The organism is Streptomyces canarius (assembly GCF_014650735.1).
Classification (GTDB): Bacteria; Actinomycetota; Actinomycetes; order Streptomycetales; family Streptomycetaceae; genus Streptomyces; species Streptomyces olivaceoviridis.
In genome coordinates, this window is the sequence record NZ_BMVN01000024.1 from 1 (window position 1) to 115,343 (window position 115,343).

The following is a 115,343-nucleotide window of genomic DNA, read 5'->3' on the forward strand; positions in this document are numbered from 1 at the left end:
CGACTACCAGCGCAACCAGCTACGGGACGACGCCACCATCCTGCTCTTCGAATGGCGACCGCGGCCCCAGTGACCCGGTACGCGCCGGGCCCCACCGTTTCCGGCGCTACCGCGCCCCGCCCCCACCGTCCCGACGGAAGTCCGGTGACGGGCACCCGCAGCTTCGCCGAGTCCGTCGGCGGCACGCTCGACGACGAGACATACCTGGGGCCGGCCTGATCGTCATGCCCGCCGTACGGACGGCACCGCAGGGAATCTCACGGACGGCAAGATTCCCCATTTGCCCCTGTCTGGCGTACAACCTTCCCGTGCGGCGGCCCGTCTCACCCGGCATCAGGGTTCCACGACCAAGCTCGACCAAGGGGGACAGGATGCGACGTATCAAAGCGGCAGTGGCGGTGCTCGCGCTCGCGGGCGCCACACTGTGGACGGCGGCGAGCACCGCGGGCGCGGCCCCGGCGGAGGCGCCGCGCGCGGCGGTGGCCTGCCCGACGGGCTGGGGCAGCGGCGCCAAGAGCGGTACCGCCACGGGGGCCGACCACCTGGAGGACATCAGGACCGGACAGCACGAGTGCTACGACCGCATCGTGTTCGACGTGCCCGGTGGCGGCGACCGGATCGGCTACCAGGTCCAGTACGTGGACCGGTTCTACGCGGACCCCTCGGGCGCGTACATACCCGTTGCGGGCGGGGCGATCCTCGACATCCGCGTCGGCGCGTGGAGCTACGACCTGGAGGCCGGCGCGCCGACCTACCCGGGGAAGGTGGGCGAGGCCCTGCCCGGCGTGAACATCAGCGGGTACAGCACCTTCCGGGACACCCGGTTCGGCGGCACCTTCGAGGGACAGACACAGGTCGGCCTCGGTGTACGCGCCCGACTGCCCTTCCGCGTGACCCAGCTGGACGACCGGGTCGTCGTCGACGTGGCCCACGGCTGGACGAGTTAGCCCCATGCCCGGCCCGGCAAGGGGCGCCACGGTCCTCGCGTCCCTCGCCGCCCGGCCCGATCCTGTACCGCGGGTCAGACCAGGCCGGCGCGGTACACCAGGAGGGCGATCTGGACGCGGTTGTTGAGGCCGAGTTTGGTCAGGATGTGAGACACATGTGCCTTCACCGTGGGCAGGCTCATGAAACACGCGGTGGCGATCTCCGCGTTCGTCCTGCCCTCGGCGACGGCGATCGCCACCTCCCGCTCCCGGGGCGCCAGCAGGTCCAGCATCGCTTCGGCCTCCGTGCGCCGGGTGCGGCGGTCCGGACCGGAATCCGCCGCCGGGGCGGTGACCGCGTTGATCAGCTGCTTGACTGCCGCTGACGACAGAACGGGCTCACCGGCCATCACATTGCGCACGGCGGCGACGATCTGCTCCGGCGGGGTGTGTTTGAGCACGTATCCGGCGGCCCCGGCGCGCAACGCGTCCAGGATGTAGCCGTCGCTGGTGAAGGTGGTGAGGATCAGCACCTCGGGTGGGTCGACGCGTCGGCGCAGCGCCGCGGTGGCGGCGAGACCGTCCATCCTGGGCATACGTATGTCCATCAGGACGAGGTCGGTGTCGTGCGCGTCGACGAGGGACTCCACGTCGACGCCGTCGGCGGCCTCCGCGACGACCTCGATGTCGGAGGCCGCCGACAGCATCAGCCGCAGGCCGGAGCGGACCAAGGGATCGTCGTCGACGACGGCCAGGCGGATCACGTTGTCCATGGCAGCCAGATCTCGAGGCGGAATTCGGTGGGGGTCTTCTGGTGGTGCAGGCGCCCGCCGGCGAGGTCCACCCGTTCTGCCATCCCGATCAGACCCTGGCCCGAGCCCGGTGCGGGCCGCGCGGGATCGGCCGGCAGGGGATTGGTGACGGCGATGGCGAGTCCCGCCCGCGCATCTCCGGTCAGGGTCACATCCACGGGGGTGCCGGGCGCGTGTTTGCGATGGTTGGTCAGGGCTTCCTGAAGCAGCCGGTAGGCCGTCCGGCCGACGGCCGGTGACATGGTGTGCGGCTCGTCGAGTTGCTGCCGCAGACGGAGCTCGACGCCTGCCGCCCGCGTCTCCTCCACCAGATGCGTCACCTCGGACAGCGTGGGCTGTGGAGGCTCGGTATGATCACCGATCGTCGGGGCACGCAGTACGCGCAGGACATCCTGAAGGTCCTCCAGCGCCTGATTGGCGCTGCTCCTGATGACGCCGAGCGCGTCGGCGAGTTGCTCCGGCAGCATGTCACGGTTGTACTCCAGTGCGCCGGCGTGCATGGACAGCAGCGACAGACGGTGTGCGAGTACGTCGTGCATCTCCCTGGCGACTTCCTCCCGGGCCCGCTGCTGCGCCAGCCGCGCGTGTGTGACCGCCTCGGCTTCCGCACGCAGCGCCCTGTCACGCAGCCCGGCGACGGCCAGGCCCCATCCGACGGTGCCCGCGACGAGCGTGACGGTGGAGAGGACGGTCGCCAGCCCCCGCAGGCCCAGGTACGGCGTGAACGCGGTGTGGAACGCCAGCGGAACCAGTACGGCGGCGGTGACCCACCCGGTGATCCGGGCGGAGCACGTGTTCGCGACGGTGAAGAGGCAGACCAGTACCGGGACGACGAGGGGCCATCCAGCGCTCAGCAGGACCAGGACGAGGGTCAGGGCCACAGGGTGTCGTCTGCGCAGCGTCAACGCCGCGCACGCCAGCAGGGGGACGACGCTGCCCTGTGTGACGGATTCCCAGGCGAACGGCAGTGACCGGTTCAGTGCCCCCTCCAGAGCTCCGCCGGCGAACTGCGGATAGACCGTCAGCCCTTCCTGCCTCGCCCGGGCCACGAGCAGTGTGAGACCGGCGCCGGCGGCGGCCACAGCCAGATCCACGGCTCTTGGATGCGCCCGCCACGCCTGTCGTATCTCCGTCACGAGAGCAACCGTAGGCCATCCGCCCGTCGGGATCATCGCCTCCGCGTCCCGGACGACTCCTTCTATACCAAAGTATAGGTACGTCCACCGGTGGCTCATTCTTTGGAACACGTGCAGCTACAGACTCTTTGCCGATTCCACGGCGCCCGCAGATTCCTACCTTATTCGGCATGGAAACAAGTGACATTCGCAAGGCATTGTCCGCTGGTCGTGGAATCCCGGCGGTCTGCGTCGTGATCGGCCTCTGCCTGACGGTGGTCGGCGTCATCGGCCTGACAGAGCGCGTGCTCGCACATCTCTCCGTGCTCCTGGGACAGTTCCCCGCCGCACGTGACGTGTTCCCCCTGCTCCTGGGCCTGGCATTCGTCGCAGTCGCGGTTCTCGCCCGTCGCCGGACGCGCACAGCGACGCGGGCGCGGGCCGAGCAGTGAATCTGGCACGACACACCCTGCGTCGGGGCATGCTCACCCTCGTCGCGGGCGCCTGTCTGTTCGCGGGCACGGGATGCAGCACACTGCACGGCGTCACCTCCCCGCGCAGCGCACGCGAGGAAGCGACCGCCACCGAATCGGCGCCGAAGGGCGAGCGACCTGACTGTGACGTACTCAAATGTGTCGCGCTCACCTTCGACGGCGGCCCGAGCAAGCCCACTCCAAGGCTGCTGGACATCCTGAAACAGAAGAAAGTGCATGCCACCTTCTTCCTGCAAGGGAAAGGCCATACGGACACCTATCCCGAAACCGTTCGGCGCATGGCGCGGGAAGGACACGAAATAGCGAACCACACGTGGTCCCACAAGGTACTCACCGAGCTGGACCCGAAGGCGGTGACCGCGGAGATGACCCCTGTGCAGGAGGAGGTACGCCGCATCACCGGCCACACCCCCCGGCTGATGCGCCCTCCGCAGGGCCGGACCGACGACAAGGTCTCCGCGGTGATGAAGAAGCTGGGTCTGGCGCAGATCCTGTGGAGCGTCACCGCCAAGGACTACGAGACCACGGACACGGCCCTGATCGAACGGCGGGTACTGGACCAGACGGACCGGGACGGGATCATCCTGCTGCACGACCGCTACAAGGGCACCATTCCCGCTGTGCCGGGCATCATCGACGAACTGCACGAACGTGGCTACACCATCGTGACCGTCTCCCAGCTCATGGCCCCCGCGTCGCCCCAGCCCGGCAGGGTGTACCGACCATGACCGACCCGGGGCTTCCCACGACGGGCGCACATCCGGCCAAGCGGCACGGCGGCCGGCGTAGCCGGTCGGTCCGACGTCACTGTGGGTGTCGCGACCACGTCGACGGCCCGGTGCCGCTCGCCGCCGGCGCCTCAGCCGCCCGCCACTGACGACGCTACGTGCGGCGGGCCCACCACGTGGCGGGCCCGCCGCACGTACACCTCGGCACTCGCGCCGCCCCCGTCCGGCGCGGTAGGTGCCGGGGGAATGCCCCACGCTCAGAGAGATCGCGCGGTTCCGGCGCGGGAGCGGCGGGCGAGTGTCGGAACATGCCCCGCGCACGTCATCCTCACCGACGAGGAGCACCACCGATCAGCAGGGCGCCTGGCCGGACCAGCAGGGCGAGGCCAGCGGGTCGACGATCTGATCAAAAACGTTCCGCCACGACTGAGCCATCTCCTACGGTCGCTCACACCCGCTCGTCGCTGGACGAAGCTCAACGCCCGGGAGAGGTCAGAACCGTGTTCTCAAGGGGCGCCCCCTCGGCGTAGCGCCGCAGCTGCCGCCGGAGGAAATCCCGGGAAGCATCCTCGAAGGCGTCCGTGAACGCTCCGACGTGCGGGGTCGGCAGCGCGCCGGGCAACTGCCACAGGGGGTGGCCGGCGGGCAGCGGCTCGGGCTCGGTGACGTCGAGCGCGGTCAGCAGCCGACCGCTCGCCACCTCGCTGGTCAGCGCGTCGGTGTCGACGAGTTCGCCTCGGCCGACATTGACGACTATGGCGCCGTCCGGCAGCAGGGCGAGGGGCCGTGCGTCGAACATGGCACGTGTCCGGTCGGTCGCCGGCGCACACAGGACGACCGCGTCCACGGCCGGCAGGAGGCCGTGGAGGGCTTCGGCGCCGTGAACCACGTCCTCCACGGTGGTGCGGGGCGTGCGCGCGAGTCGGACCACCGTGCAGCCGAACACCCCGAGCCGTTCGGCGACGGCCCGGCCCACCGGCCCCTGCCCCCCACCAGGACACACTTGCCGCCGAGAGTCGTGAGACCGCGCGGCTTCCACTCCTCGCGGCTCTGCTCACGCGCGAACCGGCCGATGCCGCGGGCGGAGGCGATGAGCAGGCCGACGGCCAGTTCGGCGGTCGGACCGGCGTGCACTCCGCGTCCCGTGCACAGCCGGGCACCGGACGGCAGCAGATCCAGGTGGGGGAGTAGGTAGTCGTACCCGGAGCTGAGCACCTGGAGGACGTCGAGGCCGCGGCTGCGGGACAGCGTCTCGACGAGCGAGCCGTACCCGGTCGTGCCGGGGAAACCGGTCAGGAAGCGAACGTCCTCGACGGGGGTCGGGTACACCGCCGTGCCATCCCAGTAGTGACAGTCCAGTTCCCAAGACCGCAACCATCTACCTCGTCGGACTTGAGAACAGTCTCGCCCCGGCACCGGTGAGCGACCACGTCATGCCGTCACGAACACCGACCGCAGTACGGGGAGGCACGTTCTCGGTAGTCTGGGACGATGGGGGAGGAGCAGACATCCGACGCAGTACTGGACCCGGCCTCGGCCATCCGGAGGCGAATCGCCCTCTTCCGGACGGAGAGTGACCCCCGGCACCTGACCGATCGGCAGGCTGAGTCCGAGCTCACGGCGGCCATGTCCGCGGCGATCCGCGTGGGCCGAACAGGCGAACCCGAATGCGACGTGGCCACACTGGCGGAGTTGGCCCGGTTCCGCTTCTGGCGCGGTGTGGTGACCGGCACCCTCTTCGGGCAGGTCGAAGCCGACGCAGCCGTCGGCTTCTTCCTCGGTCTGCGGCAGACGTCACCGGCTCTGATCCCCGCCGAGGTGGCAGAGGTCGTCGGGACCCTCGCGACGAACGCGGGCCACCGCCTGCGCTGGGCGGTCGACTGCGCCGGAAGGCTGCTGGCCCTCTTCGATGGCACCGACCTCGGCCTCGTCGACCGGGCGATCGACCGCGTGCTGTGGGCCCTTCGGACAGCGCCGCCGGATCCCGCGGGCAGGATTCCCGCCCTCGGGCGCTTGGGGCAGGCCTACCACGAACGCCACAAGGCCACCGGGGACGTGGCCGACGGGTGGAAGGCCGTGTCGACCCGGCGGGAAGCCGTCCGTCTCTCACCGCCGGGCAGGGACCGGGCACGTAGGCTCTCACTGTTGGCCGACGCCCTGCTGGCCGTGTACGAGCAGACCGAAGAGAGGGCGTGCCTCGAAGAGGCCATCCGGAGCCTGGAAGAGTCCATCGCCACCACACCACCCGGCGACCAGTTCCTCTGGCTGAGGTACAACCGGCTGGGGCGGGCGTACCGGCGGCTGGCCGAGACCACGGACTCACCAGCCGACTTCGACGCGGCCGTGCGGTGGAGCCGGCTGGCCTGCGACACGATCGACGGCTCCGACGCGGACCACGCGTCTGCCCTGATGACGCTCGACAGGAGCCTTCGAGCCCGGTACGCGAAGACTAGCGATCGGACCGACTTGGACGAGGCCGTCGCGTTGTGGCGGACGGCGCTCGCTCGCATGCCGAGGGACGACGCCCGGAGGGTCGACTTCCTGGTGGACCTCAGCGACGCCCTCTACCACCGCTTCGACAAGGAGGGTGACCCGGCCGATCTTGAAGGGAGTGTCCAGGCGAGCGAGGCCGCGGTCGCCGAGGCGACGGAGGGCAGCCCCTCGCGGGTCCGGGCCCTGTCCGATCTCTGCTATCGGCTGCGCCGCCGGTTCGAACACGGTGGTGACCTCGCCGACCTACGACGAGCGGATCACGTAGGGCGTCTCGCGGTCACGCTGACCTCGCTGGGTGACGGCGAGGCCGGGATGGTCACCTACGCGAATCTCCTCCATGCCGACCTCGCCTTGTACGACAAGACGCGCGAACTGTCCTGCCTGGACGAGGTGCTCGATCTCTGGACGGCCATCCTGGCGGCAACGCCGGCCGACCGTGCGGAGCGGGTCCCGCGACTCGCTGGGAGACTGCACGCCCTCGCACGTCGCTTCGAGCACACCGGTGACCGGGCCGACCTGGACCGGGTGTTCGAGGCCGCCCGGGAGTGCCTCGCCGTCACCCGTCCTGACTTAGGGCAGACAGCCGAAACACTGCTGCGGATCACCCGCCATATCGATGCCCGGGCCGACGAGACCAACCGCCCGGCCGACGTCGGGCTCGGAATCGACAACGCCAGGTTCTCGATACGATCGCGCAGCGCGGCCGACCTCGACGTCATGGACACCCTCGTCGACCTGGCCAGATCGATCGCACCACGCACCGCGGCCGACGAGAGTGACCGCGAGATCCGTCAGACCTTCCTCGCGTTGGCGCTCGCCACCCGCTACCGGATCACGGGCTCGCCCGAGGACAGTGCCGAGTCCATCAGGCTGCTGAGGGACGTCATCACCACTGCGGAGCCGGACGATCCGCAGTTCAGCGTCTGCCTGTCGAACCTCGGGGACGCGCTGCTCGACAGGTTCCTCAGAGACGGCGATGCGACCGACCTCGACGCCGCGGTCGAGGCCCATGAACGGGCCTTCCACGCAGTGCTTCCGACCGCCCCTGACCGCACGGAACACCTCCCGAAGCTGGCCCGGGCCCTTCAACTCCGTTACGACGACCGCCGGGACCCCGGCGACCTGGAGCGCGTCGTCGCGGTCGTCCGAAACGCGGTGGCCGACGGGCATCCGTCGCCAGACTGCCGGCCGGCGAGCCTGTCCGAACTGACCAGAGTCCTCGTCTGGCGCTCCCACCACACGAGGAACACGGCCGACCTGGACGCGGCGGTGGCCGCCGGGCGGGAAGCAGTGCGTCTCGACGCCGCGAGCGCGGCCCCGTCCACCACGTCGCTCTCCCGCCTCGCGTCGGCACTGTTCATCAGATACCAACAGACCGGGAACGCCGCAGACCTCGACGAAGCGATCTCGGCCCTGGAGACGGCCCTCGCGGACATGCCCGACGGCGACGGGCACCGCCCGTCCAGCCTCTACAACCACGCTCTCTGCGTGCATGCCCGGGCTCTGCTGACCGGATCATCGACGGACTTCGACCGATCCGTGGCCGAGCTGCGCGAAGTGACGGGTGCACGATCGCCCGACGACCCGGCGCGCTGGATGGACTTCTACAGCCTGGGCCTGGCGCTGCGGGTCCGGTATGTGCACCTCGGCGACGACCTCGACATGCACGCGGCGGTCGAAGCACACCGCACCGCGCTCCAGGGGGCGTCCAGAGATCCGTTGGCGCGGGCGCTAACCGCCGTCGGACTCGCGAACGCACTGAGCCAGGTCTACGAGTGGACCGGCGACCGCGCGGTCCTGGACGAGGCAATCGCGTTGGCCGCCGAGGCAGAGCACGACTTTCCGGATCACGGGATCATCGGCAGCCAGCCGCTCTCGATCTTGTCCTGGCTCCTCTACCTGCGGGTCGACCTCCCCGGTGAACCCGATCCCACGGACGTCGCCGAGATGCTGCGGGTCAGCAAGCGGATGATCGACACGGCTCGCCCGGGCTCCGCCGATCACAGCCTCTTCCTCCGGAGCCGGGCCGTGGCGCTGGCCATGGCAGCCCGGGTCAGGCGGGACACGGCCTTGCTGGACCAGGCAGTCACCACCGCCAGGCAGGCCGTTGAGGCCGCCCGGCCCGGGGACGCCCGCCGCGCCGAATGGCTGTGGTCTCTGGGCAGGATCCTCCAGCAGCGCCATCGGGTCACCGGGGACGGCGCAGATCAGGCGGCCACCCTGAGGAGCTGGCGCGAGGCCGCCCGGGACCCCTACGGCAACCCGGACATGGTCACGCGGTGTGCGGTCCATGCCGGCCGGCTCGCGGCGCAGCTCGGCGACATCGACGGAGCGGTCGCGGACTACGGTCTCGCGGTCCGGTACCTGCCGACGGTCGCCTGGCACGGCATGCGGACCGAGGTACGCAGCGACACCCTGCGTAAATGGTCGGGTCTGGCCTCCGAAGCCGCTGGGGCCGCGATCGCCGCCGGACAGCCTGCGACCGCGGTCGAAATGCTCGAACAGAGCAGGTCGGTCATCTGGACCCAGGCACTGCGCCTCCGTAGCGACCTCGGCGATCTGGCCCGCTCCCACCCCGCTCTGGCCGAGCGGCTCACGATGCTGCGGACCCGGCTCGACGCGTTCTCACCCCTTGGCGGGCTCGACGCCTCCTCGCCCCTGGGCCGGTCGCACCCCCTGACAGCTCGGGCCGACGGGATTCAGGGGCCGGTGTTCGCAGCGGAGGCATACGAGCGCCGCCGGGAGCTGGCCCGGGAATGGGACGAGACGGTCGAGCGGGTCCGCCGGATCGAAGGATACGAGCACTTCCTCGGGCCGACGCCGTACGCCGAGCTGAAGCATGCCGCAGCGGAGGGTCCGGTAGTCATCGTGAACGTCAGCGGACACGGGTGTCATGCTTTGGTCGTCCGCGAAGAGGAACCCGAACCCGAGGTCGTGGAGCTCCCCGGGGTCTCCACGGACAGCGTGTCCGACAAGGCCTCGGACCTGTTGTCCGCCCTCTGGGTGCAGACCGACTCCAGCGCGTCGTTCCTCGCCCGTGAGCGGGCCCGGCACCTCAACCACGACGTTCTCGGCTGGTTGTGGGACGCCGTCGTGGGACCGATCCTGGCACGCCTCGAACACACCGCCCGGCCGCACCCCGTCCAACCGGCCGGTGCGCCGCCGCGGTTGTGGTGGTGTCCGGTCGGACTGCTCAGCCTGCTGCCCCTACACGCCGCGGGCCACCACCCCCGCCACGGTTCGGCAACCGGTTCCGACGGCATGTGGACCGCGGACCTGGTGGTCTCCTCGTACACGCCGACGCTGGCCGCGCTGTCCCGCAGCCGGACCCGGCGCTCGGAGCCGACCATGCGACGGCACCTCGCGATCGCCCTTCAGGAGACCCCCGGGCTGGCCGTGCTGCCCGCGGTCGCCGACGAACTGGCCGGTCTGCGCCGGCACGCCGTGCGCACGACCGAGGTGGTGAGCCTGGTCGGGTCGGCGGCGACCCGGCGGGCCGTCCTCGACGAGCTCCCGGGCTGCAACCGTATCCACTTCGCCTGCCACGCGGCCCAGGACTTCGTCGATCCGGCCGCGAGCGCTTTCAGCCTCCACGACGGTCCGCTGTCGATCGCAGACATCGCGGCGGTGGAACTCGGGGACGCCGAGCTGGCGTTCCTGTCGGCATGCCAGACCGCCACGGGCGTCCCGGACCTCGCGGACGAGGCGATCCACCTCGCGGCAGCGGTACAGCTGACTGGCTTCCGACACATCGTCGCAACCAGCTGGTCCGTCGGCGATACCTCGGCGGCGGCCCTGTCGGACCACTTCTACCGAGAGTTGGCGTCGTCCGACAGCGGCGCGGAGCCCGCAATGGCGCTCCACCGAGCCGTTCGCGCGCTTCGTGACAGCGACCCCACAGAACCCGTGAAGTGGGCGTCGTACGTCCATTTCGGATCCTGACTCCTCGCATCCCCCAACCCATGTCCCGGCAGAGGTGATCATGACGCAACAGCCCCAGCCTCCCGTCCCCTATGAACAGACATCGGACTACCGCTGGACCGAGGCCGCGTTCCACCTGCTGGAGTCGGGTTCCCTCACCGCGTCGGTGGCGGCCAGCGACAACATCTCCTCGGCCGTCGTCGAAGGCGTGTGCCCGCGCTGTGTGCACCACTTCACCGACCGGCGTCCTCTGACCGCCGTCACCAACGGGCTCGGCGGGAGCCGCGCGGGCGTGCCAGGCAGCGGCGGCACGGCCTTGGTGGAGCCTGCCGGTGCGTATCCGCCGGTCGTGCTGGACATCACCTGCTCGTGCGGTGTCCCGCACCCGACCGGGCCGGGGGCCGCCGACGCCAGTGCCGCCGGCGGCTGCGGCGTCAGCTTCCGCATCGAGCTCGCCGCCGACCATGGTCCCCTCGGCGGACGGCCGTGACCAACACGTCCCTGCGACCGCGGCTGCCCGAGCGTCCGCCGACGCCGACGGACCTGACCGAGCGTGACCGCTTCGCCGCCCTGGCCGAAGCCTCCCTGCCCACGGTCCGCGCCAGCGCGGAAGCCTGGCGCAACGGCCTCGCCGCCTTCGTCACGCTGGTCACCACCGGCGTGGTCATCAAGGGCCGCGACACGACGGCCCAACTCACCCTCGGCTGGCGCATAGCTGTCACCCTCCTCATCGGCGGCGGCATCGCGTTCTGCCTGGCAGGGCTCTGGCAAGCCCTCGCAGCGCAGGCCGGCACCCATGAGGGCACCGTGACGCTGGCGGACATCCACCGCCGCCACGCATCGGTCGCGGCTTACCAGATCGCCCTGGCCGACGCCGCGGCGGCCCGGCTGAGACGTGGCCGCGCGATCGTAGCCGTGGCGCTGGTGTGCCTTCTTCTGGGGATTGTCGCGACCTGGTGGGCCCCGGAGGCGGGCCAGGACCCGGCCGCGTACGTGACGGTCACGCACGACGGGACGTCGGCGTGCGGGACACTGGTGAGCGCTGATGGCGGGAGCGTGCGGATCCGCGTGGCGGGAACGGCGGAAGCGGTCGTCGTGCCGATGAAGAAGGTCACCGATCTGCGTGTCGTGTCCCGCTGCTAGACCGTTTTGTTCAGATGATCTGGTCGTTGGTCTGGTTGTGTCGTTGACTGACGCGCAGTGGGCACGGATCGAGCCGTTACTTCCGGACCGGAGCCCGAAGCGGGTGATTGGTGGAGGGATCACCGCGAGGCGGCAATCGGCGACTGGGTGGTGTCGGTGGGCTCCCCGTCGTCCGTGCGTACCAGCACGCCTCCGGGGCCCGCGAAAGAGGTTCCGGCACGTGAGCCGACCGACCGTGCCATCGGCCGTCCCGTGGAGGGCTGACCACGAAGATCCATCTCGCGGCCGACGGCCGCTGCCGCCCACTGGCGTTCGTCCTGACCGGCGGGCAGGCCAACGACGCGCCTGCCTTCGACAAGATGATGTGGCTCTGTTCACGAGAATGGGTTCTGGCTCACTTTCCGTGAAACAACATGCGGAGTGACGCTTGTCGGGCGGCCGGACTTTCCGTAACAGCGACAGGGAATGTGAGCCAGAACCTGTTCTCGTGAACAAAGCCAGTGATGGCACACCTGCGCGTTCCTCGTCGGCGGGCAGGCCCCGTACCCGGCCGGACGTGGTCCTGGCGGACAAGGCATGTTCGTCCCGCGCGATCCGCGAGTACCTGCGCAGCCGTCGCATCCGTGCGGTCATCCCGATCCCAGTGGATCGGAGCGCCCACCGGCTGCGGCGAGGCAGCCGGGGCGGTCGCCCTCCCGCCTTCGACCGTGAGGCATACAAGGAGCACAACATCGTCGAGCGCTCCATCAGTCGCTTCAAGCAGTGGCGAGGGATTGCCACCCGCTACGAGAAGACGGCGACCATCTACCTGGCTGGACTCCACGTCGCGGGCATCGTCCTCTGGTCAGCCCGCTGATCCAAACGAGACGGTCTGGACGGGGCCGGGAGAACGGCAACGCTGCGGGTGACCGCCTGGGGGAGCGACGTCGTGCGACCGGTTGGTGAGCGGGACGTTCCACCCCTGTCCGAGATCCGACTGGCGCTGAAGGGGAGGGATCTGAGGGACGTCCGCGGAACAGGAACGGCATCGATCCACGCGCTGCCAGTCCAGCCGTATCGCACCCCGGCGTCCCACGGTGGAAGGAGATGGGAGGGCACGGCACGACAAGCCACGGGCAGCGGTCAGGTTAGTCCGTGTGGGACGCGTCGGCCGCGTTCACCCGAACGGTTGTTGTCGGGGCGCCGGTTGCGAGCGGCTTGACGTCGGCCGCTGACGCGCTTCAGCGGCGTGATCTCACACGATCGGTGCTCGCGCGCACGGGCGTCATGGGGACGCGGCGGCTCGCCGAAAAGAAACACGAGGTGAGGAAAGGCGATCGAGGGCGTATGGATCCACCGGTGGGCGAGCTGATGAAACCGCCTGCATGCCCGGGGTACCCCGTGCCCCGGGCACCGTCTGGAATGAAGCCTTCGCACAGGTCATGGCCCGCACATCACTCCGGGGGGTGGTTTGCCCGTGCCGCTGTTGTGGGCGCTCCACCCGGGTGGCTATCAAAGGGAACGTCATACGCCGGATGCGATCATCCGCGCATTCTTGCCGGTATGCCGAAGGGACACCGCATGGCCGTTCGCCGCTCAGCCCTCTCCTCCCTCAGCGCCGCAGTTCTCGCATCAGCGTTGCTGCTCGTTCCCGCCCTGCCCGCCGCAGCCGCAGCGCCGACCTCATGCAGGGGTTCCTCATGCACGGGGAAGAACCCCCAGAGCGAGGGATGCGGCTCCGGCGCCAGGGTCATCGACCGGGTGCAGCCGGCGGGCGGTGGGCCGGAGGTGGAGCTGCGGAACTCGTCCCGGTGCAGCGCCGCGTGGGCGCGCATCCAGAAGGCCAACAGCAACTGGCGGTTCAAGATCGAGATTCGGCGCGGGAACTCGTACACGGCGAACGCCTCGCCCTCCTACGCCGCGTACACACAGATGGTCGGGTCGAGCAACGCCTACCGAGCCTGCGTGGAAATCTACGACGGCCAAGGGGGCAGCTGGTCCTGCACCGGCTGGCACTGACCCGCGAGGCGGGTTGGCGATGGGAAGGCGGCGAGCCCGCCTGGCCGGAGCGAGGGTGATCGCACCCGGGGTACGTCTTCCCGCCGACAGCAGACCGGGCACGTGCCCGGTAAGGGGTGGTGGTCAGTCGGCCTGGCCGGTGTGCCAGGGGTGGCCTTTGGCGACCATGCCGTCGGAGGCCCAGCAGAACAGCGGGAACCCGAGGTCGTGAAGCGCCTTGCGGGCTTCCACGATGTCCGGCTTCTCGCCGGTGACGTCCTGGACGAGGTCGCGGACGTAGTGGAGTGTCACGCCGACGAGGACGTACCAGCTTCCCGGTAGCCCAGTGGTGTGGTGGAGGGGGATGCGCCGGGAGGCAGCTGCCTCGACCTGCTCGCGGGTGAACGTGCTCAGCGTGGTAGTCATGACCACTCCTGGAATGCAACATTTATTGAACGGCGTGCTGATGGTACCGATGCCACGGGCACACCGAACGACACCGCCCGCGCCATGACGGCCCGTCAGGTGCGGTCAGGCGGGCCCGACAGCCCGCCACGGCTGAGCGAGCAGAGCCCACCGGCGCGGAGTGCGGTGCGCACGGCGATTCCGACGCCGCCCGTGAGAAGGTCCGCGGCAGTCCCGGCCGACCCGTACTCTGGTCGATCACATGCGGTGGCGATCACGACCTGCCCGGCACTCCCGCACTCCGGCAACTCCGGCGCTCCCGCGCGGCGTCGAGTCGGTTGTCGTCCAGCGGGGCCGGTGATGTCCGTCATGTGGATCACCGAGCCCCACCCGCGGCGGCACGGGACTCCAGCCCACGATGCCTCAGGCGAAGGGCAACAACCCCACGCCCCCGTGTCACTCCCGGCAGGCTACTCGGCGATCCGGCCGGTCGTGTCGTCCTCGCTCCGCGGGTCGGACCGGTGGGCTGCCGGGGGCACGGAGTATGTGACCGTTGCGGTGGCGGCCAGGGTGCCGGCGCTGTCGCGGAGTTCGGCCAGGACGACACAGAGGCTCTTGCCGAACTTGGCCATCTTCGCGTGCGTGCGGAGCCGGCCGGGGCGGGGACGGCTGAGGTAGCTGATCTGGAGCGAACTGGTCAGGGCCATGGGAGTGGGCCGGCCCAGGCGGGCGTTGATGAGGAGGAAGGCCGCCAGGTCGACGAGGGCGGCCTGTTCGGGGCCGGAGATGGTGCCGCCGGGGCGGGTGCGCAGACGGGTGCCGTCGGCCTCCATGGTGAGGTGGGTCGTAGTGGCCTCGGTGACGTGGCAGGCGGCGTAGTCCTCGAAGTCCCGCGCGACCAACTCGTTGAGCGCGGCCGGAGTCATCGGGGCGTCGTCAACCAGGGTGGCCGACTCGGTGGGCATGGGGATCCCTTCTGGGACGCGCGGGTTACGCGAAGGTCTTGGCCAGTCGGCGCAGGCCCTCGTTGATCTCCTCGGGAGAGTGCGTGGTGAAGGAGAGGCGCAGGGCGGCCGGGTCGGGGGTGCCGGCGAAGAACGGGGCCCCGGGGACGTAGGCCACCTCGTGACTGATGGCGACCTGGAGGAGCTGGGTGGCGTCGTGGCCCTCGGGCAGTCTGACCCAGACGAACATGCCGCCGGCCGGGTGGTTCCAGCGGCTGCCGAAGGGCAGCGCGGTGGGCAGGCCGCCCAGGAGGGCGTCGCGGCGTTCCCGGTAGGCGTCGCTGATGGTCCGGATGTGAGCGTCCAGGTCGTTGTCGCGCAGGTAGCGGGCGGCCACGGCCTGGTCGACGGTGGAGGTGTGCAGGTCGGCGGCCTGCTTGGCGATGACGCAGGACCGGCGGATGGCCGCGGGGGCGCGGAGGTAGCCGAGGCGCAGGCCGGGGGCCATGATCTTGGAGAAGGAACCGAGCAGGATGGTGCGGTCGGACGCGGCGGGGGACGCGGCGACCCAGGGCACCTGCTCACCGTCGTAGCGGAGTTCGCCGTAGGGGTCGTCCTCGACGATCCAGAAGCCGTGCCGGGCGGCGGCCTCGGCGACGGCGGTGCGCCGCGCGGCCGGGAGCGTGCGACCGGTGGGGTTCTGGAAGGTGGGGACCAGGTAGAGCAGTTTGGCCGGTTCGCGCGCGGCGATCTCGTCCAGGGCCTCGGGGATGATGCCGTCGTCGTCGGTGGGGACGGGGACGACACGGGCGCCGGCGAAGCCGAAGGTCTGGAGGGCGGCCAGGTAGCAGGGGTCCTCGACGAGCACGACGTCGCCGGGCTCCAGGACGGTCGTGGTGATGAGGGTGAGGGCCTGCTGCGAGCCGGTCGTGATCACCAGGTCGTCGGAGTCGGTCGGCAGTGCGCGCGCCGTGAGGCGCTGTGCGATGGCCCTGCGCAGATCGGCGTCACCCTCGGTGGTGGAGTACTGGAGGGCTCGGCGCGGGCCGTCGGCCAGTACGCGGTCGAAGGCGGCCCTGAAGCCGTCGATGTCGAACAGTTCCGGAGCCGGAAGTCCCCCCGCGAAGGAGATCACTTCGGGGCGTGCAGTGAGCGACAAGATGTCCCGGACCGGCGAGGAAACGACGTTGGCCAGGCGGGAAGCGACTGCGGGCGGGGGAACAGGAGGCTTCATGCGGCAAGCATATAGAGATCCAGGTGGCTGTCCAGGCCATGGATGGGGCGGGAGTCATTGCGTGAGAACAGCCGGATCCGCCCGCTCCGGTTCTTCTCCGGCTCAGTATTCGAGACTTCCATGCCGTATCGGGGGGTTGTGTACGGGAGCGTTTGACTTGTTTTCGGCGATGGAGTCCGGACGCACGCATCAGCCACGGAGGGTGGATCGTCGCCGCAGGTGGACGACGGTGGAAGGATCGCGTTCCGCGGGAGAGCGAGGGATCCTCCTTCGCGGTGAGGGTAGGGGAAGGGGTGCGATCCCGACATCTTTCGACGGCACGTCGGCCATGTTGGCCGAGAGTTTTCCATTGATTGGCCGACTCGGATGTGTCTATCGTCGGCCCATCCTGCCGGAAGAACGGTATTGACCGGCGGCACGGACAGTCGAAAACGGAAACGGGGGTTCCGTTCGGGCCGTGCACAATCCCCGTCCGTATTTCCTCCACCGAGTTGGGCGATCTCGCATGCCCGGACTCGGTGAGACGAGTGAGGGGCAGAAACGCGCATGTCATTCACCATTCCGAGCGATGAGGTCGTCGTCGTTCGAACTCCCGAGGAATTCCTCGCGATGCCCGAGGACTACCGGGAGATCGCGATCCGGGGAATGATCGTCAACACCGAGGGTGAACTCTCGGGCGGCGACGACTACGTACAGGTCTTCCTGCCGCTGGCACCGAACGCCGAGGAGCGGCAGGTCTGCGCGGAACGAGCGGTCGAGGAGTACGACCACTACAAGATCGGCAAGCGCATCCTCGGCGACATCGGCATCGACACGGCCTACATGGAGAAGCAGACGCTGGCCGAGCGGAAACTCTTCGCGGGCCACGAGTTCCACGAGTGCACCACCTGGGCCGAGCGCGGCATCTTCTCCTACATCGGTGAGGAGACGGCGATGGTGATGATCTCCGAGTTCGCGCAGAGCAGCTACAAGCCGTGGGCCGAGGCCGTCCGCACCATCATCCTCGACGAGAAGGTCCACATCGCGCACGGAGCGCGGGTCTGCCGCAACCTGGCGGCGACGGACGAGGGCCGCGAGGAACTACAGGGGGCGCTGGACCGGCTGTGGCCCGGTTTCGAGCGCATCTTCGGCAGCTCGCGGTCCGAGCGCTCCCGCATGGCCGTCCGGTACGGGCTGCGGCAGACGACGAACGGGCAGGCGCGGGACATCTGGCGGGAAAAGGTGACGCCGCGCATCAAGAACCTGGGGCTGAAGGTTCCCGAGTAGCGCGGGACGCGCCCGGAGTGCCACGTGCCGGAAGCGAACACATCAGCGCGTTCCGACGATCCCCGAGGACGAGGAGCACCTCCCCATGGCAACACCTGTCACGATCGGCAAGCGCCCCCTCACCCGTAGGGAGGTCAAGGAGCGCACGGCCGCTCTGCTGGCGGAGCGGCCGGACCTGGCCGACCGGCTGCACCGGCTGCGCCGGCTCGGACGTACCGTCCGCTCGTGCGAGGTCCACCTGACCAACACGTGCAACATCCGCTGCAAGGGCTGCTGGTACTTCGAGGGCGGCTTCGACACGGCGGTCAAGGAGCTGTCCGACGTCGACAAGATCAAGGCGTTCGCCCGGAAGCTGCGCGACGACGGCGTCAACCAGGCGACGCTGATCGGCGGCGAACCCACGCTGGTCCTGCGCCGGGTGGAAGCGTTCGTCGAGGAGCTTCCCTACATCACCATCTCCACCAACGGGCTGCGGCCGATGCCCATGCAGGGCTTCGAGCACATAGCGGTCGCCGTCAGCATCTTCGGCGGCGGGCCGCTGGACGACGACCTGCGCGCCATCCGCGTCAACGGGTCGAAGTTCACCGGCCTGTTCGACACCGCGCTGTCCCACTACCGCGATGACCCCCGGGTGCTGTTCATCTTCGCGCTCTCCGAGGCCGGCCTGCCCCACCTGGAACCGACGGTCCGGAAGATCGCGGACAACGGCAACATCGTCACGTTCAACTTCTACAGCGAGCACGGCTCCGACCACCCGATCCAGATCGAGAACGAGCGGCGGGTCCTGGAGGAGGCGCTGCGGGTCAAGGAGCTGTACCCGCAGACGGTGGTGAGCCACCCGTACTTCATCCGCACCCTCATCACCGGCACCTCCCACTGGGGCGCCCGTTTCGGGTACGACGTCTGCCCGAGCCTGAGCGTGGACCACCCGGCCCACGAGGAGCGCGTCGCCAACGGCAATCCGGTGATCCCCGGCTTCGCGGCCTGGGGCGCCGATTACGAGTCGCTGCAATTCTGCTGCACCTCCGGCGACTGCGGCGGCTGCCGGGACAGCCAGGCCGTCTACAGCTGGCTGGTGGTCAGCGCCCACCGGTTCCTGGACAGCGCGGAGCGGCTGGAGGAGTGGCTGGACATCACGGAGAGCTACTGGCGGCAGTGGCACTGGTCGCCGTTCCACGCCGCCAAGGCGGCGGCGTAGCCCACGAAGCGAGCGGCTCACACCCCACGACGTCCCGCACGAGAAGGGCCCATCACCCATGCTTGACCACGCCGCGATCGAGAAGTTCGTCCAAGACGCCCTGGTGGAACTCGGCGTCGACGAGGCGGACATCTTCCCGGAAGCCGCACTCGACGACCTGGAGATCGACTCGCTCGACATGGTCGAACTGGCGCAGACGATCAAGAAGGACCTGGAGGTCCCGGTGAAGCCGAAGGACTTCGACGGCATCGACACGGTCGGTCAGGTCCTGGGGCTCTGCTACCGGAAGGCCGGACTTGAGTGACGCCGCGACGGGGGCGGTGGTGACGGGCTTCGGCGCGGTCACCCCGCTCGGTGTCGGCGCCGACGCGCTGCACGAGCGGGCCGTCGCCGGGGAGAGCGCACTGCACGACGGGCTCGGCTCCTGCCACGGCTTCCGCGCCTTGGACCACCTCTCCCGTCACCTCGTACGCCGCACCGACCGCTTCACCCAGTTCACGCTGGTGGCGGCGGACGAAGCGCTGACGCGGGCCGGCTGGACCCCCGGTGGCATCCCGTACGACGCCGCGCGCGTCGCCTGTGTCATCGGCTGCGGACTCGGCGGCACGGCCAGCTTCGAGGCACAGGGCCCGGTCATCGCGGAGCAGGGTGCCGAGTACGTGTCGGCGCTGATGGTGCCGCAGATGATGGCCAACGCCGCCGCGTCGCACCTGTCGATGCGGTACGGCTTCAAGGGCGAGTCGCTGTGCGTGGCCTCCGCCTGTAGCAGCGGTGCGCAGGCCATCGGTACAGGGCTGCGGCTGCTGGCCGCGGGTGCGGCGGACGCCGTCGTGGTGGGCGGTGCGGAGGCGTCGACGTCGGAGCTCGTCAGCGCCGCCTTCCGCAACGCCGGGGCGCTTTCCCCCACCGGCCGCTGCCTGCCGTTCGACACGGACCGGGACGGCTTCGTCATCGGGGAGGGCGCAGGCGTCCTCGTCCTGGAGACGGCCGGCGGCGCCGCCCGGCGCGGGGCCGAGGTCCTCGGCGCCGTACGCGGCTATGGCGCCACCTCCGATGCCCACCACCTCACCGCCCCCGACCCCGGCGGCGGCCCGGCCGCCGAGGCCGTCACCCAGGCCCTGTGCCAGGCCGGGACGGCACCCGGAGAGCTGGACTACCTCAACGCCCACGGCACCGGCACCCTCCTCAACGACCGGCTGGAGTGCGACGCCCTGCGCCTCGCCCTCGGCGGCGACGCCCTGGCCCGCATCCCGATGTCGTCCAGCAAGGGCAGCCTCGGACACCTCTTCGGGGCGGCCGGAGCGGTGGAGGCCATCGCCACCTTGCAGGCGCTGCGCCACGGTGTGGCGCCGCCGACCGCCGGTCTGCGGCAGCCGGACGAGAGGCTCGGCGAGCTGGACCTGATCCGGACGGCACGCGAACTGCCCGGCGGCGACCGGCCGCGGGCGGGCCTGTCGACGTCGTTCGGTTTCGGCGGCCACAACGCGGCGCTCGTGCTCTCCACCCCCTGACAGAGGAAAGGCCACAGCGTGATGCTCGGTTTCGAAGGACGCCGCTATCTCGTGACGGGGGTCCTCAACGACGACTCCATCGCCTGGCACACCGCCAAGGCACTCCAGGAGACGGGCGCCGAGGTACTGCTGACCGGGTTCGGCCGGACGCGACGGATCACCGAGGCCGCGGCGGCCGGACTGCCGCGCCCCACCGACGTCCTGGAACTCGACGTCACCCGGCCGGACGACCTCACCCGGCTGGCCAAGGACCTGGAGAGCCGGTGGGGCGCGGTCGACGGCGTCCTGCACGCCATCGCCGCCGCCCCCCGGTCCGCACTGAGCGGCAACTTCCTCACCACCCCCGTGGAGAGCGCCACCCACGCTCTGCACACCGCGGCCGTCTCGCTGCACGGGCTCACCGTCGCCCTGGCCCCGCTGCTGGCCAGGAACCGGGGCAGCGTCGTCGGGCTGGACTTCGACTCCTCCGGCGCCTGGCCCGGCTACGACTGGATGGGCGTCAGCAAGGCCGCGCTCGGTGCCGTCTGCCGCTATCTCGCCCTCTACCTCGGGGACAGCGGCATCCGCGTGAACCTCGTCGCCGCCGGACCCGTCGAGACGGTCGCGGGGTCGGCCATCAGCACCTTCGACACCATCGCCGACCGCTGGGAGCAGGAGGCGCCGCTCGGCTGGGACCGCGCGGACGTGCGGCGCCTCACCGGGCCCGTCCTCTTCCTGCTCTCCGATCTCGCCGCCACCGTCACCGGTGAGATCGTGCACGCCGACGGTGGTATGCACGCCGTCCGCATGGGCGTGGGCGGCCAGACCTTCCGGAAGGAGGCCGCACGATGACAGCGGCGATCACCGGCATCGGGGCCGCGCTGCCCGAACACACCGTGCCGAACAGCTACTTCGAGGCGATCGGTTCGTCCGACGAGTGGATCGTCAAACGGACGGGGATCAGGGAACGCCGCTTCCTGCCCGAGGACGGCCGGCTCGCCGACCTCGCCGTCACCGCCGCCCGAACGGCGCTGCGGCAGGCCGGACGGGACGCCGCCGATCTGCGGCACATCGTCGTCGCCACGACCACCCCCGACCGGACGACGCCCGGGCTGGCGGTGGAGGTGGCCGCACGACTCGGCACGCCCCAGGCCGCCGCCTTCGACCTGCACGCCGCCTGCGCCGGATTCGTCTACGCCCTGGACCACGCGACGGCGCTCATCGAGTCCGGACGGGCGGAGGCCGTCCTCGTCTGCGGGGCGGAGGCGCTGACCCGCATCACCGACGCCGCGGACCGGTCGACGGCCGTCCTGCTCGGAGACGGCGCCGGCGCCGTCGTCCTCACCGACCTCCCGGACGCCCCCGTCGCCCCCGCCTTCCACCTGGCCTCCGACGGCGAACACATCGGGCTGCTCTTCGCCGACCGCCACGAACGCAAGCTCCGCATGGACGGCCCGGAGATCTTCGTCCACGCCGTGGACAAGATGAGCGACGCCACCCGGCGGGTGCTGGAGCGGAGCGAGCTGACCTGCGACGACGTCGACCTGTTCGTCGCCCACCAGGCCAACGCCCGCATCGTGAAGGCCGTCGGCAAGGAGATCGGGGTGCCGCCCGAGCGTCTGTTCCTCAACGTCGACCGGGTGGCCAACACCTCCTCGGCGTCCATCCCCATCGCCCTGGCCCACGCCCAGGAGGACGGCCGGCTCGGGCCGTCCGGGGTGCTGGGCGTGGCCGCCTTCGGCGCGGGCATCACCTGGGGCGCCGGCGTGCTCGGCTGGCGGCTGGGGTGAGCGCCAGGCGACCCCGCCTGCCGCTGCTGGGCGACATCACGGCCCCCGACGGCGCGCGGCTCACCGTACGGGTGCAGGCGCGGGACGACGAAGCGGCTGCCCCCGTCGTCGTCCTGCTGCCCGCCATGGGGATGCCCGCGCGCAACTACCTCCCGCTGGTGCGGGCACTGCACCGGCAGGGCATGACGGTGGTGACGACGGACCTGCGCGGGCAGGGCGAGAGCGTACCGGTGCCGGCGCGTGGCGTCCGGTTCGGCTACCGCGAGATCGTCGAGCACGACATCAGAGCCGTGCTCGACGTCGTCGACGCAGCCTACCCCACGGCCCCGCGGCTGCTGCTCGGGCACAGCCTGGGCGGGCAGCTGGGGCTGGTGCACTGTGGGCTGTTCCAGCCGTCGCACCTCGACGGCGTCGTGCTCGTCGCCAGCGGCTCCGCCTGGTACCGGGCACTGGGACGCAACGGGGCGCGCTGGCTGGTGCGCGGTCAGCTCAGCGCCGCCGGGGCCCGGATGCTCGGGTACTGGCCCGGGGACCGGTTCGGGTTCGGCGGGCGGCAGCCGGCACGGCTCATGCGGGACTGGGCACGGCAGATGCGCACCGGCCGCTACACCGTGCCCGGGGCGCACGCGGACTACGAGCGCGCACTGCGGGCGGTGACGCTGCCCGTCCTCGCCGTCGACGTCGAGAACGACACCCTGGCACCGCCGACCGCCGTGGACCACCTGTGTGCCAAGATGCCCGCCGCCCGCATCGAACGCCTCCACTACACGAGCGCCGACGCCGACCACCGCCCACTGGACCACTTCCGCTGGATACGGCACCACGGCGGTCTCGTCGAGCGCATCGGAGCCTGGGCGGCGCAGGTCACCGCCGCCCCGGGCCGGGCGGCCTGATGCCGGGGGAGGCGCCGTCGTCGGATGGGATGCCGGCGGGCGGCGATGCGGGTGGCGCGGAACGAGTCGCTGCCGTCAGGGTGCGATGCGGGCGGACGAGAACGCGGGCGGCGCGGGCCGCCACCGCCTCGGGCCGGGAGGCGGATGCAAGGTCCGTTGCCGCGTGCGCGCCCCGGCACCCCGGGTGTCCCGCCCGTGTGCCGCACAGCCTCCCGCCGGTGACGGTCTGTCGGTAACCGTGACCGACCTGAATCGCTGACGCCCGTTCCCCGTCGACCCGCCGTACCGGAGGATCCCCCGATGCACCCCGAGCCCTCGCACGACCCCGGCACCGTACCGGCCCTGCTGGCCCGCAGCGCCGCCGCGTACCCCGATCGTCCGGCCCTGCGGCTGGACGCCGACGAGCTGACGTTCGCCGAGCTGGACGACCTCAGCTCCCGCGCCGCCGCCCAGCTCCGCGCCCTGGGCACGGCACCCGGGGACCGCGTCGCCGTCCTCCTGCCGAACAGCCCCGTCTTCGCGGTGCTGTACTACGGCATCCTGCGCGCCGGGGCGATCGTCGTCCCCCTCAACCCGTTGCTGAAAGCCGGGGAGATCGAGCACTGCCTCAAGGATGCCGAGGCCGCCCTCCTCTTCTTCTGGCACCAGGGCGCGCAGGAGGCGGTGGAAGGCGCCCGCCGGACCGGCACCCCGCACCTCGTGGTCGAACCGGAAACCTTCCTCGACGGGTTGCGGGCCCATCGTCCGTCGGCGCGCGACGAGCCGCGCTCGCCCACCGACTCAGCCGTCGTCCTCTACACCTCCGGAACCACCGGCAGCCCCAAGGGCGCCGAGCTCACCCACCACAACCTGCGCCGCAACGTCGACGAGGGGGTGCGCGTGCTCCGCCTGGGTCCCGCCGACGTCACCTTCGGCGGACTGCCGCTCTTCCACTCGTTCGGACAGGTCATGGGGCTGAACTGCGCGGTGTCGGTGGGCGCCTGCCTCACCCTGCTGGCGCGCTTCGCACCGGCGGACGCCTTCTCCGTGATCGAACGGGACCGGGTGACCGTCTTCCTGGGCGTCCCGACGATGTACACGCTGATGCTGCGGCTGGCACAGAGCCCCGAGTCCGAGCCGTACGACCTCTCCACCCTGCGTGTCGGCCTGTGCGGCGGCTCCCCGCTGCCCGTGGAGGTGCTGCACGCGTTCGAGAAGACGTTCGCCTGCGCCGTACTGGAGGGGTACGGGCTCTCGGAGTCGTCGCCACTCGCCTGCGTGAACCGCATCGACCGTGAGCGCGTCGCGGGCACGATCGGCATTCCGATCGACGGCGTCGAGATGCGCGTCGTCGACCGCCAGGGCAGGCAACTGCCCGACGGAGAGGTGGGCGAGATCGTCATCCGTGGGCACAACGTCATGCGGGGCTACTGGCACCGGCCGCAGGCGACCGCCGAGACCATACGGGACGGCTGGCTGCACACCGGCGACCTCGGGACCCGGGACGCCCGGGGGGACTTCCGGATCGTGGACCGCATCAAGGACCTCGTCATCCGCGGCGGGTACAACGTCTATCCGCGAGAGGTGGAAGAAGTCCTCTACACCCATCCGGCGGTCGCGGAGGCGGCCGTCATCGGAGTACTCCACGACGTCCACGGCCAGGAGGTCGCCGCCGCCGTGGTGCTGCGCGCCGGGACGTCCGCCACGCCGGACGAGCTGCTCGGCTACGTCCGTGATCGGGTCGCGCCCTTCAAGTACCCGCGCATCGTGTGGATCACCGACTGCCTGCCGAAGGGCCCCACCGGCAAGATACTCAAGCGCGAGATCGTCCGACCCGAGCCGGACCTCGGCTGAGACGCTCGATCGTGCCGCGCCCTGCTCCCACGGGCCAGGACGGGAAGCCGAAGGCCGCTGACCGGCTCTCAACGGCCACACCTGTCGCCTGCGGCATGGGACGAGAGGAAGCGGACGACTGCCTCACCCGCGACTGCGACCGGCCTCGGACAGGCCGCCCCACACGCCGTAGTGCTCGCGCGTCTCCAACGCCATCCGCGCGCACTGCCCCCCAACCGGGCATCCCCCGCACACGCGCCGTGCCCGCTCCTCACGCTCTCGACGGAGGCGACCGCGCTCGCCCGTGGGGGAGTAGGAGACGGAGCTGTCCATGCCGCGACAGGTGGCGAAACGCTGCCAGTCCCACAGGTCGCTCACAGGCTTGAGCCGCCGCGACCAAGGCGGTAAGCCGAAGTGCGCCTGCTGAAGGCCGCCGAGCCGGCGCCGGAAGCCGCCGTGGCCTCCAACGAGGCGTGGACCGCGCACGCAGCCGCCAGCGCCGGCGTCCCCGTCGCCTCGCCGCGTGAACTGGGCACGCTGGAGCAGACCGAACCGCGCGCGGGTGACGAAGCGGTGTCCGACGAACTCGCCTGTCGGGCGGCGGCTACGGCCAGGCCGACGTCGACGCCCGGCTCGCCACGCCCTGGCCGCGCACCTCGGGCACTACCGCGATCCCGCCGCCCGCCAGGCCGCCGCCGGCCTTCTGCCACCGCCCGTTCTCGCCCACGCTGAGCCGCGCGCCGAACTCCGTGCTGGGCATGAGCGCCAGGAACGAACCGCGTGCAACGCGGTCGCGTCCGGTCCTCCGCCACCCCCGTGGACGAAGAACCGGACGCGATCACGCGTGGCGCCGGGTCAGCAGTGCGGTACTTCGGCGGACGGCCTGAAGACGTCCCAGCTGGACCAGCCGGTGACACCGGTGGCGTTGTTGCGGTGGTAGTACCAGCTGATGGTCAGGCTCGGGTTGGCGGCGGGCCCGTCCTGCCAGCAGTAGACGGTCGCTCCCTGCCCCGCGTATCCGAGACCCTTGATCGTGGACGAGCCGTTGGCCTGGGCCCGGATCCGCACCCCGGTTCCCAGGTAGTCGCCCGGAGCGGCGGCGACAGCCCGCGGGGCGGTGCCGGACGCGGCAGGGGCTCCCTCGGCGGCGCCGGCGGCCGACGCGGGCAGCAGCAGGGCGGCCGTGGTGCCGAAGACGGCGAGGGTGGCGGCGTACAGACGGTGACGGCGACGGATGTGTGTGCTCATGACTGCTCCTGCGGCCGGGTCAGCAGGTGCCGACGGCGAGGTACGGGACGACGACGTCGTACCGGCCCCAGCCGGTCACGTGCGTGGTGTTGTCCGTGTGGTAGTACCACTCCTGGCCTGCCACGACGCGGCCGCAGTGGACGGTGACGTCGTGGCTCCCGTAACCGTAACCGACCGTCGTGGAACTGGTGTTGGGCTGGGTGTGGATGCGAGCACCGTCCACCAGGTAGCGGCCCGCCGAGGACTGGGCGCCGAACGCCTCCGCCGGTGCGGCCGTCGAGTGGGCGGCTGGTGCGGTGTGGGCCGTAGCGGTCCCCGCTCCGGCCGTCAGGAGAGCTGCGACGGCGGTGACGCCGAGCAGTCCGCGAAGCAGTATGCCGTGATGAGGCATGATGTGGTCCTTCCCCCTGCGGTACGTGCTGGTCACCCCCCACTGTTCGGCACGCGCCCTGCAAGGAGCTTGATAGTTTCTTGCAGGGGCGCTCAGACCGGTGTCGGGCGGGACAGCCGCGACGGCCGGCCAGGGCCTGGCGAGACCGCGCGGGACGGAGACCGGCATGAACATCGGATTCACCCTTCTCGGCGATGTGACCATCCGCTCCCGCGGGGCCGACGTCGCCCCCGGATCACCGCGCCAGCGCTGCGTCCTGGCGCTGCTCCTCATCGACGCCAACCGACCCGTGTCCGCGCAGACGCTCCTCACACGGGTGTGGGGAGACGATGTCCCGCCACGTGCGATGGCCTCGCTCTACAGCTACGTGTCCCGGCTGCGTGCCCTGCGCTCGGATCCAGGCGACGCGGAGCGGTGGGACATCGTGCGGACGCCCGCGGGGTATGTGCTGCGGACCGACAACTCGGCCGTCGATCTGTTCCGTTTCCGCTCCTTGGTCGAGCAGGCACGGGGCGCGAACGACCCTCGGCAGGCCGAGGCCTCGTACGGCCGGGCGTTGGCGCTCTGGCAGGGCGAGCCGTTGGCCGGGCTGCGCTCTCCCTGGCTCGACGCGTACCGCCTCACGCTGGCGGAGGAACACCAGCGGGCCCGGCTGGACTACTACGAGCTGCTGCTGAACCGAGGTCGGCACGTCGACCTCGTCCAGCCCCTCGCCGCGCTCGCCGCCGAGCAGCCACTCGACGAACAGGTGGCCCACCTGCACATGCTGGCCCTGTACCGGACGGGACAGCCCGCCGCCGCCCTCACCGCCTACGAGCAGTTGCGGAAACGGCTCGTGGAGCGGCTGGGCACCGACCCCGGTCCCCGGTTGCAGGAGCTCCATCAGCGGATCCTCGTCTTCGACGACGCCCTCGCCGCACCTGCGGCCGAAGCACCCGAACCCCGCACACCGCGCCAACTCCCCGCGTCACCCTCGGGGTTCGTCGGCCGGGACGACGCACTGAGGCTCCTCGACGCACGGGAAGGCCGCGCCGACGACACGGCGCCGGACGTCTTTGTGATCGCGGGGATGGCCGGAGTCGGCAAGTCGTGGCTCGCTCTGCGCTGGGCGCACCAGCACGCCGACGCGTTTCCCGACGGCCAGCTCTACGCCCAGCTGAACGGCTTCAGCCCCAGTGTCCGCCCCACCGACCCCGGTGACGTCCTGCACCTGTTCCTGATGGCTCTCGGGGCGGCCGAGAGCGAACTGCCCGCCGACACGGAGGGCCGCGCGGCGCTCTATCGCACGCTGATGGCCCGGCGAAAGATGCTGGTCGTCCTCGACAACGCTCGCGACAGTGCACAGGTCGTGCCGCTTCTGCCGGGAACACCTGGTTGCAGGACGCTTGTGACCAGCAGGAATCGGCTGAGCAGCCTCAAGGTGCGGGCCGGCGCGGACATCGTCGGCCTCGGCGTACTGTCGGCCGCCGAATCGTCGCGGCTCTTAGCCAGCCGGGTGGGACACGACCGCGCCGCTTCCGAGCCGGCCCTGCGCGACATCGTCCGCTGGTGCGCCGGGCTGCCGCTGGCCCTCGACATCGCGGCCGCGCACGCGGACGGTCTACCGGGCGCCTCCCTCGACCAGCTCGCCCAGGACCTGCGCGATCCGAGCGCCCGCCTCGACATACTGGACACCGGTGACGTCTCCGTCAGCCTCCGCGTCCTGTTCGCCGCCTCGCACGCCGCGCTGGACGCGGAACCGGCCCGCGTGTTCGGGCTGTTGGGGCTCCTGCCGCACCAGGACGTGTCCCTGGCCGCGCTGGCCCACTTCATCGAACGTGACCCGACGCGAACCCTGCGCACCCTGCGCGTCCTGGAAGAAGCCTGCCTGGTCCGTCAGCACCGACCGGGCCGCTACCAGATGCACGACCTGATCCGGCTGTACGCCGAGGAGCAGGCGACCGGCCTGACCGCCACGCAACGCGACCGGCACACGCGCCGTCTCGTCGGTTTCTACGTGTGCACGGCCCAAGCGGCGCACCGAGTCCTGGAGCCGCACCGCACGGCACAGGACCCACCCGCACTCGACGATCCGGGGGCCGCCCCCCTCGCCTTCGGTGACGCGCAGGCCGCGCTGGCCTGGTTCGACGCCGAGTACGCCTGCCTTCAGGAGGTCATCGCCGTCACCGAACAGCGGTGCATGAGACTGGAGTTGTGCCGCCTGACCTGGGCACTGCACACATTCCGGTGGCGCCGCGGGCTGTTCGAGGAAAGCATCCGGGCCTGGTACACGGCCCTGGACGCGGCCACCGGCCTGGACGATCCGTCTCTGACGGCCCACACCCGTCAGCGGCTCGGCGTCGCCCTGGCACAGGCGGGGCGCTACGACGAAGCCCTGCCCCACCTCGACGAGGCTCTGGAGCGGTTCCGTGCCGACGGCGGCACCGCGGGCCTCACCCGCACGCACCACTCGCTCGCCGAGGTCCACGTCCGCATCAACGCCTACGAGCGCGCCCTTCCGCACTTCGCGCAGGCGCTGGAGGGATACCGCGCACTCGGGGATCAGGTGGGCGAGTCCAACATCCTGAACGGCACCGGTTGGGCGTTGGCCCGGCTCGGCCGGTACGCGAGCGGCGAGGCGCACTGCCTCCAGGCGCTGCCGTTGCTCCAGGTCCACGAGGACGGCGAGGGGCAGGCCGCGACATGGGACACGCTGGCGTACATCGCGCGGCGCACCGGCCGGACGAGTCGTGCCCTGGACGCGTACCAACAGGCCCTCACCCACTTCCAGGCCATCGGCAACGCCAATCGCGAGGCCGACACGTGGGCCTCCCTCGGGGACATGCACGCCGATGCGGGAGACCACGACGCGGCACGTCAGGCCTGGGCTACGGCGCTGGGCCTGTACCGGAACCAGGGCCGGGCGGCGGAAGCACGCGAGGTGACCGAGCGGTTGGCGGCACGGACCGAGCCCTGACGGGGACGGCCCGGCCGCGGACCGCGATGATCGACCGCCTGGTCGACGACACCCAGGCCCTCACCCTCACCGGAGAGCCCTACCGCACCCGCCGGCGGCGCGGACCGCCGAACAAGGACAAGGGCACCAGACACCGGTGGGTCACAGGGCCCACCAGCAGTACAGTCGCTGGTCGGAAGCCCGAGCGCGCTGAGCCAGTCCGGCCAGGTTCTCCAGAACAGCGGTCGTGTCCTCGATGCCGACCCCCGTCTGCCGGAGTTCATCGGTCATCGACCACGGCTCGGCGAAGCCGGCGAGGTCGTCCCGCGTCGCCGTGGCGAGGGCATCGACCAGGGTGTCCGACAGGCTGACCACGAACGGCGGGCCGTCCTCCGGCTCTGACAGCAGTTGTCCGGACCGCGGGCGTTCACCGGCCTCCTCCCGGGTGCAGCCGGTCATGATGGCTTCGAGCCGGGCGATCGCGACGACCGGATCGATGTTCTTGAGGAAGACCACGTCGAGTTCCGCCTGCCCCGGCCCCCCCGGAGTCTGGAGGACCGCGACGGCAGCTCGGTCGTCAGCGGCGGAGAAGTAGTCGCACAGCGTCATGCCGCCGAGTCTGGCACCCACGGCTGACAGTCCGACTCACCGATAGCCTGCACCATCATGATGCGCGCATGGATTCTGCCGGTACTGCTTGTACTCAGCGGCTCAGCCCTCGCGACAGGGCAGATCTTCAAGGGGAACCCCGGCACAGCCGCAGCACTCCTGCTGGCGTTCCTGGCATTCGCCGGCCTGAACTCGCCCCTGATCTTCCCGAGGTCGATCGGTGCGCGGGAGGCACAACGGCGCAGCGCGGTCGACGGCCGGCCAGTCGTCTTCTGGCGCCCGGGCTGCACGTACTGCGTAAGACTGCGTATCCGGCTGGGTCGCAGCGCCCGCCGCTTGCATTGGGTCGACATCTGGCGTGACCCGGCAGGAGCCGCAATGGTGAGGGCGGCCAACGACGGCAACGAGACCGTGCCGACCGTCCTCGTGGCGGGCCGGCCACACACCAACCCCGATCCCGAATGGGTACGCGAACAGCTCTCCCCTTCGGCGTGATCAGAAACCGATGCTGCCCTGAGGCGTGGTTCTATGCCGTGGAGCACCACAAACACAACCCTGGCGCCGAAGACACACTTTCGATCTACCCTGCGGGACTTCGACGCGGGGCGCCGCACAGGCTTCCCGGCAGGCGAACCGCGCCCCTCGGTGGACAGCCTCCAGGCAGGGCAGCTGATGGCCCCTGTCGCCGGTTGACGCGCGCCTACGACTTCACCGCGTTCACCCACGGGGCCAGGGCCTTGCGGAACGCCGGGAGGCCCGCGGACAGCCACTCCGTCTTCGATTGCGGCTCTCCGGCGACGAAGGACACCTGGGCGAGGCACGTGTAATGGTCGTCCCCCGCCACCGTCGTGGTGCCGACCTTGCGGCCCGTCTTCGCCTCGTACAACGTGACCTCGTACTGACCCTGCCGGAAGTAGCGCACGTAGTCGCCGGCATAGCGGCAGGTCTCCACCAGCTTGCCCTTGCCCTTGTTGACGACGCAGGCAACGAGCTGCGCCTTCGCGGGGTCCGGATGGTACGTGTCATGGGGCGCGGCGGTCGCCGTCTCGCCCGGCGACGGCAGCGGGGCCTCGGTGGCCCGTAAGGGAGTCGGGCTCGTGGTGGCGAGCAGCACGGGGTGCGGCCCCTTGCCCCGGTACGCCGGCTGGGCCGTCAACAGCGTGGTGGGGCCGCCCTTGTAGCAGTACGCCGCCAGGTCGGAGGCGTCCGTCGCGGTGGGGTGTGCCGCGGCTGTGGGGGTGGCGGAGGCCGGGGTGGTCACGGCGGACGGGGACGGATCCGCCTTCGTGCCGTCACCACCACCGCTGCACGCCGACGCCAGAAACGCAATGCCCACGGCCAAGACAGAAACCGTGCCATGGGTCCTTGTCACTGCTGCTCCCTGCGTCCCGATACGTAGACGCGCCTGCCGCGCCGCCGGCTCACCATCCTTGCGGATCAACATCGCCTGGCCAAAGGTACTTTGACGGACCCTCCGGCGGCGTCGCCACGCAGGGTGCCTGCCGGGCATGTCCCTCACGTGATCATCCACGTGATCATCAATCCCATGCGTTGAAGAGCACTCCGCCCAACGTGGTGATGTCGTAGAAGCGAACCTGACGCCACTCGCCCTGGGTGAGAACCGAAGTGTCCACGTCGGAGAGAGGCGTGGCGAGCCGCTCGCTGCTCAGAACCACGAAGCCTGTCTCCGCGAAGGTGTGGGCCCATGGGGGAGCGGAGCGGAACTCCTCTCGGTACCAATCTCGGCGTTCTTGAGCGAAGGCGATCCAGGGGTGGTGGGCGTGACACAGGATTACGCTCTCGCCTGTGTGATCGATGATCGAGGCGACGTGGAAGCTCCGGGGGTACGCCTGCTCCTCCAGCTCGCCCACCTTGCCTCCGGCGATGCGGGCGGCGGCGTGCAGCGCGGTCCGAAACGCTCGCACGTCAGTTTCCGGAAGCGGACCGTCCTTCGGCACGAAGAAGCCTGTCGCACCCCGCGGCAGCGTGAAGGGTGCGCTCCCGTCATTGACCATGCCGCTTATCTTGCTCCATGCGCGGCCCGCGTGGTTGTCGTGGGTGCTGCGGACTGCGGGTGCACGCAATGCGGCGGGGCTTCGTTCCACTTCTGTGGTGGGTTGGGCGGCTGTGTGCCTCGCCGGTGGCGAGGACCCTGCCGGCGCTGTGGCGGGTGAGGTTCCCGATGTCGGCCGCTTCCGAGCCGCGAAGCCGGGGCTTGGTCCAGTCGAGGCTTCTGCTTGAACAGGCGGAAGGTGTGCTCGATGTCGAAGCGGCGAAGGAAGGACTGCAAGCAGCGGTCCACATCTGCCGTGGTGGCGTCGGTGTGAGACCACCCAGCCGGGCCGGCTTGTTGACCCCGCCGCTGGGCAGCTTCTCCACGACCAGCCGGACGACGGTGCCCTCGATGATGGGGAGCGGCCTGTCGCGGCCGTGCCAGGCCGTCCGGCGGGTCAGCCGCGGGTGCAGCCGGTCTCATGCCTTTGCGGTCGCCTTCCCGTGGACCCGGGTGTCCATGGCCGTCACGGCCTGCTCGGCGCCCCAGGTTGCGTAGTCGCCGAAGATGGACTCGCCGCCCTTGGGGTTGGCCAGGTGGAATTCTTTGCTGGTGGGCGTCGGACGCCGCATCAGGCGATCGGAGCGGAGCCGACCGAGGATCTCGACGGGCGGCCCGTCCAGCGGGTAGGCGATGCGCGGGGCGTCGCATCCGGCGTCCAACACGACCAGGACGTCCGGGTCACCCGGCTTCCCCTGGCCGGCGGCGACCAGCCGCTCGACGACCTCACATATCTGCACGGTGGTCACCGCGGCGATGTCGGCGCCGGGCCCCAGGCGGACCGCGTCCAGCACCGCTGTCCAGGACGTGCGGCCACTCTCCAGCGCGGCCACCACCGAGTCGGCGCACGTGTCGGCGTCCGGAAGCAGCCCACGGCGAGACATCCACCGCCAACACCAGCCGACCGTCCGCCGCCCGCGGCAACGGCACCCCGGCGAGGGCCGGCGCAGCCGTGCGACGTCGATCCGGCCTTGATCGAACCCGCCGTACAGAGCCCGTGCCCACGGCGGTGTTCGGGCGCGTGCACAGATCTCTGTGACGGAGCACAGCATCGGACGAAGGCCCCCCTACATGTCCGCTGAAGCGCGAAAACGCTGATCAAGTCCGATCCGCGTTCGACGCTGGTCGTTAAACGACGAGGTAAGTGCCGGTTTCTGATCCCGGCTCTGAGGTGGGTCCGGTGATGGCCTGATCACGGGGCCGTGGGCGGTCGGAGTCACTACGCTGAGCGCCTTCACACCTCGGGAGGCTGGCTTGGTACGGCGGAACACGCTCGGAGAGGACTTCCGGCGGTTATGGGGCGCCTACGCGGTCAGCGCGGCCGGCAGTGCCGTCGGCATGGGGGCGTTGCCGCTGATTGCCCTCCTGGTGCTGGATTCCTCGGCGCTCCAGGTCTCTCTGCTCGCTGCGTTGTCCGCAATGGCCAGTGGGGTGATCGCCCTGCCGCTCGGAGTGCGTATCGAGCACCAGTACAAGCGGCCGGTCATGATCACCGCCGATCTGGCCCGCTGCGCGGTACTGACGAGCATTCCGGTCGCCATGGCCTTCGACAGGCTCACCTTCACCCAACTGTGCGTCGTCGGCGTTCTCCAGACGGCGGCGTCTGTCGCGTTCGACGCGGCGAGCGGCGCACACCTCAAGGCACTTGTCCCGCCTGAGTACCGCCTTCGTGCCAACAGCCTCTTCGAGACCACCAATTGGATCAGCGTCAGCGCCGGCCCACCCGTCGGCGGGCTCCTGATCGGGGCACTGGGCGCGCCCGCCACCACGGTGGTCGACGCACTGTCCTTCCTCGGATCGGCCCTGGGCATCCGTCGCATCCGGCAGCCTGAACCCGCGCCACCGCAACGCGCCGCCGCCTCTCACTTGGGCCGCGACATCACCGCGGGCTGGCAGTACCTCCTACGGCACCCAGGACTGCGCCCGCTGTTCTTCAACGCGCTGCTCTTCGGCGGCTCCGTCATGATGGCATCACCGCTGATGGCCGTCCTCATGCTGGATGACCTCGGCCTGGCACCGTGGCAGTACGGACTCGCCCTGGGACTGCCGTGCCTGGGCGGCGTGCTGGGCTCACGCCTGACCCCGCTGCTCACCCGGCGATTCGGACAGCGTCGCGTTCTGCTGCTGTCCGGAGTCGCGCGCACGCTCTGGACGATCCTGCTGCCCCTGACGCCCTCCGGTGCCCTCGGCGTGTGCGTCATCGTGGCCGCCGACTTCGGCCTGCTCTTCTCCGCCGGGGTCTTCAACCCGTCGTTCACCACGTACCGCATGGCGGCCACACCGGACGCGTTCATGTCCCGCGTCGCCACCTCCTGGTCCGTCGGCTCGAAGACATGCCAGGCCGCCTTCATGATCACCGGTGGCCTCGTCGCCGCCGCAGCCGGGGCACGTGGCGCCCTGCTCATCGCCGGCCTGCTGTGCATGGCGAGCACGCTGCTCCTGCCCTGGCGAAAGGAACGCATCCCCACGGGGAACGTTCCAGTACCCACACCGGAAGCGGCTCCGTCCCCGGCCACGGAAGGTCCCTCCGCGTAGCGGTTCAACCAGCTTGCAGCGATGCGGAGGAACGGCTCCTGAGGACCCTCTGCCGGAGGGGGTGTCGTCGAGTCGCAGCCAGAGCGAGGTGACCCTGCTCATCAGCAGGGCCAGGATGATCCGTAGCGCTCGCGCTCGCGCTCGCGCTCACGCGAGACCTGCTGACCGCTGCGGCGCGAGGACCGGCGTGTGGCCTGGCTCCGGGGCCGGCAGGGAGAGGCGGGGGTCGCGGGGAACGATGCGCGGACGACCCGGTGGTTGCCCCGATCCGCCGCACGAACAGCGTCGCCATCGCCTCCGACGAATCCTTCTCAAGAACTGGTCAGAAGTGGGTGGCGATCCCGAATGTCTGCCGGAGTTGGGCCATGTCGTGACGGTCGTGGTCAGCCGGTTCGTAGCCCTGGTGGAAGTAGACCTGCTGCTCGGGCGACAGACACGGGACGGTGGATCCCAGAATCGTGCCGGTGACGAAACATGAGGCCGGGTAGACGAACGGGTGTTCAGGGTCGGGTGATGCCTGCACCGCGGATCCGTCCGCGGAAAAGATCAGGGGGTGAAGATCGATCTCTCGGTGCCGGGGTCGGTGACGACGAACCGGACGGGGCGCCAGTCGAGGGTCTCGACGAATCCCGCATCCGCGAGAACCGCCACGACAGCCGGTTCCTGGCTCTTGCGATGCATCAGGTCCAGGTCACGGTGGCGACGAGTCTGCTGACCGACCAGGGCATCGATGCCCCAGCCACCGCCGATCCAGATGTCGAGGTCAACGTTCCGCAGCACAGCAAGGATGGACAGTACGTCGTCGGCCGTCATCACCCGCGCAGGCTAGCGCTGATCATCCGGACGGGCGAGCTGATTCCCTGGCGCGCGGGAGGCCGCTTCCGCTTCCTGGCCAGCATGGCTGATGTCTTCGATCCCAGCGCGACCGGCCGTTCGGATTCCTGCGGACGACGAGACATTCCTTGACGCGAATATTCTCTGTCGAGAATACTGTGGGGTGTGGACGCACTCCTCACCGCGCTGGCCGACCCGGCCCGCTGGCGGCTCGTCGGCCTGCTGGCTGAGCGGCCTCGCTCGGTCGGTGTTCTGGCCCAGCTCGCCGGGGCACGCCAGCCGCAGACGACCAAGCACCTACAGACCCTGGAGCGCGCCGGCGTCGTCATCTCCAGGCGCACCGGCCAGCGCCGTATCTACGCCCTGCAACCCACTGCCCTGCGCAAGCTGGCGGCCACGCTCGACCGGCTCGCGGACACCGCGGATCAGGGCGGCGGCCCGGGAGCCGCTCATGACCGCTATGAGCTCAGCCGTGACGCAGAACGGCTCGCCGCACAGCAGCCGGGCTGGGCCGACGGCCGCTCGTTGACCTTCCTGCGGCCCCTGGCAGCGGATCCCGAGCTGGTCTGGCGCCACCTGACCGACACGGCGCTGCTCGCCCGATGGTGGGCTCCTGAGGACCTCCAGGTCTCCGACCTCGTCTTCGAGGCGTGGCCGGGTGGACGGATCGTGCAGGAGTACCGCGATGCCGAGGACACCGACGCGGTCGTCGGACGGGCAGAGGGAGTTGTCGACGACGTGCACCCCCACGAACGCCTCGCCTATCGGCTTTCCCCGCTGCTTCCCGACGGCGGCCGTGCCTTCACCGCCCACGTCGACCTCCACCTGCGGGCAACGCGAACCGGCACGGACCTCGACGTTCACTGGCGGCTCACCGACAGCACCGTCGACTCCGCCGACTTCATCGCAGGCATCGAGATCGGCTACGGCCAGAGCCTGGACAAGCTCACGACGCTCCTCGCCGCGAGCTCGCACGACACCGTCGCTACCGACCGCACACCCCCGGCACCAGGAGCATGACATGACCGAGCAGACCACCGGCCGCCGGGTCGTCACCAACATGGCCCTCTCCCTCGACGGCCGTTACGCCGGCTCCGACCCCCAGGACATGAGCTGGGTCATGCCGTACGCCGTCACCGACGTCGCCCGCGACCACCTGACCAGCCTCTGGCAGCCGGCGACGACGGCCCTGCTCGGACGGGTCAACGCGAAAGGTTTCCTCGGCTTCTGGCCCACCGTCATCGGCACGCAAGGCGCCGACCCCCGGGACGAGGGCTTCGCGAAGTGGCTCGTCGAGACCGACAAGGTGGTGCTCTCCTCCACCCTTCGCCAAGCACCGTGGGAGCGCACGACGATCGTCGACAAGCCGACCGCCCAGGCGGTCACGGACCTCAAGGCGACCGACGGCGGTGACATCCTCGTGCTGTCCAGCGCAAGCGTCATCCAGGCCCTGCTGGCGGCCGACAAGGTCGACAGACTCGCCCTCACGGTCTTCCCCGTCGTCCTCGGCGACGGCCCGCGCCTGTTCCAGGACGGCCTGCCCGCAGGGCAGTGGAGGCTCGTCAGTCAGGCTGCCGGCGAGCACGGCACGCTGGCCCTCGTCTACGACCGGCTCCGCTGAACCCACCCGCCGACTGACCGTTCACGGTGCTCCACCGCACACGTCGCAAAACCCTCACCGCTCCCTGCGCCGCGCGCGGGCCACGAGCAGCCATGAACGAGGACGGGCAGCGTCACGCGACCCAAGGAAGCGAATCAAAGCCACCCACACGGGGGCCGACAGGTACGCGGCCACCACCAGGCGAGGACATCCCCTGGGTCGAACCGGCCGCGGCCTCACGGCCAGGTGCGGGCCCACGCACGCAGCAGGCGGCGCCCGGCCCAGGAGATCGCCTGCCCCGTGTCCCGCCACGGAAGCGATCCCGCCGCGTCCCTGCCCGACCCGCCACTTGACGGCCCAACACCCCCAGAGGTCAGGCCGTGGCCTCGACCAACCGCTTCATGCCAGGCTGGTCGGTCACGCACCCCACCAGACCCAGAGCCCGGGCCAGCTCCAAGTCGCGCTCGCCGTTGACGGTCCAGGCCATCACATCGATACCGGCGGCGCCGCACCTGTCGACGATAGCCCGGTTCAGCTGACGCAACTCCACACTGACCAGAGTGGAACCAACCTGCTGAGCGCGCCCGACGAAGGTGTCACGGTGGGCACTGGCCCCTGCCACCAGCACGGTACGGGCCTGCGGCAGCAGACTGCGGACCTCGCTCAGCGCCGCGTCGTGGAACGACAGCACCGAGACCCGGTCCAGCAGGTCACGGTCGGCGAGCACTTTGGCCAGCGACCGGGCAGCGGCCACGTCCTTGATCTCCGCCTGGATCGGCAACGTCGGCCCGACGGCGTCCAGCACCTCCCCGAACGTGGGGATCCGCTCGCCGAGACCGGCATCAAGTTCCTTGAGCTTCCCCAACTCCTGCCCGGCGATCGGACCGGAGCCGTCCGTCGTACGGTCCAGGGTCTCATCGTGCATGACGACCAACTCGCCGTCCCTGCTCAGATGCAGGTCCAGCTCAATGCCGTCCAGCCCTTCCCGTTCAGCTCGCAGGAAAGAGCGCAAGGTGTTCTCCGGCTCGGCGGCCATGACACCGCGGTGGCCGATGGTGAAGAAAGACACTCGGTTGCCGTCCTTCGGTGTGGTGATCCCGGGCAGCCGCACAAGCGCCGTACCCTCGCCGGGCAGCGGGCGGCCACCCGCCGACACGCCCAAGCCTAACGGGCCCCGTCCAGCCGCACGTTCCCACCCGCCCGGACCACGCCGGAACGCGCCTCACCTGGCGCATGACCGGGCGCACCGTCGACTTCGATGGTGACGTCGGCTGCGTACGGTACGACGGTGTCGCCTCCCCAGCGCGTTGCCCCGCCTTGGCACCACGTGACGAATCCGTGGTTGCGCGATCGCGCGTAGTCCCGCAGTCGGTGACAGCTGGGCCGAACAGCGGCCTGGTGGGGTCAGGACTGGACACAGCGGGAACGTGTGCGCGGTGAAAGGCGGCATCGTTGCTCACGTTCGCGGTCACCGTGGCGAGCGCGTCGAGTTCGCCCTGCTCGCCCGGCTGTTGGCCTCGCGCAGCTTGCTCCGCAAGGCGGCGATCGTCTCGTCGCGCTGGACTTCTCCCGGAGCCCGGAGCCCGGAGCCCGGAGCCCGGAGCCCGGAGCCCGGAGCCCGGAGCCCGGAGCCCGGAGCCCGGAGCCCGGAGCCCGGAGCATAGGAGGCGCGGCTCACGGCCACCGGTTCGACGAGGGTCCGGGCCGCTCCCGGGGTGGTCTGACCTGAGGATCCACCTGGCCGGGGAGGGTAGCCGCCAGCCGTGGAATCCGAGGCTGCCCGCGTCCGTCCGGAGGCGCATCGTGACTGCGGCAGCCGCAGCCCGGTGGCCGGCCAGGCCACTGATGGCTGCGGTGCGGGCACCTTCAGGCAGCCTTCTGGGAGGCGGCGGCGCCGGGGTGCAGGTCGTCGAGGGTGAGCGGGTGCGCCGGAGGATCGGGAAGGACGACCTGGCGGGTGAGGCGGAGATCGGGGCCGACGTGGAGCAACTCGCCGGGCTCCATCTCGCGCCAGTGCGGGTTGTCGTCCATACGCTCGCTGGCGACGACGACGGCGGGGTGCTCGGCAAGGTGTGACGAGTGGATGCGCATGCGACCGTGGGTGCCGCTGTGGTCGAGATGCCGGCTGCCATGCTGGCCGCCCGCCCGGCGTTCGAGGACGTAGAGGTCGTGGGTGTTCGGGTAGCGCAGGGCCCACAGTTCCTCGGGGGTGATGAGGATCAGGTTGACGGCGTAGACGGGCAGGTTGTCGGCGATCCAGTGGGCGGCGTGCCGGATGCCCTCGGTGACGTCACCGCCGTGCCGTCGGGTCTCCCGGGTGATCAGGGCGAAGAACCGCTCGGAGTCGGTGTCGCCTTTCACAAGTGACCGGTCCTCGCCCAGGTGGTCGTCGAGCTCGTCCAGGCCCTCGATGACGCCGTTGTGGGCGAAGAGCCGCCCGTCCTGCTCGAAAGGATGGGTGTTGCGGACGTCCAGGCTTCCGGTGGAGGCGAAGCGCACGTGGGCGATGAAGGTTGCCGACTCAACCTCGCGGGCCTCCTCGGCGAAGGCGCGGTCGCGGTAGGCGGCGATGGGCGCCTTGTCGATCCGCGGGGTGCCGTCGGCGGTGAAGTAGCCGAGACCGGTACCGTCGGGATCGCGGTGGCTCTGCCGACTGAGGCTGTCGGGGGCGTCCAGGAGCCAGAAGGTGGCGCGGGTACGGCGCGGGGCGCTGCTGAGACCGAAAAGACGGCACACGGCATTCCTCCAGAGGGGTCGGCCGGCCCTTCCTGGCTCGTGCCGGGCCGGCGGTTCGTGCTCTGTCGTCAGTGGCGGTCGGCGCGCGCCATGGACGATGCCACCGGCCTCGTCACCCCGGTGAGGGATGTGCACGCACCGGTAGTCGAGTTCCGCGGTCTGCGGATCCGATCCCCATCCTTGTTGATCATGTTCTTCTCGGCGCACTCGGCCATCAGTCGCCCGGCCCTCAGGTCCGCCGCCAGGTTCGGCCGGGCGGTGCCGTCGAGAGCCAGCCCGTCGTGCACGACCTGATAGGCGGTGCCCGGTTCCCGCTCCCCGTACGGCAGCGCGCACCTGGGCACTCGTACAGGCTCACGGCTGGGCACCGGGTTGATCTCCAGGTCGCGGCTCTCACCGGGGCCGTCGTGCTGCATCGTCATACATACTCGTTCTTTCTGTTGGGTTTGTCTGTTTCTGATGAGGCACGAGTTGCGGCAGCACCGGTTGCCGGTGGTCAGTGACGGTACGCGCTGGTCGCGGTCTCGATGAAGGACCGGATCAGCGGGTTGGTGTCACCCTCGTTCCACACCGCCACCACTCGGCTCGGCGGCATGTCGATCAGCGGCACCACGGTCAGCTCCGCGGGCAGGTCGTGTCCGAGCGGGGCCAGGCCGACCGTGCCGTTCCACAGCACGGCGTGCAGGCATTCCTGGACGGCGCGCACCTCTGGGCCCTCGCGCGGTCTGCCCCCGTTCCAGTACGACTGCCAGATGGGGTCGGTGCCCTGCGGGAGCTGGAACCAGCGGCGGTCGCTCAGTTCCGCCAGCCGCAGCCCGTCGCGGCGGGCCAGCGGATCGTCGGCGCGCAGGACAACGCCGACCGGATCGGCCCGCAGTGCACGCACCGCCAGGGCGGTCTCGTCGAACGGCGCCCGGGTGAGGGCGACGTCGACCAGTCCGGCGCGCAGCCCGCAGGTGGGGTCGGTCAGATCGGTGTCGCGGACGCGGATGTCGATCGCGGGATGGTGTCGGCGGTAGGCGGCGGCCAGCCTGGCCACTCCCGGGTCGGTGCCGTCGCCCAGGATGCCGATGGTGATGGTCGCGGCGCCGGCCGCCGCGCTCACGCGTACCCGGACGCGGTCGGCATGGTCGAGCAGGGCCCGCGCCTCGTCGAGCAGCACCGTGCCCGCCGCAGTGAGCGTGACGCCGGCAGGCGAGCGGGTGAAGAGCAGGGCCCCGACATCGGCCTCCAACTGCCTGATCGCCCGGCTCAGTGGCGGCTGGCTCATGTGCAGCCGGGTGGCGGCCCGGCCGAAGTGGAGTTCCTCGGCGACCGCCACGAAGTAGCGCAAGGTCCGTAGCTCCACCCTGCAACGATACCCACGAGGTATCGGCGCCGCGGGACAGGTCTTGGACACGGGCGGGCCCCCGGCGGTGAACTCGTGAGCATGACCGATGAAGCGAAGACCGGCGAGCCGCAGACCCAACCCGCTGTATCGGTGGTGGCTTCCGGCGATGGCGAAGTGATCGTTCTGGGTACCACGCGCATGCGGATTCTGGAGGACGGCAGCCACACCGGGCACCGCCTCGCGATCGCCGAGTCCGTCCTCGCCCCGCACACCCAGGGACCGCCGCAGCACCGCCACGCCCGACACGACGAGGGCTTCTACGTCCTGTCCGGCACCGTGCGGTTCACCGTCGGGGACGAGGACTACGACGCCACCACGGGCACACTGGTGATGGTTCCGCCGGATACCCCGCACACCTTCGCCAACCTGACCGACCAACCCGCCCGCATGCTCAGCACGTTCACCCCCGACCTGTACGTGCAGTACTTCCGGGACCTCCAGGAAGCACTCGCCGACGGCCGGCCGCTGACACCACAGGCCAACATCGACGCGATGAGCCGCTACGCGACGGAGCCCGCCACCGACCTCGCCTGAAGCCGACGGCACAGCCCGGCCCGGCCCCGGCCACCCTCCTTTCCACGGCAGGGCGGTGGCGCTGCCGCTTCTTCGGCCTCCGGGTCGCTCCAAACGACGGACCCGGCCTTCACCAGGGCTCTACCGGCAATCGACACACTCGACGGGCCCCCGTCAACCGGTGGCCCATGAACGGGAACCATGAACATCGCCTATTGGACCGTCGCGGGACTGCTCGCCATCTTCTACGTCTACGCAGGCACGCTGAAGGTGATCCGCAGCCGCGATCAACTCCGCCCGATGATGGCCTGGGTCGACCGCGTACCCTTGCCTGCCGTCAGGGCACTGGGGGCGGTCGAGATACTCGGCGCGGCCGGCCTGGTTCTGCCGCCACTGACCGGCATCGCTCCCTTGCTCGCGCCGGCCGCGGCCATCGGCTTCGTACTCCTACAGACCGGCGCGATCACCGTCCACTTGATGGGCGAAGACCGCCGGATCACACTCAACGCCGGACTCACCGTTACCGCGGCTGTAACCCTCTGGCTGGCCACCCGGCTGTGATCGAGTACGGTCCTCGGCCGATGGATGCGCTCACAGAGCCGCTTGGTCGGTAGCACGGGCGGTACGTGCGTCGCCCTCCAAATACCCGATGACCGTCGGGCCGTCCTGGGGGAACCGGAGGGCGGCCAGACAGCGGGTCGCTGCCCGCCTCCGCCCGGTCGGCTCCGATCTCGTCGACGAACGGGCTCGGGGAGCGCGCGACCACGTGCGGTAGCCGGGAGTAAACGCTTCCCTTGCGGTCTGGGGTGGGCAGCGGCGACGTCGCGCTCCAGCCGGAGAGGGACCACGTGCCCCGGCGTTGCCGACCGTCGGGTTTCGGGGCGGGGCCGGCCCGGTGAAAGGCCAGGTCATGCGGCTGCTGTGACGGAAGTGGTTGCTGTGATCAGGTGGCTCGGAGTGGCGAGAGTGGCGTCCCGGCGCCAGCCTGGGAGGGTCCATTGAGCGACAGGACGGGAGACACACATGACCTCCGTACTGCGTCACCACTGCCTTCGTGCGCTCGGTGCCGGTGTTCTCTCCGTGGCGCTGCTTTCCGGCGGGACGACCGGTGCCCTGGCCGCGAGCCCGTCTCCCAGCAGCATGGCCTCGATCACCGTGAAGGCCGACAAGACCGAGGTGAAGGCCGGGGACAAGGTGACGTTCACCGGCCGTACCAAGGGTCTGGAGGTCGGTTCCCCGCTCGTACTTCAGCACGAGAAGTCCGGCAGGTGGATCCCGCTCAGGGCGACCGCCAAGGTCAAGAAGGGCAACTCGTACGCCTTGATCGCCAAGCTCAACACCAAGGGCGCCGAGCATCTGCGGATCGCGGGCGTGAGCGGGTCCGAGAAGGTCTACTCGCCCACCGTGGCGGTCAAGGTGAAGTGAGCCCCCACGCCGGCAGACACTCGACCGCCTCGCATCCCTGGTGGATGCGAGGCGGCATGGAATTCATCGTGTTGGGTGTTGGCCATCACCCAGTGGATCATCGCCTGGGATCGCTGCGGCAGGGCTGCGGCAGGGCTTCGTAGTCCCGTGCCAGACGGCAGTGCTGTCTCAGCCGGCCGGAGGTGCGCACGATCACCCACCGCTTCGGAAACGGCTCGAACCCTTCCCCGTGGCCGAGTGCCACTTCACCATCGACGCCCAGCCGAGCGCCGTGGTTGAAGATGCCCTTCGATCTTCTTGCCCGCGTCGATGCCCTGGCAGACCTCGGCGACCCCCGGCGACGCGGCGACGACACGGGATTCTGCGCCATCTGCTGTAGGCAGCGTCTGGACAACAGCAGTAACCGGCGGGCTGTGCGCCTCCGGCAACTGATCCATGCTCCACCGCCGCTCCACACGGCAGGCATCGCAGCCTGAGCGTCCCCGGGGCCCAGCAGGCGAATTCGTACCAGGGGTCGACCAGACAGGACCGGCCGACGCCGAGCACCATATCGGCACGGAGTACGCATGAACTGCGCGGCCTCAGACCTTCGACGAATGGCCCTTTTCATCAAACCCATGTCGTGCATCGACAGTAGGGACGCCCATCAGCACCCATCAGCAGATTTGCGACGACACCCTTCCAGACAGCGCTGACGTCGCAAATCTGCCAGCTCATGCCCCGCTCCGCCTGCTGAACTGATCGCGCGACAGCACGCACATCACAGGACGGATTTCATGGCTGCATCCACCACCGCCACCGCGCACGATCCTGGCGGGACCGACTTATCGCACCGCTCCCCGGTGAGCGGATGGCTGGCCGTCGTGGCGGTGATGCTGGGCATCTTCTCCATCGTCACCACAGAAATCCTCCCTATCGGACTTCTGACCAAGGTCGGTGCCAGCTTCACCATCTCCGACGGCATGGCCGGACTGATGATGACCATGCCCGGCTTCCTCGCCGCGATTGCCGCCCCCGTCGTCACCGTAGCGACCGCGCGGATCGACCGCCGCCTGATGCTGTGCGCCTTCATGGTCCTGCTCGCCGCAGCGAACTTCCTGGCAGCCGCAGCCCCCGACTACTGGCTGGTCCTGGTCTCCCGCATCATCGTCGGCATCGTCATCGGCGGTTTCTGGTCCATCGGCGCCTCACTGGCCGAACGCCTGGTACCCGCGGAATCCGTCGGCCGAGCAACAGCGGTGATCTTCTCCGCAGTCCCCTTGGGTTCCGTACTCGGCGTGCCGGCCGGCACACTCATTGGCGACCTGGCCGGATGGCGTACCGCGTTCATCGCCATGGGCGGCCTCACCGTCGGCGTACTGATCTTGCTTTTGATCGTCACACCGCCACTGCCACCTCATCAGACCACCCGCCTGGGCGTCCTACGCGGCATGTTCAACAGCGTCGCCACCCGATGCGCATTGGTCCTGACCGTTCTGGTCGTGCTGGCGCACTTCGGCACGTACACCTACGTCACCTCGTTCCTTGAGCAGGTCACCGACGTCAGCTCCGGGCTCATCACCGTCTTCCTGCTCACCTACGGAGCAGCGGGTGTTCTCGGCAACTTCCTGGGCGGGTCCCTGGTCGCACGCCACCCTCGTGCCACCTTCGGCACCGCCGCCGGCATGATTGCCGGCGCCACTTCGCTCCTGCCCGTTCTGGGCCACTGGAAAGTCGGAGCGATCGTCCTCCTCATCGTCTGGGGCATGGCGTACGGGGCGGTCCCTGTCTGCTCACAGACATGGTTCGCCAAGGCGAGCCCCGACACCCCCGAAGCAGCTTCCGTCATGTTCACCGCGTCCTTCCAGGCCACGATCTCCCTCGGCGCTCTGACCGGTGGAGTCGTCGTCGACGCCGGCTCACCCTCGACGGTCATGACCCTGGGCGGCATGACAGCCGCCCTCGCGGTCATCGCTGTATGGGCCCACTACGCTCGACGCCTGACATGGCCGGACAACGCCTGACCGGCTCGGCCTCCCTGATGACCTGGCACGCCCGGACCTTGCCGCACGGCAGACGGTCCGGGCGGCCGATTGCCCCACGTCCGGCTGCGCCCCGCCGACCGAGAACGCCGACTGGAGGAATCTCCCATAACAGGTGCGGCAGAACGCGGACGACGAACAGGGGGTCGAGAGTGCTGTGCGGGCGGCCAGGTTCTTCCCCTCAGAGGCCTCAAGTCGTCGAAGTACGTCCGCTGTTCTGACTGACGACTCCTTCAACACGCTGACTTGCCAAGGAGGAGGAAGGGACGGGGTGGAGGCGGTCGTCTGCCGCCCCCCGGGGGGGGGGGCCTCGTCAGCCGACTGGAGCTGTCGTAGCCGAACGCGCCGAGCTAGATCGCCCCGGAGCGGCGACCCCCACCCTGAGGCGGGCCCCGCTCGAAGCCGGCGGGGACGTGTCGATGCGGGAGGAGGGGCCCTGCCCCGGCAGCATGGTGCACCTGGGTTGTCCCCGACCGGTCGGCGACCGGCATGCGGGCTGCCAGGACAGTGCAGGACGCTGCTTCAGGCGGGCCGCTTGCGGCCGTGGCCTCGGTCGGAACTGTGACGTCAGCGGGGGAGGGCGAGGAAGTACGCGGCCGCGCATGCGCGGCCGCGGGGCGTGCGTCGTCAGCCGACGGAGGTGGTCTCAAGGGCTCGCCGAGGGTCGGTACGGTCCGGTACCGCCTCGGTGATCACCGAGGGGACGAGCCGTCCTTCAGGCTCGTGCTGGGGCGCCACCTGCGAGGATCCGGCTGCCGTGGCGTGGGGCCGTCCGGTCTCAGCTCTCCACGAAGGCGAGGATGTCGGCGTTGAGGACCTCGGGGTGCGTCGACAGCATTCCGTGGGGGTAACCCTCGTAGCTCTTGAGCGTGCCGTTCCTGAGGAGTTCGGCGGACTTCGGGCCCGAGTCAGCGTACGGTACGACCTGGTCGTCCGTCCCGTGCATCACGAGGACGGGGACGTCGATCTTCTTGAGGTCCTCGGTGAAGTCGGTTTCCGAGAAGGCCTTGATGCACTCGTAGTGCGCGTTCGCCGCGCCCATCATGCCCTGCCACCACCACCGGTCGATCAGTCCCTGGGACACCTGGGCCCCGGGCCGGTTGAAGCCGTAGAAGGGCCCGGCGGGGACATCGATGAAGAACTGGGCCCGGTTGGCGGCGAGGGCCGCGCGGAACCCGTCGAAGACCTCGATCGGGGTGCCCTCGGGGTTGCTGTCCTTCTTCACCATGACCGGGGGTACGGCCGCGACGAGTACCGCCTTGGAGACACGGCCGGGCTTGGCCTGTGCCACGTAGCGCGTGACCTCGCCGCCGCCGGTGGAGTGCCCGACGTGCACGGCCCCCTGGAGGTCCAGGGCGTCGGTCAGTACGTTGACGTCGGCGACGTAGGTGTCCATGTCGTGGCCGGTCGAGGGCTGGCTGGAGCGGCCGTGGCCGCGGCGGTCATGGGCGATGACCCGGTAGCCCTTGGAGAGGAAGAACAGCAACTGGGCGTCCCAGTCGTCGGAGCTGAGCGGCCAGCCGTGGTGGAAGACGATCGGCTGGGCGTCCCGGGGGCCCCAGTCCTTGTAGAAGATGACGGTGCCGTCCGGCGTGGTGACTGTACTCATTACTGATTCCCCTGCTGTGTCGGATGTTCAGTTGTGCGTTGTGTGAGTCGGGCTGCGCCCGGGTGAACGCGGTACGGCGGCCGACCCCTGCCTACGCGCGAGCATCTTCTCGGACCAGACCGCATCTGGCCGTCATGCCACCCGGGCCGCGCTCGGTTTCACTTGGTTGCTTCGGCCGCTTGGAGGATGATGCCCACGACGTCGTCGGGGCGAGAGAGCCTGACCATGTGCGAGGAGCCGGTCTCCACGAAGTCGATGGAGGCACGGCGGTAGCCGAACCACTGCACATCGGTCCATGCGGGCTGCGTCTTCTAGGCCGTGGCGGACGCCTCTCGGCGAACGCCGGACCCGCCGGCGTGCCCCGCGACGACCGGTGCCCAGCACGGCCGAAGCCCGTCCCTCCTTGCCCTCGGCCGGCGCGACCAGAGGGAACCCCCCCGTCCTTGGCAGTGATCAGCACGTCGTAGCGCTCGGCCATGCCCGGCAGCAGCGCATCCGTCTTCGTGTGCTCGATGGGATGACCCGGTAGCCCTTATGCGGATGGCCCCAGGGAGAAGACCACCCGGCCGCCTGTGAGGGCTCAAAGAGCGGGAGAACACCGTCACCGGGCGGTCAGCGGCGGAGCTGTTCCAGCGGGCGACCGAACAGAACGTGCCCGGCCGGCCGAGGATGAGCCGGGTGGAGCTCATCGGCGCACTCGCCCGCAGCGGTCGCCACGGCAAGAAGACCGCGGCACCAACCACTGCTGGCCGTGCCTGGCGGTGTACCAGACGCCCCGGCGTAGCCACGGGTCCAGCTCCTCGCGCACGTCCGGGTAGCAGTCGTACACCGGCCTCGCCGGGAGCCCGGGGCATGGTGTTCGCGGTCGCGGTCGCGGTGGCCCACCGCCCGGCGAGCAACTCCTGGACCGAGAATGCCGTCCGGTCGTCACAGGCCGCGACCTCGACGACGGCCAGGCTCGGCTCCGCGCGGCGGCAACTGGCTTGAGCAACGTCACCGTTGACTCCCACACCGGCGGCCTGCTGGTCGACTACTGCCGCCGAGTCGGGATTGACGTCGTCATTCGCGGGGTCCGCGGCGTTCGCGACCTCGACTACGAAATGCCGATGGCCCGCATGAACCACGAGCTGGCCGGAGTCGAAACGTTCTTCATCGCTGCCGACCCCGCTCTGGCCCACGTCTCCTCCACCCTCGTGACCGCGATGAGTCAGCAGGACCGTGTCCCTCATGATGATGCGAGCAAGGCTCTTCCAGCGGGTGGGGGCGGCAGCGAGGGTTCCTGAGACCTGTTCTGCGTGATGGGGCGGTTCGCTCAGCCAGGTGACGTGCCCGTGCCTTACGGCCGATCGTGAGGCCCTGTCGGTCGGGCCAAGATCGGCCGACAACGGCAACCAGTCCACGGTGGAGGTCAGCTACCTGCTCGACGGCACTGACGGTGGGTGTCTCTACGGCAACGGCTACGACCATACGGTGGTCAACAACTACTTCGACGGACTTTCGGGCCGGGCCCTCATCGACAGCGGCACCACCCGCTTCCACCACCCGCGGCCACTCTGGCGAAACGACTGAGGACAGGACTCCGAGGGACGTTCCGGCTGTCGGCGGGCAGCCCTGCGATCAGGCGGTGGGCCTGTTCCTGGACGACGACATCGACGGCCACTCGCGCGGCAGCACCCGTGGCCGCACCAGGTGCTCGCCCACCCCCACGGTGGTGCAGCTACCGGTGCGCACCGGATGCGCAGTGCACAGCGTGAGGCCTGATCCGGTGTCAGGGGTGCACGGGACGGATCAGGTACGGCATCAAGCTCTCCTCACGATGGCCACCGCGCGATCCGCGGCGTCGTCCTCGCATGCTCGGCCTGCTGATCGGGCTGCTGGCTTCGCACCTGACGGGCGATGCTGCGCATGACCGAGTTGGGACACACTTGGTGATCTCAGGGTGAGAAGACGTCGATGAGAACTGACAACGGTCATGGGCGCACTGCGGCGTGACGCTGATGAGGATCTCCGAAACCTCCGCCGCGGCTCGGTTGATCCACCAGACTTGCTCTTGTTTCCCAGTGGAGAAGGGACGGCAAGCATGGCGAACAGCGCACTTCTGGTGATGGACGTCCAACGGGACGTCGTGGCCATTGCCGACGACGGTTCCGGATATCTGCGGCGCTTGCGCGGGGCGATCGACGGTGCCCGGGCTGCCGGCATCCCCGTGATCTACGTGGTGATGGGATTACGGCCGGGCGATCCGGAAGTCAGCCCTCGCAACAAGGTGATGACAAATGTCCTGCGGGCCGGCCTGTTCACCGAAGGGGCCCCTGGCACAGAGATCCATCACGATGTCGCGCCCCAGCAGGGCGACGTGGTGGTCACCAAGAGGCGGGGGAGCGCGTTCTCGGGCAGTGACCTCGACTTGGTACTCAGGGCTCGCGATATCGACAGCCTTGTTCTCACCGGCATCGCCACCAGCGCTGTAGTGCTGTCCACCTTGTGGCGCGCCATCGACCTGGACTTCGGCCTCACCGTCCTGGCGGACGCCTGCCTCGACACCGACCCCGAGGTGCACCGGATGCTCACCGAAAAGCTGTTCCCGCAGTGGGCAGATGTCTTCGCCGTCGAGGACTGGCTCAAAGCCATCGCACCTCAATGACGTGAGGCCGTCCGGAACCTCGCGTGCGGGGCAGGACGACATCGACTCCCGCCTGCCGGGTGAGGTCAGCGGCGTTCTGGGCTGCTGCCCGGGGCCTGGGAGAGGGCCAGGCGTCGGAGTCGGTGCCGGCCTGGCTCAGATTGCCGCCGAAGGTCAGCCGGTCCACGATGGCCGCGCAGAGCCGGGGTCGGTCAAGGTCTTGGTCCAGCCGCTGAGAATCTCGTTCGAGGAGACGGACGACTGGACGACCACCGGATCGGCGTTCGGCTGCGCCTCCTCTCACGAGGGAAGGCGACGCCCTTGATCCGCCGTTCCGAACGGCGGCGAGTCCGATCCACGCACTGAGCCGTCACCAGTTCGGCGAGGAAGCCGCGGTGTGACCCCCGGTTGCGGGCGGCGGCCTCGCCCCACTCGGGGAACTGAGCTCGGACAGTGCGCAGCCGCAGCATGCGGCAGCCCGTCTGGTCTACGGCAGCGTCGGCGGCCTGTTCGGTCAGCCCGCCGTGGTTGCAGCAGCTGGTCGTAGGTCGCGACCGACGGCAGCGGCCGGGTGTCGGGCGGCAGGTGGGCCGGCAGCCCTTCGGTCAGGAACGTCACCCTCGCCCCGCTCGTCCCGGATCTGCCGTAGTCGGCGGGGCTCCGTCGGCCTCAGCGGCCTTGCAGGCCTCCAGCGCGTCTAACGGCACTGCCGCCAGGGCCGTACGAACCCCGTGCGAGCCTTCGCGATCCGTCCGCCGCGCTCGCCCCGAGCACCGACGCCACGCGACAAGGGCCCATCGGTCCCCGGCTGGGCCGATACCGTGCGCTTCAATACGCGCCCAGCGGCCAAGCGAACGTATGGAGCGGACGCTTCCGAAGCCGCAGGGACCGGACGCGTCGTGCCCGGCGCGCGAAGGGGATGAGGCATCGGCAAGTCGGCGAGGCCGAGAGAGTGCGACCACCGGGCCGGTGACCGGACGCCGTCACTCCGCTCAAAGGCACCCTGGCACCGCCGTCGCCGGCCGCGCCGAGTCCTGGGGAGGGGGGCGTCCGCTGGGGTGACCCGCGAGTGCCCCGGTAGGATGCGCCGGTGAACACGGAGTCGAGCGCGGGGCGCCGATCGGGGCGGCGCGCAGGAGCCGCGGCGGGTCCGAACGCCACTGCCGGCGACCCGCACGCCACGGCCGCCGGTCAGCCCGCCGCCGACGCCTCCACGGGCGACCTCCCCGTCTTTCCGGGGGACCTGTCGGCCTTCGCGGTCCAGTTGCGCCGCATGCACGGTGAGGTCGGGCGGGTCATCCATCAGTACGCGGCCCGCCGTAACCTGCACGCCACCGACGTGCAGGCGCTGGCCGCCATCCTCGACGCGCCCGAGCCGATGACCCCCAGCAGGCTGCGTGCGGTCCTCGGTCTCACCTCGGGCGCCGTCACGGCCTGCATCGACAGGCTGGAGCGCGCCGGGCAGGTCCGCCGGGTCCGCGAGGACGCCGACCGCCGGGTGGTGCACCTCCACTACGCCGCCGACGCCCGCGCGGCCGCCCGTACCCATTTCCGGCCCCTGGCCGACGCCCTGCGCCGGGCCGGAGCGGACTTCGACGCGGATGAGCTGACCACGGCCCTCAGGTTCCTGACTGCGCTGAACGACGCACTCGCCCAGGTCTCCGGGGAGTCCGCCGGCCGCTGAGGCGCCTTGGCGTCCCAAGTGCGGCCGGCGCCCACGCCGGAAGACGGGCACCCACGCCGGAAAGTAGCACCCGCATCGGTAGGCCGGCACCCGCATCCGATCCGCCGGTGCACGGGGAAGCACCGGTGACACTGTCTTGAGGTTGACATTACTCAATGATTGAGATTGTTTACCATCGAGCTTTCCCCTGCTCGCTCCAAGGAGTCACATGACGCCCCCGCACCCCCGAACCCGTGGCCTCGTCCCACTGGCCCTGATCGCCGTATGGCTGGTGGTCGGGGCGCTGCTGGGGCCCTTCGCCGGACGGCTCGGCGAGGTGGCCACCAACGACCAGGCCGCCTTCCTGCCCCGTAGCGCCGAGTCCACCCGGGTCCTCCGGGAGCAGACCGCCTTCCGGCAGCGCGAGACCCTGCCGGTCATCGTGGTGTGGACCGCCGACGGCGGGGGGCCCGTCACCTCACGGCAACGGCCGGCCACCGAGGCGGTGGCCGCGCTCGCCCGCATGCCCGGCTCGGCCGGATCGCCTTCCCCTGCCCTGCCCTCGCAGGACCGCGCCGCGCTCCAGGCCGTCGTGCCGCTGCGTCCCGATCTGGGCGACCGGCTCGCCCCCACGCTCGAACGGGTACGGGCGGCGGCCGAGAAGGTGCCCGGCACCCGGGTGCAGCTCGCCGGGCCGGCCGCGACCCAGGCCGACCTGGCGGACGCCTTCTCCGGCATCGACGGGGTGCTGCTCGCGGTCGCCCTGGCCGCCGTCCTGGTCATCCTGCTGCTGGTCTACCGCTCCCTGCTGCTGCCGCTCGTCGTCATCGCCGGCGCGGTGTTCGCCCTCGGGGTGGCCTGCGCGGTCGTGTACACGCTGGCCGACCACGGCCTGGTGCGCGTCGACGGGCAGGTTCAGGGCATCCTGTCGATCCTCGTCATCGGCGCCGCGACGGACTACGCGTTGTTGGTGACCGCACGCTGCCGGGAGGAACTGGCCGGTGGCCGGGACCGGCACGACGCCGCCCGCGCCGCTCGGCGCCGCTCTGCCCCGGCCGTCCTGGCCAGCGCGGGCACCGTCGCCCTGGGGCTGATCGCGCTGCTGCTGAGCGACCTCACCAACAACCGGGCCCTCGGACCGGCCGGCGCCGTAGGGATCGTCTGCGCCGCCCTGAGCGCACTCACCTTCCTGCCGGCCGTCCTCGCCCTCCTAGGCCGCCGCGCGTACTGGCCCGCCAAGCCCGCCGGCGGAACCGGTGCAGCCGGAGTGTGGCAGCGCGCCGCCCGCCTGGTCGACCGGGCGCCGCGCCGGGTGTGGGCGCTCGCCCTGACCGGACTGCTGGTCTGTTCGGCGGGCGCCCTCACGCTGGACTCGCGGGGGGTGCCGCTGGACGAGACGTTCGTACGGCAGGTGCCGTCCGTGGCCGCCCAGCAGACCCTGGCCCGGCATTTCCCGGCCGGCGCCGGCACCCCCGTGGTGATCATCGCCGACGCCGCCTCAGCCTCCCGGGTGGAACGCGCCGTACGCGACACTCCCGGCATCGCGGCGGTGACCGCGACCGGGGCCGGGGGCCGCCCGACGGACGAGCCGCGTGCCGTGGACGGCCGAGTGAGGTGGGAGGCGACCGCGAAGGCGGCTCCCGACACACAGGCCGCCCGCGACACCGTGGCCCGGCTGCGCGCCGGACTGCACGCGCTCCCCGGTGCGAACGCCCTGGTCGGCGGCTACACCGCGCAGCAGTACGACACCCTGCGCGCCGCCGAACGCGACCGCGCCGTCATCGTCCCGGTGGTGCTCGCCGTCATCCTCGTCATCCTCGTGCTGCTGCTGCGCTCCGTCGCCGTGCCCGTCCTGCTGGTACTGACCGTCGCCCTGAACTTCACCGCGACACTCGGGGTGGCGGCGCTGGTCTTCGGCGGTCTGTTTGATTTCAGCGGCACTGATCCGTCGGTGCCGCTGTACGGATTCGTCTTCCTGGTCGCCCTCGGCGTCGACTACAACATCTTCCTGATGTCCCGGGTCCGCGAGGAGACGCTGCGGCACGGCACCCGTGAGGGCGTCGGGCGAGGGCTCGTCACCACCGGCGGCGTCATCACCTCCGCCGGAGTCGTGCTCGCCGCGACCTTCGCCGCGCTCGGCGTGATCCCGCTGGCGTTCCTGGTGCAGATCGCCTTCATCGTCGCCTTCGGTGTGCTGCTCGACACCCTGGTGGTGCGCTCCCTGCTGGTGCCGGCGCTCGTACGGGACGCCGGGGACCGGGTGTGGTGGCCCACCCGGCCCGGCGCCGGGGAGCGGGACAGCCGTCCACCGGCTCCGGGCGGGCGCCCCACGGTCGTCCTCCGGCGGGAGGACGGCGCCTGACGGGCGCCCGTTCCGGTGCCGTTCCGGCGGCGTTCCGGCGGCGCGGGACGGAGCGGGACGGGGCAGGGCGGCGGCGATCCGATGCAGACCCGATGCGAGTTGCCGCCCGGGGCTCCCGGACGGACCGTGGCTGCAAGGCGTCGAGCCACCCCGGAAGGAGCAGGCCACATGACGGCACTTGCTGTGACCGAAGCCGAGTCCATGCCCATACCGCCCCCGGAGGACGATCTGGCCTCTCGTTTCGCGGCCGGGGACGAGGGCGGCATGGAAACGGTCTACCGCCGCTGGTCTCCTCTCGTCCTGTCACTGGCGCGGCAGTCGCTGGGCGACGGCGCGGAGGCCGAGGACGTCACCCAGACGGTGTTCCTCGCCGCCTGGCGCGGACGCCACGGCTACCGACCGGGCCGTGGCCCGCTGCCCGCCTGGCTCGTGGGCATCGCCCGCCGCAAGATCGCCGACGCCCTGTCCGCCCGCACCCGGCGCACGGACGCCGCCGCCGCGGCGGCGCGCGAGTCGCACCGCCCACCGGAGCCGTCGTACGCGCAGGAGGAGGTCCTGAACCGCGTGGACGTCACCCGCGAACTGCGCCGCCTCCCCGAGGCCCAGCGGAGGGTGCTGTGCCTGGCCTTCTACGGTGACCTGACGCAGACGCAGATCGCCCACGTCACCGGCTGGCCACTGGGCACGGTCAAGAGTCACGCCCGGCGCGGCCTGCTGCGCCTGGGCCGGAGTCTGGTCGAGGAGGCCACGGAATGAGCCCGCCGAACGGGCGGCGCGCAGGACGACGGACGACGGGCAGGGCCACCGGGCAGCGCCTCCGGGCCCGTCGGCCGGCGCGGATGCCGGCGGCTTCCCCACGCCGCACGCGCGTGTACCTGTCGCCGGTCACGTCCGCGCGGGCCCCGGCGCGCGAACACCGGGAGGACAGGAACACTTGACCACCGTGGACCCCGACGCGCAGTCTCCCGCCGCATCCCCTGCCGTACCGGGCGATGCCGGTCTGACCACCGGTGTGCTCGCCCGACGCCTCGGCGTGTCGCCCATGACCCTGCGCTCGTGGGACCGCCGCTACGGCATCGGACCGACCGCGCGCACCGAGGGCGGACACCGTCGCTGGACGGCGGCGGACGTGGCCACGGTCGAGGAGATGTGCCGGCTGACGGCGACCGGCATCCCGCCGGCCGACGCCGCCCGCGCCGCCCGTACGGCTGCCGCAGGGCCGCCTTCCGGGAGCGAAGCCGTCACCGCTCCGCCGCCCGCGGGGCGCTCGCGGGCCGCCGGCGCGCTGCCCCTCGGCGATGTGCGCCAGGAGTGCCGCGGCCTCGCACGCGCCGCCGTACGGCTGGACGCCCCCGCGCTGGAGAAGCAGCTCGCCGCCGCCGTCGAACGCCACGGCCTCGTGGTCGCCTGGCAGGAGGTGATGGTTCCCACCCTGCACGCCGTAGGACGCCGCTGGGCCTCCTCCGACGACCAGTACGTCGAGGTGGAACACCTGCTCGCCTGGCACGTCTCCACGGTGCTGCGCCGCAGCACGCCGCCCGCCGCCCCTGTGACTCCCCCCGGAGCAGGCTGCGTGCTGCTGGCCTGCGTCCCCGGCGAACAGCACACCCTGCCCCTGGAGGCGCTGCACGCGGCGCTCGGTCGTGAGGGGCTGCCGGTGCGCATGCTGGGAGCCGCCGTTCCCGTCGAGGCACTGGACGCGGCGGTGCGCCGGCTCGGCCCGGTCGCCGTCGTGCTGTGGGCCCAGGAGAGCACGCGGGCGGCCCCGGCCCTGGCCCGGCACGTGGCCGGGCTGCGCTGGGGCATGAAGGGGACGCGGCGCGGCCCGGCGGTGCTGCTGGGCGGTCCCGGCTGGAGTCGGACCCAGCCCCCCGTCGGCCTCAGACCGGCCGGGCTGACGCAGGCGGTGGAGGCGCTGCGGGCGCTGTACACCGCCGGGTGAACCGACCCACACGCCCCCGCCCTTGCTCCCACCGCCGGCTGCCCTCAGCGGGCGAAGCGCGCCGCGCGCCGAACGAACGAGGCCGCCGGCCGCCGGACCCCGGCGCGACCCGATGCCCGGGCCGGCGACAGCCGCCCGCTTCCCTCACGGTGCTTCCCGCGCGCCGCCGCTCCTCTTCCAGGCCGCCGAGACGGCTTGGACCCCGCACCGCGCGGCGCATGCGGGCGTTGCCGGACGGCAGCCGCCGGTGCCGGTGCAGGAAGGCCCAGTACCCGGCGGCGTACGAGGAGGCGCGCGGGCCGGTACGCTCGAGCGGCCGGTAGGCGCGGCCCTCGCACAGGTCGCTCATGCGGTGGATGCGGGCGTAGTCCGACGTGCACGGCTTGATGGCCGTCCGGCCGTCGAAAGGAGCAGGTCGGCTCGTGTTCCACGAGCCCCCAGGTCGGTCCGTGCCGTAACCCCCGAGGGCACTCTCCCGCGAACGCTCAACGCCGCTGGTCTGCCGTGCGACGTGGCGCGTCTGAATTCAGATGCGCCAGGAGCGCAGGGCCTCGGCGACGGCGTAGACGCTCAGCCGGGTGTCGCGGACCTTTTTGACGAGGTCGGACAGGGCGCCGTACGGGGGGTCGATGCCTTCGCCGGACTGATCCATGTACTGGGCGGCCACGAAGGCGGCGAAGAGGCTGTTGCGGTGGGGGAGTGGTTCCAGGCGCACGAGCGTGTGCAGGAGCGCGGCTGCCCGCCAGGCGGTGTCCGGGTCGGAGGCCTCAAGCGTCGGCATCCGGGTCTTGTGCCGGGCGACGGCCGCCACCAGCGCGGAGTAGTCGGTCACGGTCACGTCTTCGTGCCCGAGGGCGGCCTCCTGGACGTCGAGGAGCCAGGAGACGTCGATGTGCAGGACCATCAGGCAGCCGCAGCACCGTCGCCGCGCTGAGCGGGCGGGATCTCCTCGGGGAATGCCTCGTCGAACTCCCCGCGCAGCTTGTCGGCCCAGGCGGTGGCGCCGGCGACGAACCTCTTGCGGTGCATCTCGCGTACGCCGAGGTCGTGCAGATACTGCTTGAGGCTCTTGCCCTCGGCGGCGGCGGCGGCGCGCACACCTTCCATCTCCTCGTCGGAGAAGGACACGTTCAGTGATGGCATGACCCGATGGTACCTAGTTGGTACCACGCTTCTCAAGGCAGGTGAGCGAGCCCTGAGCAGACAGACCATGAGCCGCGTCTGGATCCGGTCAAGGGGGCATCGGGGACGCGGCGGCCGGGACGATGGCACCGGCGCCGTGCCTGCGCGGCGCCGCCGATGCGCTGCTGAGCCCGACAGGCGCCCCGGAAGCGACGGGCCTGGAGGAAGGCGGTCGCCACCCTCCGTGACGCGATCGACGCCCGCCCCGGCTCTCTCTGCACGGGTACGACCGCGGAGCGAGCAGGTGCCCAGCGAGCCTGGTACTGCGCCTGTCCCGAAGCAGGACCTTCCCGCTGTCCTGGCGGACGCCGAGAACTGGGAGTACCCGCGATCAGGCACGTGGCCGGAGTGCCTCAGGAGGGCGGCGCAGACCCGCGTGCGATCAACGCGGCCGTCCCGGCCGGCGCGGTGGCCGGAACCCGGTACTCCGCACCCCACACGACCTGCTGGACAGCGAGCGCGGCCCGAAGCCGTCCGCAGGCGCACGGGACTGACCGCCGGCGGTCACACCCCACGGGGGTGAGGGGCATACCGCCGGTGAAAGGGCCACGCGGTAGTCCTCAGCGCCTCTCGTATATGCGCTTGTGGCCGCGCAGCGCCGCCAGCCGGAAGGCCCCGGTGGTCTGCTGCGGAACGGGGTGGTCGCCGCCGTCGGTCGGCAAGGACCGCTCGTGCAACTCGCGGTAGGCGGCGTAGTCGAGAGTCCGGCGCCGGTCGATCGCCTCGCGGTGCGCCGAGGTCCGCAGGTGCTCACGGTAGCCGGGAGCAACGGTTCCGGCGAAGAACTCGGCGACGCTGCCGGAGCCGTAGCTGAGGAAGCCGACGGGCCGGCCGGCCAGGTCGTCCGCCTGGTCGAGCAGCGCGGCGAGGCCGAGGTACGCCGACGCCGTGTAGCTGTTGCCGATGACCCTGTTGTAGGCCGTGGTCCGCTCGACGGCTCGCCCGATCCGAGATTCGTCGGTGTCGTACCCGCAGGTGTTCAGCAGGTGTCGGTGCGCCTTGTAGGCCATCTTCGTGAACGGCTGGTGATAGCAGAACGCGGTGAACTCGTCGAGCGAACGGCCGCCCTGCTCCGTGTAGTCCTTCCAGGCGCTCTCCACCGCTTGCAGATACACGGTGATGGACTCCTCCCCGTCGACCAGCGCGGCGTCACGGTAGTTCGGCCGCCAGAAGTCCATGACGTCGACGGTGAACAGGCCCGACGGTTCCTCGATGCGGACCAGCGCGGGGTCCGCGGCGACCAGCATGGCCACCGCCGCCGCGCCCTGGGTCGACTCACCGGGGCTGTCCAGGTCGTACTTGGAGATGTCGCTCGCCACCACGAGGACCTGCTGCCGACGATCACGCAGCACGAGGCCGATGGCGAACTGCAGGGCCGCCGTGCCCCCGTAGCAGGCCTGCTTCAGCTCGACGACCCTGGTGGCCGACGGCAGCCCGAGCAGTGAATGGACGTACACACCGGCCGACTTGGCCTGGTCGATCGACGACTCCGTCGCGAACACGACCGTCCGGATCCGGTCGGCGCCGTGCCGGGCGACGATCGGCGCGGCGGCAGCCGCGCCCATCGTCACGACGTCCTCGTCGGCGGCGGGCACGCTCATCGACTGCTGGCCTATGCCCACATGGTATTTGCCGATCTCGGTGCCGTTGTGACCGGCGAGCGTCGCGTGTGGCAGGACGAACTCGGTCGTCGCACATGACAGATCGTGAATTCCTATGGCGCAATCGCTGGGCATGCTCTCTGCACCGACCTTTACTGTCTTGTTGTCGTGTTTCTGCGGGTGATGTGGGACAGACGGTCGATGAGCGCGGCCGTCACCTCTTCGCTCCGGTCCACGAGATAGAAGTGGCCGCCCGGAAAGACGAGCGACTCGAACGAGGCGGTGGTGTGGTCGCGCCAGGCATCGACGTCCGGGGACGAGACCTTCGGGTCGGTCCGGCCGTTGAACGCGGTCACGGGGCAGCTCAGGGGCGGGCCGGGCAGGTAGCGGTAGTCCTCCACCATCCGGTAGTCCGCCCGCATGACCGGCAGGGCGAGCCACATCAGCTCCTCGTCGGTGAAGACGCGCGGGTCCGTGCCGCCCAGCCCGCGCATCTGCTGGAGCAGGGTGGCATCGTCCAGCCGTGGGCCGAACTCCCGCCTGTGCCGGGACGGCGCACCGCGTCCCGACACGAACAGGGCGACCGGGGGACGGCCCGCGGCTTCCAGCCGGCGGGCCGTCTCGAAGGCCACCATCGCGCCCAGACTGTGCCCGAAGAGGACGTACGTGCGGTCGGTCCAGGGCGTCAGCTCGGTGACGAGCACTTCGGCGAGTGCGGTCAGGTCCGTCATCGGGGGTTCCGTCCGGCGCTCCAGGCGTCCGGGGTACTGCACCGCGAGGACGTCGATGTCCGGGGCCAGCCGCCGGGCCAGGCCGCTGTAGAAGGTCGCCGAGCCGCCCGCGTGCGGCAGGCACACCAGCCGGACCGGCGCCTCCGGAGCGGGCGCGTACCGCCGTATCCACGACGAGGCGAGCGATGATTCGCGCGGGGACATGCCCCTCCTTGGGGTGGTTGTCGCCGCTCACTGTAGAAACGGCCGGATCCGGCGCACATCCCTCGCCCTGGTAGCCGCAGGTCCGGGCCCGGCGATCTCCTACCAGGCTGAGGGATGTTCGGGGGCGGGGGCCGTCCTAGCCTCCAGGAGGACCGAGCCGAAGGGTCGCGCCTGCGCACCTCCTTCGTGCGCCGCGACACATCGTGAAGGCCGGCGGCCCGCTGCGCCGCCGGCGGACCAGCCGCTCCGTGAAAGGACGTGCGACACGTGCGTGCTGACTTGATCGAAGTCCTGCCCGTCATCCTCAGGAGGAACGCGGTCCGCTTCGCGGGCAAGGTCGCCTTCTCGGACTGCCGGCGGGCGGTCACCTACGATCAGTTGGAGGAGCGGACGCGTCGGCTGGCCGGGCATCTGACCGGACTCGGCGTGCGGCGCGGCGATCGGGTGGCGATCTGCCTGCGCAACTGCGTCTCCATGGTGGAGAGTTACCTGGCCATCGTCCGGGCCGGCGGTGTCGCGGTCCCGCTCAATCCGGCGTCCACCACGACCGAGTTGGACTGGCTGCTGGCCGACAGCGGCGCCGTCGCGGTCGTCACCGACGCCGTGCACGCGCCGGACCTCCTGCGGCCGTCCCCGTCGGCATCCGCCGTCTCGGTGCTGGTGACGGGCGCGAACCCGGCGCCGGAGGGCACCCGTTCCTTCGAAGAGCTGGCCGTCACCGAACCCGCCACGCCCGCGCCGGACGATCTCGGCCTGGACGACCCGGCGTGGATGTTCTACACGTCGGGAACGACCGGAAGGCCGAAGGGGGTGCTGTCCACCCAGCGCAACTGCCTGTGGTCCGTGGCCTCTTCCTACGTGCCGATACCGGGACTCTCCCCGGAGGACCGGGTGCTGTGGCCGCTGCCGCTGTTCCACAGCCTCTCCCACATCGCGTGCGTGCTGTCGGTGACCGTGGTCGGGGCGAGCGCCCACCTCATGGACGGCGCCTCCGCGGAGGACGTCCTGGCAGCACTGCGCGCCCGCCGGTCGACCTTCCTGGCCGGCGTGCCCACCACCTACCACTACCTGGTCGAGACGATGCGCCGGCAGCCGTTCTCGCTGCCCGACCTGCGGATCGGCCTGGTCGGCGGCGCGGTCGCCGACTCCGAGCTGTGCCGCGCGTTCCGCGAGAGCTTCGGCACGCCCCTGGTGGACGCGTACGGCAGCACGGAGACGTGCGGGGCCATCACCATGAACCCGCCCGACGGCATGCGGGTCGACGGCTCCTGCGGGCTGCCGGTGCCCGGAGTCGAGGTCCGCCTCGTCGATCCCGACACCGGCGCCGACGTCCCCACCGGGCGTGAGGGCGAGGTCTGGGTCAGTGGCCCGAACGTCATGCTCGGCTACCACGGCCGGCCCGAGGAGACGGCCGCGGCGACGAGGGACGGCTGGTACCGCACCGGCGACCTGGCCCGGCGCGACGAGCACGGCTACTTCACCGTCTGCGGCCGCATATCGGACCTGGTGATCAGGGGCGGCGAGAACCTGCACCCGGAGGAGGTCGAGACGGTGCTGCGCGCGGCGCCGGGCGTGGCCGACGCCGGTGTGACCGGAAGGCCGCACGACACCCTCGGAGAAGTGCCGGTCGCCTACGTCGTCCCGGCCTCCGACGAGTTGGACGTCCCGGCGCTGGTCGAGCTGTGCCGTACGCGGCTGGCGGCCTTCAAGGTGCCCGAGGAGATCTACGAGGTCGCCGCGGTCCCGCGTACCGCCTCGGGCAAGATCACGCGGCGCAGGCTCGCCGAGCAGCCCGCTGTACTGCGGTACGCCGCGAGCGGTCACCACGACGACCTGTTCGAGGTCGACTGGGTGCGGGCCGCCGTCCCGGCCCCGGGCGCCGGCCCCGCGTCCTGGGCGATCGTGGGCCCCGGGGCCGCCGAACTGGCCGCCGCCTGGCCGGGTGGTGCCGCCCACCACACCGATCTGGCCGCGGCCGACGGCAGCGCGGAGGTGACCGTGGTCCTGCCGGCCGAGGACACCGGGCGGGATTCCGCGGTGGTGGCCCGCGCCGGCGCCCGGCAGCTCGCCGACTGGCTCGCCCGGCCGGAACCCGGCCGGGGGCGCCTGCTCGTCCTCACGCGCGGCGCCGTGCCGGCGCGCCCCGAGGACGGCGCGCCCGATCCGGCCCAGGCCGCGCTCCGGGCCGGCGCGCGCACCCTGCAAACGCGGTACCCGGGCCGGCTGGTCGTCGCCGATCTGGAGGCCGGCAGCCGGCCGGTGCCGGCCGAGCTGGCGGCGGCGCTCCGGGCGGACGAGCCGTGGCCGGTGCTGCGGTCCGGTGTGCCGTACGTGCCGAGGCTGGTGCGGGTTCCGGTGGCCGATCGGCCGCGCCGGCCCTGGCCCGGCGCGAAGGGCACCGTCGTGGTGACCGGCGCCGGAACGGTGCGCGGCGCGGCGGTCGTCCGCCACCTGGCCGAGGTCCACCAGGTCCAGCACCTGCTGCTGGTGGGCGAGGAGAGCCCCATCGGCCTGGACATCGCCGGGACGGACGTACGGTGGTCCGCCGGGGACGAGCGGTCCCTGCGGACCGCGATCGCCGGCGTGGCCGCTCCGGTGACCGCTGTGATCCACGCGGACGGCGACCTGGCTCCGGCAGCCTTCCTGGCCGCCGCCACGGCCGGACAGTCCCACCAGCGGACGTTCCTGGTGATCAACGATCCGGCCGAGCCCGTAGCCGCGCTCGGCGGCACGGGCGTACTGGACGCGACCGGCGTACCGGCCGGGACCGTTGAGACGGCCGGGACCGGTGAGGTCGGGACCGTTGAGACCGCCGGGACCGGTGAGGCGGACGATCCGGACGCGCTCGTCTCCGCAGTCCTCGCCGAAGCCGTGGCCCGCCGCCACGGTGGGTCCTTCCTCGCCTGGCCGCAGGAGGAGGCCGCCGATCCGCGCAGGGTTCGCGGCGGGCTGGCCGCCCTGGACACCCTGCTCGCCGGGGTCCGTTCGTCCCTGCTCTGCCTCCACGTACGCCGACCGGTCGCCGGCGCCGCGGTTCCGCCCCTGCTGCGCGCGTTGTTCCCCGAGGCCGCCGCGCAGAGCCGTCCCGACGACGCCGTCACGGCCACGCTCCACGACGAACTGGCCCGCCTCGACGAGCGCGCCCGGCGTGCCCGGTTGGAACACCTGGTCATGGAACTGACCGCGGGCGTGCTGCCCGGGGCCGCCCTGCAGGACGCCACGGCCGACCGCGCCTTCCGCGACCTCGGCCTCACCTCCGTCGCCGTGGTGGAACTGCGCAACCGGCTCGTCGAGCGCACCGGACTGCGGCTGCCCACCACCGTCACCTTCGATCACCCCACCCCGCGTGCGCTGGCCCAGCACCTGCTCGCCGAGGTGCTGGGCGGCCCCCGCCCGGTCACCGAGGCCGTCCCGGCCGCCGGGACGGACGACCCGGTGGTGATCATCGGCATGGCCTGCCGCCTGCCCGGGGGCGTCAGCAGCCCCGCGGAGCTGTGGCGCCTGGTCTGCGAGGGGCACGACGCGCTGTCGCCGTTCCCGACCGACCGCGGCTGGCAGACCGAGGACCTGTTCGACGCGGACCCCGGCCGCTTCGGCACCTCGTACGTCGACCGGGGCGGCTTCCTGGCCGACGCCGGGAAGTTCGACGCCGGCTTCTTCGGGATCTCGCCGCGGGAGGCACTGGCCATGGATCCCCAGCAGCGTCTGCTGCTGGAGACCTCGTGGGAAGCCCTGGAGCACGCCGGCATCGACGCGTCGACCCTGAAGGGCGCCGACGTGGGCGTCTTCTCCGGGGTGATGGAGCAGGAGTACGCCGCCTCCGGTGCCGTACCGGAGGCGGCCGAGGCGTTCGCCGCCGCGGGCCGCGCGGCCAGCGTGGCGTCCGGGCGCGTCAGTTACGTATTCGGGTTCGCAGGGCCCGCGGTCACCGTGGACACGGCGTGCTCCTCCTCCCTGGTCGCCCTTCATCTGGCGGCCCAGGCCCTGCGTTCGGGGGAGTGCTCCATGGCGCTGGCCGGCGGCGCCACGGTCATGGCCACCCCCCGGACGTTCGTGGAGTTCTCCCGGCAGCGGGCGCTGGCGAGTGACGGCCGCTGCAAGTCGTTCGCCTCGGCCGCGGACGGCACCGGATGGGCCGAAGGCGCCGGCGTGCTGGTGCTGGAACGCCTCTCCGACGCCCGGCGCCACGGACACCGCGTGCTCGCGGTGCTGCGCGGCTCCGCGGTCAACCAGGACGGCGCGTCCAACGGCCTGACCGCGCCGAGCGGCCTCGCCCAGCAGCGGGTCATCAACCGGGCCCTGGCCGCGGCCGGCCTGTCCGCGGCCGACGTCGACGCCGTCGAGGCCCACGGCACGGGAACGGTGCTGGGGGACCCCGTCGAGGCCGGGGCGCTGCTCGCCACCTACGGTCAGGGGCGCGATCCAGAACTTCCGCTGTGGCTCGCGTCGTTGAAGTCCAACATCGGCCACACCCAGGCCGCGGCCGGGGTGGCCGGTGTGATCAAGACGGTGCAGGCGCTGCGGCACGCGGTGCTGCCGGCCAGCCGCCATGTCGACGAACCGACGACGAAGGTCGACTGGTCGGCGGGCGCGGTGTCCCTGCTGACGGAGAACCGGCCCTGGCCGGACACCGGGCGGCCGCGCCGCGCCGGAGTCTCCGCCTTCGGCCTCAGCGGCACCAACGCCCACGTGATCCTGGAGCAGGCACCGGCCGTCCGTGAGGAGGAGCCCTCGACAGCCGGTGAGGAGTCCCCGGCAGCCGGTGAAAAGGCGCCGGCGGCACACGAGGAGGCACCGGCGGCAAGTGCGGAGACGCCGACGGCGCCCGTTGTGGTGCCACTGGTGCTCTCCGCCCGCAGCGAAGGCGCGCTGCGGGGCCAGGCCCGGCGGCTGGCGGACCTCCTCGAAGGCTCCGGCGACTCCTGGACGGACGTGGCCTCGGCGCTCGTCTCCCGCAGGGCCGTCCTGGAGGAGCGGGCCGTCGTCCTGGCCGGCAGCCGGGCGGAGGCGCTCGCCGCGTTGGCGGCGCTGGCCGCGGGGGAGAGCAGCCCCGCCGTGGTGCGCGGGACCGCCGCCGCGCCCGACGCGCATCGCCAGGTCGTCATGGTGTTTCCCGGCCAGGGCTCCCAGTGGACCGGCATGGGACGCGAACTGCTCGCCCACTCACCGGTGTTCGCCGAGCGGGTCGGCGCGTGCGCGCGACTGCTCGCACGGTGGGCCGACTGGTCGCTGCTCGACGTCCTGCGCGGCGACGCCGATCCGGAACTGCTGCGGCGGGTGGACGTCGTACAGCCCGCCAGTTTCGCCGTGATGGTCGGGCTGGCGGCGGTGTGGGAGTCGGTGGGGGTGCGCCCGGACGTGGTCGTCGGGCACTCGCAGGGCGAGATGGCCGCGGCCTGCGTGGCGGGCGCCCTGTCGCTGGAGGACGCGCTGCGGGTGGTCGCGCTGCGCAGCCAGGCCATCGCCGCGCAGCTGTCCGGCCGCGGCGGGATGGCCTGGGTCGCGCTGGGCGCCGACGCCGCGGCGGAACGCATCCGGCCCTGGAACGACCGGTTGGCGGTCGCGGCGGTGAACGGCACCGCCTCCGTCGTCGTGTCCGGTGCGGCCGACGCGCTGGACGAGGCGCTGACGGAGCTGGCCGACGACGGGGTGCGGGTGCGCCGGGTCGCGGTGGACTACGCCTCGCACAGCGCGCAGGTGGAGGACATCCGCGATGCGCTGCACGAGGCGCTGGGCGGGCTCGACGCCAAGGCTCCCACGGTGTCCTTCCACTCGACCGTCACCGGTGAGCCGGTCGTCGACGCGGGCGTTCTCGACGGCGAGTACTGGTGGCGGAACCTGCGCCGGCAGGTCCGGTTCGGGCCGGTCATCGGGCAGTTGCTGGACCGGGGCCACGATGTCTTCCTGGAGGTCAGCGCCCATCCGGTGCTGGTGCAGGCGGTCAGCGAGATCCTGGACGAGGCCGCCGTGCCCGCGGTGGTCACCGGGTCGCTCCGCCGGGACGACGGCGGTCCGCTGAGGCTGGCGGCCTCGATGGCCGAACTGTTCGTGCGCGGGGTGGCGGTGGACTGGACCGGCCTGCTACCGGCCCCGGGCGCGGACTGGGTGGAGCTGCCGACATACGCCTTCGACCGTCGGCACTACTGGCTTCGGCCGTCACCGGCGGCCGACCCGGCGTCGCTGGGGGTCGCCGACGCCGGGCATCCACTGCTGGGCGCGCTGGTCCGGATGCCCCACCCGGGCGGCGTGGTCGCCACCGCCCGGTGGTCGGCCGCGGCGCACCCCTGGCCGGCCGCGGCCGACGACCAGGTCGTCGTACCCGAGGCCGCCCTCGTGGAACTGGCCGTACGCCTCGGCGACGAGACCGGCACACCCGTCGCCGACGAGCTGACCGTCGACCGTCCGGTGACCCTGCCGCGCCAGGGCAGTCGCCTCGTCCAGGCCGTCGTCGGCGGGGCGGGTCCGGACGGGCGCAGGCCCGTCGAGGTGCACTCCCGTGCCGAGGCGGCTGCGCCGGACGGACCGTGGACCCGGCACGCGCACGGCGTCCTGGCCCCGGCCTCCGAGGCCGCGGACCTCCCCGGCCTCGGCGCCCCCTCCGAGGCCGCGCTGCCCGAGTCCGCGTTGGACGACGCTCCACGCTACGGCATCCACCCCGTGCTGCTGGACGCCGCGGTCCGCACCGCCCTGCCCGAGGACACCCGGGCCATCCAGTGGACCGGGGTGCGGCTGCTGTCCTCCGGCGCGTCCGCGCTGCGCGTGCGCTCGGGCGTCACGACACCGGTCGGCGACGGACACCGGGTGGCGGGCCTGGAACTCGTCACCCCGGCGGGCCAACCGGTCATGACCATCGACAGTCTTCGAGCGGAGCCGGTCACCGGGGACCACCGTGGACCGGCGGACCACCTCTTCGCCGTCGAGTGGGAGGAATGGAGCTGTGGGGAGCCGGCCGCCGTCGACGTCCGGCACGTCGCCACGGCCGCCGATCTCACCGTGGCGACCGGCGCGGATCTGCTGGTGTACGAGGCGCAGCCCGGGCAGCCGCGGGCGGCGGTCGGCTCGGCGCTGGCCGTGCTCCAGGCGTTCGTCGCGGCCCCGGGCGCCGATACGGCCCGGTTGGCCGTCGTGATCCCCGACAGCACCGATCCGGGCACGGCCGCCGTCGGCGGCCTGGTGCGCTCGGCCCAGTCGGAGCATCCGGGCCGGATCGTGCTGGTGGAGGCCGACGAGGCGGGCCGGGCACAGGTGCCCGCCGTCGCGACCGGCGGCGAACCGTGGCTGCGGATCAAGGACGGGCGCACCGAGGTGCCCCGGCTGGCCAGGCTCGCCCCCACGGGTGCCGCTCGCCCGCTGGACCCGGCGGGCACGGTGCTGATCACCGGAGGCACCGGCACACTCGGCGCCCTGACCGCGCGGCACCTGGTCACCCGGCACGGCGTACGACACCTCGTCCTCGCCGGGCGGCGGGGCCCCGCGGCAGAGGGCGCCGGTGAACTGGCGGCCGAACTGACCGCTCTCGGCGCCGACGTCACGGTCGTCGCCGTCGACGTGGCCGACCGTGCCCAACTGGCCGCACTCATCGACGCGGTTCCGGCGGAGCACCCGCTCACGGCCGTCGTGCACAGCGCCGGCGTCCTCGACGACGGCGTGCTCACCGCGTTGACCCCGAGCCGCCTGGACGCGGTGTTCCGTCCCAAACTGGACGCGGCGCTCCACCTCGACGAACTGACCCGGGACCTGGACCTCGCCGCCTTCGTGCTCTTCTCGTCGGCCGCCGGGGTGCTCGGCAACCCCGGGCAGGGCAACTACGCCGCCGCCAACGCCGCGCTGGACGCGCTGGCCGCGCGGCGGCACGACCTCGGGCTGCCCGCGGTGTCCGTCGACTGGGGCTACTGGAGCCGCTCCAGCGGACTGACCCGGCACCTGGGCCGCGCCGACCTGCGGCGCAACGAGTCCATCGGCATGACCGGGCTCTCCGACGCCGAGGGCATGGCCCAGTTCGATGCCGCGCTGCGGGCCGGCCCGCGGTCCGTCGCGGCGAAGTTCGACCCCGCCGCCCTCGCGGCAGCCGGAGCCCCGGTACCCGCCCTGCTGCGCGGCCTGGTCCCGCGGCGCCGCCCGGTCGCCCGCGCCACGGTCACGGACGGACGGCCGGTCACGGCCGAGCGACTCACCGGGCTGCCGCCCGCCGAGCAGAGCGCCACCCTCCTCGAAGCGGTACGCCGGCACGCCGCCGCGGTCCTCGGCCACGCCGGCCCCGAATCCGTCGGCCCCGACCGGACGTTCAAGGATGCCGGGGTCGACTCGCTGACCGCGCTGGAACTGCGCAACCGGCTGGCCGCGGAGACCGGCCTGACCCTGTCCCCGGCGATGATCTTCGACTACCCGAGGCCCGCCGCGCTCGCCGCACACCTGCGGGCCGAGCTCCTGGGCGAGACGACGAGCCCGCCGGCCCCGACGCGACCGGCGGCGGCGCCCGCGGAGGAACCGATCGCCGTCGTGTCGATGGCGTGCCGCTTCCCGGGCGGGGTGCGGAGCCCGGAGGACCTGTGGCGGGTGGTGTCCGAGGGGATCGACGCGGTCGGCCCGTTCCCCGAGGACCGCGGCTGGGACACCGAAGGACTCTTCCACCCCGACCCCGACCACCCCGGCACCACCTACGTCCGCCACGGTGCCTTCCTCGACGACGCCGCCGGGTTCGACGCGGCCTTCTTCGGCATCTCGCCCAACGAGGCGCTCGCGATGGACCCGCAGCAGCGGCTGCTCCTGGAAACGGCGTGGGAGACGTTCGAGCGGGCCGGCATCGACCCCACCGAACTGGCCGGCCAGGACATCGGGGTGTTCGCCGGCATCAACAGCCACGACTGGTCGGTACGGCTGCACCAGGCCGCCGAAGTCGAGGGGTTCCGGCTGACCGGCAGCTCCGGCGGTGTCCTCTCCGGCCGGATCGCCTACCACCTCGGCCTCGCCGGCCCCGCCCTCACCGTGGACACCGCGTGCTCCTCCTCGCTGGTCGCGCTGCACCTGGCCACCCAGGCGATGCGGCTCGGCGAGTGCTCCATGGCACTCGTCGGCGGTGTGATGGTGATGGGCAGCGTCGAGACCTTCGTGGAGTTCTCCCGGCAGCGCGGCCTCGCACCCGACGGGCGCTGCAAGGCCTTCGCCGACGCCGCCGACGGCACCGGCTGGTCCGAGGGCGCCGGGCTGCTGCTCCTCGAACCCCTCTCCCAGGCCCGGCGACACGGGCATCCGGTGCTGGCCGTCGTCCGTGGCAGTGCGGTGAACTCCGACGGTGCGTCGAACGGGCTGACGGCGCCGAACGGGCCGTCGCAGCAGCGGGTGATCCGGCAGGCGCTGGCCGCCGCCGGTCTGCGGCCCTTCGAGGTGGATGCCGTGGAGGCGCATGGGACGGGCACCACGCTGGGTGATCCGATCGAGGCGCAGGCGTTGCTGGCGACGTACGGTCAGGAGCGTGAACGGCCTTTGTGGCTGGGTTCGTTGAAGTCGAACATCGGGCACACCCAGGCCGCGGCCGGTGTCGCCGGTGTGATCAAGACGGTGCTGGCCCTGCGCCACGGCGTCCTGCCGCCCACGCTGCACGTCGACCGTCCCTCGACCCACGTCGACTGGGCGGCGGGCAACGTCCGGCTCCTGACCGAGGCCCGTGACTGGCCGCAGACCGGACGCCCGCGCCGGGCCGGTGTGTCGTCCTTCGGCATCGGCGGCACCAACGCCCACGTCATCCTCGAACAGGCCCCCGAGCCGGACGCGTCCGATCCGGGCTCCGTGTCCGCGGAGTCCGGCGCCGAACCGGGCCGCGCCTCCGGCCGGTCCGCCCTCGTACCGGCGCACCGGCCGGCCGAATCCGCCCTCGAAGCGCCCGCCCCCGACTGGGTGCCCGTGCCGGTGTCGGCGCGTACCCCCGCCGCGCTGCGCGGTCAGGCCGCCCGGCTCGCCGACTTCCTGACCGGCCGCCCGGACGTGTCCCTCACGGACACCGCCCTGGCCCTCGCCACCGGCCGCGCCCACCTCGAGCGCCGCGCCGTGCTGCTGGCCCGCGACCGGGACCAGCTCCTTGACGGCCTGCGCGCGCTGGCGGACGGCTCGGCCGCCGACGTCATGGGCAGCCCGACCGACGGCAAACTGGCCTTCCTCTTCACCGGCCAGGGCAGCCAATGGGCCGGCATGGGCCGGGCCCTGGCCGAGACGTTCCCGGTGTTCGCCGAGGCGTTCGGCGACGCCTGCGCGGCCGTGGAACGCCATCTGGGCGATCACGGCGCGCGTCCTCTCGCCGAGGTGGCGTTCGGGAAGCCCGGCTCCCCCGAGAGCGGACTGCTCGACCAGACCATGTACACCCAGGCGTGCGTGTTCGCGCTGGAGACCGCGCTGTTCCGCCTGTTCGCCTCTTGGGGCGTGCACCCCGACCTCGTCGTCGGACACTCCGTCGGAGAGATCACCGCGGCCCATGTGAGCGGCGTGCTCGGCCTGGCCGAGGCCGGTGAACTGGTGGCGGCACGAGGCCGCCTCATACAGGGGTTGCCCCAGGGGGGCGCCATGGCCGCGGTCCAGGCCACCGAGGCCGAGACGGCCCCGCTGCTGGCGTCCACGCCGGGCACGGTGGCCGTCGCGGCCGTCAACAGTCCCGGCTCGCTGGTGCTGTCCGGCGAGGAGGCGGCCGTGCTCGCCGTCACCCGCGAACTGGCCGCACGCGGGCGCAAGACCCGTCGGCTGCCGGTCAGCCACGCCTTCCATTCGCCGCTGATGGTCCCGGTACGGGAGGAGTTCCGGGCCGTCGCCGAACGGCTGACGTACCGGCCGGGCGAGCTGCCGGTCGTCTCCACCGTGACCGGCGCCCTCGTCACGGACGGCCGGCTGGCCACCCCGGACCACTGGGTCGAACACGTCCAGGCCCCGGTGCGGTTCGGTGATGCCGTCACCGCCCTGTGCGCGCAGGGCGCGGCCACCTTCGTCGAGGTCGGCCCGGGCGGCGCCCTGGTCGCCATGGCCCTGGAATCGCCCGACGTACCGGCCGATGGCTGCTTCCCGACGCTGCGCGAGAACGGCGCGACGGCGGACGTCCTGACCGCGCTGGCCGGGCTGCACACGCGGGGCGTACCCATCGACTGGCCGGCGGTCCTCGGTCGTGCGGCCACCGGCACGCTCGCCGCCGAGCTGCCCACCTACGCCTTCCAGCACCAGCGTTACTGGCTCGACGAGACCGTGCCGGGCGAGAGCGCGGCGGTGCGGGCCCTTCCGCAAGCCCAGCCCGCCGCTGACGCGGTGATCGCCGCCGGCCGATCCGACGCGGACCGGCGCCGGATGTTCCTGGAGCTGATCCAGGAGAGCACCGCCGTCGTCCTCGGGTACCACGGCGACGAGGCGTTCGACGAGGACCAGCCGTTCAAAAGCCTCGGCTTCGACTCCCTCACCGGAGTCCGGCTCAGCCGCCGGCTCCACGACCTCACCGGCGTGCCGGTCCCCGCGACCGCCGTGTTCGACCACCCGACCCCGGCGGCGCTCGCCGCGTATCTGCTGGGGGAGCAGCCCTCGTCCGCCGTCCCCGTACCGTCGTACGCGAACGAGCCGATCGCGATCGTCGGAATGAGCACACGGCTGCCCGGCGACGTGAACAGCCCCGAGGAACTGTGGCGGCTGGTCGCCGACGGACGCGACGCCATCTCCGGGTTCCCGATCGACCGCGGCTGGGATCTCGAAGGCCTCTACCACCCGGACCCGGCCCACCCCGGGACCAGCTACACGCGCGCGGGCGGATTCCTGCACGACGCCGCACAGTTCGACGCCGGGCTGTTCGGGATCTCCCCGCGCGAGGCGCTGGCCATGGACCCGCAGCAGCGGCTGCTGCTGGAGACCTCCTGGGAGGCGCTGGAACACGCGGGCATCGACCCGCTCTCGGCCCGTGGCCAGGACGTCGGCGTCTTCACCGGGATCGTCCACCACGACTACGTCACCCGCCTGCACAGCGTGCCCGAAGAAGCCCAGGGCTACGTCATGACGGGCACCTCCTCCAGCGTGGCCTCGGGCCGGGTCGCCTACGTGTTCGGCTTCGAGGGCCCGGCCGTCACCGTGGACACCGCCTGCTCCTCGTCGCTCGTGGCGATCCATCTGGCAGCCCAGGCCCTGCGGCAGGGCGAATGCTCCCTGGCGCTCGCCGGCGGCGCGACCGTGATGGCGAGCCCCGACGCCTTCCTGGAGTTCTCCCGGCAGCGCGGGCTGTCCGCGGACGGCAGGTGCAAGGCCTTCTCGGACACGGCGGACGGCACCGGCTGGTCCGAGGGCGTGGGCGTGGTGGTCCTGGAACGGCTGTCCGTCGCCCGGGAGAAGGGCCACCGGGTGCTGGCCGTCGTCCGTGGCAGTGCGGTGAACTCCGACGGTGCGTCGAACGGGCTGACGGCGCCGAACGGGCCGTCGCAGCAGCGGGTGATCCGGCAGGCGCTGGCCGCCGCCGGTCTGCGGCCCTTCGAGGTGGATGCCGTGGAGGCGCATGGGACGGGCACCACGCTGGGTGATCCGATCGAGGCGCAGGCGTTGCTGGCGACGTACGGTCAGGAGCGTGAACGGCCTTTGTGGCTGGGTTCGTTGAAGTCGAACATCGGGCACACCCAGGCCGCGGCCGGTGTCGCCGGTGTGATCAAGACGGTGCTGGCCCTGCGCCACGGTGTCCTGCCGCCCACGCTGCACGTCGAAGAGCCCACCCGGCAGGTGGACTGGTCGTCCGGTGCGGTGCGGCTTCTCACCGAGGCGCGGGAGTGGCCGCGAGGCGACAGGCCGCGGCGCGCCGCCGTCTCCGCCTTCGGAGCGAGCGGTACGAACGCGCACGTGATCCTGGAGGAGGCCGACCCGGTCCCCGAGGAGGCCCGGCCCGCCGCCCCCGTGCCCCCGGCCGACGCGGACACCCCGCCCCCCGCGCTGCCGCTGGTGCTCTCGGCCAGGACGACCGGCTCGCTGGCCGCGCAGGCCGGCCGGCTGGCCGCGTTCCTGGCGGACCCGGCCGGTCCGTCGCTCCCCGCGGTCGCCTCGACGCTGGTGTCCGCGCGGGCGACGCTCCCCGAGCGGGCCGTCGTCGTGGCCGCCACGCGCACGCAGGCCCTGGCCGGTCTGGGGGCCCTGGCCCGCGGGGAGAGCGCGTCCCACGTGGTCACCGGCGGCCCCGCGGCTGCACCGGGGAAGGTCGTCCTGGTCTTCCCGGGCCAGGGGGCCCAGTGGGCCGGTATGGGCCGGGACCTGCTGGACGCCTCGCCGGTGTTCGCGCAGCGGATCGCCGAGTGCGCCCGCGCCCTCGACCCCTGGATCGACTGGTCCCTGATCGACGTCCTGCGCGGCGACGCCGACGCCGAGACGCTGGAGCGCGTCGACGTCGTCCAGCCGGCGAGCTTCGCGATGATGGTCGGCCTGGCGGCCGTGTGGGCCGCGGCCGGTGTGCTGCCCGACGCCGTCCTGGGACATTCGCAGGGTGAGATCGCCGCGGCCTGCGTGGCCGGGGCCCTGTCGCTGGAGACCGCCGCCCGGATCGTCGCGGTCCGCAGCCAGGCCATCGCGGCCACCCTGGCCGGGCGCGGCGGGATGGCCTCGGTGGCCCTGGACGCCGACGAGGCGCGCCGCCGGCTGCTGCCCTGGGACGGCCGTGTGGAGGTCGCCGCCGTGAACGGCCCCGCGTCGGCGGTGATCGCGGGGGACACCCAAGCGCTCGGCGAGGCCCTCGACGCGCTGGCCGCGCAGGGTGTCCGGGTCCGGCGGGTGCCGGTCGACTACGCCTCGCACACCCGGCACGTCGAAGCCCTGGAGGAAGTGCTGGGGCAAGCGCTCGCGGGCATCGAGGCACGCGCACCGCAGGTGCCCTTCTACTCCACGGTGACCGGCGACTGGGTCACCGACGACCTGGTCCTGGACGGCGCGTACTGGTACCGCAACCTGCGCCGGCCGGTCGGGTTCGGGCCGGCCGTCGCGGAGCTGCTGCGGCTGCGGCACGGCGTCTTCGTCGAGGTCAGCGCCCACCCGGTGCTGGTCCAGCCGATCACGGACCTGGCGGACGACAGCGCGGACGCGCCGTCCCGTCCGATCGTCTCCGGCACCCTCAAGCGCGACGACGGCGGCCTCGGCCGCCTGCTCGCCTCGGCCTCCCGGCTCTTCACCGGCGGTGTGGCCGTCGACTGGACCGCGTTCGTGCCGCCCGGCGTCGCCGCCGCCCCCGACCTGCCGACCTATGCCTTCGAACGCCGGCACTACTGGCTGGACGAAGCCACGGCACCCGTCCACGACGCGGAGGCGGCCGGGGGCGAGGACGGCGACTTCTGGACGGCGGTCGAAGACACGGACATGGGCTCGCTCGGCGAGCTGCTGGCCCTCACCACCGACCAGCGCGAGGCGTTGAGCGCGCTCGTGCCCGTCCTCGCCGACTGGCGCAGGGGCAGGCGTGCACGCTCGACCGCGGAGAAGCTGCGCCACACCGTCACCTGGAAGCCGCTGGAGCGGGAGTGCGCGGGAGTGCCCGGCGGCCGGTGGCTCGTCGTCGTACCGGACGACGGGCGGCCGGACGAGCTGCTGACGGCGCTGACCGGGGCCGGGTTCGACCACCTGCTGCTGGCGGCCGGGGAGACGGACCGGTCCGCGCTCGCCGGTCGGCTCACCGGCGTCCTCGCCGGGTGCGAGGTGTCCGGTGTGCTGTCCCTGCTCGCCCTCGGCCCGCGGCCGGACACGGGCCCGCAGGACCCTACCCCGCTCACGGCGTCGACCCTCGCGCTCGTCCAGGCGCTCGGTGACGCAGGCGTCACCGCGCCCCTGTGGTGCGCGACCCGGGGCGCGGTGAACATCGGTATCCGCGACACCCTGGACGCGCCCGCACAGGCGGCGTTGTGGGGGCTCGGCCGGGTCGTCGCGCTGGAACGCCCCGACCGGTGGGGCGGCCTGATCGACCTGCCGTCGAGCACGGGTCCGCGGACCGTGCAGCACCTGCTGGGCGTGCTCGGCGGCACCTCGGGCGAGGACCAGCTGGCGATCCGGCGGTCCGGCGTCTACGTCCGCCGGTTCGTCCCCAAGCCCGTGCCCAGGTCCGCCGGCGCCGGCTGGCAGCCCCGCGGCACGGTCCTCGTCACCGGCGGCGCCGAAGGGCTCGGCCGGCACGCCTCGCTGTGGCTGGCGGAGGCCGGGGCCGCCAGGCTGGTGGTCACCACGACCGCCGGTGCCCCCGAGGACTGCGCGGACCGGCTCCGCGCCGACCTCGGCAGGCTGGGCACGCGGCTGGAGCTCTGCGCCCAGCAGGACACGGACCGGCTCGCCGAGCTGCTGTCCGCCGATCCCGAGCGGCCGCTCAGCGCCGTGGTGCACGCCGCCGACATCACCCAGACCGGTCTTCTCGACGACACCGGCCCGGCCGACCTCGCGGCGGTCTTCGGGACCAAGGTGGAACCGGCGGTGTGGCTGGCCGAGCGGTTCGCCGACACACCGCTCGACGCGTTCGTGGTGTTCTCCTCGATCGCCGGTATCTGGGGCGGCGGCGGCCAGGGCCCGTCCGCAGCGGCCAACGCGGTTCTCGACGCCCTCGTCGAGTGGCGGCAGGGACGGGGTCTCGCGGCGACCTCCATAGCCTGGGGTGCGCTGGACGAGACCGGGCTGGGCATGGACGAGGCGACCCTGGCCCAGTTGCGGCGCCGCGGCGTCCTGCCGATCGCCCCGGCGCTGGCCGTCACCGCGCTGGCGCAGGCGGTGGAGGCGGGCGAGAAGGCCGTCACCGTCGCCGACATGGACTGGGCCGCCTTCATCCCGGCGTTCACCTCGGTACGGCCCAGCCCGCTGTTCGCGGACCTGCCGGCAGCGGCGGACGTGCTGCGGGCGGCGGTTGCCGACGACGGCGGCGAGACCACCTCCTCCCTGGTGGACTCCTTGCGCGCGGTCACGGAGGCCGAACAGGACCGCATCCTGCTGCGACTCGTGCGCGGCCAGGCCGCGGCGGTCCTCGGGCACAGCGGCGCCGACGCCATCGGCCCCGCCCAGGCCTTCCAGGAGGTCGGCTTCGACTCGCTGGCCGCGGTCAACTTCCGCAACGGCCTGCACACCGCGACCGGACTCAAGCTGCCGTCCACGCTGGTCTTCGACTATCCGACCCCGGAGGCGCTCGTCGGCTACCTGCGCGCGGAACTGCTGCGTGACCCCGGGGACGACCTCGGCGTCCGGGACGAGGACCTCAGGCGCGTGCTGGCCGCCGTTCCGCTGGAGCGGTTCCGGGAGGCCGGGGTGCTGGAGGCGCTGCTCGCCCTCGCCGACGACGGCGGGGCGGCCGGCGAGGAGGCCGGGACGGTCGCGCCGGCCGTGGACGACGAGGACGAGGAAGACGTCATCGACGCGATGGACATCAGCGGGCTGGTGCAGCGGGCCCTGGGCACCTCGGGCTGAGGCGGCGTCGGTTTCGCCGCGGACGAGCCGCGACGAGTCGGAGGAGGAACGGAATGGTCCGGCAAGTTCCGGTGCGCTTCGGCGCCCGGTCGTACGACGTGCTCATCGGCCCCGGCGTGCGGACCGAGCTGGCGACCGTGCTGCGCGGGCTGGGCGCGGCCCGGACCGTCGTGGTCTCGGCCCGGCCGCGCGAGTGGGTGCCCGAGACAGGGGTCGAGACGCTGGTGCTCGCGGCCCGGGACGGGGAGCCGGACAAGAACCTGGCCACCGTCGAGACGCTCTGCCGGGAGTTCACCGCGTTCGGGCTGACCCGGCACGACGCGGTCGTCTCCTGCGGCGGGGGTACCACCACGGACGTGGTGGGGCTCGCCGCGGCGCTCTACCACCGGGGTGTACCGGTGGTGCACCTGCCGACGTCCCTGCTCGCCCAGGTCGACGCGAGCGTGGGCGGGAAGACCGCGGTGAACCTGCCCGAGGGCAAGAACCTCGTGGGCGCCTACTGGCAGCCCAGCGCCGTGCTGTGCGACACCGACTACCTCACCACGCTGCCCCGGCGGGAGCTGCGCAACGGGCTCGGCGAGATCGCCCGGTGCCATTTCATCGGCGCCGGTGACCTGCGTGGCCTGCCGCTCGCCGAGCAGATCGCCGCGAGCGTGACCCTGAAGGCGAGGATCGTCGAGCAGGACGAGCGCGACACCGGTCTGCGGCACATCCTCAACTACGGCCACACCCTCGGGCACGCGCTGGAAGTGACCACCGGTTTCGCCCTGCGGCACGGTGAGGCCGTCGCCGTCGGCACGGTGTTCGCGGGTCTGCTCGCCGGCGAACTGGGCCGGATCGGCCCGGACCGGGTGGCCGAGCACCAGGCCGTGGTGGAGCACTACGGCCTGCCCACGGCCCTGCCGGCCGGGCCCACCACCGAGGAACTGATCCGGGTGATGCGCCGGGACAAGAAGGCGGTGCACTCGCTGGCCTTCGTCCTGGACGGCCCCCGGGGACCGGAGCGGGTCGCCGATGTCGCCGAGGACGTCGTCGCGCGGATCCTGGAGCGGATGCCGCGCCGGCCGTCCTCGGAGCTGCTGCGCGAGGCCGTCGGGGCCTGACACGGAGAAGGGGGCTCCCGGCGCACCGGGAGCCCCCTGCGGAGCGGATACGGCGGTCAGCCGTACGGGCCGCTCACGTCCGGGGCTGGATGAACGGCAGCAGCGGGACGACCGCGTGCCGTCCGGCCTCGTCCTTGACGGCCTGCTGGAGGGAGTTGAGCTGGATGTCCACGATGCGGCGGGTCATCGGATCCGTGAGGACGGTCGTGGTCCCGCCGTCCTCGGCCTCGGTGTCCTCCATCTTCGCCCCGGCGTCGTTGAGGTGCACCCACGGGCCGCTGATCACGAACGCGTGGCAGTCGTGCAGCACCCGGCCCAGATCGCTGAGGGCGTTGCGGCCGAGTGCGCGGCCGGGCGTGGCCACCATGGTGACGACGCATTTGGCCAGCAGCGCGGACTTGGCCATCGGACGGGAGGCCCAGTCGATGGCGTTCTTGAGCACTCCCGGAATGGAGCCGTTGTACTCCGGGCTCGCGATGATCAGCCCGTCCGCCTCGGCGATCGCCGTGCGCAGCCGGCGCACCGGCTCCGGGGGGTCCTCCACGTCGAGGTCCTGGTTGTAGAGCGGCACTTCGCCCAGGCCATCGAAGAGTTCGATTTCCATTCCCTCGGGTGCCAGCGGGGGCAGTGCACGCAGAAGGCGCGTGTTGAACGAGTCCTGACGCAGCGACCCGGAAATGGCAAGAATGCGCAACGAAGAAGCTCCCTGTCGGGTTCTGTGGAATCGCCTCACCGTAACAGTCCGTTCGGCCCGTCATGGCTCATTTTTGGCCTCGCCGGCGGGCCGTTCCCAGCTTCCGTCCGGTGCCCCTGCCGGGACCATCCGTCAGGTTGGTAGTTCTCGGTGCCATGGTCCACGAAGCCTTGCTGCGGCGAAAGTTGGCCGCCTACCTTCAGTCGGCATGACGACGTATACGGTGGATTCCACGCACAAAACAGTGCGTTCCGGAATCCTTGACCCGAAGGCGCCACCCGCCGCCACGATCGAGTCCGGCGACGAGGTCGAGTACCCGAATACCTGGACGAACTGGCAGAACGAGATGAAATTCGGCATGTCGTTCGCCGAGCGCGCCCGCCTGCGTGAGCAGTATCCGGGCTGCCCCCTGCAGTTGATCGGGCCGGTGGAAATGGCCGGTTCCCGGCCCGGAGACGTGATCGAATGCCGGCTTGAGCGGCTGCGGCTCGCGGACTGGGGGTGCAACGCCTTCCCGACCGGCGCGGGGGCGCTCCCGCACGACTTCGACAAGCCGTACACGCACTACTTCCGCTTCGACGAGACCCGCACCCGCGCCGACTACGTGCACGGGATCTCGTTCACCCTGGAACCCTTCCTCGGCATCGTCGCGGTCGAGCCGGCCGGTGACGACCCGGTCGGCGCACTTCCGGCCGGCGCCCACGGCGGCAACCTGTCGCTGCGCGAACTCACCGTCGGCTCGTCGCTGTTCCTGCCGGTGGCCAAGCCGGGCGGCCGGATCTGGGTGGGCGACGTGCACGCCCTGCAAGGTGACGGCCTCGTCGACCAGACGGCGATCAAGTCCACCGCGGAGGAGTTGCGGATGCGCTACGACCTGCACCGGGACGTCGGGCTCAGCCGGCCGCTGGCCGAGACCGACACCCACTGGATCGGTTTCGGCTTCGCCGACAACCTCGACGACGCCCTGATCGACTGCGTCCGCGGCCTGATCGGCTGGTTCAGCGTCGCGGCCGGCGTCGGTGCCGCCGAGGCGTACGCGCTGTGCAGCATCTCGGCGAGCTTCCGCGTCACCCAGTACGCCGACCAGCGCGACGCCCCGCACGTCGGCCTCGACGGACCTCCGAAGGGCGTGCACGGCCTGCTGCCGAAGGACATCTTCCCGGCCGAGCTGCGGGCGCGCGTCGACCGGTGGCTGCGCCCGAGTCGCTGACGGGCCGGGGGCTGCCGGCCCGTGGAGCAGCCGGCCGGCAGCCGGCCGGGCGACGAGGGGCATCGCTCAGCGGAGGTCGATGAGGACCTTGCCGGTCACCCCGCCCTCCACCGCGTCGTGCGCGTCGCCGGTGCGGTCGAGCGGGTAGCGGTGGAGCGGCAGCCCCGCCTCCTCGCCCACCCCCAGGGCGCCGTCCGAGACCGCCGCGGCGACGTCCGCCACCGCGGCGTCCTTCTCCTCGGGCGGCAGGGTCAGCGCCAGCACGAACTGGTAGCGCAGGTTCCGGCCCATCAGCAGCCGGGTGGGCAGCAGGACTTCGCCGTCGCCCTCGGTGCCGTAGGCGGCGACCGTGCCGCCCGGGGCGAGCACCTCCAGATCGAGGTCGAGGTTGGCGGACGGCGCGACCTCGGTGATCAGGTCCACCCCCGTGGGCGCGATCGCGCGAATGTCCGCGGCGGCACTCTCCGACCGGTGGTGCACCACATGCCCGGCGCCCGCGACACGCGCCAGTTTCTCCTTCTCCGGGCTGCCCACCGTCGCGATCACCGTCGCGCCGCTCCACGTCGCGAGCTGGACCGCCGCGTGGCCGACGGCCCCGGCTCCGCCCGCCACCAGCACGGTGCGCCCGGCCAGCGCGCCGGGCCCGAGCCGGGCCGGTGCCTGCCGCGCCGAGGTCAGACACCGGTGTGCCGCCAGCGCGGGCAGTCCGATGCTCGCGCCCAGTTCCAGCGAGGCGCCCGGCGGCAGTTCCACCGCCTGGCGGGACGGCAGTACCACGTACTCGGCGGCGGTTCCGTGCGGACGCCGCCACGCCGACTCCCAGGTCCACACCCGCTGCCCCACGCGCTCCGCCGCGACGCCGCTGCCGACGGCGTCTATCACACCGCTGCCGTCGTGATGGGGGATCACCTCGGGGTACATCAGGCGCCCGTCGGCATGACCGAACCGCCGGCACTTCCAGTCGGTGGCGTTCACCCCGGAGATCGCCACCCGGACCCGGACCTCACCCGGGCCAGGCTCCGGTACCGGCCGGTCGACCAGTGCGAGGACATCCCGGTTTCCCACCGACGCGTACACGATCGCCTTCACTGGCACTCCTTTGTCAGGCAGCCGCTGCGGGACCGGAAGCCGTCCCACGGCCGCGAGGCTAACCGCCGCCTCCGAGGCGGCACAGCGCTTGTCGGCACGCCTGTCAAGGTGAGGGATGGCGGGACGCCCGGGGATCACTAACGTCGCTTCAGCCCGCCGGTCGCGCCCGGCCTGAGGAGGATGTCGTATGGCAGCGCCCATCACCTACCAGCAACTCGTGGACCGGACCGACCACTTCGCCCCGCCGACGGTACTGACCGCGGCGGCGCCGTTGTCCCGCATGCGCTACCCGGACGGGCACGTCGGGTGGCTGGCCACCGGGCTGGAGGTGGCCAAGGAGGTGCTCAGCAGCCCCGCGTTCAGCCACAACTTCCACTCGGCGCACTTCCCGATGCTGAAGAAGGGGGAGCCGTTCCCCTCCATGCCGATCATCCCCGGCATGTTCATCCACATGGACCCGCCCGAGCACACGCGCTACCGAGGTATGCTCACCGCCGAGTTCGGCACCGGCCGCATGGCCGAACTCGTTCCGCGCATCCAGGAGATCGCGGCCGGACAACTGGACGAGCTGCGTGCCCAGGGCTCGCCCGCCGACCTGCTGACCGCCTACATCCGGCCGCTGGTGCTGCGGGTGCTCTCCGAGGTCGTCGGCGTCCCCTACGAGGACACCCCCGTCCTGGCCGCGCTGGCGGACACCGCAAATGACGACGACGTCCCGCTGGAGGACGAGTTCGCCGCCGAGAAACGCGCGTTCTTCCTCACCCGTGACCTGGTCGAGCGGGCCCGGACCTCGCCCGGGGACGACATCCTGGGACGGCTGACGGCGGTCGAGGGACTCTCCGACCGCGAGATCACCAACATGCTGCTGGTGGTGTTCGTCGCCGGTTTCGCCACCTGTGAGGGAGCCGTGGCGGCTGCGGCACTCGCCCTGCTGCACCACGGCGACCAGCTCGCGACCTTCCGCGCCGTGGCCGCGTCGGGCCGGGGCACCGAGTCGGCTGTCGAAGAACTGCTGCGCTACACCACCGTGAACCAGTACCAGATCTTCCGCACCGCGCTGGAAGACGTGCGTCTGCGCGGTGAACTGGTACGCAAGGGCGACACGGTCACGGTCTCGCTGCCGGCCGCGAACCGCGATCCGGCCCGGTTCGGCTGCCCCGCGCACCTGGACCTCGCCCGGGAGGACGCCGCCGGCCACATCGCCTTCGGCTACGGCCCCCACGCGTGCGTCGGCCGGCGCCTGGGGCGCGCCGTGCTCGGCATCGCGCTGGAGACGCTCGTCCTGGGGCTCCCGGAGCCGGCGCTGGACGAGCCGCTCGAGGACATTCCGCTGCGGGCCCGCACGCCCGTGCTGAGCGTGCAGCGGCTTCCCGTCCGCTGGTAACCCGCAGGACCTGTCCGACGCCCGGCCGGTTGATCCGAGCCGGGCGTTCGGCGTGCCGGTGGGAGGGTTCCGCACGGTGACCGGGTGGTGTGCCCGCGCTGTCACGGTCCTGGGGGAGGACTCCCGCCGGTCCGCTTCCGGTGGAAGCGGACCGGGCCGGTCAGCGGGCTGCCGCCAGCGGGGCGTCCTGGAGCTGGGCGCGCAGCTCGTCCACGAGAGCCGCGGTGCCGCCCGGTTCAGCGGTGCCGAACACGTGGTGGTCCGGGCGGACCAGGACGCTCGACGCGCCGAGCCGGCCCAGATAGGCGTGGTAGACGCCGTCGACGTCCCGCACCAGGCCCGGGCCGGCCGGTGAGCCGGGCGGCGAGAGCCGGACCACGCGGATCCCGAGGGCGGTCAGGAACGCCCCGTGGACGTGGTTCAGTTCGGTCGGGTCCTCGGTGGTGATCAGGACGAAGCCGGCGCCGACGAGCTGGTCGAGACGGTCACGCACGCCGTCGGCTTCCACCGTGCCGGCGATCATGACCTCGCCCGCGCCTCCGCACCCGTCCCCGGCAGGCCGCAGGAGCCCCTTCGTCAGCGGCTCGGCGGGGGGCGGCCCCTGCTGTGCGCGACCGCCGCCGTTGGCCAGGATCGCCGCGTCGCGGTCGGCCGCGGCGGCCGGGTCGGTCACACAGATCACCCGGCCCAGCTTGACCGAGGCGGTGATCGACGCCTTGGCGTGCAGCCGGCGTTCGAGCGTGTAGGTGTCGAGCAGCCGGTCCGGCGCCCGGTCCGACAGCACCAGGTCGAGCTTCCAGGCGAGGTTGACGACGTCACGGATGCCGGCGCACATGCCCTGCCCGGCGAACGGCGGCATCAGATGCGCGGCGTCCCCGGCGAGGAAGACGCGGCCCGAGCGCCACTGTTCGGCCCACATGGCGCGGAACCGGTACGTGGTGCTGCGCAGCAGTGTGGCCGTCTCGGGGGTGACCCCGTGCGGGGCGAGCAGTCGCCAGGCGGCCTCGGTGGTGTCCAGCTCCGCGGCGCTCTCGCCCGGCAGGCGCATGAACTCCCAGCGGCGGCGCCCGGGGCCGCTGCCGACCATCGTCGTGGGGCGTGCCGGGTCGCACAGCTGGACGTTGGTCGGGACGAACTCGCGCGGTGTGTGGAGCCGGACGTCGCAGAGCAGCCACTCGTAGGAGAAGCCGAGGTCGGTGACGGCCACGCCGGTGTGCTCACGGACGAAGCTGTTGGCGCCGTCGCAGCCCACCAGCCACCGGGCGGTGAAGGCGCGCTCCGCGCCGTCCCCGGTGACCGCGGTCGCCGTGACACCCGACGGGGTCTGGGCGATGTCCACCACGCGGTGACCGAGGTGCGTCTCGACGCCGGGAAGCGTCGCCAGCCGTCCGGCGAGCAGTTCTTCGAGCGCGGGTTGGTGCATCGTGTTGGCGTCCGGCCAGCCGTATCTGCCGGTGCGGCTGAACGCGATGTCGAGCAGGGGACGCTCGCTTGCGGTGCGCCATTGGTACCCGGTCGCCGGCTCGGAGATCGTGGCCAGGCCGCCGCCGATACCGGTGGACGCGAGCAGTCGCGCGGTCTCTCCGTCGAAACTCGTCGCGCGGGGCAGCGGATACGGCTCCGGCCGGTGTTCGAGCACGCGCACCCGATGGCCCCGGTCGGCCAGCAGGATGGCGAGTACGGCGCCCACCGGACCCCGGCCGACGACGATGACGTCCGTGTCGGGGGTGTCCGGGCCGGGTGCGGGCGAGTGTGGTGTGGCAGGCATGTCCAGAGGCCTCCGTACCGCGAGAGGTGATGCGGCGGGCAACGGCTTCGAAACGCTATCGGCGGTCCGCGTGGCGTTGTCAAGGCCCGACCGCGGGTAATGGTGTGACTGTCAGACTTGGGGATGCTCGGATTGCCGCAGTCCGCTTAGCCTTGATGCGCCGCACGAGGTCGGTGCGCACAGAACATCGGGGGAGGACGTGTCGAGAAGCCATCCAAGCCGCTTACGCCGCCGATCCGGCGCGGAGTGAAGCCCTGCGCGGCCCGCCGCTGTGATCGGTGACGCAGACTGGGCGACCGCCGGGTTGTGACCAGGGCACAGCTGTACAGGAAGACGCCATCGACCCGCTGTCGTGCTTCGGCGGTCAGGCTACAGCAACGCGGGGCCGGTCGGCCGAAACGATTCGTCATACCCAGGTGTGCGCACGCAACGGAGCGCTGCGCACAACACCTCACCGGTGGCTCCATGGCCCCTCCCACAAGGAACGGATCCTGGTCCGCCGGTTTGACGCGGCGTCGAGAGCGGACGCCGTCCCACCGCACAGTCGTCGAATGGGGGACTCCATGGCCGGGCAGACACGCGAACCGGACGCCTGTGAAGAACCGACACTGCCAACCTGCGTCGCGCCCGACTGCGTCACCGCCGAGATCCTGACCCGTGCCCACGAGCGCTGGCAGAACGGCAGCCTCAGGGGTGCCATAGCCCTCGCCGAGGAGGCGGCCCAGGCGGGCTGCGACCGCTGCGGCAGGTCCTGTTCCGTCTATGCCGATCTGCTGCTGATCCTGTTCCTGGTGGGTATCCGCGAGGTGGCGACGGCGGCGGATCTGCAGCGCCGGCTCCTCGCGTCGCCGCAGGTCCAGGACGACCCCGAACTCATCGCGAGCACCACGCTCGTGGGGGCGAAGGTGGCGCTCGCCGCCGGTGACTACCCGGAGGCGGGCGCACTCGCCGAGCGGGGCCTCAAGCTCGCGGCCGGAACCGGTCAGAGCGCCTGGACCCCGGTCGGGAACCTGGTGCTGGCCACCACGACCCTGCGTGGGGGCGACATCTCCGCAGCGCTGCACTACAGCGCCAAACTGGAGGAGGACGCGGTCTTCGCCCGGGAGATGTTCCCGATCGGACAGTCCGCGTGGGCCGTCGTGCAGCTCAGCGAGGCGGGCAAGGGACGGGACAAGGCCGCGATCCTCGCCCGCGAACTGCTTGAGTCCGAGACGTTCACCCGACGCCTGCTGGTGGCGGAACCCGCTGCGGTGCCCTGGCTGGTGCGGCTGTTGCTCCGGGCCGGCGAGCGCGGCCCGGCGGGTGCGGGAGTCCGCTTCGCCCGGCGGCTCGCGGCCGAGAACCCGGACGTCGACTCCGTCGGCGCCGCCGCCCTGCACGCCACCGCCCTGCTGGAGGGCGACCTCGACAAGTTGCGGCGTGCCGCGGAGCTGCACACCGATCCCTGGGCGCGCGCCTCGGTGCTGGAGGACATCGGTGTCCGGCTCTGCGAAGGACGGGCGGAATCCCCGGAGGCGGCCGGGTACTTCGAGGATGCGATGCGCGCCTACACCTGCATGGGATCGCTGCGCGACTCGTCGCGGGTGATGAGCCGGCTACGGGGCATCAACGCCAGCCCGCGCTCCCGCGAGCGGTGCCGGCCGCGCAGCGGCATCCGGGGACTGACCGACACCGAGTACGCCGTGGCGAAACTGGTCTCGCAGGGGCTGACCAACGGCGAGACGGCGGAGCGGATGTTCCTGTCCCGGCACACCGTCGCCTTCCATCTGCGCAAGGTCTTCCAGAAGGTCGGGGTCAAGTCCCGGCTCGAACTGGCCGTCATCTGGAACGAACTCGACAGCGGCCCGGACGCCGACATCGCGCCCGTCCCGCACTACAGCCGGAACTGACGGGGCACCGCGCGGGGCCAGCGCGCCGGCTCAGCCCGGTGGCACACGGCGCGCCAGGGCCGCGGTGCGCGCCGGCTCCCGCTCCAGGACCCGGGCGAGGGCCACGGCACCGTACAGCGACGTGAGTCCGCCCCGGCAGGACGCCCGTACCGGTGGTGCGGGCACGCCCGGCCGCGCCAGGGCGTGCAGATGGTGCGCCACCAGGTCGACGAAACCGGGCAGCCCGGCGGCGAACCCGCCGCCCACGACCACCAGTTGCGGGTGCATCAGCTCCCGGACGCCGGTGACCGCCAGCGCGATCCGGTGACAGGTACGGTCCACGGCCCGTACGGCCCACTGCTCCTGGTGCGCGAACGCCTCCCGCAGCTGCCGGTACGTCACGTCGGCGCCGTGCAGCCGGCCGGCCCGGGCGAGTGTGGCCGGACCGGACGCGGTGGACTGGAGACAGCCGCGCCGGCCGCACCGGCAGGGTGGACCGTCCGGGTCGGTCACCACATGACCGAGTTCGAAGGAACCGCGGCCGAGACCCGGGACCGGGCCGCCGCCGCAGGTGAGGCCACCCCCGACACCGGTCCCGACCCCGACGTACAGCACGTCGGCGCAACCGGTCGCCTCCGCCTCCGCCAGCGCGGCCAGGTCCCCGTCGTCGGCCCAGCCGACCGGCGTGTCCGGGAACAGCTCCGCCATGGCACAGCGGACGTCCAGGCCGACCCACTCGGGGCGGCTCGGCCAGACCACCACGCGGTCGTCCGGGCCGACGGTGGCGGGCAGCGCGACACCCACGGCGGCGAACCCGCCCGGCACCTCCCGGTGCAACAGCGCGACCTCGGCGGCGAGCCGGGCCAGGTCGCCGGCGGCGCCACGGCCGGGCCAGCGCACGACGCGCTCACGGGCCCGCCCGCCAGGGATCTCCGCCCGCAGGGCCACCTTGGTGCCGCCGATGTCCATGCCGAGCCAGGCCGCCGGCTCCCGGGAGCCGGCGGCCGAGGAAGGCAGGCTCATCCCAGGCCACCGACCGGAGGCGGCGGACACCAGGCCAGCAGCTCCGCGGGAGATGCCAGGACCAGATCGGGGCCGGCGTCCAGCAGACCGGCCTCGTCGACCGTCGCCCAGGTCGCCGCGGCCGAGGTCACGGCCGCGCCCCGGGCGCTCCGCACGTCCGCGGGGGCGTCCCCCACCATGATCACCTCCTCGGCCCGGACGCCGAGCAGCCCGAGGGCCCGGAGCACGATGTCCGGCGCCGGCTTGGGACGCGCGACCTCATCGGAGCCGATCACGTGGTCGAAGTACTTGAGGATGCCCAGGGTCTCCAGCAGCGAGCGGGCCCGCACCCCGGCCTTCCCGGTGGCCACGGCGAGCCCCAGCCCGCGGGCCCGCAGGGTCTCCAGCAGATCCACCATCCCGTCGATCACCGGGACCTGGTCGGCCAGCCGGTAGCTCTCCCGGACGAACGGCTCCTCCATCCCCGGCGGGAGGCCCATGATGCGCATGATCTCCGGGAAGTACAGGCCCTGGTACCGCTGGTACTCCGCGAACGGGGCGGGGCCGTCGCCGACCACCTCGGCGTACGCGGCGGCGAAGGCCCTGCCCATCACCTCGTGGCTGTCGACCAGGACCCCGTCGAGGTCGAAGATCACCGCGCTGCGCGGCGCGACGGTCGTCATCTCTCACCTGCCTTGAACTCGGCCGGTCCGGCCGGCACCAGGGACGTGGCCGCGGCAGCGTAGATCGCTTCGATGGCCCTGACGATTCGGTGGGCGCCCTCGATCGCCCGGCCCCGCGAGGAGGGCGCGGACGCCAGCGTGCCCAGCGTGGCGAGCTGGCGGTCGTACTCGGCGCCGACGGGTTCCGGGGGCACCGGGATCTCGCTGACCTCCCCCGCCCGGACGTGGGTGATCCCGGGCCGCGGTACGCGGTGCGGGCTGAACCCGAAGGTGCAGCACATGGTCGCGGTCCCGGCGGTGCCCTCGACCCGTATCGTGGTGGCGTCGTGCGTGGCGCTGTGCGAGGCCCAGCTGGCCCGCAGCCCGACGGAGAGACCCCCCTCGGCGACCAGGAAGGCGCGCACGGTGTCCTCGACGTCCGCGGTGACGCCGGGGGCCGGCGGGTCGTGGCGCCAGGCCGCCGTCCAGCCCGCCTCGTTCACATGATCGTCCGTGGTGACCGCCGCGACCTGATCGAACGTCAACGGGCCGACGACCGCGTCGAGCACGTCGAGGAGGTGCCAGCCCAGGTCGAACAGGACGCCGCCGCCCGCCTGCGAGCGGTTGGTGAACCAGCCCTTGGCCTGCGGCACGCCACGGGCCCGGACCCAGGACACGTCCACGTTGCGGATCCGGCCGAGCGCCGGGACCAGCCGGGCCAGTTCTGCGACGTCCGCCCGGTGGCGGAACGCGCTGCCCGCCAGCAGGGGTGCGCCGCCGCGCCGTTCCGCGTCGGCGAGGAGTTCGGCCTCGCCGGCGGAGAGGCACACCGGCTTCTCCACGAACGTGGCCAGCCCGCGCAGCAGCAGGTCCCGGGCGACCGGGGCGTGGGCGTGGTTGGGGACGGCGACGACAGCGAGGTCGGCCTGCCCGGTGTCGAAGGCCCGGGTGTCCGCGAACGCCGGGCGTCCCGTGGCGGCGGTGAACGCGGCGCGGCGCCCCGGATCGGGGTCGGCGGCGGCCACCACGTCGTAGCCGTCGTGGGCCAGCAGCCGGGGAAGCCAGATCTCCTGGCCGGACCAGCCGAGTCCGACCAGGAACGTGCGTACGGTCATCCGGCGCGAACCAGCTCGGCCACGATGGCGGCGGCGTCCGTCAGCGCCGGCACGGAGCCGAGCAGCGTCCGGTGGTGCAGCCAGACGCAGTCGGCGCTGATGGCCTCCGCGTTCGGGCACCGGGCGGCCACCTCGTCCACCGTCTCGTCCGGGGCGTTGATCTCCCAGAACGCGTCCGTCCGGTAGACCGCGCGGAACGCCGCGAACGCCGGGAGCCCCGCCGCGACCAGCCGGTCCACCAGGGTGTTGCGCCGCTCCTCGGACCAGCCGGGCAGTCGGAACATCGCCATGTAGTGGGGGTTGCGGTCGGCCCGGGCGTCGTCGGCCTGCGGCTCGACGCCGGGGATCTCGGCCAGCAGCGCGGACAGCACCGGCCACCGCTCCTCACGGACCGTGATCTGCCCGTCCAGGCGGGCGAGCTGGGCGCGCAGCACCGCGGCTGAGAACTCGTTGAGCCGCATGTTGGTGCCGGCCACCTGGTGCCGGTAGTGGCGGTCGGTGCGGGGACGGCCGCAGGAGTGACGCAGGAACGCGCTCTCGTACCTCTCGTCGTCGGGGAAGAGGACGGCGCCGCCCTCACCCGCGGTCATCAGCTTGCCGTTCTGGAAGCTGAACGCGGCGACCGAACCCAGTTCCCCGACCCGCCGGCCACGCCACCGGGCCCCGTGCGCGTGCGCCGCGTCCTGGAGCAGTGCCACGCCGGCGTCGGCGGCGAGCTTCTCCAGTCCGTCCATGTCCGCCATCAGCCCGGCCATGTGCACGGGCATGATCACCTTGGTGCGGGGGGTGATGGCAGCAGCCGCGGCGGCGACGTCGATGCAGTACGTCCCCGGGTCCACGTCCACGGGCACGCTCACCGCGCCGAGCCGCTGTACCGCCTGCGAGGACGAGATGAAGGTGATCGCGGGCACGATCACCTCGTCGCCGGGGCCGACGCCCATGGTCTGCAGGGCGAGCTCCAGCGCATGGGTTCCGTTGGTGACGGCCAGCGCGTGCCGGGCACCGTGGTACTCGGCGAACTCCTCCTCGAAGGCGTTGACTTCACCGCCTCCCATGCGCCACCACTGGCCCTGCGCCAGCGCACGTTCGAGAGCCGCGCGTTCGGTGTCGTCGAACTGGGGCCAGTCCGGGAAGGTCGGTGCGGGCCGGGGATTCATGCTGGCTACTCTCCTCTTGTCTCCCGCACGCAACGGTGGGTTCCCTCCGAGCAGCCTCGGCCGTCCACCGTGGAGAGGGGTCCATGTCCTGCGTCTCACGGACCGCTCCGGAAGAATCCGGGACGGCATCCGTGGGCGAGGCGATCGGGTGTCGATTCACCGTAGGCAGCCGGTCGCACCGTCGCATCCCACGACCTGGTAGTACCCGCCGGAGACCGGCGCGACGGGTCCCGGCCCACGTGTACGGGGTTCGCGGGGGAGTGCGCACTACCCGGGTGAAGGATGCCGGTGCGTCCGCCGCGAGCCTACGGTGGCGGACGGGCAGCCGGAACCGGTGCCGGACGGGGCCGCCGGCCCGCCGGTCCGCCGACGCTGCCGATCTCTCACCTCCGTCGCGGAAGGGCCCGGATCATGACCCGCCCCGTCGTCAGCCCAGACGAGCTCGACCCCCCGGTTGCCGCCGATCCCCGGCCGCGTGCCGAGCGGGACCTCACCGAGGTGTGGCGTCAGCCGCGCGCAGCGCGGACGCTCCACCGGCAGCAGCCGCGCGCGGACCGTCCCGGCTCCCGGGTGCTCCGCCGCCACGCGGACGCGACGGCCGGGTACCGCGACGGGGAGCACGTCCCCACCGAGCGCGGGAACGCCCTGGAGAACCTCGTGATCGGAAGGGGCCCGGTGGCCCGCGCCCCGCGCGCGGTGACCGCCGGCTCGGAGCGGACCCGGCCGCGTGACGTCCGCGACGCCGCGTGCGCGCCGAGGACGCCCGTCCGGGTCCGGCAGCACAGCCCGCGCCGCACAGTCGACGGCCTCCCCGCCGCCCCGGACAGGGGCAGGTGCCGTATGAACTCCCTGCCGGCGGCGCTCACCCCCGAGGGGCGGTGAGCCGGGATGTCCCCCACTCAACCCCTCGCGGGCACCGGCCTGCCGCTCGCGGGCATCACCGTGGTCGCCGTCGAGCAGGCGGTGGCGGCACCGCTGGCCACCCGTCACATGGCCGACCTCGGCGCCCGCGTGATCAAGGTGGAACGCCCGGACGGCGGGGACTTCGCGCGGAGCTACGACACCAGCGTGGGCGGACTGGCCAGTCATTTCGTCTGGCTCAACCGGGGCAAGGAGTCGGTCACGCTCGACCTGAAGTCGCCCGGCGGGCGCCAGGTCCTCGCCGAACTCGTCGCCGGTGCCGACGTCTTCGTGCAGAACCTGGCCCCGGGCGCGGCCACCCGGCTCGGTTTCGGGGCCGCCGGGCTGCGGGCCCGGCACCCGCGGCTGGTGACCGTCGACATGTCGGGATACGGCGGCACCGGCCCCTACCGGGACAAACGGGCCTACGACATGCTCATCCAGTGCGAGGCGGCCGTGGTCTCGGTGACCGGAGCGGCCGACCGTCCCGCGAAGGCGGGCATTCCCGCCTCCGACATCGCGGCGGGCATGTACGCCCTGTCCGCGACACTCGCCGCCCTGGTGGGGCGCGGGGTGGGAGGCGAGGGCGCCGCGCTGGAGATCTCGATGCTGGAGGCGACCACCGAATGGATGGGCTACCAGATCTACCACGCCCAGGGGACCGGGCGGTCACCCGGTCGTATGGGGCTGTCGCATCCCAGCGTGGCACCCTACGGCGCGTTCCCCACGGCCGACGGCGCGGAGGTGGTCATCGGAGTGCAGAACGACCGGGAGTGGGCGAGGTTCGCCGCGGAGTTCCTGGGCCGGCCCGAGCTGGCGACCGATCCGGCCTGGGCGACGAACGTGGCCCGGGTGCGGCACCGCGAGGCGGTGGACGCGCTGGTCGCCGAGCACACTTCGGCGACGGTCGCGGACCGGCTCGTGGCCTGCCTGGACACCATCGGCATCGCGTCCGCCCGCGTCAACGAGGTCGATGACCTGCTGGATCATCCGCAGCTGGCCGCGCGCCGCCGCTGGCGTCCGGTGGAGACGCCCGGCGGCACGGTACGCGGACTGCTGCCGCCGTTCACCGTCGAGGGCGTGGAATTGCCGATGGGGCCGGTCCCGGCACTGGGCGAGCACACCGTGCCGGTACTGCGCGAGCTGGGCTACTCCGCCGCGGACATCGCCGGCCTGCGGCGCCGCGGTGCCGTCTCCGGTGTGCCGGAGAACTCTCCGGCCTGAGCCGGGGGGCCTGTCGAGTCGGCACGGAGCGCGGTGCCGGTGGTGCCACCGGTCCGCCTCTGCGGCACAGGCACAGTGGCCCCGAAGGCTCCGAAGGCCAGTGCCGCCGTCCGGTCCGCTCGGGCGGGGACGGTCCTGCTAGGAGGACAGCCGGGGCCAGCCCGTCGCGACGGCGCTCGTCGGATGCTCGCGTATCCCCGTCTGCCGGACAGCCAGGTCCTTCCACAGGCTCGCCAGCTGCACGCGGGACTCCACGTCCAGTTTGCGGAAGATCTTGCGCAGGTGGAAGGCGATGGTGTGCTGTGACAGGAAGAGCTGGCCCGCGGTCTGGCCGTTGGTGAAGCCCTGGGCGACCAGATGCGCGACGGCGTACTCGGTGTCGGTCAGTTCCGGTATCTCCCGTCTTCGCTGGTGCCGGCCGACTGCGCCGGTCTCCGCGGTGCTGCGGTGCAGCCGTGACTCGATGCGCGAGACGTCCCGCCAGGCTCCGGTCTGCGTGTAGGTGTCCAGCGCCTGCTGGAGGTCGCGGGCCGGGGTGGTCCGGTCGTCGGCACCACGGGCGAGCATGACGGCGATGTCTTCGTTGGCAGACGCCTTCGCCCAGGGATCGACATGCGACTCGGCGGCGAGCCGGAGCTTGCCGAGGTCCTCGTCGTGCAGTCCGGCGGCGTGGGCCGCAGCCGCCTGGAACGTGCTGAAATGCGGGTTCTCGGCAGCCAGTTGCTGACAGATCCGAACGCCGTGCGCCGCGAGCTGCTTGTGACCGCTGTTCATCATCAGCCGGACGAGCCAGGGCAGCGCCGCGGGTTCGGCGGTCGCGAGCTGCCGTACGACCGTGTCCGCGGCGAGCAGTTCGGCGCCCAGCGGCACGGCGTGGCGCCGGCCCTTCGTGGCCTCGGCGATCTGGATCACGGCCCAGGCGGCCTGGCCGACATGGAGCATCTCCCGCTGGAAGACGGTGTCCTCTTTCAGCTTCTGTGTGTAGCGGACGGCCGTCGACAGGTGGCCCTGGCGCAGCGCGGACTGTGCCAGCACGAAGTGGCCGAGCGGTGACCAGGCCCTGAGCCCGGACTGCTCGGCTTCGCCGAGTCCGGCGGTGGCGAGCTTGGCCGCCTTGTCGAAGTCACCGGTGGCGAGGACGACACCGGATCGAGCGAGGGTCGCGGTCGCGGTCAACCGGTCGTCGTCGCGTGCCTGGACGACTTCCTCGACGGTGTCCAGTACGGCGTGTGCGTGGTCCGTCCGCCGAACCTGCGCGAGCAGGAGGCTCAGGACGAAGGCGGCCTCCGTGCGGCAGTGGCTGTCCACCGTGCATCCGTCGTGCAGCGCCTGTTCGGCGGTGCGGATGCCTTCGTCCAACCGGCCGTTGCGCCAGGAGCGCCGGGCCGACGAGATGAAGGAGGCGGTACGACACGACGATGCCGCGCACTTCAGCGGAGATGCCGCCATATCAGGAGTGTCGTATTTGACTAAAGTGCCATTTTGCAAAACAGCCCCCTGGTTGGGAAATGCAAACTCACGCTCCGAGTGAGCCTATGGGTGGCTCCGCGCCGTTGTCAACGGTGGCTATATGGGGGCGGTAATCCGGCCCCAAAAGGGTAATTTCAGCGCGCAATTAAATTGGTGAAGCCTTTGTCGAGACTTGATTGACTTTTGCGGAGCGACTTGTTCGGTGAGGGGGGCGACTGTTGCGCGTTTGTGTCGGGCGTCACCTGGATAGGTAGGTGAGCTGGGATGATTCGACGGGTGTCGCAGGGGGGTCCAGGACTGTCAGGTCGTGCGATTGTGGTCCGGTGTAGGGGTGGGTGAGTCTTTCGGCTTGGGTCCTGATGGTGCCCGAGGGTCAGATTCCGTCGCCCGGAGAGGTGGGTATGAGTTCCATTCTTTTGCTGAACGGACCTAATCTCGGAATTCTTGGCGAACGCGAGCCGGATATATATGGCCGAGAGACTCTCGGTGATATCGAGAAAATGGTTGCGGCCGAAGTGGCGGAAGCGGGCTGGGACGTGATCTCGGTCCAGCGGGAGGGGGAGGGGGAGCTGGTACGGGCCGTGCACGAGCACCGCGCCACGACCGTCGGCGCCATCGTGAACCCCGGCGCCCTGATGATCGCCGGCTGGAGCCTCAGGGATGCGCTGGCGGCCTACGATCCCCCGTGGATCGAGGTGCACCTGTCGAACGTCTGGGCCCGGGAACAGTTCCGGCACGAATCCGTTCTCGCACCGCTCGCCTCCGGCGTCGTCGTGGGCCTCGGCGCTCTCGGCTACCGGCTCGCCGCACAGGCGCTCCTGCGGCTGTGCGAGGTCGGCGCCGGGCAGCCGTGATGCTCCGGGCCGTCACGAGGGCCTCGTCTTCCTGCCACCACACCGGGAGCGGACAGTGACCACCGCCGAACGGGCCGCGGCCGGCTTCCCGCCGCCGAACGCCCGGCACCCCCGCCACGGACGACCGGGGACCGCGACAGCGCACACCGCCGCCGCGTCCCCGCACCGCCGATGATGCACCTGGGGCTGCCGGCGGCCGGTCCGGCCCCGCTGCCGCTCGCGGTCGCGGTCTCCCGGCCCAGGGCGCAACAGCCCGAATGGCCGGATCAGGCCGGTGTGCGGGCCGTCCGTGAGGCGCTGCGCACGGCACCGCCGCTGGTCCTGCCCGCAGAGGCCGACCGCCTCACGGCCAGGCTCGCGGAAGTGGCGCGCGGTGCGGCCTTCGTCCTCCAGGGCGGGGACTGCGCCGAGACCTTCACCGGCAACACCGAATCGCATCTGCGCGGGAACCTCGACCTCCTGACCCGCATGGCCGCCGTGCTCGCCCGCGCGGGCGGCCTGCCGGTGGTGCGGCTGGCCCGGATGGCCGGACAGTACGCCAAACCCCGATCCGCCGCGATGGACGCCCACGGGCTGCCCGTCTACCGCGGGGACATGATCAACGGCCGCGCCGCGACCCCCGCGGAACGGGCGCCCGACCCGGACCGGATGCTCCGGGCCCATGCCGCCTCGGCGGTCGCGATGAACTTCGTGCGGGCCTGGACGGGCGGCGAGGTCTTCACCGGCCACGAGGCGCTGGTGCTCGACTACGAGTGCGCGCTGCTGCGGCCGGGTCCGCCCGGCGACCGCCGGCCCTACAGTGGCTCGGCGCACTTCCTGTGGATCGGGGAGCGGACGCGCCGGCTCGACGGCGCCCACATCGGGTTCGCCGAACTGCTGGCCAACCCCGTCGGTGTGAAACTGGGCCCCACCACCACCCCGGAGGAAGCCGTCGAGTACGTACGGCGGCTGGACCCGGACGGAGTGCCGGGCCGGCTGACCCTGGTGACCCGGATGGGACATCGGAGGGTCCGCGACGTACTGCCGCCCATCGTCGAGAAGGTGACCGCGCTGGGACACCAGGTCGTCTGGCAGTGCGACCCCATGCACGGCAACACCTTCGTCGCACCGACCGGCCACAAGACCCGGCGCGTCGAGCACGTCCTCGACGAACTCGCCGGGTACTTCGAGGTGCACCGGCGGCTCGGCACCCACCCTGGCGGCGTCCATCTGGAACTGACCGGGGACGATGTCACCGAGTGCCTCGGCGCGGGCATCGGCGAGACGGACCTGCCGAACCGTTACGAGACCGCCTGTGACCCCCGGCTGAACACCCGTCAGGCGATGGCGGTGACCGCGCGCCTGGCGGAACTCATCCGCCGGGCACCGAAACCCGGCCGAGCGGCGTGCCACTGCCATGGGCGTCCTGACAGGATGTCCGCATGGAGCTTGGACTGATCAGCCTCGCCGACCTCACCCCGGATCCGGCGACCGGTGACGTGGCGCCCGCCGGCAGGCGGATCACCGACATCGTGCGCGCCGCCGTACTCGCCGACGAGGCGGGCCTGGACGTCTTCGCCGTCGGCGAGCACCACCATCCGAACTACGCGGTGTCCTCGCCCGCCGTCGTGCTCGCCGCGATCGCCCAGGCCACCACGCGCATCAAGCTCACGAGCGCGACGACGCTGATCGGGGTCCTCGACCCGGTGCGGGTCTACGAGGACTTCGCCACCGTGGACCTGATCTCAGGGGGCCGCACCGAGATCACCGTGGGCCGCGGCGCGTTCCCCGAGCCGTTCGCTCTGTTCGGGTACGAGTTCGACGACTACGACGACCTGTTCACCGACCACTTCGAGCTGTTGCGCAAGATCACCACTCGGCCCTGGGTCAGCTGGTCGGGCCGCCACCGCGCGCCGCTCACCAGTGCCGGGGTGGTACCTCGCGCCAACCGCTACCCGCTGCCCGTCTGGGTCGGCGTCGGCGGTAACCGGGGGAGCGCGAAGCGGGCCGGGTCGCTCGGCGTGCCCCTCCTCGTCGGCGCCAACGGCGGTGCGCTCTCACGTCTCGTCGAGACGTTCGCCGTGTACCGGGCGGCGGCGAAGCAGGCCGGGCACGATCCGGCGGAGCTGCCGGTGGCCACGACGAACTACCTCCACGTCGCGAACACCCCGGCCGAGGTGGACCGCTTCCACGCCCACTGGGCCGCGTACGCCGCACACCACTCCCGGGGCCGGCTGCAAGGCCGACGCGAGATGTTCGACCTGCAACGGGGCGAGGACGGCGCGCTGCTGCTCGGCAGCCCGCAGCAGATCGTGGACCGCATCGGGCGGCAGCACGAGCTGTTCGGCCACGACCGGCTGCTCGCCCAGATCGACCTCGGCGGGATGCCCTTCGCGGAGGTCGCCGGGATCATCGAGATCCTCGGCACCGAAGTGCTCCCCGCCGTACGCAAGATGACCCGCTGACCGACCTGACACCCACCGGCCCGACCGCTGCCGACCGGGCCCGGCCCGGTCTGCGGCGCGTGCGGTGGATCAGCGCGCACCGGCGAACGCCGGGGAACCTCGCGGGCTGCGACGATCGCGGGAGCGGGAGCCGCGCTCGCGGTGGCCGCGGACGGATTCGGCGTGGCGCTGCTCGCCGCCGGCGCATCCGCACGCACGGCGGCGGCCCAGGTCGAGGACCCGGGCCGCCGGGCAGCGGTGGCGGTGCGCGCTCCGACTGGACCGGCGGTGCGTCGGCCGGCACCGCGGCCGAGCAGGCGTGTGCCGGGTTCGGCCGCCCACCGGTCCTCCGTCGCGGACGACGCAGGCGTGGAAGCCGAGAACGCCAGGTGTGTGCGGGGCTCGGCGACTCGCCGATCCTGCTCACCGTCGCGGACGACGCCGGCGCGGACGCCGAGAACGCCACCGCCCGTACCGCGCTCAAGGATCCCCTGCGGACCCCGGCGTTCGCACCGACACCGCCGGGCGGTACGGCCCGGCTCCTCACCGCGCCGCTCCTCGTCGGCCGATCCGGCCGGGCGGGCCGGTTCCCCACCCTTGTGGAGTCCTCCGTCCGGATGCGCGGCGGGACCGCCGCCGACGCCCTCACCGGTCGAGTGGTGCGCGTCGGCACGCCTGACAGCCGTCGACCGTGACCGCGCGGTGGTCCCGCCGGGCTACCAGCCCGAGGGATGTGGGCCCTGTCGGCCGGAACCTACGGTGGTCGGGATCAGGGCGCAGGTCGATGCACCCCGCTGGAAGATCCCCGCACACCCGGGCCGGGCATGCCGAGCCGTCATGCCCGAACGTGCCTGTTGACCACCGAGTCGCATTGGAGAACGGACGTGCAAGGCCATGATCACTACGTGCGCCAGATCCTCACCAAGCTGAGCGCCGAGCCCGACGGCATCCCGCTCGTTCACCGGGACACGCCGACCACCGCCCGTGAGCTGGCGGACTCCGTCGTCCACGCGGCGGCCCGGATGCGCGAGCACGGCGTCGGCCCCGGCGGAACGGTGGCCGTACTCACGAATCCGAACACGCCCGCGACCCTGATACTGCGCTACGCCGCGAACCTGGTGGGCGCCACCGCGGTGCACGTCCGCGGGGTCAGCGCCATCGACCCCTCCGACCAGCTCTCCGCCGAGGCGCAGCTCGGCATCCTCCGGGACGTCGAGCCCACCCTGCTCGCCGTCGACCAGGACAACACCGCGCGGGCACGGGACCTCTGCGCCGCCCTGCCCGAGCCTTTGCCGGTCGCGGTGCTCGGCGGCGGTGACGCCCTCCCGGGCGCGGTCGACCTGTCGGCACCCGCTGACTTCGACCTCGCCACCGCCGAGCAGGGCACGATCGCCGTCGTGACCTACACCAGCGGCTCCACGGGCAAGCCCAAGGGCGTCTGCTGGCCCTACGCGGTCAAGAACGAGATGATCGCGACGTCCGCGGCCCGCGGTGGTCGCGGTCGCTGCCTGGTCACCGCGCCGCTCACCCATTCGAGCGGCGCCTCCGCGGACGACACGATCGTCGCCGGCGGCACCGTCGTACTGCACCCCGGCTTCGACGCCGCCGAGGTACTGCGCGCCGTCCCCCGCCACGGGATCACCCGCCTCGTGCTCGGCACCCCGCAGGTGAACACGCTGGCCGACCACCCCGACACCGCGCACACCGACCTGACGGGCTTGCGCGAGCTGTTCTACACCGGCAGTCCCGCCGCGCCCGAGCGGCTCGCCCACGCGGTGAAGGCACTCGGCCCCGTCCTCTTCCAGGTCTACGGCACCAGCGAGACCGGAATGATCAGCCTGCTGACACCACAGGACCACCTGGACCCGGAGCTGCGCGCCACCGCCGGCCGTCCGCTGGAGGCCGACCGGGTCAGCATCCGGTCCGTCACCGACGGCCGGGCACTGCCCGTCGGCGAGCCCGGCGAGGTGTGCGTCCGGGCCCGGTGGCAGATGGCCGGCTACTGGAACGAACCCGAACTGACGGCGCGTGTGGTGCGGGACGGCTGGGTGCACACCGGGGACATCGGACACCTGGACGAGGCGGGCCTGCTGCATCTGCACGGCCGGATCGCGGACGTCATCAAGGTCAAGGGCATCAAGGTCCATCCGAGCGCGGTCGAGCGCGTGCTCCTGGAGCACCCGGGCGTGGCGGCGGCAGCGGTCTTCGGCGTCGAGGACGAGCAGCGCGTCGAGCGGATCTGCGCGGCCGTGGTGCCCCGCGACGGAGTGACCCTGGACCGCGCGGTGCTGGCACGGCACGTCACCGACGCGCTGTCGGTGAACCACGTGCCTGCCGAGATCGAACTGCGCGAGACGCTGCCGCTGGTGGGTCCCGGCAAGCCCGACCGGGTACGGCTGCGCGCCGAGGTCCTGGCACGGGCCGGGCGCGCCGAGGGGACGGCGTGACATGGGGCGAGCGACACTCCGCGCTCCCATGGCCGCGCCGGCCCGCGACGACGGTTCCCCGGACGGCGGCGCGCGGCAGCAGGCCGCCGAACCGGCCCGGCGCTGCCCACGTCGTCGGCCGACGCCGCACGCGGAAGCGCCCCGGCCCGCGGGCGGCCTCGGCGCCACGGCCGGGCGCCCGCGCGACACCGCACCGGCCCGGCTCGCCCTCAGCGTGAGCCGGCGGGCCCCCGCCGCCCGTATCGCCGTCGCGCTCGACGAGGGCGTCAACCATTTGACGGTTCGCGCGCTCGCCGCGGCTGCCACCGCCGCGCAGGACGGCAGCCGATGACGTCACTGCCCCTGGCCTCCCCCGACGAACTCGACGAACTGGACTTCGCCGACCCCCGGTTGCACGCCGAGCACGACCTGACCGAGGTGTGGCGCCGGCTGCGGGCCGAGCGCCCCTTCCACCGCCAGCCCGCCCGCGGCTCGCGGCCGGGGTTCTGGGTGATCACCCGGTACGCCGACGTGGTGGAGGTCTACCGAAGCCGGGAGTTCACCACCGAGCACGGCAACAGCCTGCCCACCCTGCTCACCGGAGGGGACGCGGCTGCGGGGACGCTGCTCGCGGTGACCGACGGACTGCGCCACCAGCGGATCCGCGCGATCCTGACGAGGGCGTTCTCCCCGCGGGTACTCGCCGCTGTCCAGGAGGGCGTCCGCCGCACGGCGGACGAACTCGTGGCGGCGGCCGTCGCCAAGGGCGAAGCCGACTTCGTCCGGGACGTCGCCGCGAACATTCCGCTCGGCGCGGTCTTCGACCTGCTCGGCGTGGCGCGGGGAGACCGGCAGTACCTGCTCGGCCTCGTCTCGCGGGCAGGGCGTTCCAGGCACGCCGACGCCCCGCCGGAGGACTCCTGGACCGCCGAGAGCGAGATCCTGCTCTACTTCGCCGACCTGGCACGGACCCGGCGCGGCGGTGACGGCGACGACGTGGTGAGTCTGCTCGCCAACTGCCGCGTCGACGGGGAGCCGCTCAGCGACGCCGAGCTGATGGCCGACTGTTACGGCCTGCTGACCGGCGGGGACGAGACCGGCCGGCACGCCATCTCCGGCGGTCTGCTGGCACTGATCGGGAACCCGGAGCAGTGGGACGCGCTCAGGAGCGGTGCCCTGGACCTCCGGGTGGCCGCCGACGAGGTCCTGCGCTGGACCGTGCCCTCGCTGCACGGTGGCAGGACGGCCACCGCCGACGTCGAGGTGAACGGCCGGCCGATCCGGGCGGGCGAGATCGTCAGCGCCTGGATCGCCTCGGCCAACCGGGACGGCGACGTCTTCCCGGACGCCGACCGCTTCGACCTCACCCGCACCCCGAACCGGCACCTGGCCTTCGCCTCCGGCGCGCACCACTGCCTCGGTCACGTCCTTGCCCGGGCCGGGATCGAGGCCGTACTGGACAGCCTGCGCCGGATGGTGTCCGGCGTGCGGCAGACCGCGCCGGAGACCTGGATCCACTCCAGCATCCTGCACGGCATGAACACCCTGCCCGTCACGCTCGAAGCCGATCCGGCGGGCCTGCCCCCATGACGGAGGAGCACGGCGTGCCGCCTGTCTCCGCCCCGTCGACCAGAACCGGCCGCCTGATCCGTGGACGGCTTCGCGCACCGCGACCGGTGACCGGACCCAGCAGAACGGAATACACTCATGATCAACACATCGTTGCCCATCGTCCCGCAGGACAGCACCGACCAGCGGGAGGTCTTCGCCACCGCACTGGTCCGCCAGGCGCCGCTGCCCGAGCGGCTGAACACCGTCCTGCTGGAGATGGAGAAGGTCGCCAGGGACGAGGGCATCCCCGTCATCGGACGGCTGGAAGGCGCCATCGTCCGCACGCTCACCGCGCTGCGCGGCGACAGCGTGACGCGGGTGCTCGACCTGGGTACCGCGATCGGCTACTCGGCGCTGTGGCTGGCGTACGCGCTGCCCGAGGGCGGCAAGGTCACCAGCATCGAGCTCGACCCCGAACGGGCGGCACGTGCCGCTGACTTCATCGACCGCGCGGGCATGGCCGACCGCATCGAGATCCTCGTCGGTGACGCCTTCGAGCTGGTCCCGGAACTCGGCACCTACGACCTGATCTTCCAGGACATCATGAAGCACCGGTACTTCGGCAGCGATCCCTCGCTCGCCACCGAGCTGCTGAAGCTGTCGAAGGCGCACCTAGAGGTGAACGGCCTCCTCATGATCGACAACGCCTTCTGCGGGGGCGGCGTCGTCGCCGGGGAGACGGCCGAACACTCCAACGAGCTGGTCGGCGTACGGAACATGAACACGGCGCTCGCCGAGGACCCCGACTTCGACGGCGTGATCCTGCCGGTGCGCGACGGTCTCTGGGTCGCGCGGCGCACGGCCTGAGGGCCGGGCGGCAGAGCGACGGCACCGACGAGGGGGACACCATGACGACCGGGCAGGACATCGAGGAGCTGGTGCGGTTCGTACTGGCACCGGGCACGAGCGACGACCCGTTCGCCCACTACCGCCGGCTCCGTGAACTCGCCGACGTCCACCGCAGCGAACGGACCGGTACGACACTCGTGTCGCGCTACGCGGACTGCCGGCAGGTCCTGGCCGACCAGGAGACCTTCCGAGTCGTCGACACCGACTGGATGGCGGACAACATCCCCGGATGGCGGCCGTCGCGCAGTCAGGAGCAGTTCCTGTCGTCGCTGTTCTTCCGCAACCCACCGGACCACACCAGGCTGCGGCGGCAGCTGTCGCGGGGGTTCACCGCACGCCGGTTGCGAATGCTGCGCCCGGTGGTGGAGAAGGAGGTGCTGAGCGCGCTCGACCGGCTCGCCGCCGTCCCGTCCGGTCACGTCGCCGACTTCCAGGAACTCGTCTCCGTTCCGCTGAGCCTGGCGGTGCTCGGCGGCCTGCTGGGGATCCCCGTGCGCGAGCACCCCCGCTGCTGGACGCTGCTGCACGAAGCGGTCCCGGCACCCGACCCCGGCGCCGACGAGGCGGCCAGGGCGGCCATGGGCCGGCAGGCGGACGAGTCCGCAGCCGAACTCGGCGCGTTCTTCACGGAGTTGATCGCCGGCAAGCGCACCGAGCCCGGCGACGACCTGATCAGCGCCTGCCTGGCGGAACAGGCGGGCGACCCCGAGCAGCTGACCGACCGTGAGCTGGCGCTCGCGGTACTCCCGGTCTTCGGGGCCGGCGTGACGACCCTGAGTGACACCCTCGGCAACATCATGCACACCCTGCTGACCAACCCCGACCAGCTGGAGCGGCTCTCCGCCGACCCGGCGCGGGCCGAACGGGCAGCCGCCGAGGCGTTCCGGCACAGCGGCGGCTACCACATCACCCGCCGCTACGCGACGCGCGACACCGAGATCCGCGGGGTGCCGGTCGCCGCGGGATCGATCGTGGTGCTCCTGCTGGCCGGGGCGAACCGCGACCCGGAGGTGTTCGCCCGGCCGGAGGAACTGGACATCGAGCGTCCCGAGACCGCGTCACTGGCGTTCGGCACCGGAATCCACCACTGCCTCGGCGCTGCGCTGGCGAAACTGCTGGTCGAAACCGTGTGCGGGGCGCTGCACCGGGGGCCGGCGCTGCGCCCCGCCGGGGCACCCCGGTGGCGGCCGTCGCTGCTGTTCTTCGGACCGGTGCGCCTGCCGGTCACGGTCGTGGCGGGCCCCCGCACGGCGCGGCCGGCGCGGTAGCGGCCGGCGGTCGCCACGGCGCGGGCAGCGCCCGCACACCACTCACGTATTCGCTCGCACTCACTCCCAGGCCCGACGACGAACACCGCCGCCGGCCGGGGACTTCGGCCGGCCCGCCGCGTCCGCGGCACCGCCGGCCCGGGGCGCCGTCGATCGGCGAAAACCGCACCGACGCCCCGACGCGTTCGCTTCGACAAGCCTGGAGGACGGACTTGAGCACGCCGGAACAGGATCTCGTAAAGGCGCTGCGCGCGTCGGTCAAGGAGACCGCGCGCCTCCGGCAGAAGAACGCCCAGTTGCTCGCCGCCGCCTCCGAGCCGATCGCCGTCGTGTCGATCGGCTGCCGCTTCGCGGGCGGGATCGCCGGCCCGGAGGACTTCTGGAAGGTCGTGTCCGAGGGCACGGACGTGTACACGCCGTTCCCCGACGACCGTGGCTGGGACCTCGAAGGGCTCTACGACCCCGACCCGGACACCCCCGGCACGACCTATGTGAACCAGGGCGCCTTCCTCCATGACGCGGCCCAGTTCGACGCGAGGTTCTTCGGGATCTCCCCGCAGGAGGCCCTGGCGATGGACCCCCAGCAGCGGCAGCTCCTGGAGGTGTGCTGGGAGACGCTGGAGCGGTCGGGGATCGACCCGCAGAGCCTGCGCGGCTCCGACACCGGTGTGTACGCCGGCATCGTGCACCAGGACTACGCGCCCGACCTCCCCGGAGCGGAGGACTTCCTCAGCCTGGAGCGCGCGCTCGGCAGCGCCGGCGGCATCGCCTCCGGCCGGGTGGCCTACTGCCTCGGGCTGGAGGGCCCGGCCGTCACCGTCGACACCATGTGCTCCTCGTCGCTAGTCGCCATCCACCTGGCGTCCCAGGCGCTGCGGCGCGGCGAGTGCTCGCTGGCCCTCGCCGGCGGGGCCACCGTGATGGCCACCCCGGGCGGCTTCGTCGGTTTCGCGCGCCAGCGCGGCCTCGCCTTCGACGGACGGTGCAAGTCCTTCTCCGCGACCGCGGACGGCAGCAGCTGGGCCGAGGGCGTCGGCGTCGTCCTGCTGGAACGGCTCTCCGACGCGGAGCGCAACGGACACCGGGTCCTCGCCGTGATCCGCGGCTCGGCCGTCAACTCCGACGGGGCCTCCAACGGGCTGACCGCTCCGAACGGGCCGTCCCAGCAGCGCGTCATCCGCAGCGCGCTGTCCGCCGCGGGGCTGTCCACCGACGACATCGACGCCGTCGAGGCCCACGGCACCGGGACCACCCTGGGCGACCCGATCGAGGCACAGGCACTCATCGCCACCTACGGACAGGGCCGCGACCCGAAACGGCCGTTGCTGCTCGGCTCGGTCAAGTCCGTCCTCGGCCACACCCAGGCCGCCTCCGGGGTGGCCGCCGTGATCAAGACCGTGCTCGCGCTGCGTCACCGCTACCTGCCCGCGACCCTGCACGTGGACAGCCCGACCCCGCAGGTCGACTGGTCCTCGGGAACCGTCGAGCTGCTCACCGAGGGGCGCGAGTGGCCGGAGAGCGGCCGGCCCCGCCGGAGCGGCATCTCCGCCTTCGGCGCCAGCGGGACCAACGTCCACATGATCCTGGAGGAGGCTCCCGGCACCCTGCCGGCCGAGGCCCCCGCCGCCACCCCGTCGGAGCCCGGACGTACCGTGCCGTTCATCGTCTCGGCCCGTACCGCTTCGGCGCTCGCGGGCCAGGCCCGGCGGCTGCGCGGACCCGTCGACGACGGGGTCGCACTCGGTGACCTCGCCTCCGCGCTGGTGACCGGCCGCGCGCTGATGAGTCACCGGGCCGTACTCCTCGCCCGCACCCGGGACGAGCTGCGCGACGGACTCGCGCTGCTGGCCGAGGGCCGCACCGGCACCGGTGTGATCACCGGTGCCGCGGGCCAGACCGGGCCCGGCAAGACCGTTTTCGCGTTCCCAGGGCAGGGCACCCAGTGGGCCGGCATGGGGCGCGAACTGCTCGACGTCTCCCCGGTCTTCGCCGCCCGTATCGCCGAATGCCAGGAGGCGTTCGAGCCGTGGGTCGACTGGTCGCTGACCGATGTGCTCCGCGGCGACGGCACCGAGCTGGAGCGCGTCGACGTCGTCCAGCCCGTGTGCTTCGCCGTGATGGTCGCCCTGGCCGAGGTCTGGAAGTCCGCGGGCGTGGTCCCGGACGCGGTGATCGGCCACTCCCAGGGTGAGATCGCGGCGGCCTGCGTGGCCGGCGCGCTGTCCCTCGCCGATGCCGCGCGGGTGGTGACCCTGCGCAGCCAGGCCATCGCCGAAGTGCTGCCGCGCGGCGGCGGCATGGCCTCCGTCGGGCTGCCGCTGGACGAGGTGCGCGCGCTGATCGAACCCTGGGCCGAGCGGCTGCAAGTCGCCGCGGTCAACGGTCCGTCCGCGGTGGTGGTGGCCGGGGAGGGCGCCGCGCTGGACGAACTGGCCGCTCGGGCGGGCGAACTGGACTTCCGGTTCCGCCGGATTCCCGTCGACTACGCCTCGCACAGCCACTACGTCGAGAGCGTCAGGCCCACCCTGGAGGCCGACTTGGGCGGGCTGGCGTCGTCGGCGCCGCGCATCCCCTTCTACTCGACAGTCGAGGGCAGGTGGCTCGACGAGCAGGACCGGCTCGACGCCGACTACTGGTACCGCAATCTGCGGCAGCCGGTCCTGTTCGAGCCGGCCGTCCGGGAGCTGATCGCCGAGGACCACCGGATCTTCGTCGAACTCGGTGCGCACCCCGTCCTGGTGCCGGCCGTCACCGACATCGCCGAGGAACTGGACGCGGACGTCCTGGCGGTCGGCTCGACGCGCCGGGACGAGGGCGGCATGGACCGGATGCTCGCCTCGATGGCCGAGGTGTTCGTGCGCGGGGTGACGGTCGACTGGACCACGGCCGTCCCCGACCGCGGGCCGGCCCCGGTGGACCTGCCCACCTACCCGTTCGACCACCAGCGGTACTGGATCACCATGCCCGGCACCGGGGCCGGCGCCGAGTCACTGGGCCAGGTGACCAGCGAGCACCCGCTCCTCGGCGCGGTGGTGGAACTGCCGCAGACCGACGGCCTGGTCTTCACCTCACGGCTGTCCCTGGCGACCCATCCCTGGCTGGCCGGCCACCGCATCCAGAACGTCGTGCTGGTGCCCGGCACCGCCTACGTCGACCTGGCCATCCGGGCCGGCGACGAGTTCGGCCACGGCGTCCTCGACGAACTCGTGATCGAGGCACCCCTGGTGCTCCCCGCGGAAGGCGCCGTCCGGGTCCAGGTCGCGGTCGGTGGCACGGACGCGACGGGACGCCGCCCGGTCGAGGTGTACAGCTCCCGGGACGGGGAGGGCTGGACCCGGCACGCGGCGGGCATGCTGTCCGACTCCCACGCCGCCGTCGGCGGCAGCGGATTCGACTTCGGCCAGTGGCCGCCGCCCGGCGCACGCCGGGAGGACACCGACGACTTCTACGCCCGCCTCGCCGAACGCGGGTACGACTACGGGCCGGCCTTCGCCGGACTGACCGCCGTCTGGCGGCGCGGCGAGGAGATCTTCGCCGAAGCCGTGCTGCCGGCCGAACACCGCGAGGACATCGAGAAGTTCGGCATCCACCCCGCGCTCCTGGACGCCGCGCTGCACGCGAACGCCTTCCACCGGCACGAGGACGACCGCAACGTCCTTCCCTTCGCCTGGAACGGCGTCCAACTGCACGCGGCCGGCGCCGGCGCGCTGCGCGTCCGGGTCGCGCCGTGCGGTCCCGACGCCCTCTCCTTCGACGCCGCGGACGAGACCGGGGCACTGGTCCTGACCATGCAGTCCCTGGTCTCCCTGCCCATCTCCGACCTGGGCGCCGACCCCGCCCAGGCCCCCGACGCGCTCTGGCAGCTCGACTGGACGCGTGTGCCGTCCGCGGCCGGGCAGCAGGCGCAGCACCGGGCCGTCGTCGCCACCTCCGGTGACGTGGTGCGGATCACGCTCGCCGAGGATCTGGGCGAGCCCGTGCCCGACCTCGCCGTGCTCGACCTCACCGCGCCTCCCGGAACCGACGCCGGGGCCCGTACCGGGGACGATCCGCTGCCGCTGCTGTGCCGGGTTCTCGGAGTGCTCCAGGCCTGGCTGGAGGAGCCTGCCCTCGCAACGGTGCCGCTGGTCGTGGCGACCCGGGGCGCGGTGCCGGTACGCGGTCCGGTCACCGACCCGGGCGGCGCCGCGGTGTGGGGACTGCTGCGTGCCGCGCAGGCCGAGAACCCCGGCCGGTTCGTCCTGGTGGACCTGGAGCCCGGCGCCGACCGGGACCGGGCGATCGGGGCGGCCCTCGCCAGTGGTGAGCCGCAGACCGCCGTACGCGACGATGCCGTCCTCGCCCCGCGACTCGGCCGCGCCCGGCTCACCGAACCCGACGCACCCGACGCACCCGACGTACCCGACGTACCCACGGGGTTCGCCGAGGGCGGCACCGTGCTGATCACCGGCGGCACCGGAGTGCTCGGCGCGCTGCTGGCCCGGCACCTGGTGCACGAGCACGGCGTACGCCGGCTGGTGCTCGCGAGCCGGCGCGGCCCGGCAGCCGAGGGCGTGACCGCGCTCGTGGACGAACTGACCGGGCAGGGCGCGTCCGTCGTCGTCGCCGCCTGCGACGTGTCGGACCGTGACGCCCTCGCGGAACTGCTCGCCGCCGTTCCGTCCGAGCACCCGCTGACCGGCGTCATCCACGCCGCGGGTGTCCTGGACGACGGCGTCATCGCCGGCCTGGACCCGCACCGCATGGCCGGCGTCTTCGCGCCGAAGGCGGGCGCGCTGCGCCTGCTGGACGAGCTGACCCGGGAACGGCCGCCCCAGGTCTTCGCCGCGTTCTCCTCGGCCGCCGGCGTCTTCGGCTCCGCGGGCCAGGGCAACTACGCGGCGGCCAACGCCTACGTCGACGCCGTCGTCTCGGCCCGGCGGGCGGCGGGACTGCCCGCCGTGTCCCTGGCCTGGGGCCTGTGGAGCCCGGTCACCGGGATGACGGGACAGCTCGCCGACGTCGACCGCACTCGGATGAGCCGGGGCGGCGTCCGACCGATGTCGACGGCCGAGGCACTCACCCTCTTCGACCTCGGCATCCGTTCGGGCAACCCGCTCCTCGTGCCGATCCGGCTCGATCTGGGTGCCGTACGCGCCGAGGCAGCCGCGGACGGCACCGTCCCCCCGCTGTTCCGCGCCCTCGTGCGCCCGCCGCGGCGGACGGCCCAGGCCGCCGCCGGCGCCGAAGGAGCGCTGGCCCGCAGGCTCGCCGGGCTCCCCGACCAGGAGCGGACCGAGCTGGTGCTCGACGTCATCCGCACCGAGGTGTCGGCCGTCCTCGGTCTGGGAGAGGCCGACCCCGCCCTGGACTCCGAGCGATTCGGCGACATCGGCTTCGACTCGCTGACCGCCGTCGAACTGCGCAACCGGCTGTCGGCGGCCACCGCTGTCAAGCTGCCCGCCACGCTCGTCTTCGACTACCCCACGCCGGTCGTGCTCGCCCGGCACCTGCTCGAACAACTGGGCGGCACGGTCGACGCCGTCACCCCCGTGCGCCCGGCCGCCCCGGCCGAAGCCACGGACGACGACCCCGTCGTGATCGTCGGCATGGCGTGCCGGCTGCCCGGCGGGGTCACCTCGCCCGCCGAGCTGTGGCAGCTGGTCGCCGACGGCCGGGACGGCATCTCGGAGTTCCCGGACGACCGCGGATGGAACCTCGACGGCCTCTTCGACTCCGACCCCGACCGCGCCGGCACGGCCTACACCCGCCGGGGCGGATTCCTGCGGGACGCCGGGTACTTCGACGCCGCCCTGTTCGGGATCTCCCCGCGCGAGGCGCTGGCCATGGACCCCCAGCAGCGGCTGCTGCTGGAGACCACCTGGCAGGTGCTGGAGAGCGCGGGCATCGACCCGTCGTCGGTACGCGGCGAACGCGTCGGCGTCTACACCGGCATGTCGATCCACGACTACCTGGGCTCACTGGCCGACGTGCCCGCCGAACTCGAAGGCTTCACCACCACCGCCACCGCCGGCAGCGTCGCCTCCGGACGGGTGTCCTACGTCTTCGGGCTGGAGGGCCCGGCCATGACGGTGGACACCGCCTGCTCGTCGTCCCTCGTGGCCATCCACCTCGCGGCCCAGGCGCTGCGCCTGGGCGAGTGCGAACTGGCCCTCGCCGGAGGCGTCGCCGTCATGGGCTCCCCGGTCGGCGTAACCGGCTTCTCCCGCGCCCGCGGCCTGGCCGCGGACGGCAGGTGCAAGGCCTTCGCCGCGGCTGCCGACGGCACCGTGCTCTCCGAGGGCGTGGGCGTCGTACTCCTGGAACGGCTGTCCGACGCCCGGCGCAACGGCCACCGTGTCCTCGCGGCGATCCGCGGTTCCGCGGTGAACCAGGACGGCGCCTCCAACGGCCTCACCGCGCCGAACGGCCCGTCGCAGCAGCGGGTGATCCGCGCGGCGCTGGCCGCCGCCGGGGTCGCGCCGGACGAGGTCGACACGCTGGAGGCCCACGGCACCGGCACCACGCTCGGCGACCCGAGCGAGGCCGAGGCGATCATCGCCACCTACGGGCGGGACCGCTCACCCGACCGGCCGCTGTGGCTGGGATCGGTCAAGTCCAACCTCGGCCACACCCAGGCCGCGGCCGGCGTGACCTCGGTGATCAAGATGGTCGGGGCCCTGACGCACGGCGTGCTGCCCGCGACGCTCTTCGTGGACGAGCCGACGCCGCACGTCGACTGGTCCGCGGGCACCGTCGCCCTGCTCACCGAGGAACGCCCCTGGCCCGAGACCGGCCGCCCGCGCCGGGCCGGCATCTCCTCGTTCGGAATCAGCGGCACCAACGCGCACCTGATCCTCGAACAGGCCCCGGCCGAACCGGCCACGGCGCCCGGCGACACGACCACACCGCCCGCCGTCGCGGCCACCGGGTCCGAACCGCCGGACGACGCGGCCGGTGCCGTACTGCCCTTCGTCGTCTCGGCGCACAACCCGGCCGCCCTGGCAGGCCAGGCGAAGCGGCTGCGCGCGGCCGTCGCGACCGGGCTGCCGCTGCCGGACACGGCGCGGACCCTGCTCAACGGCCGCGCCCTGCTCGCCCATCGGGCCGTCGTCGCCGCGGCGGACCGGGAAACCCTTCTCGACCGGCTCGACGCGATCGCCGCCGGGGAGCCCGCCCTTGGCGTCACCGCCGGAACGGCCGCGGTCGGCGCCGCCGCCTCGACCGTCTTCGTGTTCCCGGGACAGGGATCGCAGCGGCTCGGCATGGGACGCGAGCTGTACGCCCGCTTCCCCGTGTACGCGGCGGCCTTCGACGAGGCCTGCGCCCGCCTGGACGACCGGCTCCTCGGCGCGGTCGGCACCTCCGTGCGGGACGTCGTCTTCGCGGAACCGGACAGCCCGCAGGCGGCGCTGCTGGACCAGACCGTCCACACCCAGGCGGCGCTGTTCGCGGTCGAGACCGCGCTGTTCCGCCTGGCCGAGTCGTGGGGCATCCGCCCGCGGCTGCTGCTCGGCCACTCCATCGGCGAGATCACGGCGGCGCACGTCGCCGGAATGCTGTCGCTGGAGGACGCGGCGACCGTCGTAGCCGCCCGGGGCCGGCTCATGCAGGCGCTGCCCGCCGGCGGCGCCATGGTCGCCGTGGCCGCCACCGAGGACGACGTCCGCCCCTTCCTCGGTGCGGGCGTCGACATCGCCGCCGTGAACCAGCCCTCCTCGGTGGTGCTCTCCGGTGACGAGGACGCGGTGCTCGCCGCCGCCGACGCGCTGCGCGCACAGGGCCGCAAGGCCAAGCGGCTCCAGGTCTCCCACGCCTTCCACTCCGCCCGGATGGACCCGATGCTCGCCGAGTTCCGCGCGGCGATCGCCGACGTCACCTGGCAGCCCGCGCGAATCCGCGTCGTCGCCCACCAGGACGGCGACATGACCAGCACCGACTACTGGGTCGAGCACGTACGCCGCACCGTGCGCTTCGCCGACGGCATGGCCGCCGCGCTCGACCAGGGCGGAAGGCTGTTCGTGGAGATGGGACCGGGCGCGGCCCTGACCGCGCCGATGCTGGAGACGGCCGCCGCCTCGGGCACCGAGCCGGTGTGCGCGCCGATGCTGCGCGACGGACACGACGAGGCGCAGACCGCGATCGGCGCGCTCGCCGAGCTGTTCGTACGGGGCGTCCCGGCCGACTGGCAGGCACTGCTCCCGGCCGACGCGTCCGCCGTCGAGCTGCCGACGTACGCCTTCGACCGCACGCACTACTGGGTGAAGACGGCCGGCGGACGCACCGACGCGGCCGGCCTCGGACAGCTGCCCGCCGACCACCCGCTGCTGTCCGCCGTCGTCCCCGTGCCGGACACCGGCGGGTTCGTCGGCACCGCACGGCTGTCGTCGGCCACCCACCCGTGGCTGGACGGGCACCGGGTGCACGGGGTCACCGTGGTGAGCAGCGCGGCACTCCTGGACCTGGCCGTCCGGGCCGGTGACGAGGTCGGCTGCGGGGTGGTGGCGCGCCTCGCCGTCGAGACCCCGCTCGTCGTTCCGCCGAACGCCGGGGTACGGCTGGAGATCACCGTGGGTGCGGCCGACGAGCAGGGCTGCCGCCCGGTCACCATCCACGGTGCCGCGGACGGTTCCGGTACCTGGGTCCGGCACGCCGCCGGCGAACTGTCCGAGCGCACGCCGGCCGCCCCCGACCCGGCGCCGCGGGCGTGGCCGCCGGCCGGGGCCGAGCCGGTCGAGACGCCCGAGGAGAGCCCCGGGCTGCTGGGCGTGTGGCGCCGGGGCGAGGAGACGTACGCGGAGGTCGCGCTCACCGACGACGGCACCGGCCCCGACGGCGCCCCGGAGTTCGGCCTCGACCCGGCCCTGCTGGAAGCGGTGACGCGGGCGGTGACGGCCGGTTCCACGGCCGCCACGGTGTGGGAGGAGGTCGTGCTGCACGCGAGCGGCGCACGCCGCGTGCGCGCCCGGCTGACCCCGCTCGGCGAGGACCGGTGGAGTCTTGAGGCGACCGACGGGTCCGGGATCCCGGTGCTGTCCGCCCGGTCCTGGACGGCGGCGCCGATCCGGCCGGAGGACCTGGGCGCCGGCGCCGCCGCGGACGCGATGTACCGGGTCGTCTGGACCGCCACGGAACCCTCCGCGGCACCGTCCGGGCAGACCGTGACGGTTCCGGTGACGAGCCCCGCGGACGTGACGGCGTTCGCGGCGCGGGCCACCGTGCCCGCTCCCGGACCCGCGTGGACCGCCGAAGAGGGGACCGGGCACGACGAACCGCAGCACAGCCCGCCGGCCGCCGCGGTGCTGGAGGTCGCCCCCGGCGGCGACGCACAGCCGCTGCTCGCGCACGTGCTCGCCGTGCTCCAGGCCTGGCAGCACGAGGCTCCCGCCGACGCCCGGCTCGTAGTCGTCACCCGCGGCGCCACGCCCACCGGACCGGCCTCCGCCACCGACGCCCCCTCGGCCGCCGTCTGGGGTCTGGTCCGCGCCGCCCAGGCCGAGATGCCGGGCCGGACACTGCTGCTCGACCTCGACCCCGGGGCGGACACCGAGGCGGCGGTCGCGACGGCGTTGGCCACCGGCGAACCGCAGACGGCGGTGCGCGGCACCACCCTCCTGCTACCCCGCCTGGCGCCCGCCGGGCCGCTCGCGGAGCCGAGTGCCGGGCAGCCCGCGCTGGACCCCGACGGCACCGTCCTGATCACTGGCGGCACCGGCTCGCTCGGTGCCCTGGTGGCCCGCCACCTGGTCCGCGCCCGGGGTGCCCGGCACCTGCTGCTGGCCGGCCGGCGAGGACCGGCGGCCGAAGGCGCCGAGGAACTCGTCGCCGAACTGTCCCGACTGGGCGCCGCGGTGACCGTGGCCGCCTGCGACGTCTCGGACCGTGCCGCCGTGGCCACGCTCCTCGCCGGCATCCCGGCCGCCCACCCGCTCACCGCCGTCGTCCACACCGCCGGCGTCCTCGACGACGGTCTGCTCGGCGCGATGGACCCGGCCCGGCTCGCCGCCGTCCTCGGTCCGAAGGCCGAGGGCGCGCGGCACCTGGACGAGCTGACCCGGGACTGCGATCTCGCCGCGTTCGTGGCGTTCTCCTCGGCCGCCGGCCTGCTCGGCTCCGCCGGACAGGCCAACTATGCCGCCGCCAACGCCTACCTGGACGGGCTCATGACGGCGCGCCGCGCGGCCGGCCGGCCGGGGGTGGCCCTGTCCTGGGGCCTGTGGGACCAGAGCGGCGGCATGACCGGGCACCTGGACATCACGGACCGGGCCCGGATGCGCCGCGGCGGCGTGCTGCCGCTGCGACCGGAGGAAGGCCTCGCCCTGTTCGACGCCGCCCTCGACGGCGGCGAGGCACACCTGGTGCCGATCAAGCTGGATCTCGCCGCCGCCCGTGCCGACGCCGCCGCAGGCGGTCCGGTCCAGCCGCTGCTGCGGCACCTCGTCAGGGCGCGCCGGCGCGCCGAAGGCACGGCCGCCGCGAGCGATCTGCTCGCCGCGCTCGCCGGCCGTTCCCCGGCCGAGCAGGAGGCGTGGCTGCTGACCCTCGTCCGGTCCCGCGCCGCCCTCGTCCTGGGCCACGGGTCCGCCGACGACATCGATCCGGACACCGCCTTCCAGAGCGTCGGCATGGACTCGCTCGGCGGGGTGGAACTGCGCAACCGCCTGGCCGCCGCGACCGGACTGACCCTGCCCGTCACCCTGGTCTACGACTACCCCACCCCCCGGCAACTGGCCGGGTTCCTGCGCGACGAACTGGCCGGCACCGCCACACCCGCCGAGGCGGCGCCGGTGGTGGCCGCCGGAGCGCACGACGACATCGCCGTCGTCGGACTCGGCTGCCGGCTGGCGGGCGGGGTACGAGGACCGGACGACCTGTGGGAGCTGCTGATCCGCCGTGGGGAGGGACGGTCGCCGTTCCCGACCGACCGCGGCTGGGACCTGTCCACCGTCCCCGTGGAGGCCGGCAGCTTCCTGACGGACGCCGCTGAGTTCGACGCCGGGTTCTTCGGCATCTCCCCGCGCGAGGCGACGGCGATGGACCCGCAGCAGCGGCTGCTGCTGGAGGTCGTGTGGGAGGCCCTGGAGGACGGCGGCCTGGACCCGGCCGCGCTGCGCGGGACCGACGTGGGCGTGTTCGTCGGTGTGATGGGCCAGGGCTACGGCATGTTCGGCGGCGACGCGCAATCCGACGGCCTGCGCGGCACCGGCGGCGCGGTCTCCGTGGTCTCCGGCCGCGTGTCCTATGTGTACGGCTTCACCGGCCCGGCGGTGTCCGTGGACACCGCCTGCTCCTCCTCCCTGGTGGCGATGCACCTGGCCATGCAGGCGCTGCGCAACGGCGAGTGCTCGCTGGCCGTGGTCGGCGGCGTCACCGTGATGGCCACGCCGGGCGCCTACGTCGAGTTCGCCAAGAACGGCGGGCTCGCGGCCGACGGCCGTTGCAAGGCGTTCGCCGCCTCCGCCGACGGCACCGGCAACGGCGAGGGCGTCGGCGTGGTACTGCTGGAACGCCTGGCCGACGCCCACGCCCACGGACACAGTGTCAGCGCCGTGGTACGCGGTTCCGCCATCAGCCAGGACGGCGCCTCCAACGGGCTCACCGCGCCCAACGGGCCGGCCCAGCAACGGGTGATCCGGCGCGCGCTCGCGGTCTCCGGGGTGGCCCCCGCCGACGTGGACGTCGTGGAAGCGCACGGCACGGGCACCCGGCTGGGCGACCCGATCGAGGCCCAGGCGCTGCTGGCCACCTACGGCCGGCGCGACCCCGAGCAGCCACTGTGGCTCGGCTCGGTGAAGTCCAACATCGGTCACACCCAGGCCGCCGCGGGCGTGGCGAGCGTGATCAAGATGGTGCTCGCGCTGCGCCACCAGACACTGCCGGCCACCCTGCACGTGGACGCCCCCACACCCGAGGTGGACTGGTCCAGCGGCACGATCCAGCTGCTGACCGACGCCCGGCCGTGGCCGTCCCGGCCCGGCCGCACCCGCCGCGCGGGCGTGTCCGCGTTCGGCCTCAGCGGCACCAACGCCCACCTCATCCTGGAGGAGCCGCCGCGGCGAGCGGTCGAGCCGGTGCGGAGCCCCGCCGAGGACGCCCCGCTGCCCTTCGTCCTGACGGCCGGCAGCCCGGCCCGGCTGGCCGCGCTCGCGGATCGGCTGGCCGACTTCGCCGAGCGTGGCACCGCGCCCCTGCCCGCGCTGGCCACCGCTCTGGCCCACGGACGTACCCGGCACCAGACGCGGACCACCGTGATCGCGGCCGACCGCGCCGAACTGGTCGACGGGCTGCGGGCGCTGGCCGCCGGTGGTGCCGACGGGGTGCCGGCCGGCGGATCGTCCACCCCGGGCACCCAGACGGTGTTCCTCTTCCCGGGCCAGGGCGGCCACTGGGTCGGCATGGGCCGCGAACTGATGGACCACTCGCCCGAGTTCCGGGCCTGGGTGCGGCGATGCGACGCGCTGCTCGCCGAGTACGACCTCGACTGGACGCTGGAGCAGGCGCTCGGCGGCGAGAACGATCTGTCCCGGGTGGACGTGATCCAGCCCGCCTCATTCGTCATGATGACCGGTCTGGCCCAGCTCTGGGCGTCCGCCGGTGTGGTGCCGGACGTGGTGCTCGGCGCGTCACAGGGCGAGATCGCCGCGGCATGCGTCGCGGGCCTGCTGTCCGTGCCGGACGCGCTGCGCGCGATCGTGCTGCGCTCCCGGATGGCCGCGGCGCTCCCGTCCACCGGCGGGATGCTCGTGGTCGGCGTGAGCCGCGCCCGGATGACGGAGATGCTCGCCGACTACGGGGGCCGGGTAGAGATCGCCGCGGTGAACGGCCCGGTGAACGTGGCCGTCTCCGGCGAACGCGCCGCCATCGAGGAGCTGGCCGCCGCCGCGGCCGACCAGCAGCTCTGGTTCCGCAGGATCCGGGCGGACTACGCCTCCCACTCGTTCCTCGTCGACGAACTCCAGGAGCCGATGCTGGCCGCCCTGGACGGGATCGGGGAACGGCCCGCACAGGGGCTCGTCCCGGGCTGCCGGTTCTACTCCACCGTCGACGGTCGCTGGATCGGCCCCGACGAACTCCTGGACGCCGGCTACTGGTTCCGCAATCTGCGCCGGCCGGTCGAACTGGACGCCGCTGTCCGCGCGGTGAGCGCCGACGCGCGCGCCGTGGTCGAGGTCTCCGCCCATCCCGGGCTGGTCCCGTCCCTCCTCGACATCATCCACGACACCGGCCGGACCACGCCGGTGCTCGCCACCCTGAGGCGCGGCGAGGGCGGCCGGGAGCGGTTGACGACCGCCTTCGCGGAAGCCTTCGCCGCCGGCCTGCCGGTCTCCTGGGCGACGGCCCTCCCCACCGGACAGGCCGGCTGGCGGGACCTCTGCCGCGAGCTGCCGACCTATCCGTTCGACCACCGGCGCTACTGGCTGCGGAGCTCGCGGACCACCGACACCGGCGCTCTCGGTCTGGCCCGCACCGAGCACCCGCTGCTCACCACGATGGTCGAACTGCCCGGCTCGGACGGGCTGATGGCCGTCTCACGGCTCTCGGCGCACGATCAGCCCTGGCTCACCGCCGGTACCGACGGCGGTCCGGTCGAGGTGCCCGGCTCGCTCTGGGTCGAACTGGCCATCCGGGTCGGGGACGAGGTCGACTGCGGCGACCTGGACGAACTGGAGCTGACGGCGCCCCTGCTCCTGGGCCCCGGGGACGCGGCACGGCTACAGATCTGCGTCGACGGCGCCGACGCCGCCGGCCGTCGGCCCGTGACCGTGCGGTCGGCACCCGCGACGACGGACCGGGACCGGCCCGTGTGGACCCTGCACGCACGGGGCGTGCTGTCACCCACCGCCTCCGTCACCGAGCCCGAGCCGGACCCGGCCCCCTGGCCGCCGGCCGGCGCCGAACCGGTCGGCCTCGACGAACTGCCCGTGGCGACCGGCGCCGCCATGCCGCCGGCCCTGCGCGCGGTGTGGCGGCGCGGCGAGGACGTCTACGCCGACGTGGCCGTCCCCGCCGACCAGACCGACGTCGTCGGCCG

General features: G+C 72.3%; 81 protein-coding genes and 6 pseudogenes (1 of these 87 running past the window's edge). 51 read left to right on the top strand and 36 right to left on the bottom strand.

Annotated elements, in window-relative coordinates; genetic code table 11:
• The first annotated feature begins 371 nt into the window (after window positions 1–371).
• The gene (locus IE294_RS28570) at window positions 372–947 is read left to right on the top strand and encodes an AMIN-like domain-containing (lipo)protein (RefSeq protein WP_189890811.1); all 576 of its coding nucleotides are present in this window, start codon (window positions 372–374) and stop codon (window positions 945–947) included.
• Window positions 948–1,021: 74 nt separating this feature from the next.
• Here the strand turns inward: IE294_RS28570 and IE294_RS28575 are convergent, their stop codons facing one another.
• Both IE294_RS28575 and IE294_RS28580 read right to left on the bottom strand, forming a co-directional pair.
• Window positions 1,022–1,699 carry a response regulator transcription factor gene (locus IE294_RS28575; protein WP_189890813.1) on the bottom strand — a complete coding sequence of 226 codons (678 nt, stop codon included), beginning with the start codon at window positions 1,697–1,699 and terminating at the stop codon, window positions 1,022–1,024.
• The gene (locus IE294_RS28580; RefSeq protein ID WP_189890815.1) at window positions 1,687–2,874 is read right to left on the bottom strand and encodes a sensor histidine kinase; all 1,188 of its coding nucleotides are present in this window, start codon (window positions 2,872–2,874) and stop codon (window positions 1,687–1,689) included. The genes IE294_RS28575 and IE294_RS28580 overlap by 13 nt, the downstream gene beginning before the upstream one ends.
• A 170-nt stretch (window positions 2,875–3,044) precedes the next feature.
• On the opposite strand from IE294_RS28580, the gene IE294_RS28585 reads away from it, so the two are divergent.
• Together IE294_RS28585 and IE294_RS28590 are read left to right on the top strand one after the other, a co-directional pair.
• Window positions 3,045–3,305: a hypothetical protein gene (locus IE294_RS28585; RefSeq protein WP_229917387.1), complete on the top strand. Its 261-nt coding sequence runs from the start codon at window positions 3,045–3,047 to the stop codon at window positions 3,303–3,305.
• Between the two features lie 29 nt (window positions 3,306–3,334).
• Window positions 3,335–4,075, top strand: coding sequence for a polysaccharide deacetylase family protein (locus tag IE294_RS28590; RefSeq protein WP_189890817.1), 741 nt, complete (start codon window positions 3,335–3,337; stop codon window positions 4,073–4,075).
• A 475-nt stretch (window positions 4,076–4,550) separates the two neighbouring features.
• Here the strand turns inward: IE294_RS28590 and IE294_RS47875 are convergent, their stop codons facing one another.
• Window positions 4,551–5,051: an NAD(P)-dependent oxidoreductase gene (locus IE294_RS47875; RefSeq protein WP_229917388.1), complete on the bottom strand. Its 501-nt coding sequence runs from the start codon at window positions 5,049–5,051 to the stop codon at window positions 4,551–4,553.
• Between the two features lie 698 nt (window positions 5,052–5,749).
• Here IE294_RS47875 and IE294_RS28600 point away from each other — a divergent pair.
• From IE294_RS28600 to IE294_RS28620, 5 genes and pseudogenes are all read left to right on the top strand, one after another.
• Window positions 5,750–10,510 carry a CHAT domain-containing protein gene (locus tag IE294_RS28600; RefSeq protein ID WP_189890819.1) on the top strand — a complete coding sequence of 1,587 codons (4,761 nt, stop codon included), beginning with the start codon at window positions 5,750–5,752 and terminating at the stop codon, window positions 10,508–10,510.
• Between the two features lie 40 nt (window positions 10,511–10,550).
• Window positions 10,551–10,979 (top strand): hypothetical protein, encoded by a 429-nt coding sequence (locus tag IE294_RS28605; protein ID WP_189890821.1) that lies wholly within the window; start codon window positions 10,551–10,553, stop codon window positions 10,977–10,979.
• A complete protein-coding gene (locus tag IE294_RS28610) occupies window positions 10,976–11,632 on the top strand; it encodes a hypothetical protein (RefSeq protein WP_189890823.1) in 657 nt (218 codons plus the stop codon). The genes IE294_RS28605 and IE294_RS28610 overlap by 4 nt, the downstream gene beginning before the upstream one ends.
• Window positions 11,633–11,880: 248 nt before the next feature.
• Window positions 11,881–12,488, top strand: a pseudogene (locus tag IE294_RS50145) (transposase); the annotation flags it as partial.
• 704 nt (window positions 12,489–13,192) lie between these two features.
• Complete coding sequence (locus IE294_RS28620; RefSeq protein ID WP_189890825.1) at window positions 13,193–13,630, top strand: DUF2690 domain-containing protein; 438 nt, start codon at window positions 13,193–13,195, stop codon at window positions 13,628–13,630.
• Window positions 13,631–13,753: 123 nt separating this feature from the next.
• On the opposite strand, the gene IE294_RS28625 is transcribed toward IE294_RS28620, so the two are convergent.
• The 3 genes from IE294_RS28625 to IE294_RS28635 all read right to left on the bottom strand — a co-directional run bounded on the left by IE294_RS28625 (window position 13,754) and on the right by IE294_RS28635 (window position 16,192).
• On the bottom strand, window positions 13,754–14,035 hold the full coding sequence (locus tag IE294_RS28625; RefSeq protein ID WP_189890827.1) for a hypothetical protein: 282 nt from the start codon (window positions 14,033–14,035) through the stop codon (window positions 13,754–13,756).
• Between the two features lie 449 nt (window positions 14,036–14,484).
• Window positions 14,485–14,979: a PaaI family thioesterase gene (locus IE294_RS28630; RefSeq protein ID WP_189890829.1), complete on the bottom strand. Its 495-nt coding sequence runs from the start codon at window positions 14,977–14,979 to the stop codon at window positions 14,485–14,487.
• Window positions 14,980–15,004: 25 nt separating this feature from the next.
• Complete coding sequence (locus IE294_RS28635) at window positions 15,005–16,192, bottom strand: aminotransferase-like domain-containing protein (RefSeq protein WP_189890831.1); 1,188 nt, start codon at window positions 16,190–16,192, stop codon at window positions 15,005–15,007.
• 546 nt (window positions 16,193–16,738) lie between these two features.
• Between IE294_RS28635 and IE294_RS28640 the strand changes: the two genes are divergently transcribed.
• The 8 genes from IE294_RS28640 to IE294_RS28675 all read left to right on the top strand — a co-directional run bounded on the left by IE294_RS28640 (window position 16,739) and on the right by IE294_RS28675 (window position 24,662).
• Window positions 16,739–17,458, top strand: coding sequence for a Phenylacetic acid catabolic protein (locus IE294_RS28640; protein WP_229887159.1), 720 nt, complete (start codon window positions 16,739–16,741; stop codon window positions 17,456–17,458).
• Between the two features lie 85 nt (window positions 17,459–17,543).
• A complete protein-coding gene (locus tag IE294_RS28645; RefSeq protein WP_189890833.1) occupies window positions 17,544–18,656 on the top strand; it encodes a radical SAM protein in 1,113 nt (370 codons plus the stop codon).
• A 58-nt stretch (window positions 18,657–18,714) separates the two neighbouring features.
• A complete protein-coding gene (locus tag IE294_RS28650; protein WP_189890835.1) occupies window positions 18,715–18,960 on the top strand; it encodes an acyl carrier protein in 246 nt (81 codons plus the stop codon).
• Window positions 18,953–20,167, top strand: coding sequence for a beta-ketoacyl-[acyl-carrier-protein] synthase family protein (locus tag IE294_RS28655; RefSeq protein ID WP_189890837.1), 1,215 nt, complete (start codon window positions 18,953–18,955; stop codon window positions 20,165–20,167). The genes IE294_RS28650 and IE294_RS28655 overlap by 8 nt, the downstream gene beginning before the upstream one ends.
• A gap of 21 nt (window positions 20,168–20,188) precedes the next feature.
• A complete protein-coding gene (gene fabI / locus IE294_RS28660) occupies window positions 20,189–20,998 on the top strand; it encodes an enoyl-ACP reductase FabI (protein ID WP_189890839.1) in 810 nt (269 codons plus the stop codon).
• Window positions 20,995–21,936: a beta-ketoacyl-ACP synthase 3 gene (locus tag IE294_RS28665; protein ID WP_189890842.1), complete on the top strand. Its 942-nt coding sequence runs from the start codon at window positions 20,995–20,997 to the stop codon at window positions 21,934–21,936. Before fabI ends, IE294_RS28665 begins: the two co-directional genes overlap by 4 nt.
• The gene (locus tag IE294_RS28670; RefSeq protein ID WP_189890844.1) at window positions 21,933–22,829 is read left to right on the top strand and encodes an alpha/beta hydrolase family protein; all 897 of its coding nucleotides are present in this window, start codon (window positions 21,933–21,935) and stop codon (window positions 22,827–22,829) included. The genes IE294_RS28665 and IE294_RS28670 overlap by 4 nt, the downstream gene beginning before the upstream one ends.
• Before the next feature lie 300 nt (window positions 22,830–23,129).
• Window positions 23,130–24,662, top strand: a complete 1,533-nt coding sequence (locus IE294_RS28675; RefSeq protein WP_189890846.1) for a long-chain-fatty-acid--CoA ligase — start codon at window positions 23,130–23,132, stop codon at window positions 24,660–24,662.
• A 123-nt stretch (window positions 24,663–24,785) separates the two neighbouring features.
• On the opposite strand, the gene IE294_RS28680 is transcribed toward IE294_RS28675, so the two are convergent.
• Window positions 24,786–25,019, bottom strand: a complete 234-nt coding sequence (locus IE294_RS28680) for a WhiB family transcriptional regulator (protein ID WP_268252818.1) — start codon at window positions 25,017–25,019, stop codon at window positions 24,786–24,788.
• A 36-nt stretch (window positions 25,020–25,055) separates the two neighbouring features.
• On the opposite strand from IE294_RS28680, the pseudogene IE294_RS49795 reads away from it, so the two are divergent.
• Window positions 25,056–25,172: pseudogene (locus tag IE294_RS49795) on the top strand (NAD(P)H dehydrogenase); the annotation flags it as partial.
• 73 nt (window positions 25,173–25,245) lie between these two features.
• Here IE294_RS49795 and IE294_RS49800 read toward each other — a convergent pair.
• From IE294_RS49800 to IE294_RS28695, 3 genes are all read right to left on the bottom strand, one after another.
• Complete coding sequence (locus IE294_RS49800; RefSeq protein WP_189890850.1) at window positions 25,246–25,401, bottom strand: hypothetical protein; 156 nt, start codon at window positions 25,399–25,401, stop codon at window positions 25,246–25,248.
• Between the two features lie 95 nt (window positions 25,402–25,496).
• On the bottom strand, window positions 25,497–25,889 hold the full coding sequence (locus IE294_RS28690; RefSeq protein WP_189890852.1) for a hypothetical protein: 393 nt from the start codon (window positions 25,887–25,889) through the stop codon (window positions 25,497–25,499).
• Window positions 25,890–25,908: 19 nt separating this feature from the next.
• Window positions 25,909–26,280: a hypothetical protein gene (locus IE294_RS28695; protein ID WP_189890854.1), complete on the bottom strand. Its 372-nt coding sequence runs from the start codon at window positions 26,278–26,280 to the stop codon at window positions 25,909–25,911.
• Window positions 26,281–26,446: 166 nt separating this feature from the next.
• On the opposite strand from IE294_RS28695, the gene IE294_RS28700 reads away from it, so the two are divergent.
• Window positions 26,447–29,236 (top strand): AfsR/SARP family transcriptional regulator, encoded by a 2,790-nt coding sequence (locus IE294_RS28700; RefSeq protein WP_189890856.1) that lies wholly within the window; start codon window positions 26,447–26,449, stop codon window positions 29,234–29,236.
• A 141-nt stretch (window positions 29,237–29,377) separates the two neighbouring features.
• Here IE294_RS28700 and IE294_RS28705 read toward each other — a convergent pair whose 3' ends face one another.
• Window positions 29,378–29,824 (bottom strand): hypothetical protein, encoded by a 447-nt coding sequence (locus IE294_RS28705; RefSeq protein ID WP_189890858.1) that lies wholly within the window; start codon window positions 29,822–29,824, stop codon window positions 29,378–29,380.
• 57 nt (window positions 29,825–29,881) lie between these two features.
• Between IE294_RS28705 and IE294_RS28710 the strand changes: the two genes are divergently transcribed.
• A complete protein-coding gene (locus tag IE294_RS28710; RefSeq protein WP_189890860.1) occupies window positions 29,882–30,319 on the top strand; it encodes a glutaredoxin domain-containing protein in 438 nt (145 codons plus the stop codon).
• Between the two features lie 205 nt (window positions 30,320–30,524).
• Here the strand turns inward: IE294_RS28710 and IE294_RS28715 are convergent, their stop codons facing one another.
• The 3 genes and pseudogenes from IE294_RS28715 to IE294_RS49365 form a co-directional block, all read right to left on the bottom strand.
• Window positions 30,525–31,160: a hypothetical protein gene (locus tag IE294_RS28715; RefSeq protein WP_229917389.1), complete on the bottom strand. Its 636-nt coding sequence runs from the start codon at window positions 31,158–31,160 to the stop codon at window positions 30,525–30,527.
• Window positions 31,161–31,362: 202 nt separating this feature from the next.
• On the bottom strand, window positions 31,363–31,839 hold the full coding sequence (locus IE294_RS28720) for a hypothetical protein (protein WP_189890864.1): 477 nt from the start codon (window positions 31,837–31,839) through the stop codon (window positions 31,363–31,365).
• Window positions 31,829–32,898: pseudogene (locus tag IE294_RS49365) on the bottom strand (transposase); the annotation flags it as partial. The pseudogene IE294_RS49365 and the gene IE294_RS28720, both read right to left, overlap by 11 nt.
• Before the next feature lie 233 nt (window positions 32,899–33,131).
• On the opposite strand from IE294_RS49365, the gene IE294_RS28730 reads away from it, so the two are divergent.
• Window positions 33,132–34,412 carry an MFS transporter gene (locus tag IE294_RS28730; RefSeq protein WP_189890866.1) on the top strand — a complete coding sequence of 427 codons (1,281 nt, stop codon included), beginning with the start codon at window positions 33,132–33,134 and terminating at the stop codon, window positions 34,410–34,412.
• 322 nt (window positions 34,413–34,734) lie between these two features.
• On the opposite strand, the pseudogene IE294_RS28735 reads toward IE294_RS28730, so the two are convergent.
• Window positions 34,735–35,192: pseudogene (locus tag IE294_RS28735) on the bottom strand (nucleotidyltransferase domain-containing protein).
• Between IE294_RS28735 and IE294_RS47890 the strand changes: the two are divergent.
• Genes IE294_RS47890 through IE294_RS28745 form a run of 3 tightly spaced genes read left to right on the top strand, consistent with a single transcriptional unit; the run spans window position 35,088 to window position 36,867 of the window.
• Window positions 35,088–35,378: a hypothetical protein gene (locus IE294_RS47890; RefSeq protein WP_229917400.1), complete on the top strand. Its 291-nt coding sequence runs from the start codon at window positions 35,088–35,090 to the stop codon at window positions 35,376–35,378. The pseudogene IE294_RS28735 and the gene IE294_RS47890 overlap by 105 nt on opposite strands.
• 33 nt (window positions 35,379–35,411) lie before the next feature.
• Window positions 35,412–36,266: a metalloregulator ArsR/SmtB family transcription factor gene (locus IE294_RS28740; RefSeq protein ID WP_189890868.1), complete on the top strand. Its 855-nt coding sequence runs from the start codon at window positions 35,412–35,414 to the stop codon at window positions 36,264–36,266.
• Between the two features lies 1 nt (window position 36,267).
• On the top strand, window positions 36,268–36,867 hold the full coding sequence (locus IE294_RS28745) for a dihydrofolate reductase family protein (protein WP_189890870.1): 600 nt from the start codon (window positions 36,268–36,270) through the stop codon (window positions 36,865–36,867).
• Between the two features lie 352 nt (window positions 36,868–37,219).
• Here the strand turns inward: IE294_RS28745 and IE294_RS28750 are convergent, their stop codons facing one another.
• The 4 genes from IE294_RS28750 to IE294_RS28765 all read right to left on the bottom strand — a co-directional run bounded on the left by IE294_RS28750 (window position 37,220) and on the right by IE294_RS28765 (window position 40,930).
• Entirely contained in the window at window positions 37,220–37,915 is a 696-nt protein-coding gene (locus IE294_RS28750) for a glycerophosphodiester phosphodiesterase (protein WP_189890871.1), read from the bottom strand.
• A gap of 797 nt (window positions 37,916–38,712) precedes the next feature.
• On the bottom strand, window positions 38,713–39,582 hold the full coding sequence (locus tag IE294_RS28755; RefSeq protein WP_189890952.1) for a class II glutamine amidotransferase: 870 nt from the start codon (window positions 39,580–39,582) through the stop codon (window positions 38,713–38,715).
• A gap of 68 nt (window positions 39,583–39,650) precedes the next feature.
• Window positions 39,651–40,004: a hypothetical protein gene (locus IE294_RS28760; protein ID WP_373315858.1), complete on the bottom strand. Its 354-nt coding sequence runs from the start codon at window positions 40,002–40,004 to the stop codon at window positions 39,651–39,653.
• 74 nt (window positions 40,005–40,078) lie between these two features.
• The gene (locus tag IE294_RS28765) at window positions 40,079–40,930 is read right to left on the bottom strand and encodes a LysR family transcriptional regulator (protein ID WP_229917391.1); all 852 of its coding nucleotides are present in this window, start codon (window positions 40,928–40,930) and stop codon (window positions 40,079–40,081) included.
• Between the two features lie 81 nt (window positions 40,931–41,011).
• Here IE294_RS28765 and IE294_RS28770 point away from each other — a divergent pair, with 81 nt between their 5' ends.
• The 3 genes from IE294_RS28770 to IE294_RS28780 all read left to right on the top strand — a co-directional run bounded on the left by IE294_RS28770 (window position 41,012) and on the right by IE294_RS28780 (window position 42,910).
• Window positions 41,012–41,506 carry a cupin domain-containing protein gene (locus tag IE294_RS28770; protein WP_189890873.1) on the top strand — a complete coding sequence of 165 codons (495 nt, stop codon included), beginning with the start codon at window positions 41,012–41,014 and terminating at the stop codon, window positions 41,504–41,506.
• A gap of 180 nt (window positions 41,507–41,686) precedes the next feature.
• A complete protein-coding gene (locus IE294_RS28775) occupies window positions 41,687–42,046 on the top strand; it encodes a DoxX family protein (protein ID WP_189890875.1) in 360 nt (119 codons plus the stop codon).
• A gap of 462 nt (window positions 42,047–42,508) precedes the next feature.
• The gene (locus IE294_RS28780) at window positions 42,509–42,910 is read left to right on the top strand and encodes a hypothetical protein (protein ID WP_189890877.1); all 402 of its coding nucleotides are present in this window, start codon (window positions 42,509–42,511) and stop codon (window positions 42,908–42,910) included.
• A 245-nt stretch (window positions 42,911–43,155) separates the two neighbouring features.
• Here the strand turns inward: IE294_RS28780 and IE294_RS28785 are convergent, their stop codons facing one another.
• Window positions 43,156–43,347 (bottom strand): hypothetical protein, encoded by a 192-nt coding sequence (locus IE294_RS28785; protein ID WP_189890879.1) that lies wholly within the window; start codon window positions 43,345–43,347, stop codon window positions 43,156–43,158.
• 339 nt (window positions 43,348–43,686) lie between these two features.
• Here IE294_RS28785 and IE294_RS28790 point away from each other — a divergent pair, with 339 nt between their 5' ends.
• On the top strand, window positions 43,687–44,913 hold the full coding sequence (locus IE294_RS28790) for an MFS transporter (protein ID WP_189890881.1): 1,227 nt from the start codon (window positions 43,687–43,689) through the stop codon (window positions 44,911–44,913).
• 796 nt (window positions 44,914–45,709) lie between these two features.
• On the opposite strand, the gene IE294_RS28795 is transcribed toward IE294_RS28790, so the two are convergent.
• From IE294_RS28795 to IE294_RS49805, 3 genes are all read right to left on the bottom strand, one after another.
• The gene (locus IE294_RS28795) at window positions 45,710–46,540 is read right to left on the bottom strand and encodes an alpha/beta fold hydrolase (protein ID WP_189890883.1); all 831 of its coding nucleotides are present in this window, start codon (window positions 46,538–46,540) and stop codon (window positions 45,710–45,712) included.
• 158 nt (window positions 46,541–46,698) lie between these two features.
• A complete protein-coding gene (locus tag IE294_RS49105) occupies window positions 46,699–46,827 on the bottom strand; it encodes a hypothetical protein (RefSeq protein ID WP_268252819.1) in 129 nt (42 codons plus the stop codon).
• A gap of 24 nt (window positions 46,828–46,851) precedes the next feature.
• The gene (locus tag IE294_RS49805) at window positions 46,852–47,550 is read right to left on the bottom strand and encodes a DUF6207 family protein (protein ID WP_373315862.1); all 699 of its coding nucleotides are present in this window, start codon (window positions 47,548–47,550) and stop codon (window positions 46,852–46,854) included.
• Here IE294_RS49805 and IE294_RS28800 point away from each other — a divergent pair.
• The 3 genes from IE294_RS28800 to IE294_RS28810 all read left to right on the top strand — a co-directional run bounded on the left by IE294_RS28800 (window position 47,524) and on the right by IE294_RS28810 (window position 49,184).
• The gene (locus IE294_RS28800) at window positions 47,524–47,823 is read left to right on the top strand and encodes a nucleotidyl transferase family protein (protein WP_189890885.1); all 300 of its coding nucleotides are present in this window, start codon (window positions 47,524–47,526) and stop codon (window positions 47,821–47,823) included. The genes IE294_RS49805 and IE294_RS28800 overlap by 27 nt on opposite strands.
• Before the next feature lie 37 nt (window positions 47,824–47,860).
• Window positions 47,861–48,109, top strand: a complete 249-nt coding sequence (locus tag IE294_RS28805; RefSeq protein WP_189890886.1) for a hypothetical protein — start codon at window positions 47,861–47,863, stop codon at window positions 48,107–48,109.
• 511 nt (window positions 48,110–48,620) lie between these two features.
• The gene (locus IE294_RS28810) at window positions 48,621–49,184 is read left to right on the top strand and encodes a cysteine hydrolase family protein (protein ID WP_189890888.1); all 564 of its coding nucleotides are present in this window, start codon (window positions 48,621–48,623) and stop codon (window positions 49,182–49,184) included.
• A 67-nt stretch (window positions 49,185–49,251) separates the two neighbouring features.
• Here the strand turns inward: IE294_RS28810 and IE294_RS50150 are convergent.
• Window positions 49,252–49,681 (bottom strand): annotated as a pseudogene (locus IE294_RS50150) (hypothetical protein); the annotation flags it as partial.
• A gap of 572 nt (window positions 49,682–50,253) precedes the next feature.
• Here IE294_RS50150 and IE294_RS28815 point away from each other — a divergent pair.
• From IE294_RS28815 to IE294_RS28830, 4 genes are all read left to right on the top strand, one after another.
• Window positions 50,254–50,847 (top strand): MarR family winged helix-turn-helix transcriptional regulator, encoded by a 594-nt coding sequence (locus IE294_RS28815; protein ID WP_229917392.1) that lies wholly within the window; start codon window positions 50,254–50,256, stop codon window positions 50,845–50,847.
• Window positions 50,848–51,055: 208 nt separating this feature from the next.
• Window positions 51,056–53,188 carry an MMPL family transporter gene (locus tag IE294_RS28820; protein ID WP_189890890.1) on the top strand — a complete coding sequence of 711 codons (2,133 nt, stop codon included), beginning with the start codon at window positions 51,056–51,058 and terminating at the stop codon, window positions 53,186–53,188.
• A gap of 168 nt (window positions 53,189–53,356) precedes the next feature.
• On the top strand, window positions 53,357–53,944 hold the full coding sequence (locus IE294_RS28825) for an RNA polymerase sigma factor (RefSeq protein WP_189890892.1): 588 nt from the start codon (window positions 53,357–53,359) through the stop codon (window positions 53,942–53,944).
• A 178-nt stretch (window positions 53,945–54,122) separates the two neighbouring features.
• Entirely contained in the window at window positions 54,123–55,130 is a 1,008-nt protein-coding gene (locus tag IE294_RS28830; protein WP_373315859.1) for a MerR family transcriptional regulator, read from the top strand.
• Between the two features lie 526 nt (window positions 55,131–55,656).
• Here the strand turns inward: IE294_RS28830 and IE294_RS28835 are convergent.
• The 4 genes from IE294_RS28835 to IE294_RS28850 all read right to left on the bottom strand — a co-directional run bounded on the left by IE294_RS28835 (window position 55,657) and on the right by IE294_RS28850 (window position 58,848).
• Window positions 55,657–56,034, bottom strand: a complete 378-nt coding sequence (locus tag IE294_RS28835; protein WP_189820396.1) for a toxin Doc — start codon at window positions 56,032–56,034, stop codon at window positions 55,657–55,659.
• Window positions 56,034–56,273: a hypothetical protein gene (locus IE294_RS28840; RefSeq protein ID WP_189820395.1), complete on the bottom strand. Its 240-nt coding sequence runs from the start codon at window positions 56,271–56,273 to the stop codon at window positions 56,034–56,036. The genes IE294_RS28835 and IE294_RS28840 overlap by 1 nt, the downstream gene beginning before the upstream one ends.
• Window positions 56,274–56,872: 599 nt before the next feature.
• Window positions 56,873–58,048, bottom strand: a complete 1,176-nt coding sequence (locus IE294_RS28845; RefSeq protein WP_189890894.1) for a hydroxymethylglutaryl-CoA synthase — start codon at window positions 58,046–58,048, stop codon at window positions 56,873–56,875.
• Between the two features lie 17 nt (window positions 58,049–58,065).
• On the bottom strand, window positions 58,066–58,848 hold the full coding sequence (locus IE294_RS28850) for a thioesterase II family protein (RefSeq protein ID WP_189890896.1): 783 nt from the start codon (window positions 58,846–58,848) through the stop codon (window positions 58,066–58,068).
• Window positions 58,849–59,115: 267 nt separating this feature from the next.
• On the opposite strand from IE294_RS28850, the gene IE294_RS28855 reads away from it, so the two are divergent.
• Both IE294_RS28855 and IE294_RS28860 read left to right on the top strand, forming a co-directional pair.
• On the top strand, window positions 59,116–75,255 hold the full coding sequence (locus IE294_RS28855) for a type I polyketide synthase (RefSeq protein ID WP_189890898.1): 16,140 nt from the start codon (window positions 59,116–59,118) through the stop codon (window positions 75,253–75,255).
• Between the two features lie 53 nt (window positions 75,256–75,308).
• Entirely contained in the window at window positions 75,309–76,358 is a 1,050-nt protein-coding gene (locus IE294_RS28860; protein WP_189819559.1) for a 3-dehydroquinate synthase family protein, read from the top strand.
• A gap of 73 nt (window positions 76,359–76,431) precedes the next feature.
• Here IE294_RS28860 and IE294_RS28865 read toward each other — a convergent pair whose 3' ends face one another.
• Window positions 76,432–77,091, bottom strand: a complete 660-nt coding sequence (locus IE294_RS28865) for an NADPH-dependent FMN reductase (protein WP_189890900.1) — start codon at window positions 77,089–77,091, stop codon at window positions 76,432–76,434.
• 169 nt (window positions 77,092–77,260) lie between these two features.
• On the opposite strand from IE294_RS28865, the gene IE294_RS28870 reads away from it, so the two are divergent.
• A complete protein-coding gene (locus IE294_RS28870; protein WP_189819557.1) occupies window positions 77,261–78,262 on the top strand; it encodes an acetamidase/formamidase family protein in 1,002 nt (333 codons plus the stop codon).
• Window positions 78,263–78,328: 66 nt separating this feature from the next.
• Here IE294_RS28870 and IE294_RS28875 read toward each other — a convergent pair whose 3' ends face one another.
• Window positions 78,329–79,351 (bottom strand): NADPH:quinone reductase, encoded by a 1,023-nt coding sequence (locus IE294_RS28875; protein WP_189890902.1) that lies wholly within the window; start codon window positions 79,349–79,351, stop codon window positions 78,329–78,331.
• Window positions 79,352–79,538: 187 nt separating this feature from the next.
• Between IE294_RS28875 and IE294_RS28880 the strand changes: the two genes are divergently transcribed.
• Entirely contained in the window at window positions 79,539–80,735 is a 1,197-nt protein-coding gene (locus IE294_RS28880) for a cytochrome P450 (RefSeq protein ID WP_189890904.1), read from the top strand.
• 160 nt (window positions 80,736–80,895) lie between these two features.
• Here the strand turns inward: IE294_RS28880 and mhpA are convergent, their stop codons facing one another.
• Window positions 80,896–82,503, bottom strand: coding sequence for a bifunctional 3-(3-hydroxy-phenyl)propionate/3-hydroxycinnamic acid hydroxylase MhpA (gene mhpA / locus IE294_RS28885; RefSeq protein WP_189890906.1), 1,608 nt, complete (start codon window positions 82,501–82,503; stop codon window positions 80,896–80,898).
• Window positions 82,504–83,054: 551 nt separating this feature from the next.
• Here mhpA and IE294_RS28890 point away from each other — a divergent pair.
• Complete coding sequence (locus tag IE294_RS28890; RefSeq protein ID WP_229917393.1) at window positions 83,055–84,392, top strand: helix-turn-helix transcriptional regulator; 1,338 nt, start codon at window positions 83,055–83,057, stop codon at window positions 84,390–84,392.
• A 30-nt stretch (window positions 84,393–84,422) separates the two neighbouring features.
• Here the strand turns inward: IE294_RS28890 and IE294_RS28895 are convergent, their stop codons facing one another.
• Genes IE294_RS28895 through IE294_RS28910 form a run of 4 tightly spaced genes read right to left on the bottom strand, consistent with a single transcriptional unit; the run spans window position 84,423 to window position 88,307 of the window.
• Window positions 84,423–85,394: an ROK family protein gene (locus tag IE294_RS28895; protein ID WP_189890910.1), complete on the bottom strand. Its 972-nt coding sequence runs from the start codon at window positions 85,392–85,394 to the stop codon at window positions 84,423–84,425.
• A complete protein-coding gene (locus IE294_RS28900; protein WP_189890912.1) occupies window positions 85,391–86,056 on the bottom strand; it encodes an HAD-IA family hydrolase in 666 nt (221 codons plus the stop codon). The genes IE294_RS28895 and IE294_RS28900 overlap by 4 nt, the downstream gene beginning before the upstream one ends.
• Window positions 86,053–87,150 carry a Gfo/Idh/MocA family protein gene (locus IE294_RS28905; RefSeq protein WP_189890914.1) on the bottom strand — a complete coding sequence of 366 codons (1,098 nt, stop codon included), beginning with the start codon at window positions 87,148–87,150 and terminating at the stop codon, window positions 86,053–86,055. The genes IE294_RS28900 and IE294_RS28905 overlap by 4 nt, the downstream gene beginning before the upstream one ends.
• Window positions 87,147–88,307 (bottom strand): DegT/DnrJ/EryC1/StrS family aminotransferase, encoded by a 1,161-nt coding sequence (locus IE294_RS28910; protein ID WP_189890916.1) that lies wholly within the window; start codon window positions 88,305–88,307, stop codon window positions 87,147–87,149. Before IE294_RS28910 ends, IE294_RS28905 begins: the two co-directional genes overlap by 4 nt.
• 411 nt (window positions 88,308–88,718) lie before the next feature.
• Between IE294_RS28910 and IE294_RS28915 the strand changes: the two genes are divergently transcribed.
• Window positions 88,719–89,189, top strand: a complete 471-nt coding sequence (locus IE294_RS28915) for a hypothetical protein (protein ID WP_189890918.1) — start codon at window positions 88,719–88,721, stop codon at window positions 89,187–89,189.
• A gap of 6 nt (window positions 89,190–89,195) precedes the next feature.
• Window positions 89,196–90,431: a CaiB/BaiF CoA transferase family protein gene (locus IE294_RS28920; protein WP_189890919.1), complete on the top strand. Its 1,236-nt coding sequence runs from the start codon at window positions 89,196–89,198 to the stop codon at window positions 90,429–90,431.
• A 138-nt stretch (window positions 90,432–90,569) separates the two neighbouring features.
• On the opposite strand, the gene IE294_RS28925 is transcribed toward IE294_RS28920, so the two are convergent.
• Window positions 90,570–91,880 (bottom strand): helix-turn-helix transcriptional regulator, encoded by a 1,311-nt coding sequence (locus IE294_RS28925; protein WP_189890921.1) that lies wholly within the window; start codon window positions 91,878–91,880, stop codon window positions 90,570–90,572.
• A 422-nt stretch (window positions 91,881–92,302) separates the two neighbouring features.
• On the opposite strand from IE294_RS28925, the gene IE294_RS28930 reads away from it, so the two are divergent.
• From IE294_RS28930 to IE294_RS47910, 10 genes and pseudogenes are all read left to right on the top strand, one after another.
• On the top strand, window positions 92,303–92,755 hold the full coding sequence (locus tag IE294_RS28930) for a type II 3-dehydroquinate dehydratase (RefSeq protein WP_189890923.1): 453 nt from the start codon (window positions 92,303–92,305) through the stop codon (window positions 92,753–92,755).
• Window positions 92,756–92,926: 171 nt separating this feature from the next.
• Window positions 92,927–94,192 (top strand): 3-deoxy-7-phosphoheptulonate synthase class II, encoded by a 1,266-nt coding sequence (locus tag IE294_RS28935; RefSeq protein ID WP_189890924.1) that lies wholly within the window; start codon window positions 92,927–92,929, stop codon window positions 94,190–94,192.
• Window positions 94,177–95,199 carry an LLM class flavin-dependent oxidoreductase gene (locus tag IE294_RS28940; RefSeq protein WP_189890926.1) on the top strand — a complete coding sequence of 341 codons (1,023 nt, stop codon included), beginning with the start codon at window positions 94,177–94,179 and terminating at the stop codon, window positions 95,197–95,199. The genes IE294_RS28935 and IE294_RS28940 overlap by 16 nt, the downstream gene beginning before the upstream one ends.
• Before the next feature lie 368 nt (window positions 95,200–95,567).
• Entirely contained in the window at window positions 95,568–95,873 is a 306-nt protein-coding gene (locus IE294_RS28945) for a hypothetical protein (protein ID WP_189890928.1), read from the top strand.
• Between the two features lie 210 nt (window positions 95,874–96,083).
• Window positions 96,084–97,625: a class I adenylate-forming enzyme family protein gene (locus tag IE294_RS28950; RefSeq protein WP_306433475.1), complete on the top strand. Its 1,542-nt coding sequence runs from the start codon at window positions 96,084–96,086 to the stop codon at window positions 97,623–97,625.
• 28 nt (window positions 97,626–97,653) lie between these two features.
• Window positions 97,654–97,956 (top strand): hypothetical protein, encoded by a 303-nt coding sequence (locus tag IE294_RS28955; RefSeq protein ID WP_189890931.1) that lies wholly within the window; start codon window positions 97,654–97,656, stop codon window positions 97,954–97,956.
• Window positions 97,953–99,194, top strand: coding sequence for a cytochrome P450 (locus IE294_RS28960; protein ID WP_189890933.1), 1,242 nt, complete (start codon window positions 97,953–97,955; stop codon window positions 99,192–99,194). Before IE294_RS28955 ends, IE294_RS28960 begins: the two co-directional genes overlap by 4 nt.
• 117 nt (window positions 99,195–99,311) lie before the next feature.
• Window positions 99,312–100,022, top strand: coding sequence for an O-methyltransferase (locus IE294_RS28965; protein WP_189819538.1), 711 nt, complete (start codon window positions 99,312–99,314; stop codon window positions 100,020–100,022).
• Window positions 100,023–100,063: 41 nt separating this feature from the next.
• Window positions 100,064–101,332 (top strand): cytochrome P450, encoded by a 1,269-nt coding sequence (locus tag IE294_RS28970; protein ID WP_189890935.1) that lies wholly within the window; start codon window positions 100,064–100,066, stop codon window positions 101,330–101,332.
• A gap of 218 nt (window positions 101,333–101,550) precedes the next feature.
• Window positions 101,551–115,343, top strand: a pseudogene (locus IE294_RS47910) (SDR family NAD(P)-dependent oxidoreductase); its annotated part runs 1,846 nt beyond the window's last position; the annotation flags it as partial.

Coding starts and splice junctions, on each gene's coding strand:
- IE294_RS28675 (WP_189890846.1), top strand. CDS start 23,130: ATGCACCCCGAGCCCTCGCACGACCCCGGCACCGTACCGGCCCTGCTG.
- IE294_RS28860 (WP_189819559.1), top strand. CDS start 75,309: ATGGTCCGGCAAGTTCCGGTGCGCTTCGGCGCCCGGTCGTACGACGTG.
- IE294_RS28870 (WP_189819557.1), top strand. CDS start 77,261: ATGACGACGTATACGGTGGATTCCACGCACAAAACAGTGCGTTCCGGA.
- IE294_RS28690 (WP_189890852.1), bottom strand. CDS start 25,889: ATGAGCACACACATCCGTCGCCGTCACCGTCTGTACGCCGCCACCCTC.
- IE294_RS28720 (WP_189890864.1), bottom strand. CDS start 31,839: ATGGTCAATGACGGGAGCGCACCCTTCACGCTGCCGCGGGGTGCGACA.
- IE294_RS28960 (WP_189890933.1), top strand. CDS start 97,953: ATGACGTCACTGCCCCTGGCCTCCCCCGACGAACTCGACGAACTGGAC.
- IE294_RS28835 (WP_189820396.1), bottom strand. CDS start 56,034: ATGGTCCTGCACATCGACGTCTCCTGGCTCCTCGACGTCCAGGAGGCC.
- IE294_RS28650 (WP_189890835.1), top strand. CDS start 18,715: ATGCTTGACCACGCCGCGATCGAGAAGTTCGTCCAAGACGCCCTGGTG.
- fabI (WP_189890839.1), top strand. CDS start 20,189: ATGCTCGGTTTCGAAGGACGCCGCTATCTCGTGACGGGGGTCCTCAAC.
- IE294_RS28925 (WP_189890921.1), bottom strand. CDS start 91,880: ATGGCGGCATCTCCGCTGAAGTGCGCGGCATCGTCGTGTCGTACCGCC.
- IE294_RS28665 (WP_189890842.1), top strand. CDS start 20,995: ATGACAGCGGCGATCACCGGCATCGGGGCCGCGCTGCCCGAACACACC.
- IE294_RS28825 (WP_189890892.1), top strand. CDS start 53,357: ATGACGGCACTTGCTGTGACCGAAGCCGAGTCCATGCCCATACCGCCC.
- IE294_RS28605 (WP_189890821.1), top strand. CDS start 10,551: ATGACGCAACAGCCCCAGCCTCCCGTCCCCTATGAACAGACATCGGAC.
- IE294_RS28955 (WP_189890931.1), top strand. CDS start 97,654: ATGGCCGCGCCGGCCCGCGACGACGGTTCCCCGGACGGCGGCGCGCGG.
- IE294_RS28850 (WP_189890896.1), bottom strand. CDS start 58,848: ATGTCCCCGCGCGAATCATCGCTCGCCTCGTCGTGGATACGGCGGTAC.
- mhpA (WP_189890906.1), bottom strand. CDS start 82,503: ATGCCTGCCACACCACACTCGCCCGCACCCGGCCCGGACACCCCCGAC.
- IE294_RS28810 (WP_189890888.1), top strand. CDS start 48,621: ATGGCGAACAGCGCACTTCTGGTGATGGACGTCCAACGGGACGTCGTG.
- IE294_RS28880 (WP_189890904.1), top strand. CDS start 79,539: ATGGCAGCGCCCATCACCTACCAGCAACTCGTGGACCGGACCGACCAC.
- IE294_RS28635 (WP_189890831.1), bottom strand. CDS start 16,192: ATGAAGCCTCCTGTTCCCCCGCCCGCAGTCGCTTCCCGCCTGGCCAAC.
- IE294_RS28780 (WP_189890877.1), top strand. CDS start 42,509: ATGACCTCCGTACTGCGTCACCACTGCCTTCGTGCGCTCGGTGCCGGT.
- IE294_RS28920 (WP_189890919.1), top strand. CDS start 89,196: ATGTCCCCCACTCAACCCCTCGCGGGCACCGGCCTGCCGCTCGCGGGC.
- IE294_RS28965 (WP_189819538.1), top strand. CDS start 99,312: ATGATCAACACATCGTTGCCCATCGTCCCGCAGGACAGCACCGACCAG.
- IE294_RS28745 (WP_189890870.1), top strand. CDS start 36,268: ATGACCGAGCAGACCACCGGCCGCCGGGTCGTCACCAACATGGCCCTC.
- IE294_RS28930 (WP_189890923.1), top strand. CDS start 92,303: ATGAGTTCCATTCTTTTGCTGAACGGACCTAATCTCGGAATTCTTGGC.
- IE294_RS28845 (WP_189890894.1), bottom strand. CDS start 58,048: ATGCCCAGCGATTGCGCCATAGGAATTCACGATCTGTCATGTGCGACG.
- IE294_RS28905 (WP_189890914.1), bottom strand. CDS start 87,150: ATGACCGTACGCACGTTCCTGGTCGGACTCGGCTGGTCCGGCCAGGAG.
- IE294_RS28895 (WP_189890910.1), bottom strand. CDS start 85,394: ATGAGCCTGCCTTCCTCGGCCGCCGGCTCCCGGGAGCCGGCGGCCTGG.
- IE294_RS28890 (WP_229917393.1), top strand. CDS start 83,055: ATGGGGGACTCCATGGCCGGGCAGACACGCGAACCGGACGCCTGTGAA.
- IE294_RS28775 (WP_189890875.1), top strand. CDS start 41,687: ATGAACATCGCCTATTGGACCGTCGCGGGACTGCTCGCCATCTTCTAC.
- IE294_RS28910 (WP_189890916.1), bottom strand. CDS start 88,307: ATGAATCCCCGGCCCGCACCGACCTTCCCGGACTGGCCCCAGTTCGAC.
- IE294_RS28585 (WP_229917387.1), top strand. CDS start 3,045: ATGGAAACAAGTGACATTCGCAAGGCATTGTCCGCTGGTCGTGGAATC.
- IE294_RS28700 (WP_189890856.1), top strand. CDS start 26,447: ATGAACATCGGATTCACCCTTCTCGGCGATGTGACCATCCGCTCCCGC.
- IE294_RS47890 (WP_229917400.1), top strand. CDS start 35,088: ATGCATCAGGTCCAGGTCACGGTGGCGACGAGTCTGCTGACCGACCAG.
- IE294_RS28695 (WP_189890854.1), bottom strand. CDS start 26,280: ATGCCTCATCACGGCATACTGCTTCGCGGACTGCTCGGCGTCACCGCC.
- IE294_RS28620 (WP_189890825.1), top strand. CDS start 13,193: ATGGCCGTTCGCCGCTCAGCCCTCTCCTCCCTCAGCGCCGCAGTTCTC.
- IE294_RS28940 (WP_189890926.1), top strand. CDS start 94,177: ATGGAGCTTGGACTGATCAGCCTCGCCGACCTCACCCCGGATCCGGCG.
- IE294_RS28760 (WP_373315858.1), bottom strand. CDS start 40,004: ATGACGATGCAGCACGACGGCCCCGGTGAGAGCCGCGACCTGGAGATC.
- IE294_RS28625 (WP_189890827.1), bottom strand. CDS start 14,035: ATGACTACCACGCTGAGCACGTTCACCCGCGAGCAGGTCGAGGCAGCT.
- IE294_RS28570 (WP_189890811.1), top strand. CDS start 372: ATGCGACGTATCAAAGCGGCAGTGGCGGTGCTCGCGCTCGCGGGCGCC.
- IE294_RS28645 (WP_189890833.1), top strand. CDS start 17,544: ATGGCAACACCTGTCACGATCGGCAAGCGCCCCCTCACCCGTAGGGAG.
- IE294_RS28970 (WP_189890935.1), top strand. CDS start 100,064: ATGACGACCGGGCAGGACATCGAGGAGCTGGTGCGGTTCGTACTGGCA.
- IE294_RS28795 (WP_189890883.1), bottom strand. CDS start 46,540: ATGAGTACAGTCACCACGCCGGACGGCACCGTCATCTTCTACAAGGAC.
- IE294_RS28840 (WP_189820395.1), bottom strand. CDS start 56,273: ATGCCATCACTGAACGTGTCCTTCTCCGACGAGGAGATGGAAGGTGTG.
- IE294_RS28590 (WP_189890817.1), top strand. CDS start 3,335: ATGCTCACCCTCGTCGCGGGCGCCTGTCTGTTCGCGGGCACGGGATGC.
- IE294_RS28770 (WP_189890873.1), top strand. CDS start 41,012: ATGACCGATGAAGCGAAGACCGGCGAGCCGCAGACCCAACCCGCTGTA.
- IE294_RS28790 (WP_189890881.1), top strand. CDS start 43,687: ATGGCTGCATCCACCACCGCCACCGCGCACGATCCTGGCGGGACCGAC.
- IE294_RS28575 (WP_189890813.1), bottom strand. CDS start 1,699: ATGGACAACGTGATCCGCCTGGCCGTCGTCGACGACGATCCCTTGGTC.
- IE294_RS49800 (WP_189890850.1), bottom strand. CDS start 25,401: ATGCCCAGCACGGAGTTCGGCGCGCGGCTCAGCGTGGGCGAGAACGGG.
- IE294_RS28915 (WP_189890918.1), top strand. CDS start 88,719: ATGACCCGCCCCGTCGTCAGCCCAGACGAGCTCGACCCCCCGGTTGCC.
- IE294_RS28705 (WP_189890858.1), bottom strand. CDS start 29,824: ATGACGCTGTGCGACTACTTCTCCGCCGCTGACGACCGAGCTGCCGTC.
- IE294_RS28935 (WP_189890924.1), top strand. CDS start 92,927: ATGATGCACCTGGGGCTGCCGGCGGCCGGTCCGGCCCCGCTGCCGCTC.
- IE294_RS28710 (WP_189890860.1), top strand. CDS start 29,882: ATGATGCGCGCATGGATTCTGCCGGTACTGCTTGTACTCAGCGGCTCA.
- IE294_RS28640 (WP_229887159.1), top strand. CDS start 16,739: ATGTCATTCACCATTCCGAGCGATGAGGTCGTCGTCGTTCGAACTCCC.
- IE294_RS28820 (WP_189890890.1), top strand. CDS start 51,056: ATGACGCCCCCGCACCCCCGAACCCGTGGCCTCGTCCCACTGGCCCTG.
- IE294_RS28900 (WP_189890912.1), bottom strand. CDS start 86,056: ATGACGACCGTCGCGCCGCGCAGCGCGGTGATCTTCGACCTCGACGGG.
- IE294_RS28785 (WP_189890879.1), bottom strand. CDS start 43,347: ATGGATCAGTTGCCGGAGGCGCACAGCCCGCCGGTTACTGCTGTTGTC.
- IE294_RS28630 (WP_189890829.1), bottom strand. CDS start 14,979: ATGCCCACCGAGTCGGCCACCCTGGTTGACGACGCCCCGATGACTCCG.